94 protein-coding genes, 1 tRNA gene and 1 pseudogene are annotated in these 115,343 nt (G+C 72.6%); 33 read left to right on the top strand and 63 right to left on the bottom strand.

The features are described from left to right. Positions 1-22: 22 nt before the first annotated feature. Positions 23-1,384 (bottom strand): hypothetical protein, encoded by a 1,362-nt coding sequence (locus tag ACFY12_RS30815; RefSeq protein WP_390719221.1) that lies wholly within the window; start codon positions 1,382-1,384, stop codon positions 23-25. A 202-nt stretch (positions 1,385-1,586) separates the two neighbouring features. Between ACFY12_RS30815 and ACFY12_RS30810 the strand changes: the two genes are divergently transcribed. Beyond that, a complete protein-coding gene (locus ACFY12_RS30810) occupies positions 1,587-2,135 on the top strand; it encodes a hypothetical protein (protein ID WP_390719220.1) in 549 nt (182 codons plus the stop codon). 73 nt (positions 2,136-2,208) lie between these two features. Here ACFY12_RS30810 and ACFY12_RS30805 read toward each other — a convergent pair whose 3' ends face one another. The 4 genes from ACFY12_RS30805 to ACFY12_RS30790 all read right to left on the bottom strand — a co-directional run bounded on the left by ACFY12_RS30805 (position 2,209) and on the right by ACFY12_RS30790 (position 6,397). Next, on the bottom strand, positions 2,209-3,369 hold the full coding sequence (locus tag ACFY12_RS30805; RefSeq protein WP_390719219.1) for an acyl-CoA dehydrogenase family protein: 1,161 nt from the start codon (positions 3,367-3,369) through the stop codon (positions 2,209-2,211). After that, complete coding sequence (locus ACFY12_RS30800; protein WP_390719218.1) at positions 3,366-4,553, bottom strand: acyl-CoA dehydrogenase family protein; 1,188 nt, start codon at positions 4,551-4,553, stop codon at positions 3,366-3,368. Before ACFY12_RS30800 ends, ACFY12_RS30805 begins: the two co-directional genes overlap by 4 nt. Then, positions 4,550-5,548, bottom strand: coding sequence for an NADPH:quinone oxidoreductase family protein (locus ACFY12_RS30795; protein ID WP_390719217.1), 999 nt, complete (start codon positions 5,546-5,548; stop codon positions 4,550-4,552). Before ACFY12_RS30795 ends, ACFY12_RS30800 begins: the two co-directional genes overlap by 4 nt. Positions 5,549-5,683: 135 nt before the next feature. Then, complete coding sequence (locus ACFY12_RS30790; RefSeq protein ID WP_390719216.1) at positions 5,684-6,397, bottom strand: winged helix-turn-helix transcriptional regulator; 714 nt, start codon at positions 6,395-6,397, stop codon at positions 5,684-5,686. Positions 6,398-6,513: 116 nt separating this feature from the next. Here ACFY12_RS30790 and ACFY12_RS30785 point away from each other — a divergent pair, with 116 nt between their 5' ends. The 6 genes from ACFY12_RS30785 (at position 6,514) to ACFY12_RS30760 (ending at position 13,581) form a co-directional block, all read left to right on the top strand. Continuing rightward, entirely contained in the window at positions 6,514-7,725 is a 1,212-nt protein-coding gene (locus tag ACFY12_RS30785) for a pyridoxal phosphate-dependent aminotransferase (RefSeq protein ID WP_390719215.1), read from the top strand. Positions 7,726-7,874: 149 nt separating this feature from the next. Further along, the gene (gene egtA, locus ACFY12_RS30780; protein ID WP_390719214.1) at positions 7,875-9,164 is read left to right on the top strand and encodes an ergothioneine biosynthesis glutamate--cysteine ligase EgtA; all 1,290 of its coding nucleotides are present in this window, start codon (positions 7,875-7,877) and stop codon (positions 9,162-9,164) included. Continuing rightward, complete coding sequence (gene egtB, locus ACFY12_RS30775) at positions 9,161-10,480, top strand: ergothioneine biosynthesis protein EgtB (protein WP_390719213.1); 1,320 nt, start codon at positions 9,161-9,163, stop codon at positions 10,478-10,480. The genes egtA and egtB overlap by 4 nt, the downstream gene beginning before the upstream one ends. 28 nt (positions 10,481-10,508) lie before the next feature. Beyond that, entirely contained in the window at positions 10,509-11,264 is a 756-nt protein-coding gene (gene egtC / locus ACFY12_RS30770; protein WP_390719212.1) for an ergothioneine biosynthesis protein EgtC, read from the top strand. Next, positions 11,261-12,226: an L-histidine N(alpha)-methyltransferase gene (gene egtD / locus ACFY12_RS30765; protein ID WP_390719211.1), complete on the top strand. Its 966-nt coding sequence runs from the start codon at positions 11,261-11,263 to the stop codon at positions 12,224-12,226. The genes egtC and egtD overlap by 4 nt, the downstream gene beginning before the upstream one ends. Positions 12,227-12,522: 296 nt before the next feature. Beyond that, positions 12,523-13,581, top strand: coding sequence for a trypsin-like serine peptidase (locus tag ACFY12_RS30760; RefSeq protein WP_390719210.1), 1,059 nt, complete (start codon positions 12,523-12,525; stop codon positions 13,579-13,581). Here ACFY12_RS30760 and ACFY12_RS30755 read toward each other — a convergent pair. After that, positions 13,553-14,599 (bottom strand): phosphatidylinositol-specific phospholipase C domain-containing protein, encoded by a 1,047-nt coding sequence (locus tag ACFY12_RS30755; protein WP_390719209.1) that lies wholly within the window; start codon positions 14,597-14,599, stop codon positions 13,553-13,555. The two genes, ACFY12_RS30760 and ACFY12_RS30755, sit on opposite strands and share 29 nt — an antisense overlap. A 186-nt stretch (positions 14,600-14,785) precedes the next feature. On the opposite strand from ACFY12_RS30755, the gene ACFY12_RS30750 reads away from it, so the two are divergent. After that, complete coding sequence (locus ACFY12_RS30750; protein ID WP_390719208.1) at positions 14,786-15,403, top strand: DUF2165 domain-containing protein; 618 nt, start codon at positions 14,786-14,788, stop codon at positions 15,401-15,403. Positions 15,404-15,448: 45 nt separating this feature from the next. Here ACFY12_RS30750 and ACFY12_RS30745 read toward each other — a convergent pair whose 3' ends face one another. Together ACFY12_RS30745 and ACFY12_RS30740 are read right to left on the bottom strand one after the other, a co-directional pair. Then, complete coding sequence (locus tag ACFY12_RS30745) at positions 15,449-16,630, bottom strand: FAD-dependent monooxygenase (protein ID WP_390719207.1); 1,182 nt, start codon at positions 16,628-16,630, stop codon at positions 15,449-15,451. Between the two features lie 173 nt (positions 16,631-16,803). After that, on the bottom strand, positions 16,804-19,992 hold the full coding sequence (locus tag ACFY12_RS30740; RefSeq protein ID WP_390719206.1) for a bifunctional cytochrome P450/NADPH--P450 reductase: 3,189 nt from the start codon (positions 19,990-19,992) through the stop codon (positions 16,804-16,806). 116 nt (positions 19,993-20,108) lie between these two features. Between ACFY12_RS30740 and ACFY12_RS30735 the strand changes: the two genes are divergently transcribed. From ACFY12_RS30735 to ACFY12_RS30720, 4 genes are all read left to right on the top strand, one after another. Next, complete coding sequence (locus ACFY12_RS30735; RefSeq protein WP_390719205.1) at positions 20,109-20,873, top strand: PAS domain-containing protein; 765 nt, start codon at positions 20,109-20,111, stop codon at positions 20,871-20,873. Between the two features lie 84 nt (positions 20,874-20,957). Continuing rightward, on the top strand, positions 20,958-21,419 hold the full coding sequence (locus ACFY12_RS30730; RefSeq protein ID WP_390719204.1) for a universal stress protein: 462 nt from the start codon (positions 20,958-20,960) through the stop codon (positions 21,417-21,419). Between the two features lie 124 nt (positions 21,420-21,543). Then, on the top strand, positions 21,544-21,759 hold the full coding sequence (locus ACFY12_RS30725) for a dodecin (RefSeq protein ID WP_390719203.1): 216 nt from the start codon (positions 21,544-21,546) through the stop codon (positions 21,757-21,759). Positions 21,760-22,034: 275 nt separating this feature from the next. Beyond that, positions 22,035-23,468 carry an amino acid permease gene (locus ACFY12_RS30720; RefSeq protein WP_390719202.1) on the top strand — a complete coding sequence of 478 codons (1,434 nt, stop codon included), beginning with the start codon at positions 22,035-22,037 and terminating at the stop codon, positions 23,466-23,468. A gap of 166 nt (positions 23,469-23,634) precedes the next feature. Here ACFY12_RS30720 and ACFY12_RS30715 read toward each other — a convergent pair whose 3' ends face one another. Beyond that, positions 23,635-24,108 carry a hypothetical protein gene (locus ACFY12_RS30715; protein WP_390719201.1) on the bottom strand — a complete coding sequence of 158 codons (474 nt, stop codon included), beginning with the start codon at positions 24,106-24,108 and terminating at the stop codon, positions 23,635-23,637. A 355-nt stretch (positions 24,109-24,463) separates the two neighbouring features. On the opposite strand from ACFY12_RS30715, the gene ACFY12_RS30710 reads away from it, so the two are divergent. Beyond that, complete coding sequence (locus tag ACFY12_RS30710; protein ID WP_390719200.1) at positions 24,464-26,869, top strand: GH92 family glycosyl hydrolase; 2,406 nt, start codon at positions 24,464-24,466, stop codon at positions 26,867-26,869. Between the two features lie 150 nt (positions 26,870-27,019). On the opposite strand, the gene ACFY12_RS30705 is transcribed toward ACFY12_RS30710, so the two are convergent. The 5 genes from ACFY12_RS30705 to ACFY12_RS30685 form a co-directional block, all read right to left on the bottom strand. Continuing rightward, entirely contained in the window at positions 27,020-27,232 is a 213-nt protein-coding gene (locus ACFY12_RS30705) for an EF-hand domain-containing protein (protein WP_390719199.1), read from the bottom strand. A gap of 118 nt (positions 27,233-27,350) precedes the next feature. After that, a complete protein-coding gene (locus ACFY12_RS30700; protein ID WP_390719198.1) occupies positions 27,351-28,739 on the bottom strand; it encodes an NAD(P)/FAD-dependent oxidoreductase in 1,389 nt (462 codons plus the stop codon). Beyond that, positions 28,736-28,930: a ferredoxin gene (locus ACFY12_RS30695; RefSeq protein WP_128511603.1), complete on the bottom strand. Its 195-nt coding sequence runs from the start codon at positions 28,928-28,930 to the stop codon at positions 28,736-28,738. Before ACFY12_RS30695 ends, ACFY12_RS30700 begins: the two co-directional genes overlap by 4 nt. A 110-nt stretch (positions 28,931-29,040) precedes the next feature. Continuing rightward, the gene (locus ACFY12_RS30690) at positions 29,041-30,261 is read right to left on the bottom strand and encodes a cytochrome P450 (protein WP_390719197.1); all 1,221 of its coding nucleotides are present in this window, start codon (positions 30,259-30,261) and stop codon (positions 29,041-29,043) included. Positions 30,262-30,514: 253 nt separating this feature from the next. Continuing rightward, positions 30,515-31,135, bottom strand: a complete 621-nt coding sequence (locus tag ACFY12_RS30685; protein ID WP_390719196.1) for a TetR/AcrR family transcriptional regulator — start codon at positions 31,133-31,135, stop codon at positions 30,515-30,517. Between the two features lie 162 nt (positions 31,136-31,297). Between ACFY12_RS30685 and ACFY12_RS30680 the strand changes: the two genes are divergently transcribed. Then, positions 31,298-32,377: an aminoglycoside phosphotransferase family protein gene (locus ACFY12_RS30680; RefSeq protein WP_390719195.1), complete on the top strand. Its 1,080-nt coding sequence runs from the start codon at positions 31,298-31,300 to the stop codon at positions 32,375-32,377. A gap of 197 nt (positions 32,378-32,574) precedes the next feature. Beyond that, positions 32,575-33,369 carry an alpha/beta fold hydrolase gene (locus ACFY12_RS30675; protein WP_390719194.1) on the top strand — a complete coding sequence of 265 codons (795 nt, stop codon included), beginning with the start codon at positions 32,575-32,577 and terminating at the stop codon, positions 33,367-33,369. 51 nt (positions 33,370-33,420) lie between these two features. On the opposite strand, the gene ACFY12_RS30670 is transcribed toward ACFY12_RS30675, so the two are convergent. After that, complete coding sequence (locus tag ACFY12_RS30670; RefSeq protein WP_390719193.1) at positions 33,421-35,490, bottom strand: restriction endonuclease; 2,070 nt, start codon at positions 35,488-35,490, stop codon at positions 33,421-33,423. 235 nt (positions 35,491-35,725) lie between these two features. Continuing rightward, positions 35,726-37,288, bottom strand: a complete 1,563-nt coding sequence (locus ACFY12_RS30665) for an AMP-binding protein (RefSeq protein WP_390719192.1) — start codon at positions 37,286-37,288, stop codon at positions 35,726-35,728. Positions 37,289-37,442: 154 nt separating this feature from the next. On the opposite strand from ACFY12_RS30665, the gene ACFY12_RS30660 reads away from it, so the two are divergent. Next, the gene (locus tag ACFY12_RS30660; RefSeq protein WP_390719191.1) at positions 37,443-38,018 is read left to right on the top strand and encodes a TIGR03086 family metal-binding protein; all 576 of its coding nucleotides are present in this window, start codon (positions 37,443-37,445) and stop codon (positions 38,016-38,018) included. Between the two features lie 74 nt (positions 38,019-38,092). Here the strand turns inward: ACFY12_RS30660 and ACFY12_RS30655 are convergent, their stop codons facing one another. Continuing rightward, positions 38,093-38,263: a hypothetical protein gene (locus tag ACFY12_RS30655; protein WP_181690413.1), complete on the bottom strand. Its 171-nt coding sequence runs from the start codon at positions 38,261-38,263 to the stop codon at positions 38,093-38,095. Between the two features lie 372 nt (positions 38,264-38,635). Between ACFY12_RS30655 and ACFY12_RS30650 the strand changes: the two genes are divergently transcribed. Next, positions 38,636-40,060: a lipase maturation factor family protein gene (locus tag ACFY12_RS30650; protein ID WP_390719190.1), complete on the top strand. Its 1,425-nt coding sequence runs from the start codon at positions 38,636-38,638 to the stop codon at positions 40,058-40,060. Here the strand turns inward: ACFY12_RS30650 and ACFY12_RS30645 are convergent. Next, positions 39,954-41,042: a tetratricopeptide repeat protein gene (locus ACFY12_RS30645; protein WP_390719189.1), complete on the bottom strand. Its 1,089-nt coding sequence runs from the start codon at positions 41,040-41,042 to the stop codon at positions 39,954-39,956. The two genes, ACFY12_RS30650 and ACFY12_RS30645, sit on opposite strands and share 107 nt — an antisense overlap. Positions 41,043-41,305: 263 nt before the next feature. Here ACFY12_RS30645 and ACFY12_RS30640 point away from each other — a divergent pair, with 263 nt between their 5' ends. After that, the gene (locus tag ACFY12_RS30640; RefSeq protein WP_390719188.1) at positions 41,306-42,511 is read left to right on the top strand and encodes a lactonase family protein; all 1,206 of its coding nucleotides are present in this window, start codon (positions 41,306-41,308) and stop codon (positions 42,509-42,511) included. A gap of 66 nt (positions 42,512-42,577) precedes the next feature. On the opposite strand, the gene ACFY12_RS30635 is transcribed toward ACFY12_RS30640, so the two are convergent. Beyond that, positions 42,578-43,360 carry a PaaX family transcriptional regulator C-terminal domain-containing protein gene (locus tag ACFY12_RS30635; protein WP_390719187.1) on the bottom strand — a complete coding sequence of 261 codons (783 nt, stop codon included), beginning with the start codon at positions 43,358-43,360 and terminating at the stop codon, positions 42,578-42,580. An 83-nt stretch (positions 43,361-43,443) separates the two neighbouring features. Between ACFY12_RS30635 and ACFY12_RS30630 the strand changes: the two genes are divergently transcribed. From ACFY12_RS30630 to ACFY12_RS30615, 4 genes are all read left to right on the top strand, one after another. Beyond that, the gene (locus tag ACFY12_RS30630) at positions 43,444-45,111 is read left to right on the top strand and encodes an acyl-CoA dehydrogenase family protein (protein WP_390719186.1); all 1,668 of its coding nucleotides are present in this window, start codon (positions 43,444-43,446) and stop codon (positions 45,109-45,111) included. Further along, positions 45,111-45,884 (top strand): crotonase/enoyl-CoA hydratase family protein, encoded by a 774-nt coding sequence (locus ACFY12_RS30625; RefSeq protein WP_390719185.1) that lies wholly within the window; start codon positions 45,111-45,113, stop codon positions 45,882-45,884. The genes ACFY12_RS30630 and ACFY12_RS30625 overlap by 1 nt, the downstream gene beginning before the upstream one ends. 165 nt (positions 45,885-46,049) lie before the next feature. Further along, positions 46,050-47,315, top strand: coding sequence for a metallophosphoesterase (locus tag ACFY12_RS30620; RefSeq protein WP_390719184.1), 1,266 nt, complete (start codon positions 46,050-46,052; stop codon positions 47,313-47,315). A gap of 100 nt (positions 47,316-47,415) precedes the next feature. After that, complete coding sequence (locus ACFY12_RS30615) at positions 47,416-49,539, top strand: SpoIIE family protein phosphatase (RefSeq protein WP_390719183.1); 2,124 nt, start codon at positions 47,416-47,418, stop codon at positions 49,537-49,539. 71 nt (positions 49,540-49,610) lie between these two features. On the opposite strand, the gene ACFY12_RS30610 is transcribed toward ACFY12_RS30615, so the two are convergent. The 5 genes from ACFY12_RS30610 to ACFY12_RS30590 form a co-directional block, all read right to left on the bottom strand. After that, complete coding sequence (locus ACFY12_RS30610; protein ID WP_390719182.1) at positions 49,611-51,008, bottom strand: NADP-dependent succinic semialdehyde dehydrogenase; 1,398 nt, start codon at positions 51,006-51,008, stop codon at positions 49,611-49,613. Positions 51,009-51,804: 796 nt separating this feature from the next. Further along, complete coding sequence (locus ACFY12_RS30605; protein ID WP_390719181.1) at positions 51,805-53,127, bottom strand: MFS transporter; 1,323 nt, start codon at positions 53,125-53,127, stop codon at positions 51,805-51,807. Between the two features lie 18 nt (positions 53,128-53,145). Further along, positions 53,146-54,282: an amidohydrolase family protein gene (locus ACFY12_RS30600; RefSeq protein ID WP_390719180.1), complete on the bottom strand. Its 1,137-nt coding sequence runs from the start codon at positions 54,280-54,282 to the stop codon at positions 53,146-53,148. Then, positions 54,282-55,682 carry a glutamine synthetase gene (locus ACFY12_RS30595; protein ID WP_390719179.1) on the bottom strand — a complete coding sequence of 467 codons (1,401 nt, stop codon included), beginning with the start codon at positions 55,680-55,682 and terminating at the stop codon, positions 54,282-54,284. Before ACFY12_RS30595 ends, ACFY12_RS30600 begins: the two co-directional genes overlap by 1 nt. Before the next feature lie 108 nt (positions 55,683-55,790). Then, the gene (locus ACFY12_RS30590; protein ID WP_390719178.1) at positions 55,791-57,857 is read right to left on the bottom strand and encodes a SpoIIE family protein phosphatase; all 2,067 of its coding nucleotides are present in this window, start codon (positions 57,855-57,857) and stop codon (positions 55,791-55,793) included. A gap of 169 nt (positions 57,858-58,026) precedes the next feature. Here ACFY12_RS30590 and ACFY12_RS30585 point away from each other — a divergent pair, with 169 nt between their 5' ends. From ACFY12_RS30585 to ACFY12_RS30570, 4 genes are read left to right on the top strand one after another with little or no spacing between them, the layout of a single operon-like run. Continuing rightward, positions 58,027-58,986: a metallophosphoesterase family protein gene (locus ACFY12_RS30585; RefSeq protein WP_390719177.1), complete on the top strand. Its 960-nt coding sequence runs from the start codon at positions 58,027-58,029 to the stop codon at positions 58,984-58,986. 55 nt (positions 58,987-59,041) lie between these two features. Next, positions 59,042-60,505: an MFS transporter gene (locus tag ACFY12_RS30580; RefSeq protein ID WP_390719176.1), complete on the top strand. Its 1,464-nt coding sequence runs from the start codon at positions 59,042-59,044 to the stop codon at positions 60,503-60,505. Positions 60,506-60,561: 56 nt separating this feature from the next. Next, on the top strand, positions 60,562-61,620 hold the full coding sequence (locus ACFY12_RS30575) for a hypothetical protein (protein ID WP_390719175.1): 1,059 nt from the start codon (positions 60,562-60,564) through the stop codon (positions 61,618-61,620). A gap of 23 nt (positions 61,621-61,643) precedes the next feature. Beyond that, complete coding sequence (locus ACFY12_RS30570) at positions 61,644-62,288, top strand: DUF309 domain-containing protein (RefSeq protein ID WP_390719174.1); 645 nt, start codon at positions 61,644-61,646, stop codon at positions 62,286-62,288. A gap of 73 nt (positions 62,289-62,361) precedes the next feature. Here ACFY12_RS30570 and ACFY12_RS30565 read toward each other — a convergent pair whose 3' ends face one another. From ACFY12_RS30565 to ACFY12_RS30490, 16 genes are all read right to left on the bottom strand, one after another. Continuing rightward, positions 62,362-63,510: a D-alanyl-D-alanine carboxypeptidase family protein gene (locus tag ACFY12_RS30565; protein WP_390719173.1), complete on the bottom strand. Its 1,149-nt coding sequence runs from the start codon at positions 63,508-63,510 to the stop codon at positions 62,362-62,364. Between the two features lie 235 nt (positions 63,511-63,745). Next, positions 63,746-64,978: a cytochrome P450 gene (locus tag ACFY12_RS30560; RefSeq protein ID WP_390719172.1), complete on the bottom strand. Its 1,233-nt coding sequence runs from the start codon at positions 64,976-64,978 to the stop codon at positions 63,746-63,748. A 226-nt stretch (positions 64,979-65,204) separates the two neighbouring features. Continuing rightward, positions 65,205-66,425, bottom strand: coding sequence for an MAB_1171c family putative transporter (locus ACFY12_RS30555; protein ID WP_390719171.1), 1,221 nt, complete (start codon positions 66,423-66,425; stop codon positions 65,205-65,207). After that, entirely contained in the window at positions 66,418-67,029 is a 612-nt protein-coding gene (locus ACFY12_RS30550) for a hypothetical protein (RefSeq protein ID WP_390719285.1), read from the bottom strand. Before ACFY12_RS30550 ends, ACFY12_RS30555 begins: the two co-directional genes overlap by 8 nt. A gap of 83 nt (positions 67,030-67,112) precedes the next feature. After that, positions 67,113-67,595: a helix-turn-helix domain-containing protein gene (locus tag ACFY12_RS30545; protein ID WP_390719170.1), complete on the bottom strand. Its 483-nt coding sequence runs from the start codon at positions 67,593-67,595 to the stop codon at positions 67,113-67,115. A 202-nt stretch (positions 67,596-67,797) separates the two neighbouring features. Beyond that, complete coding sequence (locus tag ACFY12_RS30540; protein WP_390719169.1) at positions 67,798-68,550, bottom strand: HpcH/HpaI aldolase/citrate lyase family protein; 753 nt, start codon at positions 68,548-68,550, stop codon at positions 67,798-67,800. A 1-nt stretch (position 68,551) separates the two neighbouring features. Next, on the bottom strand, positions 68,552-69,793 hold the full coding sequence (locus tag ACFY12_RS30535) for a type III PLP-dependent enzyme (RefSeq protein WP_390719168.1): 1,242 nt from the start codon (positions 69,791-69,793) through the stop codon (positions 68,552-68,554). Beyond that, positions 69,790-71,580, bottom strand: coding sequence for an IucA/IucC family protein (locus ACFY12_RS30530; protein ID WP_390719167.1), 1,791 nt, complete (start codon positions 71,578-71,580; stop codon positions 69,790-69,792). Before ACFY12_RS30530 ends, ACFY12_RS30535 begins: the two co-directional genes overlap by 4 nt. After that, on the bottom strand, positions 71,580-72,869 hold the full coding sequence (locus ACFY12_RS30525; RefSeq protein ID WP_390719166.1) for an MFS transporter: 1,290 nt from the start codon (positions 72,867-72,869) through the stop codon (positions 71,580-71,582). The genes ACFY12_RS30530 and ACFY12_RS30525 overlap by 1 nt, the downstream gene beginning before the upstream one ends. Beyond that, entirely contained in the window at positions 72,866-74,677 is a 1,812-nt protein-coding gene (locus ACFY12_RS30520; RefSeq protein WP_390719165.1) for an IucA/IucC family protein, read from the bottom strand. Before ACFY12_RS30520 ends, ACFY12_RS30525 begins: the two co-directional genes overlap by 4 nt. Beyond that, positions 74,674-75,864, bottom strand: a complete 1,191-nt coding sequence (locus tag ACFY12_RS30515) for an acetyl-CoA carboxylase biotin carboxylase subunit family protein (RefSeq protein WP_390719164.1) — start codon at positions 75,862-75,864, stop codon at positions 74,674-74,676. The genes ACFY12_RS30520 and ACFY12_RS30515 overlap by 4 nt, the downstream gene beginning before the upstream one ends. Before the next feature lie 171 nt (positions 75,865-76,035). Beyond that, positions 76,036-77,049, bottom strand: a complete 1,014-nt coding sequence (locus tag ACFY12_RS30510) for an ABC transporter substrate-binding protein (protein ID WP_390719163.1) — start codon at positions 77,047-77,049, stop codon at positions 76,036-76,038. Between the two features lie 60 nt (positions 77,050-77,109). Beyond that, the gene (locus tag ACFY12_RS30505) at positions 77,110-78,018 is read right to left on the bottom strand and encodes an ABC transporter ATP-binding protein (protein ID WP_390719162.1); all 909 of its coding nucleotides are present in this window, start codon (positions 78,016-78,018) and stop codon (positions 77,110-77,112) included. Next, positions 78,015-79,073, bottom strand: a complete 1,059-nt coding sequence (locus ACFY12_RS30500) for a FecCD family ABC transporter permease (RefSeq protein ID WP_390719161.1) — start codon at positions 79,071-79,073, stop codon at positions 78,015-78,017. The genes ACFY12_RS30505 and ACFY12_RS30500 overlap by 4 nt, the downstream gene beginning before the upstream one ends. Further along, complete coding sequence (locus tag ACFY12_RS30495) at positions 79,070-80,038, bottom strand: FecCD family ABC transporter permease (protein WP_390719284.1); 969 nt, start codon at positions 80,036-80,038, stop codon at positions 79,070-79,072. Before ACFY12_RS30495 ends, ACFY12_RS30500 begins: the two co-directional genes overlap by 4 nt. A 251-nt stretch (positions 80,039-80,289) precedes the next feature. Beyond that, positions 80,290-80,586, bottom strand: a complete 297-nt coding sequence (locus tag ACFY12_RS30490) for an antibiotic biosynthesis monooxygenase (protein WP_390719160.1) — start codon at positions 80,584-80,586, stop codon at positions 80,290-80,292. A gap of 212 nt (positions 80,587-80,798) precedes the next feature. On the opposite strand from ACFY12_RS30490, the gene ACFY12_RS30485 reads away from it, so the two are divergent. Further along, positions 80,799-81,152: a hypothetical protein gene (locus tag ACFY12_RS30485; protein WP_390719159.1), complete on the top strand. Its 354-nt coding sequence runs from the start codon at positions 80,799-80,801 to the stop codon at positions 81,150-81,152. A 43-nt stretch (positions 81,153-81,195) separates the two neighbouring features. Next, the gene (locus tag ACFY12_RS30480) at positions 81,196-83,340 is read left to right on the top strand and encodes an acetate--CoA ligase (RefSeq protein WP_390719158.1); all 2,145 of its coding nucleotides are present in this window, start codon (positions 81,196-81,198) and stop codon (positions 83,338-83,340) included. A gap of 116 nt (positions 83,341-83,456) precedes the next feature. On the opposite strand, the gene ACFY12_RS30475 is transcribed toward ACFY12_RS30480, so the two are convergent. Together ACFY12_RS30475 and ACFY12_RS30470 are read right to left on the bottom strand one after the other, a co-directional pair. Then, positions 83,457-83,530, bottom strand: a tRNA-Pro gene (locus ACFY12_RS30475). A 149-nt stretch (positions 83,531-83,679) separates the two neighbouring features. Then, the gene (locus ACFY12_RS30470; RefSeq protein ID WP_390719283.1) at positions 83,680-84,603 is read right to left on the bottom strand and encodes an alpha/beta fold hydrolase; all 924 of its coding nucleotides are present in this window, start codon (positions 84,601-84,603) and stop codon (positions 83,680-83,682) included. 199 nt (positions 84,604-84,802) lie between these two features. On the opposite strand from ACFY12_RS30470, the gene ACFY12_RS30465 reads away from it, so the two are divergent. Continuing rightward, positions 84,803-88,066: an amidohydrolase family protein gene (locus ACFY12_RS30465; protein ID WP_390719157.1), complete on the top strand. Its 3,264-nt coding sequence runs from the start codon at positions 84,803-84,805 to the stop codon at positions 88,064-88,066. Between the two features lie 262 nt (positions 88,067-88,328). After that, positions 88,329-89,657, top strand: coding sequence for an acyl-CoA dehydrogenase family protein (locus ACFY12_RS30460; protein WP_390719156.1), 1,329 nt, complete (start codon positions 88,329-88,331; stop codon positions 89,655-89,657). Between the two features lie 99 nt (positions 89,658-89,756). Here the strand turns inward: ACFY12_RS30460 and ACFY12_RS30455 are convergent, their stop codons facing one another. The 7 genes from ACFY12_RS30455 to ACFY12_RS30425 all read right to left on the bottom strand — a co-directional run bounded on the left by ACFY12_RS30455 (position 89,757) and on the right by ACFY12_RS30425 (position 97,001). Then, complete coding sequence (locus ACFY12_RS30455) at positions 89,757-90,362, bottom strand: GAF domain-containing protein (protein ID WP_390719155.1); 606 nt, start codon at positions 90,360-90,362, stop codon at positions 89,757-89,759. Next, a complete protein-coding gene (locus ACFY12_RS30450; protein WP_390719154.1) occupies positions 90,359-90,976 on the bottom strand; it encodes an ATP/GTP-binding protein in 618 nt (205 codons plus the stop codon). The genes ACFY12_RS30455 and ACFY12_RS30450 overlap by 4 nt, the downstream gene beginning before the upstream one ends. Then, on the bottom strand, positions 90,954-91,352 hold the full coding sequence (locus ACFY12_RS30445; RefSeq protein WP_390719153.1) for a DUF742 domain-containing protein: 399 nt from the start codon (positions 91,350-91,352) through the stop codon (positions 90,954-90,956). The genes ACFY12_RS30450 and ACFY12_RS30445 overlap by 23 nt, the downstream gene beginning before the upstream one ends. A gap of 2 nt (positions 91,353-91,354) precedes the next feature. After that, a complete protein-coding gene (locus ACFY12_RS30440) occupies positions 91,355-91,804 on the bottom strand; it encodes a roadblock/LC7 domain-containing protein (protein ID WP_390719152.1) in 450 nt (149 codons plus the stop codon). Then, the gene (locus ACFY12_RS30435) at positions 91,794-93,650 is read right to left on the bottom strand and encodes an ATP-binding protein (protein WP_390719151.1); all 1,857 of its coding nucleotides are present in this window, start codon (positions 93,648-93,650) and stop codon (positions 91,794-91,796) included. The genes ACFY12_RS30440 and ACFY12_RS30435 overlap by 11 nt, the downstream gene beginning before the upstream one ends. Positions 93,651-94,130: 480 nt before the next feature. Further along, positions 94,131-95,306, bottom strand: coding sequence for an MBL fold metallo-hydrolase (locus tag ACFY12_RS30430; protein ID WP_390719150.1), 1,176 nt, complete (start codon positions 95,304-95,306; stop codon positions 94,131-94,133). Positions 95,307-95,594: 288 nt separating this feature from the next. Further along, positions 95,595-97,001: an NAD(P)/FAD-dependent oxidoreductase gene (locus ACFY12_RS30425; protein ID WP_390719149.1), complete on the bottom strand. Its 1,407-nt coding sequence runs from the start codon at positions 96,999-97,001 to the stop codon at positions 95,595-95,597. A 389-nt stretch (positions 97,002-97,390) separates the two neighbouring features. On the opposite strand from ACFY12_RS30425, the gene ACFY12_RS30420 reads away from it, so the two are divergent. Continuing rightward, a complete protein-coding gene (locus tag ACFY12_RS30420) occupies positions 97,391-98,410 on the top strand; it encodes a carbohydrate kinase family protein (protein WP_390719282.1) in 1,020 nt (339 codons plus the stop codon). On the opposite strand, the gene ACFY12_RS30415 is transcribed toward ACFY12_RS30420, so the two are convergent. The 3 genes from ACFY12_RS30415 to ACFY12_RS30405 are packed head-to-tail and all read right to left on the bottom strand — an operon-like array spanning position 98,383 to position 100,395. After that, positions 98,383-99,288, bottom strand: coding sequence for an SAM-dependent methyltransferase (locus ACFY12_RS30415; RefSeq protein ID WP_390719148.1), 906 nt, complete (start codon positions 99,286-99,288; stop codon positions 98,383-98,385). The two genes, ACFY12_RS30420 and ACFY12_RS30415, sit on opposite strands and share 28 nt — an antisense overlap. Then, complete coding sequence (locus tag ACFY12_RS30410; RefSeq protein ID WP_390719147.1) at positions 99,285-99,563, bottom strand: DUF397 domain-containing protein; 279 nt, start codon at positions 99,561-99,563, stop codon at positions 99,285-99,287. The genes ACFY12_RS30415 and ACFY12_RS30410 overlap by 4 nt, the downstream gene beginning before the upstream one ends. 7 nt (positions 99,564-99,570) lie before the next feature. After that, positions 99,571-100,395: a helix-turn-helix domain-containing protein gene (locus ACFY12_RS30405; RefSeq protein ID WP_390719146.1), complete on the bottom strand. Its 825-nt coding sequence runs from the start codon at positions 100,393-100,395 to the stop codon at positions 99,571-99,573. Between the two features lie 179 nt (positions 100,396-100,574). Here ACFY12_RS30405 and ACFY12_RS30400 point away from each other — a divergent pair, with 179 nt between their 5' ends. Beyond that, positions 100,575-101,039: an ATP-binding protein gene (locus ACFY12_RS30400; RefSeq protein ID WP_390719145.1), complete on the top strand. Its 465-nt coding sequence runs from the start codon at positions 100,575-100,577 to the stop codon at positions 101,037-101,039. Between the two features lie 99 nt (positions 101,040-101,138). Here the strand turns inward: ACFY12_RS30400 and ACFY12_RS30395 are convergent, their stop codons facing one another. Further along, positions 101,139-101,951: an SGNH/GDSL hydrolase family protein gene (locus tag ACFY12_RS30395; RefSeq protein ID WP_390719144.1), complete on the bottom strand. Its 813-nt coding sequence runs from the start codon at positions 101,949-101,951 to the stop codon at positions 101,139-101,141. Between the two features lie 266 nt (positions 101,952-102,217). Here ACFY12_RS30395 and ACFY12_RS30390 point away from each other — a divergent pair, with 266 nt between their 5' ends. Then, a complete protein-coding gene (locus ACFY12_RS30390; protein ID WP_390719143.1) occupies positions 102,218-103,021 on the top strand; it encodes a tyrosine-protein phosphatase in 804 nt (267 codons plus the stop codon). Positions 103,022-103,068: 47 nt separating this feature from the next. Here ACFY12_RS30390 and ACFY12_RS30385 read toward each other — a convergent pair whose 3' ends face one another. The 10 genes and pseudogenes from ACFY12_RS30385 to ACFY12_RS30340 all read right to left on the bottom strand — a co-directional run. Further along, on the bottom strand, positions 103,069-104,451 hold the full coding sequence (locus ACFY12_RS30385) for an aspartate aminotransferase family protein (protein ID WP_390719142.1): 1,383 nt from the start codon (positions 104,449-104,451) through the stop codon (positions 103,069-103,071). Continuing rightward, entirely contained in the window at positions 104,448-106,355 is a 1,908-nt protein-coding gene (dxs, locus tag ACFY12_RS30380) for a 1-deoxy-D-xylulose-5-phosphate synthase (protein ID WP_390719141.1), read from the bottom strand. The genes ACFY12_RS30385 and dxs overlap by 4 nt, the downstream gene beginning before the upstream one ends. 4 nt (positions 106,356-106,359) lie before the next feature. Next, positions 106,360-107,385 (bottom strand): adenosyl-hopene transferase HpnH, encoded by a 1,026-nt coding sequence (gene hpnH, locus ACFY12_RS30375; protein WP_390719140.1) that lies wholly within the window; start codon positions 107,383-107,385, stop codon positions 106,360-106,362. Positions 107,386-107,390: 5 nt separating this feature from the next. Further along, on the bottom strand, positions 107,391-108,059 hold the full coding sequence (locus ACFY12_RS30370; RefSeq protein ID WP_390719139.1) for a 1-hydroxy-2-methyl-2-butenyl 4-diphosphate reductase: 669 nt from the start codon (positions 108,057-108,059) through the stop codon (positions 107,391-107,393). After that, entirely contained in the window at positions 108,059-110,074 is a 2,016-nt protein-coding gene (shc, locus tag ACFY12_RS30365) for a squalene--hopene cyclase (RefSeq protein WP_390719138.1), read from the bottom strand. Before shc ends, ACFY12_RS30370 begins: the two co-directional genes overlap by 1 nt. A gap of 146 nt (positions 110,075-110,220) precedes the next feature. Beyond that, entirely contained in the window at positions 110,221-111,342 is a 1,122-nt protein-coding gene (locus ACFY12_RS30360) for a polyprenyl synthetase family protein (RefSeq protein ID WP_390719137.1), read from the bottom strand. Continuing rightward, a complete protein-coding gene (gene hpnE / locus ACFY12_RS30355; protein WP_390719136.1) occupies positions 111,339-112,799 on the bottom strand; it encodes a hydroxysqualene dehydroxylase HpnE in 1,461 nt (486 codons plus the stop codon). Before hpnE ends, ACFY12_RS30360 begins: the two co-directional genes overlap by 4 nt. 100 nt (positions 112,800-112,899) lie before the next feature. Next, on the bottom strand, positions 112,900-113,853 hold the full coding sequence (gene hpnD / locus ACFY12_RS30350; RefSeq protein ID WP_390719135.1) for a presqualene diphosphate synthase HpnD: 954 nt from the start codon (positions 113,851-113,853) through the stop codon (positions 112,900-112,902). Then, a complete protein-coding gene (gene hpnC / locus ACFY12_RS30345) occupies positions 113,850-114,737 on the bottom strand; it encodes a squalene synthase HpnC (protein WP_390719281.1) in 888 nt (295 codons plus the stop codon). Before hpnC ends, hpnD begins: the two co-directional genes overlap by 4 nt. 470 nt (positions 114,738-115,207) lie before the next feature. Then, positions 115,208-115,343: pseudogene (locus ACFY12_RS30340) on the bottom strand (ABC transporter ATP-binding protein); the annotation flags it as partial.

Genomic DNA, 115,343 nt, shown 5'->3' with positions numbered 1-115,343 from the left:
CGCCTCAGAAGCGCCGGTCGGCTCAGAAACCCCCGTCGCCGCCGAAGCCACCGCCGTCGAAGCCACCGCCGCCGCCATCGCCGAAGCCACCGAAGCCGCCGCCGAAGTCATCGGGGTTGAAGTCGGCCCCGGAGACGTCACCGCCGTCGGCGCCGGCCGGGCCGCCGACGTCCGCACCGTAGGCGTGCGGCGCCATCATCATGTTGCCGAGCATCGTGCCCACCAGGAGACCGGGCAGCAGACCGCCGCCGAAGTAGCCGCCGGCCCAGGGGGCATAGGCCGGGCCCGCGTCCCAGTAGGGGCGGTCGCCGCTCTCGGTGCGGACGGTGCGGGCCAGCGGTTCCCGGCCGTCGTCCAGCCGGCTCTTGTCCGCGGCGCAGACCGGTACGGTGCGCTCCGCGCCGCCCGGCGGGGCCCAGGTGGCGTCGACGACGGACGGGCCGTGCCGCGGGTCGAAGAAGCAGGGCAGCCGGCGCTCGGGCAGCGGGCGTCCCTCGCGCCGCGCGGCGAGCGTGGCCAGGGCGAACCGGCCCTCCTCCAAGGCTTGGGTCACCGCCTGCACATCGCCGGGGTGCTGAGCCGCCGCCATCGCCGTCTTGGCATTCTCGTACGCGTCCAGCGCATGGCTGTAGTCCGCGCGCATCGCGTCGTCGGCACCGGGCTCGCCGGGGCTGAAGTCCAGCCGGTCCAGCTCCTCGCCGAAGGCGGTGATGTCCTCGTCGACGACGACCCGCAGGTCCTCCAGCGCGGCCCGCTCCTCCTCGGCCCGCCGCCGGCGGTTGCGGCGGGCGATCGCGTACGCGCCACCGCCGCCCACGGCCACCAGGACGCCCAGGCCGATCGCCGTACCGGTGTCGAAGCCGCTGTCGCCGCTGCCGCCCCAGGAGTCGGGGGCGTGGCCGCGCGCCGACTGGTCCGCACTGTCGACGAAGCTGTTGAGCCGCTCGGCCACGGTCGGGTACTGGGAGTGCTTGACCGCACTGACCAGGTTCTGCACCGAGTTGCGCGACATCACCCGCGGGTCGGCGCCGGCGTTGAAGCCGTCGCCGAGCTCGACGGCGTAGAGACCGCTGATGCCGACCTTGGTCCGCAGGTCCTTCAGCAGGGAGCTGGGCCGGTACTCGGCGGCCTTCGGCAGTACGGCGACGAAGACCGGCTTGTTCGCGTCCTTGATCTTCTTGGCCAGCGCGTCCGCCTCGGAGGCGGAGAGCATCCCCGCGGCGCGCGGATCGACGTAGACGGGGCCCTTCTTCAGGGCGGCCGCGGCCTCGTCGAGCCCGCCCGCGGCACGGGCTCCGGGCGCCATGGCCATGGCCACCGCCAGCAGGGCGGCCACCACGAGCAGAACCGGTCCGATCAGGGCACGACGGGTTGCGGAGTTCATGGGTTCGACGCTACCCGAACGGAACTTTTCCGACATAGCCCGGTCGTTGATCGACATGGTCCGGCTCCGGGATTCTCCCTCGTCCCGGAGGTCCTGTCGCGCCGGAAATGACCATCCAGGTGGTCGCTCAGCGCGTCGTTTTCGCCGGTCGACGGGCCGGGGATGCTCCGGCTCGTCCCTCCCCCGAGGAAACGAGGAGACGATGTCCAGGGCAGCCTCGGTGGCCACGAATCTGGCCGTCACCGCCACCATCACCACCATCGGCTGCATGGCGGTGATCACTCTGACCCCCGACCGCACCGAGGCCGGGAACGGGCCGCCGGCGGGCGGCGCGGACAGCAGCCGCACCGTCACGGCCGGGCACCCGGGCTCGGCCGCCCGCGCCGCCACCTCCGCCCTCGGCGCGACCGCCGCGCCCTCCGACGCCGTCCCGTTCACCCCGCCCGTGACCGGCCGGATCGAGGTGACCGCGCCCCGCGCCGGGATCGGCCTCCGGTCGAACAGCAGCTTCGCCGTGGCGTGGAAGAACAGCACCGGCGAGGAGGTGAACGTCTGGCTGCGCGCGGACCTGGGGCAGGGCTTCTCTCAGCGGATGGGGCTGGCCGCGACCCGGGCCGGCGCCGGAGCGACCGGCGAGGCGATCGCGACCCTGCCCCCGGTGCCGCCCGGCCGGCACTACTTCCTCGAGGTGGCGACCACCGGCAACGCCGCCGTCCGCGGCTTCAGCAGGCCCTTCACGGTCACCGGCTGATCGCCCCGGACCGGTTCCGGGCCGAAGGCTCCCGTACGACGAGGGCGCCGCCACGGACACGACGAGGATGCCGCTACGGAGCGGCGAGATCCACCAGCCCCGCCAGTGCCTCCCGGTGCCGCCCCGGCGACCCCAGCGCGAGCTCGTCGCTCTTGGCCCGCTTGAGGAACAGATGCGCCGGGTGCTCCCAGGTCATCCCGATCCCGCCGTGCAGCTGGACGCACTCCTCGGCGGCACGCACCGCCACCGGCGCGCAGTACGCCTGGGCGACCGCCACCGCCACCGGGGCGTCCCTGCCGGTGGCCAGGGCGTCCGCGGCGTTGCGGGCGGCGGCCCGGGCCGAGGAGACCTCCAGCCACAGCCGGGCCATCCGGTGCTTGAGCGCCTGGAAGGAGCCCACGGGACGGCCGAACTGGGTGCGCTGGGCGGTGTACCGCACGGCTTCGGCCAGGCACCACTCGGCGACGCCGAGCTGTTCCGAGGCGAGCAGCCCCGCCCCGGTGAGCAGCGCCCGCTCCACGGCCGTACGGGCACGGTCGCCGGAGGCCAGCAGCCGCCCGCGGGCGCCGTCGAAGGTGAGGTGGCTCAGGGGGCGGGTGAGGTCGAGCGGGGTGACGGACTCGGCCCGCACCCCGGCCGCCCGGGCCTCGACCGCGTAGAGCGCCGGGCCGTCGGGCCCCTGGGCGGGCACGAGCAGCAGCCCGGCGGCCGCGGCGTCGGCGACCGAGGTCACCCGGCCGGTCAGCGTGCCGCCCGGTTCGGCTCGTACGGCCGGGTCCGGCAGCCGGCCCGGCGCGGTGGTGAACGGGACCGCGAGCACACCGACGGTGCCGCCTGCGGCGAGCGCGGCGAGCGGTGCGGCGACCTCCTCCCGTCCGTGGTCGCAGCCGAGCAGTGCGGTCACCGCGATGACCGCACTGGTCAGATAGGGGACGGGCGTCACCGAGCGGCCCAGTTCCTCCAGCACGACGGCGGCCTCGCGAGCGCCCGCGCCGGCTCCGCCGAACTTCTCGGGGACCAGCAGCCCCGCGGTGCCGATCCCGGTGGCGAGCGCCTGCCACAGCCCGGTGTCGTAGGGCGGGTCCGCCTCCAGTCCGGCGAGCACGGTGGCCGGATCGCCGCGGTCGGCGAGCAGCGACCGTACGGCGGCGCGCAGCGCGTCCTCGTCCTGCGAGTAGAGGAGATCGGGGCCGGGGTCGAGGCCCTGGCGCGCGGCAGTCCGCGGGTCGGTCATCGGGGGAGGTCCTTCCACGCGACGTCCTTGTCGGTGCGCGGCTCGGGCGGCAGCCCCAGCACCCGCTCGGCGACGATGTTCAGCAGCACTTCCGAGGTGCCTCCTTCGATGGAGTTCCCCTTGGCCCGCAGGTAGCGGTAGCCGGCCTCGCGTCCGGTGAAGTCCACGCCTTCGGGGCGGCGCATCGTCCAGTCGTCGTAGGCCAGTCCGTCCTCGGCGAGGAACTCCACCTCCCAGCCGCTGATCTCCTGGGCGAGCCGCGCGAAGGCCAGTTTGAGCCCGCTGCCTTCCGGGCCGGGCCGGCCCTGGGAGAGCTGCTGGCGCAGCCGTTCGCCGGTCAGCCGGGCGGCCTCGGCCTCCACCCACAGCGTCAGCAGCCGCTGGTGCAGGTCGTGGGTGCGCAGTGCGGGGCGGGCGCGCCAGTCGGCGGCGGCCACGCCGATCATCCCGCCTTCGCGGGGTGTGCGGGCGCCGCCGCCGATGGCGACCCGCTCGTTCATCAGGGTCGCCTGTGCCACCTTCCAGCCCTCGCCGACCGCGCCGAGGCGGTGGGCGTCGGGAATCCGGACGCCGGTGAGGAAGACCTCGTTGAACTCGGCCTCACCGGTGATCTGCCGCAGTGGCCGCACCTCGACGCCGGGGTCGGTCATATCGCAGAGGAAGTACGTGATTCCGCGGTGCTTGGGCACGTCGGGGTCGGTGCGGGCGATCAGGATCGCCCAGCGGGCCAGGTGCGCGCTCGATGTCCAGACCTTCTGTCCGTCGACGATCCAGTCCCCTCCCTCGCCGCGTACGGCACGGGTGGCCAGCCCCGCCAGGTCGGAGCCGGCGCCGGGCTCGCTGAACAGCTGGCACCACACCTCCTCGCCGGTCCACAGCGGGCGCAGGAAGCGCCGGCGCTGCTCGTCGGTGCCGAAGCGCAGGATGGTGGGTGCGGCCATGCCCAGGCCGATGCCGATCCGTTCCGGGGCGTTGTCGGGGGCATCGGCCGCCGCCAACTCCGCGTCCACCACCGGCTGCAGAGCCCGTGGCGCGTCCAGTCCGCCGAGGCCCTCGGGGAAGTGCACCCAGGCGAGCCCGGCATCGAAGCGGGCGCGCAGGAACTCCAGCCGGTCGGTGGTGACGGGAGGGTGGGCGGCGAGCAGCTCGGCGGTGCGGCGGCGCAGGTCGTGGGCGTCGGTCATCGGGCTCCCTCCGTTCCGGGAACCACCACGAGGCGGCCGACGGAGGCCCCGTCGGCGACCCGCTGCACGGCGTCGGCGGCGCCGTCCAGCGGCACCCGCCCGCCGATGAGCGGCTTGATCACGCCCTGTGCGGCGAGCTTGCCGAGCTCTTCGTGGCAGGCGTCGACCGAGGCCGGGTCCTTGGCGTTGTAGAGGCCCCAATGCAAGCCCAGGACCGCGTAGTTCTTCACCAGAGCGTGGTTGAGGGCGGGGGTGGGAACGGTGCCGCCGGCGAAGCCGACGACGATGATCCGGCCCTCGAAGGCGATGCACTTGGTGGACTTGGTGTACGCGTCGCCGCCCACGGGGTCGTAGACCACATCCGCTCCCCGCCCGCCGGTGGCCTCCTTCACGCCCGCGACGATGTCGTCGGTGCGCCGGTCGAGGACCACATCACAGCCCAGTTCAGCGGCGATCCGGACCTTGTCCGCGCCGCCGGCCACCCCGATGACCCGCGCTCCGGCGGCCTTGCCGAGCTGTACGGCGGCGCTGCCGACGCCGCCCGCCGCGGCGTGCACCAGCAGCGTCTCACCGGCCTGGAGGCGGGCCCGGCGGTGCAGTCCGAACCACCCGGTCTGGTAGCCGATGTGCAGCGCGGCGGCCTCGGCGTCGTCCAGGGCCTCGGGCGCCGGGCGTACCGTCGCCGCGTCGACGACCACACGTTCGGCGAAGCCTCCGTGGGGCAGCGGCGGCTGGGCCAGTACCCGCGCGCCGACCGCACCGGCCGCCCCCTCCCCCGCCGAGAGCACCTCACCACAGATCTCCACGCCCGGGGTGAACGGCAGCGGTGGCCGCACCTGGTAGTGGCCCCGGCACAGCAGCGCGTCCGGGAAGTTGACGTTGGCGGCCCGCACCCGCAGCAGCAGTTGCCCCGGCCCCGGCTGTGGGTCCGGCACCTCCTCCAGGCGCATCACCTCGCGCGGCTCGCCGTTCGTATGTACGCGCCATGCCTTCACCTGGTGCCTCCGCAGCCTTGGGTACACGGGGTGGCGCGAAGGGCACACGGCTCCCTCGCCAGCGGCATACTAAGCGGTCGGTATCCCCGACGGAACAGCCTCCGGCGAGTCCCGGTCATCTCACCCCGGGAGCGCTCACCGACGCGCCGTCACCCGTCCCCGCCCCTCCCCGCCTCGCTCCGCCTCTCCCGGCCCCTCTCCGGACCGGCCGGGCGCGCCGACCGCGATCCGGCCGGATGCGATCCCCTGGGCGACAGAGAGGCGGTCATACGCGAGGTCGGCGCAGGTCGCGGTGTCCATCCGCAGACGGACGTCCGGATGCTCGGCGGGACCGTCCGCGTAGCCGAGGCCATCCGCGCGGCCGGAGCCGTCCGCGTAACCGGAGCCGTCACCGCCGAGAACGACATGGAACTCCCCCTCGTCCAGGGCGATATCGACCACTTCGACACCGTCGTCCGCGAAGTGCCGGGCGAGCCGGGTGAGGAGCGGGACCGCGAACCAGTGGGCCCGCACCGCGTCCGTCGGACGTTTCTCGTCGAGGGCGGACGCGCCCCAGTCGGCGAGGGCGGTGAGCGCGGGCAGCAAGGCGCGGCCGCGGTCGGTGAGTTCGTAGACGGAGGCGGCTCCGGGCGGGGCGAGCCGGCGGCGGGTCACCAGGCCGTCCCGCTCCATGTCCTTGAGCCGGGAGGCGAGCATGTCCGTGCTGACGCCCGGCAGATCGGCGTGGAGGTCGGTGTATCGCCGGGAGCCGCCGAGCAGTTCCCGGACGATGAGCAGCGTCCAGCGGTCTCCGATGGCGTCCAGAGCCCGTGCGACGGCGCAGTACTGGTCATAGCTTCGGCGCGGCATGACACCAGCATAGCCAGAAGTTGGACTTTCCAAGTCCACGCTTGGTAAAACCAAGTACGGTGTTTGCGAGTGCTTGCCGCGCCGAGCGGTGAGCGAGGGGACCGGGAGGCCGCCGCATGCAGTTCAAGCAGTCCAGCAAACTGTCCGACGTCTGCTACGAGATCCGCGGACCGGTGATCGAGCACGCCGACGCGCTGGAGGAGGCCGGGCACAGTGTGCTGCGGCTGAACACCGGCAATCCGGCGCTGTTCGGCTTCGAGTGTCCCGAGGAGATCCTCCAGGACATGATGCGCAACCTCTCCCGCGCACACGGCTATACGGAGTCCCGCGGCATCCTCTCGGCCCGCCGCGCGGTGGCCCAGCACTACCAGCAGGTGGGGCTGCCGGACGTCGGTGTCGACGACGTGTACCTGGGCAACGGTGTCTCCGAACTCGTCTCGATGGCGCTCCAGGCGCTGCTGGACGACGGCGACGAGGTCCTCATCCCGGCCCCCGACTTCCCCCTCTGGACAGCCGTCACCACCCTCGCCGGCGGCAAGGCCGTGCACTACCTGTGCGACGAGTCCGCCGACTGGCTGCCGGACCTCGACGACCTCGCCTCGAAGATCACCGACCGGACCAGGGCGCTGGTCATCATCAACCCCAACAACCCCACCGGCGCGGTCTATCCGCGCGAGCTGCTGGAGGGCATGCTCGATCTGGCCCGGCGCCACCAGCTGATGGTCTTCGCCGACGAGGTCTACGACCGGATCCTCTACGACGACGCCGTCCACCACCACGCCGCGGTGCTCGCCCCCGACCTGGTGTGCCTGACCTTCAGCGGACTGTCCAAGGCCTACCGGGTCGCCGGATTCCGCTCCGGCTGGCTGGTGGTGTCCGGCCCCAAGCAGCACGCCGCCGACTACCTGGAGGGCCTGGGCACCCTCGCCTCGATGCGGCTGTGCCCCAACGCACCCGCCCAGTACGCCATCCAGGCGGCGCTCGGCGGCCGGCAGTCCATCCAGGAACTGGTGCTGCCCGGCGGCCGCCTGCGCGAGCAGCGCGACCGGGCCTGGGAGCGGCTCAACGAGATCCCCGGCGTCTCCTGCGTCAAGCCCAAGGGCGCGCTGTACGCCTTCCCCCGCCTGGACCCGGCCGTACACAAGATCCACGACGACGAGAAGTTCGTACTGGACCTCCTCCTGCGGGAAAAGATTCAGGTCGTCCAGGGCACCGGTTTCCACTGGCCCCGCCCGGACCACTTCCGCATCCTCACCCTGCCGTACGCCGACGATCTCGACGCCGCGATCAGCCGGATCGGCCGTTTCCTGGCGGGCTACCGGCAGTGACGCCGGCCGCTCGCGGGGCCCGCCGCGGCGGGGCGCGTTCCCGTCACCCGACCGGCCGTACTGCGACGTCCTCTTGAGCGCGGCGCCCCGCACCCTATTAGGTGGAGGGCGGCAATCCTGCCGCCGTCCCCACCAGGGAGAGGGGTTCCATGCCCGTACGGCCCGCGGTATCGGAAGCGGAACTCGAAGCGCATCTGCACGGAATATGCTTCAAGACGGGTCCGCCACGCCTCATCGGCGTCGAGCTCGAATGGCTCGTCCACGACACCCGGCACCCCCGATGTCCGGTGGAACCGGACCGGCTGCACGAGGCAGCCACCGCACTGCGCGCCCTCCCTCTCAGCTCCCCTCTCACCTTCGAACCCGGCGGCCAGCTGGAGCTCAGCTCGCTGCCCGCCACCTCCCTCACCGAGTGCGTCGAGGCCATGTCGGCCGATCTGGCGCTGGTCCGCCCCGCCCTGCGGACCAGGGGGCTGGGACTGGCCGGCCACGGCCACAACCCGTGGCACCCCCCGCGACGGGTACTCCATGACCCGCGTTACAACGCCATGGAGGCGTACTTCGACCGCTGGGGCCCGGCCGGCCGCCACATGATGTGCGGCACGGCGTCCGTGCAGGTCTGCGTGGACGCCGGGTACGAGGAACCGGGGCCGCTCGGGCTGGGCAGGCGCTGGCTGCTGGCGCATCTGCTCGGCGCGGTGCTGACCGCGGCGTTCGCCAATTCGCCCACCAGCGAGGGCTGTCCCACGGGCTACCGCAGCACCCGGCAGGCCGTCTGGTCCCAGATGGACCCGGACCGTACGCTCGCGCCGCCGCAAGGGCCCGATCCGCGCGGCGCATGGGCCCGCTACGCCCTGGACGCTCCCGTGATGTGTCTCCGTACCGAGAACGGAAGCTGGGACGCGCCGGAGGGGCTCACCTTCCGCGAATGGATCCGTACCGGCGCGCCACGGCCGCCCACCGAGGAGGACCTCGACTACCACGTCACCACGCTCTTCCCGCCGGTCCGGCCCCGCGGCCACCTGGAACTGCGCATGATCGACGCGCAGCCGGGCGACACGGGGTGGGTCGTACCGCTCGCCGTCACGGCCGCCCTGTTCGACGACCCGGAGGCCACCGAGCGCGCCTACCGCCTCGTCAAGCCCCTGGCCGAAACGGCGGGTCCGCGGCCGGCGCCGCGCAACCCGCTGTGGCGGCGGGCGGCCCGCCGGGCGCTGACCGATCCGGAGCTGCACACCGCGGCGGTCGGCTGCTTCGCCGCCGCACAGGAGGCCCTGCCCCGGCTCGGCGCCTCCCCCGGAGTACGCGCGGCGGTCGCGGAGTTCACCGAGCGCTATGTGGCGCGCGGCCGCTGCCCGGCGGACGACTACCTCGACGCCCCGCGCACCGCGGAGGACGCACTCGTTCTGGAGAACGTTCTGGAGAAGGAGAGCCCGTGACCACCGATCCCGAACTCCTCCGGGAGCGGGCGGCCTCGGCGCTGCTCGCCGCCCGTGCCCGCACCCACCTGCTGACCCACTGCGTCGATCACCCCGATCTCGTCGCCCAGCATTCCCCGTTGATGTCCCCCCTGGTGTGGGACCTGGCGCACATCGGCAACCAGGAGGAGCAGTGGCTGCTGCGCACCGTCGGCGGCCGTGACCCGCTGCGGCCGGACATCGACTCCGTCTACGACGCCTTCGAGCATCCGCGTGCCGAGCGCCCCGCGCTGCCGCTGCTGAAGCCCGACGAGGCGCACGCCTACCTCACCGAGGTCCGCGGCCGGGTACTGGACGTCCTGGAGCACACCCCGCTCCATGGCGGCCCGCTGCTGGACGCCGGCTTCGCCTTCGGCATGATCGCCCAGCATGAGCAGCAGCACGACGAGACCATGCTGATCACGCACCAGCTCCGTCGCGGGTCTCCCGTGCTCGGCGAGGCGGAGCCGTTGCCGGCCGACGCGGACGCCCTGCCCGCCGAAGTCCTGGTCCCCGGCGGCCCGTTCACCATGGGGACGTCCACCGAGCCCTGGGCGCTGGACAACGAGCGGCCCGCACACCGCCGGCCGGTGCCCTCGTTCCTGATCGACACCACACCGGTCAGCAACGGCGCCTACCTGCGGTTCATCGAGGCCGGCGGCTACCGGGACCCGCGCTGGTGGGCCCCGCAGGGCTGGGCGCAGGTCCAGGAGCACACCCTGAGCGCCCCGCTGTTCTGGAAGCGGGACGGCGGCCAGTGGCTGCGCCGCAGATTCGGGGTGACCGAACCGGTCCCGCCGGACGAGCCGGTGCTGCACGTCAGCTGGTACGAGGCGGACGCCTATGCCCGCTGGGCCGGGCGACGGCTGCCGACCGAGGCCGAGTGGGAGAAGGCCGCCCGGTACGACCCGTCGACCGGCCGGTCGATGCGCTACCCCTGGGGCGACCAGGACCCCGCACCCGAGCACGCCAACCTCGGCCAGCGGCATCTGCGGCCCGCCCCGGTCGGCAGCTACCGCGCCGGCGCGTCCCCGCTCGGCGTACGGCAGTTGATCGGCGACGTGTGGGAGTGGACGGCGAGCGACTTCCTGCCGTACCCGGGCTTCGCCGCCTTCCCCTACCGCGAGTACTCGGAGGTGTTCTTCGGCGACGGGTACAAGGTGCTGCGCGGCGGGTCGTTCGCCGTCGACCCGGTCGCCTGCCGGGGCACCTTCCGCAACTGGGACCTGCCGGTCCGGCGGCAGATCTTCGCCGGATTCCGGACCGCCCGCGACGCCGGTCCGGAGGTGGACGGATGAACCCCGCCACCCGGGAGGTCATGGCCTGATGTGCCGCCACCTCGCCTACACAGGACCGGAGATCCCCTTCGGCCGGATCGTGCTCACCCCGCCGCACAGCCTGTACCGGCAGTCCTGGGCGCCGCGCCGCCAGCGGCACGGAACGGTCAACGCGGACGGATTCGGTATCGGCTGGTACGCGCCCGGCGACCCGGTTCCCGCCCGGTACCGGCGCGCCGGGCCGATCTGGGCCGATGAACAACTGCCCGACCTGGGACGGGTGGTACGCACCGGTGCGCTGCTGGCCGCCGTACGCGACGCCACCATGACCGGCCCGGACGCCGAGGCAGCCGCCGCCCCGTTCACCACCGGCCGCTACCTCTTCAGCCACAACGGCGCGGTGACCGGCTGGCCCGGCTCCCTCGCGCCACTGGCCGCCGAACTGCCGCCGGAAGAGCTGCTGAGCCTCCAGGCCCGCTGCGACGCCGCATTCCTGTGGGCCCTGGTCCACCACCGGCTCGCGCGCGGCGACGAGCCCGGGGAGGCGCTGGCCGACACCGTACGGGCCGTCGCCGCGGCCGCGCCCGGCTCCCGGCTCAATCTGCTGCTCACCGACGGCACCACCATCGCCGCCACCAACTGGGGCGACACGCTGTTCCACCTGGCCGTTCCCGGCGGCGGCCGGGTGGTGGCCGCCGAACCCTACGACGATTCGCCCCACTGGACCGAGGTCCCGGACCGCACCCTGCTGCGCGCCACCCGTACCGAGGTCCACCTCACCCCGCTCAAGGAGCCCGCTACGTGACCCCCCTCAGCATCACCCGCACCCTCCCCGCCGACGCCACCGCGGCCGCGCTGCGTGCCGATGTCGTCCAGGGGCTGTCCCGCACGCCCAAACAGCTGCCGCCCAAGTGGTTCTACGACGCCCGCGGCAGCGAGCTGTTCGACGAGATCACCCGGCTTCCCGGCTACTACCCGACCCGCGCCGAGCGGGAGATCCTGGTCGCCCACGCCGGTCATATCGCCGCGGCCACCGGCGCCCGCACCCTGATCGAGCTGGGCTCCGGATCGTCCGACAAAACCCGCCACCTCATCGGCGCGCTCACCGGACTGCACAGCTATGTCCCCATAGATGTCAGCGAATCCGCACTGGCCGCGGCCGGCGAGGCGCTGCTCGCCGAGCACCCCGGGCTGACCGTGCACGCACTGGTCGCCGACTTCGAGCAGGGCATCGAGCTCCCCGGCACGCCCGCCCCACGCCTCCTGGCGTTCCTCGGCGGCACCATCGGCAATCTCCTCCCCACCGAGCGCGCCGCCTTCCTCCACTCCGTCCACGCCCTGCTGTCCCCGGGCGACGCCCTGCTCCTCGGCACCGACCTGGTCAAGGACGAGGCCACTCTGGTCGCCGCGTACGACGATCCACGGGGTGTGACGGCCGCGTTCAACAAGAACGTACTGGAGGTCATCAACCGCGAACTGGACGGCGATTTCGACCCCGCGGACTTCGACCATGTCGCCCTGTGGAACGCCGAACACGAGTGGATCGAGATGCGGCTACGGGCCCGCCGGGACCTGACCGTGAAGATCCCGGGCGCGGACCTGGCCGTGACCTTCGAGGCCGGCGAGGAGCTGCGCACCGAGATCTCGGCCAAGTTCCGCAAGGACCGCGTCAGCGCGGAACTCGCCCACGCCGGCCTGGAGTTGACCAACTGGTGGACGGACAGCGGGGGCCGCTACGCCCTGTCGCTGTCCACCGCCCGCGCCTGATCCCTCACGTCCGCCCCTCCGGACCCCTTCCACCCCTCCACGGGAGGGGGCGCACCGCAGGACGGAGTCCGGAGGGGCGCACCCGTGACGTAAAGCCCCGCGCAGCGGCAACAGCCCGCCGCAGGCGCCACGGCGAGAAACGCCAAGAACAAACGGGGCGCCACAACGGGCGCAACGACGAAACGGAGGTACGACGCCGCAGCCAACAACGTGGGAAGCCGGCCAAGCGCAGCGAAACGCACCGCACCGCGGACGACAACATGCGCGGCACCGCAAGGTCGGGCAAGATCAGATCCGTGGAGACGGGCGAACGCGAAACCGCGACGGCGCACCCCCGCCGCGGCCGGGCCGGCATCCCGCTGCGGGTGACCGTCGCGCTCGGGGCACTGACCGCCGTCCTCGGCAGCACCGCGCTCGCGCTGAGCCTGCCGTTCCGCGATCCGTACCTGGCCACCGGGGACCGCGCCACCGGCTCGTACCGCGCGACCCGGGCCGACGGCGACCAGGCGGCCGCTGCGGTGCTCGCGGGCCCGTACGAGGAGCGGCCCGGGCCGCCCGTGGCAGCCCGGCGCGACGGCGGAGGGGCGGTCCCGACGCCGACAGTCCGGCCGGCGGTCCCGCCGGTCGTCCCGCCGCCGGTGTCCCGGCCACTGGCGGCGGCCCCGGCCGCCCCCGCGCCGGCCATCGGCCCGCTCTTCGCCCCCGACGGCGACGGCGATCCGGTACACCACTGCACCGCGAGCGTGGTGCACTCCCCCGCCGGAGACCTCGTCGTCACCGCCGCGCACTGCGTCCATGACGGCGGCTTCCGCACCCGGCTCGTCTTCGCTCCCGGCCTGCACGACGGGATCGCACCGTACGGCCTGTGGGTGCCCACCCGGGTCCATGTCGACCCCCGCTGGATCAGCGACCGGGACCCGGACCGCGATGTGGCGTTCCTGCGCGTCCGCAGGTACGGGCGGGCCGGCGGCCGGATCGAGGACCTCACCGGCGCCGAACGGATCCGGTTCGACGCCCCGGCCGGGCGCCCGGCGCTGCTGACCGGCTACCCCGCCGACCGGGACACACCGGTCAGCTGCCGGCACACGGCGGACGCCGAGAGCTCGACCCAGCTGCGCTTCCCCTGCCCGGGGTTCCCCAACGGCACCAGCGGCGGGCCGTGGCTCACCGACCTCGATCCGGCCACCGGAACCGGAACGCTGATCGGGGTGATCGGCGGTCTCGACGAGGGCGGTGACGACCTCACCTCGTACAGCAGCCGGTTCGGCCGGGCCGTGGCCGCGCTCTACCGGCGCGCGGCCACGGGATCCATCCCCACGCAGGGCATCAGGCCCCGCGCGGCACCACGGTCCTGAGGACGGACGGCAGCGGATACCAGTCGGCGGTGGCGAAACTGGCGTGTGCGGAGGCGAGTTTGCCGACCCTGGCCAGCGCCTCGGCCTCGGTGGGCCGGGTGCCGTCGATCACCGGGGGAACCTTGTGCGCGTCGGTCATGACGAGGAGGTAGTGCCGGGCGTCGTACCAGGCGGTGTCGATGGATCCGTTCAGGTAGGTCGCGGCGTCACCGTCGAACACCACGAACCACGGGCGCAGCGCCGGATCCGCATAGCGGTTCCGCGGGTCGCCGGGCGCCGCGCCGTGCACCGCGGGGAAGGCCGTCGACCGGTCCAGCCGCCCCTGCCCCGCGAGATCCTTCAGATACGTCGCATACTCGACATCCGTCCACAGCTTGTCGAGCGGATTGCTCTCCTCCACCGTGCCGGGTATCAGCTCGAAGAGGAACTTCCCGGCCAGGTCGGCGCGAGAGGGCCAGCCCCCGGACCGCACCGCCTCGTCAGGCGTGGTGTGCCCCGCGGTGAGATCGCCCGGCCCGTACACCGCGTCGCCCAGTTTCTGCCGCACCAGAGCGTCGAACTCGGCCGGGCCACGCCCGCCCTTGGCGTTGAATCCGTCCTTCAGCTCGACCTTGACCAGGATGGGGCGGTGGCCGGGGTGCGCGTCGTGCCAGGCCTTCATATCGGCGAGGCAGCCGCCGAAGTCCTGGTCGCGGCCCTTGGTGCGCAGCTCCGAAGCGTTCGCGGCACCCTCGCAGTTGTTCTTGTTCCCCAGCGGGTTGCCGTGCGAGACCCGCCAGGACCTGCCCAGCCCGTTTGTCCAGAGGTCGAGTTCGAGCAGCGCGGCGCCGGAGTCCAGCGCATCCGCGAAGTACGGGTACTTCTCCTTGTCGTAGGCGTTGTGGACGCCCACGGATGTGCTGGTTCCATAGGTCAGGGCGGCCGGTTCGGCGCTCGCCGGCCCGCTCATCGCCATCATCGCCGCCGCCGCGGCGGCGACCGTCCCCACGCACCGCTTACCGTTCGTGTTCCCCGTCATGTTCCCCGCTTTCCCGTGGTCCTCGGTTTTCGGCTGTCCGGTCATGCGAACCGCACATTCACTCGACTGGTCGGTCGTGCAGTCGAATGGGGAGTAGCGTACGGAAGTTGACCACGTTCAGGACCACGGGGTCGGTGGAAGCTGGACACCCACCGCAGGACACCACCGACCAGGGAAAGGCGCGATATGGCCGGTACCGACAACAACGCCAACGCCAACGGCGGCAGCACGACCGACGCCGGGAAGGGAGCCGGCCCCGGAGGTGACACTCACGGCCGTACCGGACTGCCGCTCGCGGCAACCCTGCTCACCGGGACGGTGGCGCTCTATATCGCCCTCGTCGCCTTCGGCAATATCACCGACTTCGACACCAATCAGCAGTTCGTCCGGCATGTCCTTGCCATGGACACCACGTTCCGGGACCCGGACCTGATGTGGCGGGCCATCACCTCACGGCCGCTGCAGGATGCCGTGTACGTGGCGATCATCGCCTGGGAGACCGCCGCCGCGCTGGTGCTGATCCTCGCCACCGTGCTCTGGGCCCTCGGACTGCGGCGCGGCGGCCTCGCCCGCGCCCGCCGGGTCAGCACCCTCGGCCTGCTGATGATCCTGGTGCTGTTCGGCGCGGGTTTCCTCGCCATCGGGGGTGAGTGGTTCTCGATGTGGCAGTCCAAGAACTGGAACGGGGTGGAAGCGGCGGCCCGCAACATCATGGTTGCCGGGATCGCCCTGCTCGTCGTCCACCTCCCGGGCCGGGGCGGGCGGACCGGGGAGAACGGGCGGAGCGCGCCGGGCGGAGAGTAGGACAGGGCGGCCGTTCCGCACCCCGGCCCGGCCGCGCGCCTCCCCTCACCACTCGATCCGGTACCCCGTCAGCCAGTTGTTGTCGGCCTCCGGGCCGCCGCGCCCGGCGCCGTCCGGGCGGGCGGGGCGGCCGTCGGCCGTACCCGAGGCGATGCGCCGCGCCAGGCCGGCGCTGGCCGCGACGACCTTCTCCACCCGCTCCCGGCGCAGCTGCTCGTACGCGACGAAGGCGCGCCGCGGCTCCGGATGGTCGCGCAGGCACTTGGCGAGGACGATGCCGTCCTCGATGGCCATGGAGGCGCCCTGGGCGGCGTTGGGCGCGGCGGCGTGTGCGGCGTCGCCGAGGACGACCATGGTGTCGGTGTGCCAGGTCGGAGTGGAGGCGAGGTCGTAGGCGTTGGAGGCGACGATGCGGTGGTCGTCGGTGGCGCGGACGATGGCGGCGGCCGGGGTGCCGTCGTCCGCGAGGAGTCCGGCGAGCCGTTCGCGCCAGACCCGGGGTGCCGCGGCGGACGGGTGGGCGCGGTCCAGTTCCGTACCGGGGATGTTGGCGAACCACCAGATCTCGCCGTCGGGGGCACGGGTGCAGCCGACGAAGGCCCGCTTGCCGTGGATCATGGTGTACGTATCCGATGGCAGCGCGACATCGGCGTCACGGGTGTAGCCGCAGACGGTGTTCTGGCCGGTGTAGCGCGGCTTCGGCGCGGCCGGGTCGATGAGGGTGCGGGTGACGGAGTGCAGGCCGTCCGCGCCGATGAGGAGGTCGCCCTCGGCGCGGCTGCCGTCGGCGAAGGTGGCGACCACCCGCTCGCCGTCGGCCGTGCGCACGGTCTCGGCACCGGTCAGCCGCTTCCCGTGCCGTACGGCGATCCCGCGGCGCGCGGCCTCGGTGTGCAGTACCTGGTAGAGCGTGGCCCGGCGCAGGGTGCGCGGGCCGAGGCCGGTGCCCTGTTCCGTGCCCGCGATGGGCCGCTCCCCCAGGCGCGCGCCGTCGCTGCCGATGAGCGCCACCCGCTGTGCCGGGAAGGAGTGCTCGACGACCGGTGCCTGCGCGTCGATCACCCGGAGCGCTTCGAGTCCGTTGGCGAAGACGACGAGGAAGGCGCCGACGTCGTCCGCGCCGGTCGGGTAGGCCTCGAATATCTCGGATGCGATACCGGCCTTCCGCAGCGCCATCGCGGTCACCGCGCCCGCGATACCGCCGCTGATGATCAGTGCCTTGGTCATGCCGCTGTTCCCCCCCTGGTCGGGCCGCCGGCCGGACGCGGCCGGTGAGCGGTGCGGCCCGGTTGACCGCACCACCCCACCTTGACCCGGCCGGGCCGGAAGATCCAGTCGGCCACCGGACGGAGCCATACCCCGCCCGGTGGCCGACGGCAGCAGGCCCCGGGAACTGTGTCCTAGCCCGCCGCGTACACATCCTCGACATAGCGGCCGGAGGCGGTCAGTTCGCGCAGCCAGGCCTCGGACTCCTGGGGGGAGGCGCCGGTGTGCGCGGCGTGCACTTCGCGGAAGGCGGCCCGTACGCCGGGTGCCATCCGGCTGCCGTCACCGCAGACGTACACCCGCGCCCCGGCCTGGAGCAGCGCCCACACCTCGGCGGCCTCGGCGGCGATGCGGTGCTGGACGAAACGGTGGCCGTGCTGCGGGCGCGCGCTGAAGACGGGGCGTACGGAGACCGCGCCGGCGGCTTCGGCGGCGGCGAGCTCCGCGGCGTGCAGGAAGTCCGCGGCCGGGTCGTCGCAGCCGAAGTACAGCAGGGCGGGTGTGGTCCGGCCCGCGGCGACGCGGTCGGCGACGGCGCCGCGGAAGGGCGCGAGGCCGGTGCCGGCGGCGACCAGGATGACGGGGGTGTCCTCGTCCGGGTCGAGCCGGAAGGCCTCCCGGCAGGGCTGGACGCGGGCCAGGACCGTGTCGCCGGGCCGCAGGGTGTGCAGATAGGGCGAACCGGTGCCACCGGGCAGCAGCGAGACCATCAGATCGGCGTGCCGGCCGTCGGCGGCGGGTGAGGACGACACGGAGTACGGCCGGGTGCGCAGCGGCGGCAGCAGCTCCAGTACCACGGACCAGGGCAGTGCCCCGCGCAGTGCCGGATGGTCCTCGATCAGCTCGATCAGGGTGCGCGGGTCGTCCTCGTCCAGGTTCTCCAGGGCGTGGCGCTCGGGCGGACAGGGGTTGTGCGGAGCGAGCAGGGCGGCGGCCTGGCCGGGCGCGGGACGGGCGCCCAACTCCAGGTGGTGGGTGAGGAGTTGGCGCACGGTCAGTGGCCGGTCGACGGGGAGGGTGTCGCGGCCGGGGCGGCGGCCGGGGTGGAGAGCGAGGACCGTGTCGAGGTCGGCGCCCAGCGCGCGGGCCGCCCGCTCCACGGTGGCCTGGGCGTTGACCGGGAGGACGGCGAGGTGGTCGGCGGTGCGGTAGGAGACACCGTCCGGCAGCGCGAGCCGCAGGAAGCGCTTGGGCCGCGGCCAGTCCGGGGCCGTCAGGTCGTAGGCCTCGGTGACGGTCATCGGGGTGAGGCCGTGCCGGGCGGCGAGCGCGTCCAGCGGGCCGCCGGTGACCTCGGTGACGGTGTAGCCGGTGTCCTCGGCGGCGGGTGTGCCGGCGCCGGCGCTGGCCGGATCGCCGTACCGGCTGAGCAGCTGGGTGCGGAGCGCTGCGGTGAACTCCTTGACGGTGCCGTTCAGATCGCCCGAGGCGTCGGCCTCGGCGCGGGGCAGCAGCCGGTGGCCGCCGAGCGCGCCGAGCCGGTCGTCGATGAGGGCCGGTATGTGCTGGTAGGTGGCGGCCCAGTTGCGGTCGCCGACGCCGAGCACCGCGAAGGGGAGGTCCGCGGCGGCGCCGTCCGGTGCGGTCGTCAGCCAGCGGACGAATGCGGCCGCGTCGTCGGTGGGCTGCCCGTTGTAGGAGGCGGCGACGATGACGACGGGCCGGTCGGCGGGGAGCTGTCCGGCGCAGGCGTCCAGGGGCGCCACGTCGGTGGCGAAGCCCAGGCCGGCGGCGTCGTCGGCGAGCCGCTCGGCGAACTCGCGGCAGGTGCCGTAGTTGCTGCCGTGCAGAAGCAGCAGGCCCGTGCCCTGGGGGACCCGGGTGGGAAGTCCGGCATCGGCGGCGGTGTCGTCCGCGGAGCCCTCGGCGCCGCCGGGCAGGACGCCGAGCGCGGCGCGCACCGCGGCCCGGTCGGCGGGGGTCCGGGGGGCCAGGGTGAGCGTGAACCCCTCGGGCTTGAGGGTCAGGGTCTCCTTGATGCGCAGCCGGTAGTCGCGGTGGTCGATCAGGCGGTAGCGGTGGGCGAGCAGGGCGAGCAGCATGGTCGCCTCGTGCAGCGCGAACTGCCGCCCGATGCAGGCGCGTTCACCGGTGCCGAACGGCTTGTAGGCATGCGGTGAGCGGGCCGCCTCGGCCTCCGGGCCGAAGCGGGACGGGTCGAAGAGTTCGGGGTTGTCGCCCCAGGCGGGATCGCGGTGCAACATCGGGGTGAGCACGGTGACCAGCTCACCGGCCTTGACCGGGTAGCGGCCGCCGATCACGGTGTCCTCGCGGGCCTGGCGGCTGAAGGCGGCGGCGGTGGGCCACAGCCGCAGCGCCTCGTTGAGGACCTGCCGGGTGAACGGCAGCCGGCCGATGTCCTCGAAGGCCGGGTCGGGGTCGTCCTGGTCCCCCCACAGCTCATCGGCCTCGCGCTGGACCATACGCAGCGCGAGCGGGTCCTTGACCAGGTGGTGGAGGGCGAAGGAGAGCGCGCCTGACGTCGTCTCGTGACCGGCGATGAGGAAGGTGATGACCTGGTTGCGGATGTTGGCGAGGTCCAGGGAGGGTCCGCCCGGCCCGCCGCCGTTCCCCTGCTCACCGGCGGCGAGCATCAGGCCCAGCAGATCGTCGTCCCGGGTCTCACCACTCGCCGTTCGGGCGGCGATGACCTCGTCGACGACGGAGGCGAGGTAGTCCGCGTCGGCGCGGAACGCCGCGTCCGCCGCCGAGTGGTCGGCGTCCGGGTCGCGGGCGAACTTCTTCATGCTCCACTCCAGGCAGCGCACCATGGCCTCGACGAACGGGTGCGCGTCATCGCCCCGGGAGAACGACCCGAAGTCGAAGCCGAAGCCGGCGAGCCCGATGGTGTCGAGCGTCATACGGGTCATGTCCTCGGCGACCTGGACCGGTGTGCCGTCGGCCGCCTTCCGGTCCCATGCGGCCATGACCCGGCGGGCCACCTGGAGCATCGGGGGGTGGTACGTACGCATCGAGCCGAGCGCGAAGGCGGGCATCAGGACCTCGTGCGCCCTGGCCCAGTTCGGCTCGTCGTTGTACGCGGTGAACAGACCGTCGCCGGCGAACTCCCGGACGTTCTCCAGTACGGCCGAGACGCCCTTGGTGAAGCGGGTCTCGTCGGCGACCTCGGTCACCAGGTCGAGCGAGGTCAGGAAGAGCGTCTCGCGGTCGCCGAGCTTGCGCTTGAAGACCGGGCCGTGGATCCGGGCGAGGTCCATGGCCTGCTGGACGGGTGTGTCGGTGAGTCCGGCCGTGAGGTCGGCGACCGGGATGCTGTCGTCGGCGGCGCGTACGCCGCTGTGGAGCGCGAGAGTGTCGGTCATGTCTCCAGCGTGCGGGGCCCGGCGAACGGCTCACGTCCGGGCAACTGCATGATTGTGCAGTGTTTTTTCGCTGCGTGCTCTTGCGCGCGGACCGGAGGAAGGGCAGGGGAAGAGCAATGGACGACTGCACCGCCGACGGCACATCAGGGACGGACACCCCTCACACCCCCCACATCCCTCACACCCCGGACACACCCCACACCCCCAACCCGCCGGGCACGACGGGACATTCCGCCCCGGTCGGACATACCGACCTGACCCCGTCGCACACCGGTGACCAGTGGCACAACTACTTCCTGATCCTTCTGGACCGCATCCCCACCCCGATCGCGGTGTGCCGGAGCGACGGTGAGGTGCTGATCGCCAATCCGGCGATGGCCGCGCAGTGGGGTGCGGCTCCCGGGCAGCTGCGCGGCCGCAACCTGCTGGACCTGTTCAAGCCCAGGGCGAAGGAACAGCTGCTGCGGATCGAGGAGGCACTGCGGCTGGGCCGCCGGTCCCGCTACCCGGTCGAGGTGCACTGGCGAGCCGGGTCCGACGGGGCCGTGCGGGAGGGAGAACTGACGGTGGACCCGGTCGGCGATCCCTCCGAACAGCCGCCCTTGCTGCTGGCGGTGCTGCGGGTGCGCGAGACCGCACCTTCCCCGGCGCCGCCGCCCGGCACGGCGAGCCCGGTGGAGGCCCGGATCCTGGCGCTCGCCGCCGGGGGCGCCACCACGGCGGCGATCGGTACGGCGCTGGGCCTGACGGTCGACGGGGTGAACTACCACCTCACCCGGCTGGCTCGCCGCTGGCGTGTCCAGGGCCGTACCTCGCTGGTCGCCAAGGCGTATGTGCTGGGTGTGCTGTCGCCGGAGAGCTGGCCGCCGGCCCCCGCCTGATCCCCGGCCGGGTGTACACGCGCCGTGGCGCGGCGGAGCGACCCGGGAGCCCCGTCAGCACGCGTGTACGGATAGCCTTCCGGTGTGGAGGAGAACGCAGCCGCGCGGTTCGAGCGCGGAACGGACGGTCCGAAGGTCATCGTCGTCGGCGTCGACGGCTCCGACTCGTCGTGGCGCGCCGCGGCGTACGCGTCCGGACTGGCCCGGCGCCAGGGGTCGAAGCTGGTGCTGGTCTACGTCCAGCCGGTGCTGCCGGCCGGGGCCGCGATGGGTGCCCCGGTGCTGGATACGACGAACGAGGTCGCCGAGGAGCTGATGGCCGGGATCCGCGAGGCGACCGAGCGCGTGCGGGGGACGTACGACGTGCGCTGGGAGTTCCACACCCTGCGCGGCGACCCGTACAACGGCATGGTGCAGATGGCCGACGACCTCAAGGCCGACGCGGTGGTGGTGGGCGCTTCGGAGTCGGCCGGGCACCGCATCATGGGCTCGGTCGCGGTCCGCCTGGTCAAGGCCGGCCGCTGGCCGGTGACCGTCGTCCCGTAGGCAGGGCGCGGGACCCGGGGAGAACGCGGGGCCGTTGGGGGGTGCTCCGCTGGTGAGGCGCGTAGGTCTGAGGCATGGTCGGAGGTGGACGGGCGGAGAGCCGCCCCGGCCGAGGGAGAGCACCGTGACCGACCACACGTACCGCGTGACCGAGATCGTCGGTACGTCCCGGCAGAGCGTGGAAGCCGCGATCAGCAATGGCGTCCGGCGTGCCTCGCAAACGCTGCGCAACCTGGATTGGGTCGAGGTGACCGAGGTGCGCGGAAATCTCGTCAACGGCGAAATCGACCACTACCAGGTCGGACTGAAGGTCGGCTTCCGCCTGGAGGACGCCGACTGACGGATCGGGAGTCCTCGGGTGACGCATCGGGAACCCGCGGGGAGTTCCGTTCGCCCCCCCCGGATGCCCGCCCGCCGGTGCAAGTCGACGGAGTATTCCCGTGCAGGCCCATGGAGTATTTCCGTACGGGTCCATGGAGTATTTCCGTGCATGTCGGTGTGTGTCTCCCGGCGAGTCCGGCCCCGCTTAGGGAGTCGCCTTCCTCCAGCGCCCGCGAGGGGCCATGATGATCCGCCGTTGGACCACGACGGAGTGAGCCTACGGAGGGCTGACACATGGGGTTGCGCGCGGGACAGGGCGCATTGCGCCGTAAACCGATCGAACACATCGAGGAGGCGGAGGGCTCCGCGAGCCAGCAGCTCACCCGGGCACTCGGCCTGTGGCAGCTGACCGCCATCGGTGTCGGCGGCATCATCGGCGCCGGAATCTTCACACTCGCCGGCACCGTCGCCAATGGCAAGGCCGGGCCCGCGGTCCTGGTCTCCTTTCTCATCGCGGGTGTCGCCAGCGCCGCGGCGGCATTTTCGTACGCGGAATTCGCCGGGCTGATCCCGAAGGCCGGCTCGGCGTACACCTATGGCTATGCGGTGCTCGGTGAGCTGGCCGGCTGGTTCATCGGCTGGGATCTACTGCTCGAATACACCGCGATCGTCGCGGTGGTCGCCATCGGCATCTCCGGCTATTTCGGTTTCCTGCTGGGTGAGGTGGGGCTCGATCTTCCTGCCTGGATGCTGGGCGCGCCCGGAACCGGCCCGGGACACCGTGTGGACCTGTTCGCGGCGCTCCTCTGCCTGCTGATCGCCTATCTGCTGACCCTCGGCATCAAGAATGCCGCGCGCTTCGAAACCGTTGTGGTCATCCTGAAGGTCCTGGTGGTCGCGGTGGTCATCGCCGTCGGCTTCTTCCAGATCAAGTCCGAGAACTACCAGCCCTTCTTCCCCTTCGGGGTGAGCGGGGCGTTCACCGGCGCGGCCACCGTGTTCTTCGCCGTCTTCGGCTATGACGCGATGAGTACCGCGGCCGAGGAATCCAAGGACGCCCAGCGCCATATGCCGAAAGCGATCATCTACTCCCTGGTGATCTCGATGGTGCTGTACGTACTGGCCTGCCTGGTGCTGACGGGTATGCAGAACTACAAGTCCATCGACCCGGAGAGCGGTTTCTCGTCGGCGTTCAAAGCGGCGGGTATGACCGGGCTCGCGGACGTCATCGCGGTCGGCGCGATCATCGGCATCCTCACGGTCATGTTCACCTTTATGCTCGGAGTGACCCGGGTCTGGTTCTCGATGAGCCGCGACGGTCTGCTGCCGAAGTGGTTCGCCAAGACCAGCCCCACCCGCCATGTGCCGGTCCGGGTGACCTGGATCGTCGGTTTCGCCTCCGCGGCCATCGCGGGTTTTCTGCCGATCGGTGAGGCGGCCGAGCTGACGAACATCGGCATTCTGCTGGCGTTCGTGGTGGTCTGTATCGCGGTGATCGTCCTCCGCTACAAGCGCCCCGACCTGCCGCGCACCTTCCGCACACCGGGAATGCCGGTGGTGCCCGCGCTCGGCGTGTGCTTCTCCGTATGGCTGATCACCTTCCTGGAGTGGCAGACCTGGTTGCGTTTCGCGGTCTGGTTCGTGGTCGGCCTGGTCGTCTACTTCGCGTACTCCTACCGGCACTCGAACCTGGCGCGGGAGGAGAGCGAGAGCGAGCGATCCGAGTGAGCGGAGCCCGGCGATGAGGCGGATGCCGGGGTGAGCAGGACCGGGACCGGCGGGCAGATGCCCCGCCGGTCCCTTTCCGTCCTGGCCGGACGAACGACCCCGGACCGGCCGGAAGCCGACCGGTCAGAAGCAGGCCGGTCGAAGCGGACCGGTCGAAGCGGACCGGTCAGAACTCGAACGGCCCGGGTTTCTGCGCCGACGTGGCTTCGCAGGTGGCCGTGGTCCCCAGCGCCTTGACCGTCAGGGACGTGGCCTCCAGGCGGTCGCCCGCGGCGACCGTGCCCTTGAGCGGCCCGGTGGAGACCGCGCTCCCGGCCGGGATCTCCGGGTTGGCCTTGCCGGTGAACTCCGTGGTACCCGAGCCGTTCTTGAGCTTCAGCGTCGACTCGACCGAGTTCGCGCCGATCTTTATCGGCGAGGTGATCGCCGACGTGGACACCTCGATCGTGGCGGCCGTGCCGTCCTGGGTCGCGGTGAGCGTCGCCTCGCCCGATCCGTACGAACCGCAGTCGAACGAGAGGGTGGCGGTGCCGGGCGTCACCGCGGCCGCGGCCGGTGCCATCGCCAGTGTGCCCGCGACGGCGACCGCGACGCCGAGCGCCGTACCGATGCCACGCTTGCCCGGTCTGATGTGCCTCATGGGGGATACCGCCTTCGTGTGGGGGTGGCAGGTCCGTGACACCGGCCGTCGAGGGGTGCATGAGGGAACGACAGGCAGCCACGCGGGGCCCGCGGTCGGACCCCGTACCGACTGCGCCTGGACCACGAGGATCTGACGCCTGGTCAGCAACCTGAATCGCGCATCCATTGAGGCACGCACCCCGGAAGAGGGCAAGGCGGATCCCCATGATTTTTGACGTGGCCACGCCATGGCGCATCGAACCCGGGGCATCACCCCGCCCTCGCGCGCGCCCCCTTGACGTGCACCTGTCCACCCTCAAGAATGGGCGCGCTTCGACAACGTTGTCGACTCCCCTCTCCGGAGGTCCGGATCCATGCCGAATCCTCGTCGCATCCGGCTGCGCAGCGTGGGCGTGGTGCTGGCGGCCGCGCTCACCGGGAGCGCACTCGCGGTCCCCGCCGCGCAGGCCGAGTCGTCCGGCTCCCCGTCCGGCGGCCCGCCTGGCGGCCCCCTCACTGGCCTGGTCAACCCGTTCATCGGCAGCCGCAACGACGGCAACACCTACCCGGGTGCCGCCGTACCGTTCGGCATGGTGCAGCTCTCCCCCGACACCGGGCACAACACCGGCTACGACTACGACGACGACCACATCCGGGGCTTCAGCTCGGTGCACCTCTCCGGCGTCGGCTGCGAGCTCGGCGGCGATCTGCCGGTGCTGCCGACCACGGGCGGCATCACCGAGACCGACTACGCGAAGTACGCGGCCGCCTTCCGTCATGACGACGAGTCGGCCCGGCCCGGCTACTACCGCGTCCGGCTGGCGTCCTACGGAGGCATCACCGCCGAGCTGACCGCCACCGCCCGCACCGGCCGGCAGCGCTACACCTTCCCGGCCACCGACCAGGCCAATGTGCTGCTCAACACGGGCCAGTCGCTGCACAAGACGGTCTCCACCCGGGTGGAGGTGCTGGACTCACGCACCATCCGCACCTCCCTCACCGGCCGCGGTTTCTGCAAGGACACCCGGCCGTACACGGTCCACACCCTCACCCGCTTCAACCGGCCGTTCACGTCCTACGGGACCTGGGACGGGGACGAGGTGACGCCCGGTTCGAAGGAGTCGACGGCACGCGGACGGCACGGCGCCTACGCCCGCTTCGACACCCGCAAGGACCGTACGGTCGAGGCGACCACCGCCCTCAGCTACGTCGACGCGGCGGGCGCCGCCCGCAACCTGCGCGCCGAGGGCGGCGGCTCCTTCGACCGCGTACGGGCGGCCGCGGACGCCGCCTGGGAGCGGCGGCTGGCTCAGGTAAAGGTCCACGGTGGCGCCCCGGCTCTGCGCCGCACCTTCTACTCCTCCCTCTACCGGTCGTTCCTCGCCCCGAACATCGGCAGCGATGCCGACGGGCGCTACACCGGATGGGACCGGAAGATCCACCGCACCGCGGATTCCGGGGGATCCGCGTATTACCAGAACTGGTCCCTGTGGGACACCTATCGCACCCAGGCTCAGCTGCTCGCCCTGCTGGCGCCCCGGGAGTCGCGCGATATGGCGCTGTCGGTGCTGCGGATCGGCAAGGAGGGCGGCTGGCTGCCCAAGTGGGGCTACGGCACGGTCGAGACGAACGTGATGACCGGCGATCCGGTGACCCCGTTCCTCACCAACGCCTACCAGCAGGGGCTGCTGGCCGGACACGAGGAGGAGGCGTACGCGGCGCTGAAGAAGAACGCCGACGGGGTGCCGCCGGCGGATTCACCGGCCGTCGGGCGGGATGCCAACACCCGTTATCTGAAGGACGGTTTCGTCCCGTACCTCAAGGGCCGTCCGCACCACAAGCCCGGCGACTCGGACTTCGACTACGGTGCCTCGGCGACCCTGGAGTACGCCCTGTCGGATGCGATGCTGGCGCAGATGGCCCGCGATCTGGGGCACCGGGCGGACGCCGACCGGTACGCGGCCCGCGCGCGTAACTACCGCAACATCTTTGACGGTTCGACCAGCTTCTTCCGGGCCCGGGACGAGCACGGCGCGTTCACCGGACCGGCCGACCCGGCCAAGAGCGAGGGCTTCCATGAGGGCACGTCCTGGCAGTACCAGTGGCTGGTGCCGCAGGACCTGCCGGGGATGCTGAAGCTGATCGGCGGCCGGGACCGGGCCGATGAGCGGCTCGACGCGTTCTTCGCCTACCGGGAACTGCTGCGGGATCCGGAGAAGACCGCCCGCGAGGTGTGGGTCAACGGCCCGTACGACTACTACAACTCCGACAAGTACAACCCGCAGAACGAGCCGGACCTGATCGCGCCGTACACCTACCTCTCCACCGGCCGCCCCTGGAAGACGACGGACGTGGTGCACGCGGCGCTGACGCTGTTCACCGACACACCGGCGGGTATGACCGGGAACGACGACCTGGGGACGATGTCGGCGTGGATGGTGCTGTCGTCCATCGGGGTGTTCCCGGTGCAGCCGGGCACCGACACCTGGGGGCTGAGCACGCCGGTCTTCGACCGGGTGGAGCTGACGCTGGACCGGCGCTTCTACCCGGCCGGGCGGTTCACCCTCACCGCGCCCGGCACGTCGTCCGCGAACCGCTATGTGCGGTCGGTGCGGCTGGACGGTACCGAGCGGGACCGGACGTACCTCACCACCGACGAGCTGCGCTCCGGGCACGAACTCGCGTTCACACTGGGCACCGAGCCGTCGGACTGGGGCACCGGGGAAGGCACCGCGCCGCCGCCGGTGGGCACGGCGTCCGGGGCCGGTAGGCGGTGGTAGCGGGCTCGGTAGCGGTAGTAGCGGGCTCGGCAGTGGTGTACGTGGCGGCTCCGCGTCCGCCCGTGGGCCGACGACGCTGGTGGGGCGGCCGTCCCACGGGCGGGCGGTGGACGGAGGGGGCGCGGAAGGAACGGTCCTGCGGGCGCCCGTTCAGCGCTGCAGCGCCTGCCAGAACTCGTCGAAGGACATCTTGCCGTCGCTGTCGGCGTCCTTGGCGTTGATGACCGCCTCGGCGACCGGGCCGGTGACGTACGGGTCGCCCATCTCGGCCATCGCCCGCTTGAACTCGTCCGGCGTGACCTGGCCGTCGCCGTCCGCGTCGAACCGGCCGAACGCCGCCCTGGCCTTCTCGATGTCTGCCATGCGAGGTGCCCCCTCTGTGGTGCCGCGCAGTACGCGCGGTGTGTTGCCTGGTGATCTGCCCCGCGTACATTAGCGGACCGTCAAGGAAGGGGCGGTGGCACCCTCCTCACGAGCCCGGTCAGTCTGCGGCCATCGCGGTGGCCACCCGGGCGCGCGCCTCCTCCCAGGGCAGCGGGTCGGCGATGACGCCTCGCAGCGCCCGGAGCAGGCGGGGCGGGAGACCGGTCGCCAGTACGCCGACGGCGCGCCCGTCGCGGCCGTAGAGGGCGACGGCGCGGCGTGCCTCCCGGTCCAGCACGGTGGTCTCGACCCGGTCGGCGCCGGCGGTCGGACCGTACGCCTGGATCTTGATGCCGTACTGGTCGGACCAGAAGTACGGCACGGGCGCGAAGGGGCGGCGGGCCGACGGCTCGCCGGCCTCGAAGACGCCGTCCGCGGCCAGTTCGCCGAGCAGGTTGCGGGCGGCGGCCATGCCCTGCTCGGTGGCGTTCATCCGGTGTTCGAAGCGCAGCGGCCGGCCGTGGACCGGATGGTCCCAGCGGGCCACATCGCCCGCGGCGTAGATGCCGGGGGCGGCGGCGCAGTACGCGTCGCAGCGCAGCCCGTCCGTGGTGTCCAGCGCGGGCTCGCCGGCCAGCCAGCCGACGGCGGGCGTGGAGCCGATGGCGAGCAGCACCGTGTCGGCGGGCAGCACGGTGCCTCCCCCTCCCCCGGCGGCTGCTCCCCCGGTAACTGCTCCCCCGCCGGCTATGCCCTTATCGGCGGGGGCACCCCCACTCCCATGGGCCAGTCGTACGCCGGTGACGGCCGACCCGTCGGTCTCGAAGCCGTCCACCGTTCCCCTGCGCAGGGTGACACCTCGCGCCCGGTGCTCCTCGGCCAGCAGTTCACCGATCTCGGTACCGACGACGGCGGCCATCGGTTCCGGACCGCTGCCGACGAGGGTCACGTCATGTCCCAACTCCCGTGCCACCGCGGCCGCCTCGCAGCCCAGGACACCACTGCCGACGATCACCAGCCGGCGGCCGCCGTCGCCCAGCCGGCCGCGCAGCGCGAGCGCGTCGTCGAGGGTGCGCAGGGTGTGCACACCGGCGACGCCGTCGGCGCCGGGCAGCGTGCGGGCCGTGACACCGGTCGCGATGATCACCCCGGCGCAGTCGAGCTTCTCCACGGCCGTGGACCGCTCCCGGCCTTGCTCGTCCGGGGAGGTCCCCATGTCACCGTCGAGGGTGAGCGTGCGGGTGGCCGCGTCGAGGCCGGTGGCGCGGGTGCCGAGCCGCAGATCGAGGTCGAGCGCGGCGAGTTGCTCCTGGGTACGCAGCCGCAGCCGTTCCGGCTCCCAGGTGCCGTGCAGCAGCTGCTTGGACAGCGGCGGCCGGTCGTACGGCGGATGGGGCTCGTCACCGATGAGGGTGAGCGGGCCGGTCCAGCCGAAGCGGCGCAGCGCCTCGGCCGCGGCGAGGCCGGCCGCCGAGGCGCCGACGACGGCGATCGGCCGGGGCGTCATGCGTGCACCTCGATCACGGCGGCCGGGCAGATGGCGGCGGCCTCGCGCACCGCGTCGTGCTGCTCCGCGGGCGGTTCGGCGTCGAGGAGGACGACGACGCCGTCCTCGTCGCGCTGGTCGAAGACCTCGGGGGCGATCAGCACGCACTGGCCCGCGGCGCAGCACTTGTCGGCGTCAAGGGTGATCTTCATAGCGGAACTCCGTGGGGGTCGGGGTGAGAGGTGGACGGTGCGGCCGGCCGGGCCCGTACGGCCCGTACGGCCCATATGGCTGGTACGGCGGGGGTGGACGGTGCGGCCGGTCACCAGGTGACGGGCAGGGCGTGACAGCCGTAGATCGCCATATCGCTACGGAACGGGATCTCCTCGATCGGCACCGCGGGCCGAAGCGTCGGGAAGCGGCGCAGCAGCGTCCCGATGACGACCTGGAGTTCGACGCGGGCCAGCGCCTGCCCGAGGCACTGGTGGATGCCGTAGCCGAAAGCGAGGTGGTGCTGGGCGTTGGGCCGGCGGACGTCGAGCCGGTCGGCGTCGGCGAAGACGCTCTCGTCACGGTTCCCGGACGCCACGGCCACCACGACGCCCTCCCCGGCGCGGATGAGGTGCCCGCCGATCTCGATGTCGGCGGTGGCGACCCGGCGCGGCCCGTTGCGGATGATGCTGTGGAAGCGGAGCAACTCCTCGACGGCGCCGCGGATCAGGCCGGGATCCTGGCGCAGCCGTTCGGCGGCCGCGGTGTCGCGCATCAGGGTCAGGGCGCTCAGGCCGATCATGTTGGCGGTGGTCTCGTGCCCGGCGACCAGCAACAGGGAGGCGAAGGCGGCCACCTGGTCGTGGGTGATCTCACCGGTCCGCTGCTGTTCGACGATCAGCCGGCCGAGGATGTCGTCGCCCGGATCGGCCTCCTTGGCGGTGACCAGCCGGTCGAGGTAGTCGCGCAGTTCGATCCGGGCCGCCTCGCGCTCGTCGTCGGCGATGGTACGGGAGAGCAGCTTGCCCGTGAGCCGCTGGAAAATCTCGTGGTCGTCGTACGGAACACCCAGCAGCACGCTGATGACCAGCGAAGGAACGGGCAGCGCCAGCGCCTCGACGAGGTCCACCCCACCCTGCTCGCGCCCCTCGGTGCGCTCCATCGCGTCGCAGAGTTCGTCGGTGATGCGCTGGATCTCCGGGCGCAGCGCCTCGACCCGCTTGACCATGAACTCCCGGGTGACCATCCGGCGCAGTCGGGTGTGCTCGGGCGGGTCCCTGCGGATGAAGCCACGGTTCTGGGTGCTGGGGCCGCCGGTCATGCCGCTGAGCGGGTAGCCGTGGACGGTGGTGTCGGAGCTGAAGCGGGTGTCGCCGAGGACCGCCCGGATGTCGGCGTAGCGGGTGATCAGCCAGGCCCAACTGCCGTTCGGCAGCGCGACCTTGGAGATCGGACGCTCGGCGCGCAGGACGCCGAACTCGGCGGGAGGGTCGAAGGGGCAGCCGCTCGGCGGGTCTACGGGAAGCGGCACGGGGGCGGTGGAAAGTGTCATCTCGCTCATCTCATTCGACGGGCGGCATGCGCATGCCGACAACACTGCACGCGCAGGTCGGCAACGGCGCGCGCCCTGAGTCGGACGTTCACCTAACACCCGTAAACTTACATGCGTAATACACGGGTAAACGCGCCGGGGGGTGGCGACGTGGAGCCGGGGGGGCGACGTGGAAAAGGCCAGTGACCCGAGACCGGAAATCCGGATCCGGCAAGAGGAGGGAGCGACCGGCCGCGCCCGGCGCGTAGGCGGCTCAGCGCTCCAGAAGCAACTGCAGGATCTCGTCGACGAACCGGTCGAGCCGCCGCGCATCCTTACGGCTCGGCATGACCTGCCAGAGCATGACCCGGCCGTGCACCGACGACCAGAGCACATACGGCGCCTCGGACCGGGAACCACGTACCCGCCAGCCGGCGCCCTCGCACGCCGTCAGCGCCCGCTGCCAGCTGCGCACCAGCAGCCCGGCCGGATGCCCGGCGAGCCGCTCGGGACCGACCGGCGTCTGCCGGGTCTCGTAGAGGAGGCGGTAGGTGGCGGGGTGGGCGACGGCGTAGCGGCAGTACGCGCGCAGCTGGGCACGCAGCTGCGCAACCGGGTCGTCGGGGTCCGCCGTGGCGGACGCCTCGGTCATCGCCGCCGCCAGCCGCTCGTAGCTGACTTCCAGGGTCGCCCAGACCAGCTCGGTCTTGTCCGAGAAGTGGCGGTAGATGCTCGGTGCGGCGACGCCGGCCGCCCGGGCCACCGCCCGCAGCGACAGCGCGTCCTCGCTGCCGACCTCCTCCAAGAGCCGCTCGGTGGCCCGCAACAGCTCCTCCCGCAGACGCTCGCCCTGTCCGCGCGGATTCCGGGCCCGGACGGCCGCACTCTCGCTCACTGCCTCCGGATCCTTCCCTGGGACTGGCCATACCTGGTCGTGCCGTACCGCTCCAGGGTTTCACACCAGCTGGGCACGGCGGCCGCCGGAACCCCGGCCGACCCCGACCGGTCACCCCGAAACCCGGTGGGATACCGGAGAGACCGGCCCTAAGCTGCCCGGATGGCGCACCCGACATACCCGATGTACCGCGACGACCGCTTCCCCATCCGTTTCCCTGCCCTTCTTCCCGTCGTCGAGCAGATGGGACGTACCGCCTCCGGGCGGTCCTGGCTGGCACGGCTGCCGGGAATGGTGCGGGAGATCGAGGAGCGCTGGCAGCTGCGGCTCGGTGCCCCGTTCCACGGGGGCAGTTGCTCGTGGGTGGCCCCGGCCGAGCTGCCCGACGGCACAGCGGCCGTCCTCAAGGTGACCTGGCCGCACCGCGAGGCCGAGGGTGAGGGGCCGGCGCTGCGCGCATGGGACGGCAACGGGGCCGTTCGGCTGCTGCGCCAGGACCGCGATCTGGGCGCGCTGCTGATCGAACGGTGCCGGCCGGGCACCCAGCTCGGGGACGCCCCGCTGCCGCCCACCGAGCGGCTCACCCTCGCCGCGCACCTGCTGCGGGAGCTGTGGACGGCCGCGCCGACCCTGCCGGACGGACCGGATGGACCGAACGGACCGGACGGACCGGACGGACCGAACGGACCGGACGGACCGGACGGACCGGACGGACTGAACGGACCGGATGAACAGCCCGTACCGAACAGGGAGCTGGAGCGGGTCGACGCGGTGTGCGCCGAATGGGCGGACCTCGTGGCCGAGCGCATGCGGCGGCTACGGCCCGGCTACGACCCGGGGCTGGTGGCGCTCGGCGCCGACCTGCTGCGCACGCTGCCGGCGACGGCCACCCGAGAGGTCGTGGTGCACGGCGACTTCAACCCGGGCAACGTCCTCGCGGCCGAGCGCCGTCCGTGGCTGGCCATCGACCCCAAGCCGATGGCCGGCGACCCGGCGTACGACCCCTGGCCGCTGCTGATGCAGATCGACGACCCGTTCACGCACCCGGATCCCCGGCGGGTGCTTCAGGAGCGGTACGCACTGGTCGCCGAGATCCTCGACGAGGACCCGGCCCGCCTGTTCGCCTGGTCGGTGGCACGCGGCGTGGAGAGCGCCCTGTGGAGCGCCGATCACGACGATGTGGCCGGCGGCGCAGAAGAGTTGACGGAGATCCAGCTACTCGCCCAGCTGGCCGGCCTCTGAGCCCGAGGCCGGCCCTGTCCAGGCACCCCAGCCTCCCGGTCCCGGCACGGGAATATCCTCCGCTCCCGGCCCGTTGTGGCCCCGCAGGGGGCCCTTGCAACCCCTAGGGGATCTGTTCCCCTCACCCTTACGGGACCTGTTCGAATTCCCCTAGGGTCGGGCATATGGACGGAGATCACCGCACGGACCGTGCACCGATGCGCCCGTTGCACATAACGGTATGGGACGAGGCGGAGCCCGGCGCACAGCGGGCGTTGCTGGTGCACGGCACGATGAGCTGGGGCACCAAGTGCTACGCGGGGCAGCGGCCGCTGGCCGAGCGGTTCCGGCTCGAACTCGTCGACCGGCGGGGCTTCGGCGACAGCCCCGGCGTCGAGCGCAGCGATTACGAGACCGACGCCGAGGATGTCGTCCAACTCCTCGGCCACGGGGCGCACCTGGTCGGCCATTCCTATGGTGCGGCCGCCGTGATGCTGGCGGCGTCGGCCCGCCCGGAAGCGGTGCGGTCGCTCACCCTGATCGAGCCGGCGCCGCTGCGCACCGCGGCCGCTCATCCGGCCGTAGCGGCGGCGCTGGAGCGGATCCGGGCGGCGTTCGCGACGTTCGAGTCGGTGAGCCAGGAGGAGATGAGCCCGGAGGAGTACCTGCGGCAGTCCACCGAGCCGTACGGAATGCCGATGCCGGAGCCGACCCCTCGGATGCTGCGGGCGGTACGCTCGTCCATGCGCGAACGTGCGGTATGGGACGCGGAGTTGCCCCTCGGGCCGCTTGCCGCCGCCACCATGCCCAAGGTGGTCGTCAACGGTACCTGGGAGGAGGCGCACCCCGCCTACCGGGAGTTCACCGGCCTGGCACTGGCGGCCTGCGGCGCGTACGTGGCCGAGGCGATCGGCGCCCGTCACGTCCGCGTGCACGGCACCGACCACAACCCGCATCAGGACCGACCGGCGGAGGTGAACGCCGTCCTCGACCGGCTGTGGCAGAGCTGCTGAGACGGACGGACGCGACAAGGCAGCAGGTCCCAGGATCGCTCCGGCCGCCGCTCAGGCGACCTCGATGCCGTACTCCTGTACCAGCGCTTCCAGGCCGCCGGGGTAGCCCTTGCCGCCGATGACGAAGTCCCAGTCACCGCCGGGCCGTTGACGGAACGAGCCGAGTACCAGGGCGGTCTCGCCGCGTCGGCCGTCCGAGACCTCCAGGTGTCCCTGCTCGGTCCCGGTGGCGTCCAGTAGCCGGATGCGGGCGTCGGTGAAGTCGGAGAGGTCGGCGTCGGGGTTGGCCTGGGGGTCGACGGCGGCGACCAGGACCAGCCGGTCGGCGTCTGGTGGCAGCCCCTCGAACCGTACCTGGACCGCGGCCCGGTCAGGGGCGAAGCCGGGCAGCATCCGTACCGATCCGTCCGGGGTGTGCGGGTTGTTGTAGAAGACGAAATGGTCGTCGCTGAGCACGGTGGTGCCCTTGCACACCAGGGCGCAGACGTCGAGGGCGACGTCGCCGGACCAGTTCATGCCGAGGACGTTGTGGTCCGGCGTCTCGTCGGCGGTCCGGGAGGAGCCGGACCGGCTGCCGTCGCCGCCCAGGCGGCCGCGCAGTCCGTACCGGCCGAGCAGGTCGACGAGTTCGGGGCCGGCGATCAGGCTGAGTGGTTTGCCGTTGGCGAAGGTGTGTGAGCCGGGGCCGAAGCGGGAGGTGGTCACCAGCACGCCCTTGTTGGCGCCTTCGGCCTGGACGGTGCCGTAGAGGTCGCGGACAGCGGTGGGCGGGACGGTGTCGCGGTAGCGCTTGACCTGCACGACGATCTTGCCGCCACGGATCGGGTCGGGGTCGAGGGCATCCACGTCGACACCGCCGTCACCGGACCGCTGGGTGGTCACGGCCTGCATGCCCATGGCTCGGAACAGCTCGGCGACCAGGTTCTCGAAGGCGAGGGGGTCCATCTCGTACAGGTCCGGTTCGCCGTCGGTGCCGTGGGTGACGACCGCGGTGCCGCCGCCGACATCGCCGGGGAGCCGTCCGGGGCGCACCGCGGTCCGCTGGTCGGGGCGCGCGGCGAGCCGGCCGCGCAGGGCGTCGGTGAGGCACTCCACCGCGCTGACCTGTTCGAGGTGGAGGGCGTCGAAGGCGCTGCGGGGGGCCATGACGGTGGCGAGGCAGATCTGGGCGGGCCGCCCGGTGGCCGGGTCGACATCGGCCACGAAACCGTTGAGCGCCACCGAGTCCAGGGTGCCGTGGCCGTCGGCGGCGAAGAGGTCGCGCAGCACCAGCAGCATGCTCTGGGCCAGTACGTCGCGGTAGAGGGCGCGGCGCTGGGCATCCGGCCGGGCGGTCTCCTTCTCCTGGTCGGCGGTGGGCATGTACCGGACGGACCTGGTCTCGGGAACGATGTCGTAGCCGGGCAGCTCCCAGCCCAGGACGAGCTGACGGGCCATCGGGTCGTAGGCGGCGGCGACCTGGCGGGGGAAGCCCTCCGGCCAGGCGGTGGAGGAGTACAGCGCGGCGGAGAAGTACTCGACGGCCGCTTCCGCGTCGCCGCCGCGCAGCGCGGAGAGCAACTCCTGGATGCCGGCGTTGTGCCGCCGGATCTCGGCCAGTGCGCCCGCGGCCCACTGGTCGTACTGCTGCCGGTACGCCGCCAGTTGGGCCTGCCGCCGGCTCTCGGCGGCCTGGGCGGCGTACCAGTCCTGCTCATAGCGGGCGCGGGCCTCCTCCTGGGCACGGTCGCGCCGCGCGGCCCCGACATGCCAGCCACCGGTCGGCACCTGGTAGCGGGCCGGGTCGGGCATCGGTACGGGGGTGGCCAGGGCTCCGGGGGCGAACTCCTCGACGCGCTCGGGGCGCAGCAGCGCGGCGGCGGTGAAGGCGGGGGCGCGGCACCCGTCGACGAGCAGACCCGTCAAGGCGGCGACGCGGGCGTCGAGTTCCTCGGTACGGCGGCGGGCGTCGGCCTCGCGCTGCCGCCGGTAGGCTGCCTGCCGTTCGCGGTGCATCCGCGCCATGGCGCGCTCGGCGTCCCGTGCCTGCCGTTCCTGGTCGCGCTGGTGCTGGAGCTGCGCGCGGCGCTGGGCTTCCTGCCGGCGCTGCTGCTGGCGCTGCGCCTCGGCCCAGACGGCCATTAATCCATGGGAACGGCGGCTCATGTCGGTCTGTTTCCTCCCCCCGGGGCGACCGCCCCGGCACCCTGTGGAAGCGGTTTCACCTGCGCTGTTCACCAGACTTTAGCGGGGGTGGCGGACCGGGCCGGAGGGGGACGGGGAGTTTCGGCCCTGTACGGCGGCCGTCCTCCCGGCGGGGGGCCAGGGTTCCGGACGCAAACCGGTGGAGACCACCGGTGGATTCCATCAGTGGAGCTCAGATCATGCTGTCGCGCCCCGCCCAGTACGGGTCCCGCAGGATCCGTTTGAAGAGCTTGCCCGACTCGTCGCGCGGCAGCCGCTCCTCGAAGACCACGGCCCGTGGCACCTTGTACCGGGCGAGCCGCTCGGCGACATGGGCGCGTACCGCCGCGGCGCCGAGCCGCACCCCGGGCTCGGTCTCCAGGTGCGCGGCGAGGACCTCACCGAACTCCTCGTCGGGGATGCCGAACACCGCCGCATCCCGCACCCCTTCGAGGGTGAGCAGGCAGCCCTCGATCTCCGCGGGGTAGATGTTGACACCGCCGGAGATGACCATGTCGTTGCGGCGGGCGCTGAGGTAGAGGTAGCCGTCCGCGTCGATATGGCCGACGTCGCCGATGGTGACGTATCCGGGCAGGCCCGGCGCCTCCATGGCGGCGCGCTTGTCCGGGTCACCGAGGTAGCTGAACCGCGGCCAGCCGTCGGCGGGTCTGACGTAGATGTCGCCGGTGGCGCCGGCCGGCAGCCGCTGTCCGTCGGGGCCGAGGACAGCGACCCCGGCGGTGGCCGCGGCCCGTCCGACGGTGCCCGGGCGGTCCCGCCACTCCGCGCTGTCGCACCAGGTCACGGCGCCGGTCTCGGTGCTGCCGTAGTACTCCCGCAGCACCGGTCCCAGCCAGTCGATCATGGCGTGTTTGATGTGCTGCGGACAGGGCGCCGCGGCGTGCACGACGGAGGTGAGCGACGAGAGGTCGTAGCGCTCCCGTACGTCCTTGGGCAGCCGCAGCAGCCGTACGAACATGGTGGGCACCACCTGCACCTGCTCGATGCGGTGCCGTTCGACCAGCCGCAGGAGCTCCTCGGCGTCGAAGCGCGGCATCAGGGTGATGTCGAGGCCGGCCGCGAGGGCGAGGGCGGCGTGCCGGCTGGGAGCCGAGTGGTAGAGCGGCGCCGGGATGAGCGTCCGGCCGCCGGGCTCGACGGCGAAGTACTCCAGGAATGTCCGCACCGCCTCTGCCAGGTCCTGCGCGGGGACCGGCTCACGCAGGACTCCCTTGGGGCGGCCGGTGGTTCCGGAGCTGTAGATGACCATGGGCGGGCGTTCCTCGACGGGGCGGTCCAGTGGTGCGTGGCCCGCCAGCCAGTCGTCGAGCAGGGGGTACGCGCCGGTGGGCGGCGGCGCCGGGAAGCCGCACGCGGCCGCGACGCCCGCGGGCACCGCGGCCTCGACGATCCGCGCCCCCTCGGGGAGTGCGGCGCTGACCCGGTCGAGCATGTCGGTGTGGGCGAAGACCACCTTGCTGCCGCTGTCGGTGAGCACATGGCGGAGCTCGTCGTGCTGGAAGTGCCAGTTGACGGGGACGGCGGAGGCACCGAGCAGGGCGGCGCCGGTGGTGATCTCGAGATGGGCCGGTTCGTTGCGCAGCACGACGGCGATCCGGTCACCGGGGTCGACGCCCGCCGCGCGCAGTGCGCCGGCTATGCGTGCGGCGCGTTCGAGGAAGGCCGGATACCCGCGTTCCCGGCCCGCGCAGCGGATGGCCGGAGCGTCGGCGGCGGGTGGGACGACGGCTGCCATGATGCCTCCAGGGGTGCGGCCGGGCCGCTCAATTGAACCGGCAACCCAGGGTCGTTTTCCAGGGTGCGTCGGAGCGCGGGGCGCGGTGCCGGCGCTACGCCGGCCGACCGGTCGCGGGGGCGGTTGCCGGTGCCCGCTCCTATGCTCGGAGGCCATGAGGGAGAACGAGATCCTGCGGACCCATGGCGAGGCGCTCGCGCTCTTCGGCGGCCGGGTGCATGCGGTCCGGGACGACCAGTGGGGCGGCCCGACACCGTGCTCGGAGTGGTCGGTGCGCGATCTGGTCAACCATCTCACCGCCGAGCAGCTGTGGGTGCCGCGCCTGGTGCGGGACGGCGCGAGCCTCGCGGACGTGGGTGCGGTCTACGACGGTGATGTGCTCGGGGACGACCCAGTCGCGGCCTGGGACCGGGCGGCGGTGGCCGCCGTGGCGGCGTTCTCGGAGCGCGGCGCGCTCGGCCGTACGGTCCAGCTGTCGTACGGCCCCGCTCCGGCCGACGCGTACTGCACCCAGATGATGGCCGACGCCGTGGTGCACTCCTGGGATCTGTCCCGGGCGATCGGTGCCGAGGAGCGGGTGCCCGGGCATCTGGCGACGGCGGCGCTGCGCGAGGTGGAGCCGTACGCTCCGGTGCTCGGCGCTTCCGGGCTGTTCGCTCCGGCGGTGGAGCCGCCGCCGGATGCCGACGATCTCACCCGGCTGCTGTGCCTGCTCGGGCGCCGGCCCTGACCCCGGGTCATCCCCTGGGCCCGGGGCAGCGCCCGAGCGGCCGGCCGATCGGTCTCAGTCGATCTCAGCCGATCTCAGTCGATGCCGCGGATGATGTACGGCTCGGCGGGATCGTCATCGCACCCGGCGAGGCGCACGGGCGCGCAGCGGTCCCAGACGTCGAGGTTGCGGACTTCCTTGATGCGACCTGGTCGCTCGCCCTGCTTCAGGCGGGGCTGCTTGTGTTGAGCCTTGTGCAAAGCCACCACGCACTCCTTCATCGAGGTATTGGTCCGACGCGGTGGCGCCTTTTTCACGAACCGGGAGGTCGGCCAAGGTTTGCGGCGTTCCCGCGACGGGCCAATGGTGTTGGCGTCTCCCAGAAAGGTCGTCCGTCGTTCCTCAGAGTAACGACGGCGCACGCACGGCGCTCGACGTTTTCCGGTGAGATCGGCGGTTCACCGGAAGGCGGGAATTCCACCCCCCGTAAGTGACGGGAAAACGCGGGGGATTTGTGACGCACATCACTCACCCGAATGGCCCTGTGGTTGCTGCAATTGCCCCGATACGTACGCTGGAGAGTGACCCCGCGGAGGGAGTGTGCCCGCCCGCGCGGCCGCAGTGCTACCCATGGGTGAGTGGCATGGTTCTCGGATTCCGGTTACTGGCTCGGGCGGCTGGTCTTCCAGCGGATGCTGGCCGTTCTCTACCTGGTCGCGTTCCTGACGGCGGTGCGGCAGTTCCGGGCACTCATCGGCGCGCGCGGCATGCTGCCGGTGCCCGCCTTCGTGGCGCTGGCGCCCTTCCGCGCGTCACCGTCGGTCTTCCACTGGCACTACTCGGACCGCTTCTTCGCACTCTGGTCGTGGTCCGGGGCGGTACTGGCGGCGGCCCTGGTGGCGGGGGCCGCGGACGCGGTGCCGCTGTGGGCGTCGATGCTGCTCTGGGCGGTCCTGTGGGCACAGTATCTGTCCATCGTGAACGTGGGACAGACCTGGTACAGCTTCGGCTGGGAATCGCTGCTGCTGGAGGCCGGTTCGCTCGCGGTGTTCCTCGGCAACGCCGATACCGCTCCCCCGGTGACGGTCATGTGGCTGCTGCGCTGGCTGCTGTTCCGGGTGGAGTTCGGGGCCGGACTGATCAAGATGCGCGGTGACCGCTGCTGGCGCAATCTGACCTGCCTCCACTACCACCACGAGACGCAGCCGATGCCGGGCCCGCTGAGCTGGTTCTTCCACCATCTGCCCAAGCCGCTGCACAAGGTCGAGGTGGCCGCCAACCACGTGGCCCAACTCGGCCTTCCCGTCCTGCTGTTCACCCCCCAGCCGATCGCCGGGTGGGCCGCGGCCGGCATGGTCGTCACCCAGCTGTGGCTGGTGCTGTCCGGCAACTTCGCCTGGCTGAACTGGCTGACCATCGCCCTCGCCATGGCGACGGCCGCACCGCTGTGGGGCCGGCTCTCCGGTGAACTGCCCGCGCCGCCGCTGTGGTTCGAGGCCCTGGTGCTGGCGGCCACCGCGGGCGTCGCCCTGCTCAGCTACCGCCCGGCGCGCAATCTGCTGAGCCGGCAGCAGATGATGAACACGTCCTACGAGTCGCTGCATCTGGTCAATTCGTACGGCGCCTTCGGCACGATCACCCGGGTGCGCCGGGAGATCGTGGTGGAGGGCACCGCGGACGCGGTCACCGGGCCCGACACGACCTGGATCGCCTACGAGTTCCACGGCAAGCCCGGCGAGGTGCGGCGGCTGCCCCGGCAGTTCGCGCCATGGCACCTGCGGCTCGACTGGCTGATGTGGTTCGCGGCGCTGTCGCCGGCCTACGCGCGGTCGTGGTTCGTACCGTTCGTGGCGCGCCTGCTGGAGAACGACCGGGACACCCTCCGGCTACTGCGCACCAATCCGTTCCCCGATCTGCCACCGGCCCGGATCAGGGCCCGGGTCTTCCGCTACCGCTTCACGACCTGGCGGGAACTGCGGGAGACCGGAGCGTGGTGGCACCGTACCGAGGAGCGGGAGTTCCTGCCGCCGGTCGGGCGGTCAGCTCTGCACGGAATGCGATGACGCTCTCGCGCGCATGGCGCAGCCCTATGCGCGCGAATTCCCTTTCCAGCTCGGCGAGTTCGGCGAGCGTCACGCTCCGGTCGCAGCCGAGGCGGGAGAGCGACTTGGCCAGCCCCAGCCGGGAGAGCGCCGCCCCGCGGGCCTCTTCCATCTCGCGGAACTCCCCCAGCGAGAGGGTGTAGGTGTCGCGCGCCTCCGCATAGCGTCCGGCGCGGTAGAGGACGTTGGCGCGCATCTTGTGGTTGTAGGCGAGCGCGGAGGCCAGGTCCATGGCGCGGCAGACGGTCTCCGCCTCGGACAGCAGAGCCAGCGCCCGCTCCGTCTCGCCCCGCATGGAGAGGACGTCCGCCACCCCGCGCAGGGACCAGGCGCGCCCGCGGGCGTCCTCGCCCCGCTCGGCGATCCGGGCGGACTCCTCGAACAGCTCCAGGGCCTTGTCGAAGTCACCGGTATTGCGGTGTATCTGGGCGATACCAGACATCGCCCAGACCGTGTGCCGGGTCTCACCGTGCGCCCGGGCCTGGGCGAGCAACTGCTCGTGGAGGTCGGCGACCGCCGCATAGTCGCCCTGTATGCGGCCGGTCTCGGCGAGTCCGGCGAGGGAGTAGCCATGGGCGAGGCGGTCGCCGCTCTCGGTGGCCAGGCCTACGGCGTGGGTGAGCAGCCGGCGGGCCAGTGGCAGGCTGCCGCACTGCCGGGCCAGGGTGCCCCCACTCCACAGCGCCCAGGCCATCGCGCCCCGGTCACCGGCGGTACGGGCGCTGCGGTAGGCGGCCCGCCAGGCGGCGCCCGCTTCTGCGACCCGGCCGAGCCGCCGGTGGGCCTCGGCGACCGCGAGCCCGGCCCGGGCCCGGTCCAGTGCCGTGTCCGCCTCTGCGTACGCGCGGTTCGCCGTGGCCAGCACCTCCTCGTAAGAGGAGTTCACGTCCAGTGCCGCACCCAGCTCGCCCTGGTACTCCGGGGCGAATGCTTTGCCGTACATAAATCTGTGGCCTCTCGGTCATCTCCACGCCTTGGCCACGAAACTACGGGGGGTGACGGGGGTGGCGAATCAGTCCGTGTATGTGTTGTCGCGTACGACTGGAGTGCTACGGACGAGGCCATGGTCATCTTGAGGTTGTACGGGTTCGTCAGGGTCATCCGGGGGTCCGGACCGGCGCCGGCCGACCCCGCCGACCGGCACTGCTCGGTACGCGATCCGTACCGTGCCTTGCCGGGCCGAGCGGGGCGGGCCACGCTGCTGGCATGACAGCTGGACGCACGGGACCGCCGTCCGGGCCGGGGCCCGGCCGCCGACGTGTCCTGCGGGCCGTCGCCGCCGGGCTCGCCGGTACGGCCGGGATGGGGCTGTCGGCCGCCGCGGACACCGCGCCCGCACGGGCCGGTCACACCGCCTTCCCGCGCCCGCACCGCAACCGGCCGCTCTTCCTGGGCACGTACACCTCGAAGGAGGGCGGCGGGACCGGTATCGGACTCGGTACGTACGACACCGGGACCGGGCGGATCACCGCCAGGGGGGTCGTGCCCGGGGTGGCCGACCCCTCCTACCTCGCCCTCGCGCCCTCCGGACGCACCCTGTACACCGTCGACGAGCAGGCGCCCGGAGCGGTGACCGCCCTCGCGCTGCTGCCAGGTGCGCCGCCCGTGGTGCTGAACTCCCGCTCCACCGGCGGGGCCGGGCCCTGCCATCTGTCCGTGCACCCTGGCGGGCGCTGGCTGCTCAGCGCCAACTACCTCTCCGGCAGCGTGGCCGTGCACCCCGTCGACCGGACGACCGGCGCCCTGGGCGAACGCACCGACCTGGTCACCCACAGCAGCCCGCCGCCCGGCCCCGGCCAGGACGGGCCGCACGCCCACCAGATCCTCACCGGACCGGACGGCCGCCATGTACTGGCCGTCGACCTCGGCAACGACACGGTCTACACCTACCGGCTGGACACCTCCGCCGGGCGGCTCACCCAGGTGTCGTATGCGACGCTACGGTCCGGCGCCGGCCCCCGGCAGCTGACCTTCCATCCCTCGGGCCGCTTCGCGTACCTGGCCAACGAGGTCGACAACACCGTCGTGGTCTGCGGCTACGACCCGGCGAGCGGACGGCTGACGCCGGGCCGACCGCAGTCCACCGGGACCGGCCCGGGGACCAGCCATCCGGCGCAGCTCCTGGTCACCCGTAACGGCCGCTTCGCGTTCCTGGCCAACCGCGGCCACAACAGCCTCACCCGCTACGCCGCGGAGGCGGGCGGGGCGCGGCTCCGGCTGCTGGACACCGTGCCGGTGGGCGGGGACTTCCCCCGGCAGATCGCCTTCTCGCCCGATGAGCGCTGGCTGTTCGCGGCGAACCAGAAGTCCGGGTCGGTGACGGTGTTCTCGGTGGACGGCCGGACCGGGACGCTCCGGAGCGCGGGTGATCCCTTCCCGGCGCCGATGCCGGTATGTGCACTGCCGCTCTGACCGGCGCGGCCGCCGAAGTACCGCCCCGCCTCGGCCGCCGGAACACCGCCCCGGCCGTGAGGGAAGTCAGCCTGCGACGTACTGCCGCAGCAGGCCGCTCAGCTCCTTTTCGAACTCGGCGTATCGGGACCGGAGTTGAGCGCCCGGCCAGTCCTGAGGCAGCAGGGCGTCCGGCAGCAACGGGTCGGAGAGGAGGTGGCGCAGGGCGGCGGCCGCGATCGTGAAGCGGTCGGCGAGGGCGTCGGCGCCGGCCAGCGCGGACGTCAGGGCGCGGGCCCGTGCCGCCCAGCCGTCCAGGTCCCAGAGCCGGGCGGCGAGTCCGGCCGGGTCACCGTCCGGGTTACCGGTGAGCCAGGTGCACTGGTCGGTGGCGACGGGCGGGCGCGGCCGGTCGAGGTTGGCCGGCCGCAGCCAGCTGCCCTCGCGGAGTTCGGCCAGCCGCAGTGCCGCCATGGCCTGGCGCAGGGCGGTGCGTTCGGCGGCCGGCCGGCCTTCCGGGGTGGTGACGAGGGCGATCTCCCAGTCCCCGTGCCAGCGCCGGGTCCGGGGTGAGCGGCTGTCGTCCTGGCGGGACTGACGGGCCAGCAGGCGGGCGGTGAGCTCGTAGGAGCCGTCGGCCTGCCGCAGGTCGCCCGCGGCCACCATGCGGGAGAGCGCGACGCGGACGGTTCCTTCGGCGATGCCGAAGAGTTCACCGACCCGTACCAGGGCGCGGGCGGGCAGCCGGGGCGGGTGGTGGCCGAGGAGGGTGCTCAGCACGATGGAGCGCGCGGTGAGCGGCCGCAGCGCGAGGGTCGCGGTGGCGCTGGAGTCGCCGCGCGGGGCGGTGGCGTTCGTCTGTACCGGCATCTGTAGCGGAAATTCTAGCGGCGTCGACGCGCTGTCGGCATTACGTTCTTTCCACGGCTGTGGGGATTCTGTAACGTCGGGGTATGACCGTCACTCATGAAGTCGTGAATCAGGCACCGCCGTTGACCGGTTTCAGTACGGCGGACGAGCCGGCCCTGCTGGAGGCGCTGCGCCGGGACGGCGCCGGGTGGGGTGTCCGCGAGGTGACCGAGCTGGGCGCGCTGGCCGGTTCGGCGGCGGTGCAGGAGCAGGCGCGCCGGGCGGAGGAGCGGCCGCCGCGGCTGCACACCCACGACCGGTTCGGGCACCGCGTCGACGAGGTGGAGTTCGACCCGGCCTGGCACGAGCTGATGACCGTCGCGGTGGCGCACGGTCTGCACGCCGCACCATGGACGGACGACCGGCCCGGGGCGCATCTGGTGCGCGCCGCCAAGTTCTACGTCTGGTCGCAGGCCGAGCCGGGGCACGGCTGCCCGGTCTCGATGACGTACGCCGCCGTTCCGGCGCTGCGTGCCGCACCGGACCTGGCCGCGCGGTACGAGCCGCTGCTGGCGTCCCGTACCTACGACTTCGGGCTGCGGGCGCCGCTGACCAAGGCGGGCCTGATCGCGGGCATGTCGATGACGGAGAAGCAGGGCGGAAGCGACGTACGGGCCAATACCACCCGCGCGGTGCCGACCGGGGACGGTACGTACCGGCTCACCGGCCACAAGTGGTTCACCTCGGCGCCGATGAGCGATCTGTTCCTGGCGCTGGCGCAGACCGCGGAGGGGCTGAGCTGCTTCCTGCTGCCGCGCGTGCTGCCGGACGGCACGCGCAACGGGATGCGGCTGATGCGGCTCAAGGACAAGCTGGGCAACCGCTCCAACGCGTCCTCCGAGATCGAGTACGACGAGGCGGTGGCCTGGCCGGTCGGCGAACCCGGCCGCGGGGTGCGGACCATCGTCGAGATGGTGAACATGACCCGGCTGGACTGTGTGCTGGGGTCGGCGGCCGGGATGCGGGCCGGGCTGCGGCAGGCGCTGCACCACACCGCGCACCGCCGGGCGTTCGGGCGCGAACTGGACCGGCAGCCGCTGATGCGGTCGGTGCTCGCGGACCTGGCGATCGAGTCGGAGGCGGCCACGCTGCTGGGGATGCGGCTGGCCGCGGCGGTGGACCGGTCGCAGGGCGGGGACGCCCAGGAGGCGGCGCTGCGCCGGCTGGCGCTGGCGGCCGGCAAGTACTGGGTGTGCAAACGGGGCAGCGGCCATGCGGCGGAGGCGCTGGAGTGCCTGGGCGGCAACGGCTACGTCGAGGATTCGGGCATGCCGCGGCTCTACCGGGAGGCGCCGTTGCTGTCCATCTGGGAGGGTTCGGGCAATGTCGCGGCCCTCGATGTGCTGCGGGCGCTGGGCAGGGAACCGGCCGTACTGGACGCGTTCTTCGCCGAGGTGGAGTCCGCGGCGGGCGCCGACCGGCGGCTGGACGCGGCGGTGGCCGGGGTCCGCAAGACGCTCGGCGCACTGGGCGGTCCGGAGCGGGCGCAGCTGATGGCGCGGTCGCTGGCGGAACGGATGGCGCTGGTGCTCCAGGGATCACTGCTGGTGCGGCACAGCCATCCGGCGCTCGCCGACGCGTTCTGCGCCTCGCGGCTCGACGGGGAGTGGGGTCAGGCGTACGGGACCCTGCCGGCCGGCGCCGGTCTCACGGCGATCCTGGAGCACGTCCGGCCCTGCCCGGACGGCGCGGCGGCCGGGCAGGCGGGCTGATGTCCGTACGGTCCGTGCGGATCGAACGTGCCGGTCCGGTGACGACGGTGGTGCTGTCCCGGCCCGCCGCCCGCAATGCCGTGGACGGCGCCACCGCACGCCAACTCGCCGATGCCTTCCGGGATTTCGACGCCGACGACGAGGCGCGGGTGGCGGTGCTGTGGGGCGAGGGCGGGACGTTCTGCTCCGGCGCCGACCTCAAGGCGGTGGGCACCGCACGCGGCAACCGCGTGGCCCCGGACGGCGACGGGCCGATGGGCCCGACCCGGATGCGGCTGGGCAAGCCGGTGATCGCGGCGGTCGCCGGCCATGCGGTGGCCGGCGGGCTGGAGCTGGCGCTGTGGTGCGACCTCCGGGTGGCCGAGGAGGACGCCGTCTTCGGGGTCTTCTGCCGCCGCTGGGGCGTACCGCTGATCGACGGCGGAACGGTGCGGCTGCCGCGGCTGATCGGCGCGAGCCGGGCGATGGACCTGGTGCTGACCGGCCGCCCGGTCCCGGCGACGGAGGCCCTGCACATCGGGCTGGCCAACCGGGTGGTCCCCACGGGCACGGCCCGCACGGAGGCGGAGCTGCTGGCCGCGGAGCTCGCCCGCCTCCCGCAGGCGTGCCTGCGCAGCGACCGGGCCTCCCTGCTGGACCAGGAAGGCAGGGACGAGGAGACCGCGATGGGCGTCGAACTCCGCCACGGGCAGGGTGTACTGGCCGAGGCGCCGGCGGGTGCGGCGCGGTTCGCCGCCGGGGCGGGGCGGCACGGGGAGCCGGAGCGGACATAGGGACGGTGCCGGACATCCCGTCGTTCGCCCGAAGGGCGGGAGTTTGACGGCAGAACCCAGGGACTGGGCCGGAAATCCCGCCCGCCGCCTCTGCTTGCCGGACGTCCACTCCCGCTTCATTTCCTCGTCATCATCGCCCCCGACGGCCGTGAGAGAAAGCCAGACATGTGCGATGACGAACTGATCCCGCCGCAGGCGGACATGACCGAGGGACAGTGGCTCCATTGGCGCACGGACTCCTCGCCGACCGACGACGCCGCGCACCGGGCCGGCTCGGAGGCCACGGCCGGGGCGCCGGGGCGCACCACGGGACGCGTGCCGCGGTGGGTGAACCGGCGGACGCTGCTGGGCGGCGCGATGGCCGGGGCGGCGCTGGCCGTGCTGCCGGCCCAGCGGGAGTCGTCCGCGCAGGCCGCCCCTCGCGCCGGTGGCCCGGGTGCCTTCCCCTTCCCCGAACACCCCAACAGCAGGGGTGAGTTCGCCGTCCTGGTCACCGGTGACGCGGGGACGGGGGACGAGGCGCAGTACGCGGTGGCGGCCGCGGCGCACGATGTCTGCCGGGCCGAACAGGTGGGGCTCGCGGTGGGCCTCGGGGACAACATCTACGAGAACGGGCCGGAGTCCGACCACGACTCGGAGTTCCAGGACAAGTTCGAGAAGCCCAACAGCGGCATCGACGTACCGTGGCTGATGGTGCTGGGCAACCACGACTGCTCGGGGCTGATACCCGGCAGCGGCGGCGACCCGTCGCGCGGGGACCGCGAGGTCGCCTATGCCAGGACCTCCAAGCGCTGGTACATGCCGAGCCGTTACTACAGCGTGCCGCTGCCGGCCGCCGATCCGCTGGTGGAGTTCTTCGCGGTCGACACCATCCCGTGGTCGTCGTACGTCGCCCAGCTCGACCCGTACTACCGATGGGACGGCCCGTACATGCGCGAGCAGCGGAGCTGGCTGGACGGCGCGCTGCGCGCCTCGCGGGCCCGCTGGAAGGTGGTGCTGAGCCACCACCCGTACCTGAACAACGGCAAGCACGGCAGCGCCGGTGCGTACGACGGGTTCGAGATCGGGCACTACACCAGCGGTGTCCATCTCCGGGAGATGTACGAGCAGGTGGTGTGCGGCCGGGCCGATCTGATCCTCTCCGGTCATGACCACACCCTGCAGATCCTGGAGCCGACGGCTCGTACCGGCGGAACCCGGCAGGTGGTGTGCGGGGCGTCCGCCAAGACGGAGGACGGGAAGGCGCACTTCCAGCACCCGGCGGCGTGGCAGAACTTCGCCGACCACGGCTTCATGGTGCTGAAGGTGTCCGCCGCGCGGCTGACCCTCGACGCGTACACCGTGGAGGTGGCGACGCGGCGGGCCACCCTGGCGCACCGGACGCGGCACGCCCTCCCGGTGGCAGCGCCCGCCGTCACCCACATGCCGTAACCCGAAGCATCGGACATGCGGGGTACGCAGCCCCCGCCTAGGGTGTTCGCATGGTGGGCGCATCTGTCGCGCGCTCCCGGGACACGAGGTGGGACCGCTCATGACCGCCCCGCCGGCCGGACCTCCCGACGAAGGGTACGACCCCCGAGCCGACCGGAACTGGCGCCGGGTCGAGGAGGACGCGCCCGGGGTGTCCCGGCACGAACCCGTCGGGCTGCGCCGGCGGCTCGCGCTCAACCGGATGGGCACCTTCGACTGGGATCTGGACCAGGGGTGCATGGATCTGGACCCCGGCGCGATGGACGTCTTCGATCTGCTCCCGGGGGAATTCGACGGCGCGCCGATGTCCCTGATCGTGCGGGTTCCGCCGGAGGAGGGACTGCGGCTGGACGAGGCGCTCTCCCAGGCCCTGCAGGACGGCCACGCGTCGTACGGCGCGTACTTCCGGATCCGCTGCCGCGACGGATCCCGGCGCTGGACGCACTGCCAGGGGCGGATCCTGCACGACCCGGACGGGGTGCCGTACCGGGTCATCGGCATCGTCCGGGAGGCGACCGGCGAGCTGGCGGACTCCGCGCTGCTGCGTTCGCTCCAACAGGAGAGCCAGCGGCAGACGGTGATGGTCCAGCAGACCACGGCCGCGCTGGCGCGGGCGCTGTCGATGGCGGATGTCACGCGGGTGCTGACCGGCGCCCGCAGCACCCGGCGGTTCGGCGCGGAAGGGCTGATCCTCGGCCTGGTGGAGAACGACAGGTTCCGGATCATCGCCGCCACCGGCCTGAGGGGCGGGCCTCCCCCGGAGCTGAACACGGCGCGGCTGGACGACACCCTTCCGCTGTCCGACGCGGCCCGCTCACAGCAGCCCGTCTTCCTCAGTACCCGCGGCGAACTGATCGCCCGCTACCCCCGGCTGCGCCCGTACACCGACGCCATTCCTCCGGGCAGTTCGGCCTTCCTGCCGCTGATCGCCCAGGACACCGTGATCGGGGGCCTGGGGCTGTTCAACGCCGAGCCGGCGGTGCAGTCGTCGGAGGCCAGGAACCTGGCGCTGGCGCTGGCCGGTGTGGTGGCCCAGTCGGTGCAGCGGGCCACCCTCTTCGACCAGGAGCGGGAGTTCGCGACTGGGCTTCAGGCGACGATGCTGCCGCGCCGGCTGCCGCCCCTCGCGGGCGGTGCGGTCACCGTCCGCTACCACCCGGCGAGCGTCGGGCGGGACATCGGCGGCGACTGGTACGACGTCATCGCGCTGCCCCGGGGACTGACCGGACTGGTGGTCGGCGACGTGCAGGGCCACGACACCCACGCCGCGGCGGTGATGGGCCAGCTGCGGATCGCGCTGCGGGCGTACGCCAGTGAAGGGCACACACCGGAGACCGTGCTGGTACGGGCCTCCCGCTTCCTGGCCGAACTCGACACCGAACGGTTCGCGACCTGCACCTATGTCCAGGCCGACCTGGAGTCCGGGGCGCTGCATGTGGCACGGGCCGGTCACCTGGGGCCGCTGATCAGCACCGCCGCCCGGCATATCGACTGGCCCGAGGTCCGCGGCGGGCTGCCACTCGGCCTGGCCACCGCCTTCGGGCACGACCATTTCCCGGAGACCCAGCTGTTCCTGGAGCCGGGGTCGACGCTGCTGCTGTGCACCGACGGCCTGGTCGAACAGCCCGGCGAGGACATCTCCGCGGGCATCGACGCGCTGTCCGCGGCGGTCCGCACCGGCCCCTCGGACCTGGAGGCGCTCGCCGACCGGCTCTCCGACCACCTGTGGGCCGAGCCCGGCTCCGAGGACGACATGGCCCTCCTGCTGCTGCACCGGCTGCCCGCTCCCGGCGCCGCCGCCACGCCACGGCTGCGGCTGCACGTCCATCAGGCCGACCCCTCGGGTGCCTCGGAGGTCCGCTCGGCCGTGCGCCGCACGCTGGACCAGTGGCGGGCGGGCGGCATCATGCACGACGTCGAGGTCGTCGCGTCCGAGCTGATCGCCAACGCGCTGACGCACACCGAGAGCGGCGCCCTGGTCTCCGTGGAGCTGCTGCCCGGCGCCCCGCGCCGGATCCGGCTGGAGGTCGAGGACCGCTCCAGCCAGTGGCCGCGACGGCGCAGCCCCGGGGAGACCGCGACCTCCGGCCGGGGCCTGATGCTGGTCGAGGCCCTCGCGGACCGGTGGGGTGCGGAGCCGCGCGGGGCGGGCAAGGCGCTGTGGTGCGAGTTCGTGGTGCCGTAGTGCCCCGGCAGCCCGGTCCGCGGCTGACTCGCCGACCGGACCGGCCCAGGGCGCTTCCGACGCCCGCGGTGTCAGTCCTCCGGGCCGTACCACACCGTCGTCATATTGCAGAATTCCCGGATGCCGTGCCCGGAGAGCTCCCGTCCGTAGCCGGAGCGCTTGGCGCCGCCGAAGGGGAGGCCCGGGTGGGAGGCGGTCATGCCGTTGAAGAAGACCCCGCCGGCCTGCAGGTCCCGCGCCAGCAGCTCCTGTTCGGCCGGGTCGCGGGTCCAGGCGTTGGAACTGAGGCCGAACGGGGTGTCGTTGGCGAGCCGTACCGCCTCCTCCAGGCCGGCGGCGCGGTAGAGGGTGGCGACCGGGCCGAAGGCCTCCTCGTGGTGGATGCGCATACCGGGCGTGATACCGGAGAGGACCGTCGGCTCGTAGAACCAGCCGGCGCGGTGGTCCGGCGGGCGCCGGGCACCGCACAGTGCGGCCGCGCCCTGATGGACCGCGTCGTCGACGAGCTCCTCCAGGTCCCAGCGGCCCTGCTCGGTGGAGAGCGGACCGACCTCGGTGCGCTCATCCATCGGGTCGCCGACCGTCAGCGCGGCCATGCGCGCGGTGAACCGCTCGGCGAAGGCGTCATAGACGTCGTCGTGCACGATGAACCGCTTGGCGGCGATGCAGGACTGGCCGTTGTTCTGGACGCGCGCGGTGACGCCGACCCGGGCCGCCTTGTCCAGGTCGGCGGAGGGCAGCACCAGGAACGGATCGCTGCCGCCGAGCTCCAGGACGGTCTTCTTCACCTCGTCACCGGCGATGGACGCCACCGAGCGTCCGGCCGGCTCACTGCCGGTCAGCGTCGCCGCGGCGACCCGCGGATCGCGCAGGATCTCCTCGACGGCGCCCGAGCCGATCAGCAGGGTCTCGAAGCAGCCGTCGGGGTACCCCGCGCGGCGGAACAGTTCCTCCAGGTACAGCGCGGTCTGCGGCACGTTCGAGGCGTGCTTGAGGAGCCCGGTGTTGCCCGCCATCAGGGCCGGCGCGGCGAACCGTACGACCTGCCAGAGCGGGAAGTTCCACGGCATCACCGCCAGCACGGTGCCGAGCGGACGGTAGCGGACCACGGCACGCATCGCACCGGAGTCCTGCACGTCGGCCGGGTCGGGGAGCTCATCGGCGAGCAGCTCCTCCGCATGATGCGCGTACCAGCGCATGGTCTTGGCGCACTTCGCGGCCTCCGCGCGGGCCTGGACCAGCGGTTTTCCCATCTCGGTGGTCATCGTGCGGGCGACGCCGTCCTGGTCCTCGTCGAGCAGCTCGGCGGCCCTGAGCAGCAGCTCCGCGCGGCGTGCGAACGAGGTGGTGCGGTGCTCCTGGAACGCCTCCTCCGCCCTGACCAGGCGGTCCTCGATCTCGCCGGCGTTGAGCGGCTCGAAGGTCTTCAGGGTCTCGCCGGTGGCCGGGTTGACCGTGGCGATGGCCATGATCAGCACCTCCTACGTGAGCGGTGAGGGCGGCGGTGACGGGTCCGGGACCGGGTCCGGCCCGGGCGGACGGGGGATCGGCTCCGGCTCCGGCGGTATCGGCTCCGGCTCCGGAGGCGGCACCGGCGGCCCGGGAAGCGGCTCCGGAACGGGGCTCGGGGCCGGCTGCGGCTCAGGTTCTCGCGCGTGCACGGGGGCCTCCTCGGGGGTGGGTGGCATGTCCAGTTTGCCTCTCCGCTGCGCTTGGCCGCCTTCCCACGTTGTCGTCTGCGGCGCCGTACCTCCGCTTCGCCGTTGCGCCCGTCGCGGCGCCCCGCTCGTTTTTGGCTGTCCCGCCGTGTCGCCTGGCGGCGGGCCGTTACCGCTGCGCGGGGCTGTACGTCACGGGTGCGAATAGCTGCGCTTGGCTGGCTTCCCACGTTTTTGCCTTTCCCGCCGTTTCGCCTGCGGCGGGCCGTTACCGCTGCGCGGGGCTGTACGTCACGGGTGCGCCCCTCCGGACTGGCGTCCTGCGGTGCGCCCCCTCCCGTGGGTGGGGGGAGTTTCCCGGTGGGGGTGACCGTAACCCCGTACGCGCGCGCAGTGGACCACTCGGGTGCACCCCCACCGGCCTGTTTTCCTCCCACCCGCGGGAGGGGCCGCTCCGCAGGACGGCAGTCCGGAGGAGCGGACCCGCACCCGAACAACCCACGCCCGCCGCAGGCGCAACGGCGAAACGGAAGGCACGGCGGGAAAGCCGAACACGTGGGAAGCCGGCCAAGCGCAGCGGAACGTGGGAAGCAAGCCCAGCGCAGCGTCACGGCTCGGGGTGGCGCGCGTCGTAGCGGGCGAAGGCGCGGCGGCCGAGGCCGAGTGCGGCGACCACGAGGACGCAGGCGAGGCCGCCGCCGATGATGGCGGTGGCCGGGGAGGTCAGATCGGCCGCCGAGCCGGCGAGGAAGTCGCCCAGGCGCGGGCCGCCCGCCACCACGACGATGAAGACGCCCTGGAGGCGGCCGCGCATCGCGTCCGGCGTCGCGGCCTGCAGGATGGTGCTGCGGAACACCATCGAGACGGTGTCCGCGCAGCCGGCCACCGCCAGGAAGAACAGTCCGAACCACAGATGCCGGGAGAGCCCGAAGCAGGCGACGGCCGCGCCCCAGGAGGCCACCGCGAGCAGAATCGCCAGGCCGTGCCGGCGGATCCCGCCGAGCCAGCCGGAGAACAGTCCGCCGAGGACGGCGCCGACGGCGGGCGCGGCGGCCAGCAGGCCGACCGTCTTGGCGTCCCCGGCGAACCAGAGCACCGCGACCGCGGGGAAGAGTGCACGCGGCTGGGCGAGCACCATCGCCGCCAGGTCGGTGAAGAACGTCATCCGCACATTGGGGCGCGTGGCGAGGAAGCGCAGGCCGTCGAGGACGGAGGCCCGGCGTTGCGGCCCCTCGCCCTGGTCGGGGCGCATCGCCGGGAGCCGCCACATCGCGTACAGCGATCCGCCGAAGGCCACCACGTCGATGAGGTAGGCCGCCTGATAGCCCCACAGGCCGACGATGACACCGCCCAGCATCGGACCGCCCATCAGACCGAGGTTGGTGGTCAGGGAGTTGAGGGCGTTGGCGGCCGGGAGCTGCTCGGTGGGCAGCAGCCGGGGGATCATCGACGAGCGGGCCGGGGAGTTCATCGCGAAGCAGACGGCCTGCAGGGCGACGACGGTGTAGAGCAGCCAGACCCGGTGGTATCCGGCGAGCGCCGCGCCGGCCAGCACGAGGGACATCGCGGTCGCGCCCGCGGCGCTGTACAGACCCAGTCTGCGGCGGTCGACGGTGTCGGCGATCGCGCCGCCGTAGAGCCCGAAGACGACCAGGGGGACGAGGGAGCACAGGCCGACCAGTCCGACGGCGAAGGTGGACCGGGTGAGGGCGTAGACCTGGAGGGAGACAGCGAGCGCTGTCATCTGCTGGCCCATCCAGGAGACGGTGTTGCCGCACCACAGGCGGCGGTAGTCCGGGGAGGTGCGCAGCGGGGTCAGATCGGCGAATATCCGGGAGCGCGTGGGTATTTCGCGCTTTTCCGGGTGCGCCGGGGAGGGTTCGCCGGAGGAGTTGCCGGAGGACGCGTCAGAGGTCGTTGTACGGGGCACGCGTCGCAGTAAAACATGTTACGGAAGCCCGTACACCCGCCGTGCGTTCTCCGCGGCGATCATCACCCCGACCCGCCGGGCGTCCTCCTCCGACCACGCCCCGGCCGCCGTCCACTCGCCGAGGACGCCCGCCAGCGCGGTCCGGAAGAGCGCACTGCCGACGACGTACAGCTCGGGGAGGCCGTAGGCGTCGGTGGAGAAGAGCAGTTTGCCGAAGGGGGCGAGCTCCAGGAATTCGGCGAGGACGGCGGTGGCGCGCGGGCCGGTGTGAGTGAGCGTCAGCCCGATGTCGGCGTACACGTGCGGGAAGACGGCCGCCAGGTAGGCGGCCTGGCGGTGGTACGGGTAGCAGTGCAGCAGCACCAGGTCGGTACCGGTGCCGGCGAGGGCCCGGATCAGGTCGGTGAGCAGCGCCGGGTCGGCGTGGTCGAGCCGGAGGTCGGGGTCTCCGAAGCCGGTGTGGAACTGAAGGGGGCGGCCGGTGGCGACGGCCAGCCCGATCAGGTGGCGCAGCAGGACCGGGTCGGTGAGGCGGGGCGCGCCGGCCGCCGACCAGGCGCGGGCGGCGGCGTGTACCGCGTCGGTGCCCGGGGGTTCGGGGGTCAGCGCGAGGCCATGGCGGTAGGCGACGACGGTCTTGAAGGCCACGGCGGTGCGCGCGGCGTCGTGGACGGCGTGGGCGAGCGCGCCGGGGAGGTCGTCCGGGTTCCGTACCGTGGCCGCGGTGTGTTCGGCGAGGGTTTCCAGGCGGACGATCTCGTGGCCGGTGCCGCCGCCCGCGGCGGCCGTCTCCGCCGGCCCGGTCAGCTCGCCGGGCAGTCCGGTGTCCAGGAGGTAGGTGCCGATGCCGGTGGCGCGCAGCAGGCGGCGCCGGGTCTCGTCGGGGCCCAGCTCGTGCCGGCGGGCCAGGTAGCGGTCGGGCGGGCAGTGCGCGGGCAGGCCGAGCAGCGGCGGACACCAGCGGCGCACGGCGAAGCCGGTCTGGGTGTCGAAGAAGGTGGTGCCGGCCGCGGGCGGCCGGTCCGATTCGGTGAGGTACCGGGCGAACGTCCCGGGGCCGGGGTCGCGCCGGAGCACGCCGTGGCAATGGTGGTCCACCAGCGGCGGCAGTCCGTCGGTCAGGCCGGGGCCGCTCCCCGGGAGGGCCGTGGGCATCACCAGCGCCAGCGGGTGGCGGCGGCGATCTCCTCGGGCCCGCGGTCCGCGAAGTGCGCCTCCTCGGCGCGCCGGACCGCGAGCACCGCGCCGTGCAGCACCTCGCCCATCGCCTCGCGCAGCGGCGCCGACTTCTCCAGCCGGTCGGCGGCCTCGGTGAGGGTCGCGGGCAGCCGTACGATGCCGCGCCGGGCGCGTTCGCGGACGCCGAGGTGGGCCGGGTCGCCGCTCTGCGGCGCCGGCAGTTGAGCGGCGGTCTCGATACCGCGCAGTCCGGCGGCGAGCACCGCGCCGACGGCGAGGTAGGGGTTGGCGGCGGCGTCGAAGGGCTTGATCTCGGCGTGGCCGCCGTCCGGGTCGTCGGGAGCGCCGGTGATCAGCCGGAGCGCCGCCTCACGGTTCTCCACGCCCCAGCACTGGTAGACGCCGGCCCACTGGGAGGGCTGGAGCCGCAGATAACTGGCGGGTGACGGGCAGCCGACGGCGAGCAGGGCGGGGAGGGTGTTCAGGACGCCGCCGAGGAAGGCCGCCGCGTCCGGCGCCAGGCCCCATGCGGCGTCGGGTGCGCGGTGCAGACTGCGGCCGTCGCGGTACAGGCCGAGGTGGAGGTGGCAGCCGGTGCCGACCTGTCCGGCGACGAAGGACGGGGCGAAGGAGGCGCGCAGCCCGTGCCGGGCGGAGACCGCGCGGACGGTCTCGCGGACCAGGACGACGTCGTCGGCGGCGCGTACCGGGTCGCCCGGCGCGGTGCTGACCTCGAACTGGCCCGGTGTGTACTCGGGGTGGAGCTGGAGGACGTCGATGTCCTGGAGGGCCAGTGCCTCGGTGACATCGCGGAGGTAGTCGGAGAGTTCCACGATCCGGGTCATGCCGTACGCGGGGCCGGCGCAGGGGTGGTCGAGCTCCTCGTCCGCCTCGGGGGCGGCCGGGCGGCGTCCCTCGGGGACGCGGGTGACCACCCACTCGGTTTCGAAGCCCATCCGCACCTCCAGACCGGCCGCGGTGGCCCGCTCGGCCATCCGCCGGGCGAACAGCCGCTGGCAGGCGGGGTGCGGCGCGCCGAGCTGGTCGTAACGGTCGGCCGGCGCCCAGGCCCAGCCGGGCTGGCCGGCGAGGGTGGTGAGGCGGCCGAGGTCGGGGAAGAGCCGCAGGTCCCCGTCGGGCCCGCCGAGGTGGTCGGATGCGGTGATGGTGTCGTCGGAGGTGAAGACGTCGAAGACCGGCGACATTCCGACGCCGCGCGTCACGGCGTCCGCCAGCCGCTCGGCCGGGATGGCCTTGGCGCGGGTGATGCCCGCGTTGTCCACCCAGGTCAACGCCACGTTCCGGACGCCTTCCGCCGCCAGTCGCGCCGCCGTCCGGCGGGCCTCCTCGACCTGTTCCGCAGCCCGCGTCGCCATGGAGCCGTCCTCACCCTCACCCGTGCCGATCCCTCGGCGCCCGTTCCCCCGCTGGTGACCGGGTGGCTCCATGATCCCCAGCTCACGCCGGGACGTACCGCCACCCGGTCAGGGGCAGTTGAACTCGCACCATACGCACTTTCCGCCGCCGCGCGGCTCCACACCCCAGACGTCCGTCAGCCGGTCGACGAGGAGCAGGCCCCGGCCGGAGACGCCGGACTCGCCCGGTTCACGGCGCCGGGGCAGGCTGCTGGAGCGGTCCTCGACCTCCAGCCGCAGCCGCCGCTCGACGCTGTGCGGCATCCGGAGGTGGACCACGGCCCCGCCGTCGGTGTGCACCAGCGCGTTGGTGATCAGCTCGTCGGCGACCAGCTCGATCTCCTCGGCTCGCTCGGGCGCGCCCCAGGCGCGTACCGCGTCCCGGATCATATGCCGGGCGGCGGAGAGGCCTTCCGGATCGGCCGGTGCGACGTGCCGGCGGAACCGTCCCACGGTGTCGTGCTCCGGGGCGCCCAGCCGCCGCAACAGCAGCAGCGCCATATCGTCCTCGCCGGTGCGGTCGCCCGCGGACTCGCAGAGCCGCTCGGCGAGTTGCTGGACGTCCTGCGGTCCGTCGCGGACCTCGCGGGCCAGGTGCCGCATCCCCTCGTCGAGGTCGGTCCCGGGCCGTTCGACGAGCCCGTCGGTGCACAGCAGCAAGGTGTCTCCGGGGGCGAGCTGGACGGTGGTGACGGGGTAGTCGAGCCGTCGGAACGCGGAGGAGATGCCCAGCGGCAGCCCGCCGGCCACCGGCAGCCGGCGGCAGATGCCCTCGGCGTGCCGCAGCAGCGGGTCGAGATGGCCGGCCCGGACGATACGGGCCGCGCCGGTGCTCAGATCGGCGTCGACGTAGATGCAGGTGGCGAAGCGGTCGGTCTCCAGCTCGTTGAGGAAGGCGGAGGCCCGGCCCATGACCGTGGCGGGGGCGTGCCCTTCGGCGGCGTAGGCGCGCAGCACGATCCGCAGCTGGCCCATCAGCGCCGCGGCCTGGGTGTCATGACCCTGGACGTCGCCGACGACGGCGGCGACGCGGCCGTCGGGCAGCGGGATCACGTCGTACCAGTCACCGCCGATGTCCCGGCCCCTCCGGGCGGAGCGGTAGCGGACCGCGATCTGCGCGCCGGGAACGCCGGGGATCCGGCGCGGCAGCATCGCCTGCTGGAGGCCGGCGGCGATCTCGTGCTCCTGGTCGTAGAGCATGGCGCGGGCCAGGCTCTGCGCGATACTGCTGCCGAGCGCCACCAGGACGCTGCGCTCCTGGTCACGGAAGTCGTTCTCCCGCTCGAAGAACAGGCCGATCACACCGAGCAGGTGTCCCTGGGCGATCAGCGGCAGATAGGCGGCGGAGTGGACGTTCAGCGGCTCGATGGCGTGCCACAGCCGGGGGTAGCCGTACCGGAACTCCGCGCGGTTGCGGACGTAACGCGGGGTGTGGCTCCGTGCCACCTCGCTCATCGGGAACGCGTCATCGACCCGGGTGTAGGCGAGATCGGGGACGAAACTGCCCGCCCGGCCCTCGGAGACCAGCCGGATCCGCCCCGCCTCGACCAGCCCGAGGATGACGTTCTCCGCGCCCAGCCGGCTCAGCCCCTGCTCGTCGGCGAGCACCGCGATCACCTCGCCGACCGTTCTGGCGTGCGCCAGGGCGGCGGTGGTCCGCTCGACGACGCTGGTGTGCCGGCGCCGCTCCTCATCGACCGCGAGCCGCTCCGCGGCGTGGAGGTATTCGTGGGTGGCGTCGCGGACCACACCGATGACACGGCGGGGCCGTCCGGTGCCGTCGCGGCGGATGCTGCCCTGGGCGTGGGTCCAGCGCAGCTCTCCGTCCCTCAGCCGTACGCGGAAGTAGGCGCCGTACGAGTCGCTGCCGTCCTTGAGCGCCCGGGCCACCAGGGCGTCCAGCCGGGCCGCCTCATGGGCCGGGACGCGCCGGTTCAGGGTCGCCGGACGGTCGTCGTACTCCGACCGGCGCAGATCGAAGACCGCCAGGGCGGGCGGGTCCAGGTGCATCAGCCCGCTGTCGAGGTCCCAGTCGAAGCCGCCCATGTTGTTGAGGGCAAGCGTCAGATCCGGGTGGGCGGGCCAGTCGTCCGGCACCGACACGGTGGGCTGGGTCGCGCGGGGGCGGTCAGCCATGTGGTCACTCTACGCGTTGCGGGCGGCGAGCACTCAGCCCTGCCTCACCAGGCTGTTTCCCTTCTCTTAAGGCGGGGGTCGTGCCGAAGGACACCGGACTTATTGACGAGGACATGTCGTGTCGCCACAGTCTTCTCCCGACGGCTCCCCCACGCCACAGGAGACGCATATGCAGCCTCTGGTCAGGAACCCCCGCTTGGCGCTGCCCGTCGCCGCGGGCGCGGCCCTCGCGCTCATCGGGGGCGTCGCGCTGTGGTCGACCGCGAACCGCGCGGACGCCACACCCGGCCACGCGGACGCCGCACCCGGCCGCGCGGCGGGCGCACCCGCCGCCGGGTTCACGGTCGCCGCCGCCGGCGACATCGCCGAGAAGTGCACGGCGAGCGACAGCGGCTGCGAACACCCCAGGACCGCCGCGCTGGTGCGGCAGATCAACCCCGCGTTCGTGATCACTATGGGGGACAACCAGTACGACAAGGCCCGGCTCAAGGACTTCCAGCGCTACTACGACAAGTCCTGGGGCGCCTTCAAGGACAGGACACATCCGAGCGCCGGCAACCACGAGACCTACGACCCGGACGGCGAACTCGCCGGATACAAGGCCTATTTCGGGTCCCTCGCCTATCCGGAGGGCAAGAGCTACTACAGCTACGACCAGGGCAACTGGCACTTCATCGCACTGGACTCCAACAGCCTGAACTCCGCCCAGCTCGACTGGCTCAAGACCGACCTCGCCGACAACTCCAAGAAGTGCGTGGCCGCTTACTGGCACCACCCGCTCTTCTCCTCCGGCGAGCACGGCAACGACCCGGTCAGCCGCCCGGCCTGGAAGCTGCTTCACGACGCCGGAGCAGAGCTGGTCCTCAACGGCCACGACCACCACTACGAACGGTTCGCGCCCCAGGACCCGGACGGCAAAGCGGAGAAGAACGGGATCGTCGAGCTCCTCGGCGGAATGGGCGGGGCCAACCCGTACAAGATCGAAGAGGTCCAGCCGAACAGTGAGAAGCGGATCACCGACACCTTCGGGGTGGTGAAGCTGAACTTCACCGACACCGGCTTCTCCTGGGAGCTGATGGGCACGGACGGGAAGACGAAGGACCGCAGCCCGGACTACCCGTGCCACTGACAGCTGTCGTGCCACTGACACCTGCCGGCACCGAGGCGCGCGGGCGGTACGGCTGATGTATCTCGCGACCACGGACGCGGCCACGACGGCGAGGAAGGCGACGAAGAGGAAGGAGGGGAAGAGGAAGGCGGGGAAGGCGGCGCGTGGCCGCGTCGGCGGGCCGGTCCTGGCCCTCGGCGCGGTCAGCCTGGTCACCGATGTCTCCTCGGAGATGGTCACCGCCGTGCTGCCGCTCTACTTCGTCCTCCAACTGGGGCTGTCCCCCCTTCAGTTCGGGTTTCTCGACGGGCTCTACAACGGCGTGACCGCCCTGGTGCGGCTGGTGGGCGGGCAGGCGGCCGACCGCGGCGGGCGGCACAAGCTCGTGGCCGGGGCCGGCTACACGCTCTCCGCGCTGTCCCGCCTCGGGCTGCTGTTCGCGGGCGGCGGCACCCTCGGTATCGGCGCCTCGCTCGCCGCCGACCGGATCGGCAAGGGCGTACGCACCGCCCCTCGCGATGCGCTGATCTCGCTCAGCGCTCCACCGGACGCACTCGGCCGGGCTTTCGGCGTCCACCGCGCCATGGACACCACCGGCGCCCTGCTGGGGCCGCTCGCCGCGTTCGCTCTGCTGTGGGCCACCGCCGACGCCTATGACGCGGTGTTCGTGGTGAGCTTCTGTGTGGGGGTGGCGGGGGTGTTGTTGCTGGTCGCCTTCGTACCGGGGGCGGCCGGGCTGCCCGCGCCGTCGCGGGCGGGACGTGGCGGACCCGGTACGGGATATGGCGGACCTGAGAGACCGGGTGGGGAGACCAGGGAGACCACCCCGCGGTCCCGCGCGCGGCTCCTCACCCCGCTCCGCGACCCCGCCTTCCGGCGGATCTTCGTGGCCGCGGCGCTGCTCGGTGCGGCGACCATCGGCGACTCGTTCCTCTACCTGCTGGTGCAGCGCCGGCTGGACTTCGCGGTCAGCTGGTTCCCGCTGCTGCCACTGGGCGCGGCCGCGGTGTACCTGCTGCTCGCGGTGCCGGCCGGGCGGCTCGGTGACCGTATCGGCCGCCGGGTGCCGTTCCTGTGCGGACATGCGGCACTGCTCGGCGGCTATCTCCTGCTGCTGGCGACCAGCGCCGGACCGGTGTTACTGGTGGGTGTACTGGTGTTGCTGGGGGTGTTCTACGCGGCCACGGACGGGGTGTTGATGGCCCTCGCCGGTCCGGTGCTCCCGGCCGCGCGGCGGGCGAGCGGGATGGCGCTGCTACAGACCGGGCAGGCGGTGTGCCGGCTGCTGGCGGCCGCCGGATTCGGTGCCGCCTGGACGCTGTGGGGTGCCCGCCCCGCGCTGCTCCTCGCCGCCCTCGCCCTGGCCGCGGCGCTGACGGCGGCCGCCGTCCTGCTCCCCGGACCGGAGCGTGCGTCCCGATCGGCCGACCCGGCCTGCCCGCCCAAGCCGGCCTGCCCGCCCAAGCCGGACGGGTCGGACGGGTCGGATGGGCCGGACGCGCCGAGCCTGCCGTCGAACGGCCCGCGTCCCCCGGAGTGACCAACTCCAGGCCCCCCCTGACCCCGCCAGCCCCCGGAAAGGCAACCGCCCCGCCCATGACCATGCCCCCGTCCCCCTCCCGCCGGTTCGTCCCGCGCTCCCTCCGCGCCCGGATCCTCGCCGTGGCGGCCGCGGTCGCGCTGCTGGCCGCCATCGCCGTCGTCTACACGGTCGGCGCCGCCCGGCGCGCCGAACCCACCGACGCGGCCTCGGTCTTCGGCCTCGACCACGGCCTGCTGTACTTCCGCAGCTCCGGCGCGGGAGCCGGCCGGGTAGCCCGGCTCCCCGCACCGGCCGCGCGGGCGGTCGCCGCCGGTCCGGCCCCGGTCCGTCAGCCCGACCGCCGCACCACCGGTGGCCCGGCCTGCGAGCGTTTCCACGCGGCGGCCGGTACGGGGCTGTGCCTCCAGCGCCGGCCAGGCATCCCGCCCAGGTCGTACGCCGTGGTCCTGGACCGGCGGCTGCGCGAGAAGCAGCGGATCGCGCTCACCGGCATCCCCAACCGCGCCCGGGTGTCGGCAACCGGCCGCATGCTGTCCTGGACGATGTTCGCCACCGGCGATTCCTACGCCGGCACCGCCTTCTCGACCCGCACCTCGATCCTGGACACCCGTACCGGCTACCTCGTCAAGAACATGGAGGAGATCCCGCTCACCCTCGACGGCCGCCGCTACCACTCCCCCGATGTCAACTACTGGGGCGTCTCCTTCGCGCGCGACGACAACCGCTTCTACGCCACCGTGTCGACCAAGGGGAAGACCTACCTCGTCGAGGGCGATATGCGCAGGTGGGCGGCGCGGGCGAGCCGCGAGAACGTGGAGTGCCCCTCGCTCTCGCCGGACAACACCCGCCTCGCCTTCAAGAAACGGGTCCGCCCGGGCGCCACCGACCCCTGGCGGCTGTACGTCCTGGATCTGCGCACGCGCCACGCACACCCGCTCGCCGAGACCCGCAGTGTCGACGACCAGGCCGCCTGGCTGGACGACCACACCCTCGCCTACGCGCTGCCGGGCCGCGACGGCCGGGCCTCCGACATCTGGACCGTCCCGGCGGACGGTTCGGGCACACCGGCCCTCCGCGTGCCGGACGCGTCCTCACCCGTGCGCGTCCCTTAGGGCCCTAGGCGCACAATCGAAGGGTGAATGATGCGGTGAACGATGCGCGGCACGCCCAGGAACAGCACGCCCAGGAGGGGTCCGGCGGCGGGGTACCTGCTTCCAGCGCCGGCCGTGACGTCCGGCGGCGGGACCGTGATGAGCAGGGGCGGGCACGGAATGCCCGTCCGCGGGACGGGCTCGGCCGACCGCTGCCGTATGGTGCGCCCGGCGTGGAGCGGCAGCCCGAGGGGGTGCCCCGTGCGCCGGCGGCGGCGCTGGCCGAGGCGCAGCGGCTGCTCGACGCGGGGATGCCGTTCCATGCGCATGAGGTGCTGGAGGACGCCTGGAAGGCGGCGCCGGAGGCGGAGCGCGAACTGTGGCGGGGACTCGCACAGCTCGCGGTGGGGCTCACCCATGCGGCCCGGGGCAACCCGGCAGGCGGTGCGGCGCTGCTGGACCGCGGTGCGGCGGCCATCGCCCCGTACGGGGACACCGCCCCCTACGGCGTCGACATCCCGGGCCTCCTGGGCTGGGCCAGGGAACTGACCTGCCGTCTGACCGGTCCGGGGAAGGGGCCGGAAACGGGACAGGAAACGGGGCCGGTGGCCGTATCGGCGGCGGAGAGCGCGCCCCGCCTGCGCCGAGCCGACGAGGCGGCCGGAGGACGCCCCGCCGACGGCGTGTGACAGCCGGTGGGCGGCCGGTGCCGTGCGTGCCGCGCGGCATGCCCGGCCGCCCGGCCGGTCCCCCGGCTGCGCCTCACTCGCCGCGCCCGCGAACCCGTCGGCCCATGGCGAGCAGGCCGGTCAGGCCGACGGCCGCGGCCCCGGCGAGGCCCGCGCCGAGGACGAGGGCAGGGCGCCACCGGGATCCGGGGTGGACGCCGACGGCATTGGCCTGGGCGGCCGCCGGGAGGAGGGGGCGGCCGTCGGAGGTGCCCTGCACGGCGTGCAGGGTGCCCACCGGTTCGGCGGTGCCGGCCGAGCGGAAGCCCCAGTCCAGCAGTGAACCAGCCTCCTTGTAGACGCCGTTGGCCACCTTCGACTGCGGGTTCAGCACGGTGACCAGGAGCGTACGGCCGTTCCGGCGGGCGGCGGCGATAAGGGTGTTGCCGGCTTTGCTGGTGTATCCGTTCTTCACACCGATGATGCCCGGGTAGCGGGACACTCCGTGCGAGCCCGCCAGCATGCGGTTGGAGTTCTCGATCGGGGTGCCGCCAACGCTGGGGAACCGGGCGCGAGGGGTGCCGCAGTAGCGGGCGAAGTCGTCGTTGGCGAGCCCGGCGCGGGCGAAGAGGGTCAGGTCGTACGCGGAGGACACCTGGCCGGGCACGTCATAGCCGTCGGGGGACTTCACGGTGGTGTCGTGCGCGCCGAGTCTGCGGGCGTTCTGCTCCATCTCCTGGGCGGTCTTCCGCCAGCCGCCGTTCATGGCGGCGAGGACGTGCACCGCGTCGTTGCCGGAGCGCAGGAAGACCCCGCGCCACAGGTCGTCAACGGTGTAGCGGCGGCCCGCCTTGACGCCGACGACGCTGCTGCCGGACCCGAGGCCGGCCAGGTCCGCGGTGCTGACCCGGCGCACCGTGCCGGAGGTGAACTTGGGCAGGACGGTGACCGCGAACAGTGTCTTGATCGTGCTGGCGGGGGCGAGTTTGCGGTGCGGGGCCTTGGCGGCCAGCACGTTGCCGGTGTCCGCGTCGGCGACCAGCCAGGACAGGGCGGACAGACCGGTGGGCGGTTTCGGTATGCCGGGGACGGAGGCGGCCTGCGCCCCGGGAGCGGTCTCGACGGGCTGACGGGCCGTCGGGCGGACGGCAGCGGCGGCCGGTATGGACGTCAACGACATTCCCGCGACGGCGGCCAGGGCCATCGCGGCTGCCTTCTTGGACACTCGTGCGTCACTTGCCATGCCGTCACGCTACGTAGGGAAGGGGTCGCGCGCAGCGTTTCTGGGCCGGATGGAGCACAGCGGTTTCGCCCGCTCGGGCTGCCGCGGCCGGTGGATCGCATCCGCAACAGGTGCAAACGGCGGGCACGCAGAAGGACCCGCCCGGTGCGACGGGGGATGCACACCGGGCGGGTCACAGGAACCTTTCTACCGCATCGGGGAACGGTCACGCTCCAAAAACTTGTGCGTGTGCGGATTACCAGGCGACGGGGAGCGAAATCAGGCCACGTGAGCGGAGCGTCCGGCGGTACCGCAGCGCGTCTCGCGGCACGTCCAGCCGGAGGTCCGGGAAGCGGTCGAGGAGCGCCTCGAGCGCGGTGACGGTCTCCATGCGAGCGAGTGCGGCACCGAGGCAGTAGTGGATGCCGTGGCCCAGCGCGAGGTGCCCGGAGAGGTCCCGGCCAGGGGCCGGCGTGTCGGGGTCGGGGAATCGGGCGGGGTCACGGTTCGCGGACGCGATCGACAGGAGCACGTTGTCCCCCGCCGGGATGCGTACGCCGCCGATCTCGATGTCCTCGGTGGGGAAGCGCCGGATTGCCAGGGGAGCCGGTCCGTCGTAGCGGAGAAACTCCTCGACGGCGGTCGGCAGTTCGGCCGGATTCCGTCGCAACTGGTCGAGCAGTTCCGGGTGGTCGAGCAGAGCGTGTACGGCGTTACCGATGAGGTGGGTGGTGTTCTCGTAGCCGGCGAGGAGGATGAGGAAGGCGAGGGAGGTCAGTTCGTCCTCGGAGAGCCGGTCGCCGTGCCCGTCTCCCTTGCCGTCGGTGTCGTCGCGCACCGCGATCAGGTCGGACAGGAGGTCGTCGCCCGGTTCGGCCCGCTTGGCGGCGATCAGGCCCGTGTAGAACTCCAGCATCGCCCCGACCGCCCGCTTCGCCAGTTCCGGACGGGCCGGATCCGGGGTGATCAGGGCGTTGGACCAGGCCAGGAAGTCGGGGCGGTCGTGCTGCGGGATGCCGAGCAGATCGCAGATCACGGTGATCGGCAACGGTCCCGCATAGTCCGCGATCAGGTCGGCGGGGGCGCCGCGCCGCTCCATGGCGTCCAGCAGGCCGTCGGCCACCCGCCGTACGGGCGTGCGCAGGGCCTCGACCCGGCCGGGGGTGAAGGCCTTGACGACCAGTCGGCGGATCCGGGTGTGGTCGGGCGGGTCCATGTTGAGGAGGTTGGCGTCGAGCGCGGGTGGCAGTGCGAGGCCGCGGTAGCCGCCGGGGGTCGCGTGGCGTTTGTCCAGGGAGAGCCGGGGGTCGGCGAGGGCGCGTCGGACGTCGTCGTAGCGGGTGACCAGCCATGCGGGGTTCCCGTCGGTACCGGTGATCCGGTGGACCGGGCCTGCTTCGCGCAGCGCGGCATAGGCGGCGTACGGGTCGTCGAGGAGGGGCGTCGTGTCGATGGGGGTGGCGGGGCCGGTCCCGGCGGTGTTCTGCATGATCTCGACTGTAGGGCGCTGGTGAACACGTCGTGTCCGCCGTACGTCGTCCCGCACATGTGCGGTGGTCGGCGTTCCGCACATGTGCGGTGGCCGGCGTCGTACGGCGGCACAAGTCGTACGGCGGCACAAGCGGAGGTGGCACCGGTCCCTGCGGACCGGTGCCACCTCTGTGGTGCCGGGCGGCCCGGACCCCCGTGCCGGGCCACCCCGTCTCTGGTGTTCCTCAGTTGCGTGCCATCGCGCTCCGCTGGCGCAGTTCGGTGAGGACGGTCTCGATCAGCGGCGAACGGTAAACGTCCGCGACGAGCGCCAAGTGCTCGTACTCGGCGGTGAGTTCCGCCTGATCCGAGCCATCGGCCACCACCACGCTGTCGGCGCCGTGGGCCGGGACATGGCCGACCGCGCGGTTCTCCAGCCCCCGGCGGAGCGCGGCGGCCTCGGCGACGGCTGCCAGCTGCCGGTCGTCGAGGGCAACCGCGCGGGCCCGCTCCCGGGCGATGTCGACGGCGTCCGACTCGACATGGCGGCGGATGCCGCGCTGTACGTCCCGTATCTCGGCCATCTGCCGGTTGGCCCGCCACTCCAGGTCGGCGAACGGCCAGCGCAGCGGCCACGCCGAGCGCTCCATGGTGATCTCCGGGGTCTGTGCGGTGACGGTCCGCCAGAGCGGGGAGAGCCGTCGCAGTCGGCGCCAGGCGGCGACCCGGGGGCCGGCGGCCGGCAACGCGAAGCCGGCGAGGACCAGGATCGCGGCGACCGAGGCGCTCAGCGGCGCCACTCCGTTGGAGAGCCAGGGCGCGGGGTGGCCCGTCCAGGAGAGGACGAAGCCGATGACCTTGCAGGCGCAGTAGAGCAGGCCGAGCCAGCAGCCCGCGGCCAGTACCCGTAGGCCGCGGGCCAGATGGGTGCCGCCGAGCCGAGCCGCGTAGCGGGGGCAGAGCGTGCCCAGGGCCGCGAGGCTCGATCCGAAGATGGCCAGATACAGCACCAGGAAGAGCATCACTCCGGGCGAGTCGGTATAGGCGGTGCTGAAGTCCCTGGGGTGCTCGACGGCGTCGGGGCGGCCGACCGCGAAGCCGGTGATGGCCACCGCCCACAGCACGGCCACCGTGCCGACGGCGGCGCGGGCCCGCTTCCGGGCGCGGGCCCGGCCGGCGCTGCCCTCGCCGGCCGTCCAGCGCAGCAGCAGGACGAGCGCGCCGGCGGCGAACACCACGACGGAGGAGTAGAGGAAGACCATGGCGAGGTTGGCCACGCCCACCAGCCGGTCGAAGGCCCGGTAGAGGCTGGGCGCGGAGAAGAGGAAGACCGTCGCGACCCCGCCGGTCATCACACAGGCGAGCCCCAGGTCCGTATTGCCGCGGTCGCGGAACCAGGCGAGGGACTTGTACCCGACGATGCCCCAGGCGGCGACTCCGAAGGAGAGGTAGACGAGGTCAAACACGCGGCCTCCCGTAGCCCGCCGCGCCCGCGCCGACGTCCTCGGCGCCCGCACCGCCGGCCGGGGCGTCCTGCACCCGCCGGATGTGCTGGAGCGCGGGTCCGAGGGCCGCCGCCAGCTCCGCGGCCTGGCCCTCCAGGGGGAGTTCACGCTCGGCCGCCGTGGGCACCACGCGTGCCATCAGCAGCGTGCCGAGCACCTCGGTCTCCCGTTCGGCGAGGCTGTCGTAGCCGTGGTGCCGGGCGAACTCCATGGTCAGGCCCATCCGTCGGAGCGCGGTGGCGGCGTCGACCGAGGGTGTCCACCTCTTCAGGACGTCCTCGGTGACGGCCGGGTCCTGCCCGTGGCCCAGCAGCAGATGGCTCAGCTCGTGCAGCACGATGTGCGCCTGGTGCCAGGGGGAGGTCCTGAGCTCGTAGAAGATCCAGTAGCCGTCGTCCGTGACGGCCGTCATGCCCGAGACGACCCCGCCCAGGCTCATCGGCACCAGACGCACGGGCCGGCCGACACGGGTGGCGACGATGTCACACAGCCCGCGCAGATCGGTCGTGGCGGGCAGCGCCAGTTCCTTGATGAGCCGCTTGCACCGTCTGCGTATCCGCCCCACTCGCATGCTCGTCCCGTCCTCGTCTCCGGCCGGCCGCCAGGTGGCGAAGGGCCGGCCCCGCTCAAGGGTCCCGACCGGCGCGCTCACCTCGTCTCACCTCCCCGTTCCGGCGGGTCGGCCGGCAGGTTCATCTGCTGCCGGAACTGGGAGATGATCGTCGTCAGGCTGTCCTGCACCTCCGGGGGCAGACCGACGGAGCGCAGTGCGATCGCCCGCACCCGCTGGTCCCGCATCGCGGCGAGGAAGCGGACCTCCTCCTCCACCCGTGCGGCCTGCGGCTGGGAGAGGTCCCCCAGCAGATAGCCGACCGGCACGGCGAAGAACTTGGCCAGCGCGCGCAGCAGTTCCGGACCCGGGTTCGCCCGCTTGCCGTTGCGCAGCATCGACAGGTACTGCTCGGTGACCTTGACCCCGCCGTACTCCTCGGCCCCGCCACTGATCTCCTCCGCCACGAAGGCGTTGGTGTACGGCGCACCGGGCGGGTGCATGTTCGCGAAGAGGTGGTTGAGCCGCTCCGCGAGCACGCTGCCCTCGGCCCTGGCCCGGTCGTCGCCTCCCACGCCCATCCCCGTCCCCCGTTCCTCGAACCGACGATCTCCGGAATCCCACGGCATCCGCCGACGAACCCGACCAACCCAACGAACAGTTAAGGCCGCTCTCGCCGCGTCCCCCATACTTGCACGCAACGAACGGGACGCACCAGTCCACTTACGGACAGTGAACTCCGGCGGCCTTAACCACCAGTTGAGTAACGGTCAGGCCCTGGGCCTATCCGCGGTGGTCGCGCAGGGCGGTGGCGGCGACGTCGCTCGCTTCGCCGAGGACGAAGGCGGTGACGCCGTCGGACCGCCACTGGGCCCGGCGTTCGGGGGCCCGGGCCATCGCGCAGAACGGCACGCCGTGGCCGGCGCAGGCGGTGTGCACACGGTGCACGGCGTCCCGCACCCGGGGGTGGCGCAGCTCCCAGGGCACGCCGTAGGACTGCGACAGGTCCCCGGGGCCGGGGAGGACGAGGTCGATACCGCCGCCCGACAGGATGTCGTCGATGGCGTCCACGCCCTCGGCGTCCTCGATGAGCGGGATGAGCATGACCTCGGCGTTGGCCCGGGCCACGTACTCCGGCATATCGATCAGTCCGAAGCCGGGGACCCGCCCGCCGTTGAGGGAGCGCATGCCCTTGGGGGCGTAGTAGGCGGCCCGGACCGCCCGGTCCACGTCGGCCCGGGTCCGTACGTGCGGGACGACGATGCCCATGGCCCCGGCGTCCAGCGCGCGCAGGATCGCGCCGGGGTCGTCCTCGGGCACCCGCACGAACGGGGTGAGGCCGGTGGCCTCGGCCGCGCGGATCAGGTTCTCCAGCTGCTGCGGATCGACGAGGGTGTGCTCGGTGTCGAGGACGACGAAGTCGTACCCGGCGCAGCCGACCATCTCGACCAGGGCGGGGGCGGGGACGGAACAGTAGAGGCCGTGGACCTCCTCGCCCGCGGCGAGTTTCCGCTTGACCGCGTTGGGGCGCAGCATGTCAGCTCGCCTCCGTCCGTGCGGCGGAGCCGGTGTCGCCGTCGAGGAAGTGGAACGTCGGACGCGGGTGCATGAGGAAGTCGTGGTGGGAGATGTTCCAGGCGTAGGCGCCGGCCACGCCGAACGCCACCCGGTCGCCCGCCCGCAGGCCCGGTGCGAGGACGCCGCGGGACAGCAGGTCCTTCGGCGTGCAGAGCTGGCCGGTGAAGGTGACCCGCTCCTGGCGCGCGGCCGAGCGCGGCCAGGGGTGGGGCCAGGGCTCGGCCACCGGCAGAACCGTGCAGGGCTGGTCATGGCCCTTGGTGGCGGGGGTGCGCAGGTGGTGGGTGCCGCCGCGGACGACCGCGAACTCCTCGCCGTGGCTCTGCTTCACGTCCAGTACCTCGGTGGCGTACCAGCCGCAGTACGCGGTCAGGGCACGGCCGGGTTCGATACGGAGCAGCAGGCCGGGGTGGGCGTCGGTGAGGCGGGCCAGGCCCGCGCCGTACGCCGCCCAGTCGAAGCGGGTGTCCGGACCGGCGTAGTCGACGGCCATGCCGCCGCCGACGTTGACCTCGGCGAGGGGGTGGCCGTGGCGGTCGGCCAGGGCGAGCGACCAGGTCACGATCGACGCGGCGGCGTCGAGGAGCTGGGGCGCGTCGAGGCCGGAGGCCAGGTGGGCGTGGACACCGCGCCACTCCAGCTGCGGACAGGAGCCGTCGGTGAGGAGGCGGACGGCCTCGTCGGCCTCGGCGGGGTCGAGGCCGAAGGGGCTCGGGCGGCCGCCCATGGCCAGGGAGCTGCCTTCGAGGGAGTCGGCGGCCAGGGGGAGGTTGAAGCGGAGCAGGACCGGAATGCGGGTGTCCGGGGCGGTGCGGGCGGCGAGGTCCGCCAGCATGCGGAGTTCGTACACGCTCTCCACGTGGAAGCGTTCCGTGCCCGCTTCCAGGGCCGCCGTGATCTCCGCGGGGGTCTTGCCCGGGCCGCCGAAGGCCAGCGGGCGGCCGGGCACGGTCTCGCGGACGTGGGCGAGTTCGCCGCCCGAGGAGACCTCGTAGCCGTCCACGTAGGGGCTGAGCGCGGCCAGGATCTCCGGTTCCGGGTTGGCCTTGGCGGCGTAGTACAGCTCGACGCGCTCGGGCAGCGCCGCCCGTACCCGGGCCGCGTGGTCGCGCAGGGCCGCCAGGTCGTAGAGGTAGGCGGGCAGTTGGCCGCCGGGCAGGGCGAGGGCACGCTCGCGGACGGCGGCGGTGGGGGCGGTCATCGGGCGGTGCTCCAGGGGTCGTCGGTGCGGGCGGCGCCGGTCAGTACGTGCTCGGCGAGCGGAAACGGGGAGGCGAGGCGGACATAACCGGCGTCCCGGTCGGCCTTGCGCTGCCAGCGGGTGAGCAGGTTGGCCTTGGCGGGCAGCGGTACGCCCGCCAGCAGGGCGCTGAGCAGGGGCGGGCAGCCGTGGGCGTCGGCGTAGGCCTGGATGGTGGCGCGGACCCGCGCCCAGAGCGCGGCCTCGGTGTGCGGGTGCAGGTCGGCGAGCGCGGCGAGCAGTTCGGCGACGTGGTTGACCAGCAGGCAGTAGACGACCCGGTCCCAGCCACGCTGCGCGTCGTACGTCATCGGGCCGGCGACCTCGGGCGGCAGGGCGGCGAGGGTGTCGGCGTGGTGGTCGGGGACGAGCTTGGTGCCCTCCAGGTCGCGGAAGAGGACCTGGGCGGGCATCCCGTCGCCGTCGACACACACCAGGACGTTCTGCAGGTGCGGTTCGAGGACCATGCCGTGCTCGAAGTACGCGGCCAGGACCGGCGGGATCAGCAGGTCGAGGTAGGCGGCCCACCAGTCCAGGGCGGTCTGCGGACCGGCCCCGTCCAGGAGGCGGGAGATGTGGGCGGGGCTGGTCGGGTACTCGTCGGCGACCGCGGCTGCGAGCAGCGGGGTCGTACCGGGCAGCAGGCGCCGGCTCAGGCCCTCGCGGACGATCATGCCGAAGCCTTCGAGCAGGGTGCGGTCCGGGCTGCCGTCGGGTCCGGGCAGAGCGAGGCTGCGGTAGGCGGGTTCGCGGAGCATGGCGCTGCCGGGATAGCGGGTCTCCAGGTCGGCGAGGACCGGCTCCAGCAGCCGGGTCAGCGCGACCGCGCCGGACAGCTCGTAACTGGCGTTCTTGCGCAGGCAGTTGGTGATCCGGACGTTCAGGCTGAACTTCAGGAAGGTGTCGCCGTCGTACAGGGTGCGGACGGAGGCGGTGGCCGCGAAGGGCCGTTCGCTCACGCCCAGATCGACGAGGTCGCCGCGGTCGAACGCCGCCCGCAACGCGGGGTTGTCGTGGAGCAGTTCGTACTGCCAGGGGTGGGCGGGCAGCAGCCGGTAGCCGTCGGGCACAGCGGGGTGCAGGGCGTCCACCGGGGCGGTCGCGTCGGCCGCCGCGGACTCCTCGGCGATCAGGTGCTCGCGTACGGCGAACAGGCGCAGCGGGAAGGACGCCGCCGTCTCGGGTGCGTACGCCGCCCAGGACGCCAGGTCGCCGGTGCGGGCCTTGGGGGTGGGGTGGAACCGGTGGCCGAGGAGCAGGGACTGTTCGGAGGTGAGGTAGGCGGCGAGGGGGTCTTCTGGGCCGTCGCCGGTACGGGCCGGGGTGTGTGCGGCGAGGGTGGCCGTCAGGGCCTGGTGGCTGGAGCGGATCTGGTCCCGGAACTCCTCGTTGTCCACGCCGGTGCGCAGGGACAGCTCGGACTCCGCGTATTCGGCGAGGCGGCGCCAGTCGGTCTCGGCCCAGCCGCCGTCCGCATGCTGCTCGGTGACCGGTCCGGTGAACCGGTGGGCGCCGAGCAGCGAGGTGCGGCGCAGGGCGACCCGGAGGAGCACGCCGCGGCGCGGCAGCCGCAGGAGCAGGTGGCCGTCGGCGACGGCTGTCTGGTGCTCGGGGCCGGACAGTTCGCGCAGCAGGCAGTTGAGGAGGGTGTGCGCCACGGCCTCGTCGGCGGTGGGCAGGCCGTCCGGGGTGGTGGTGGCGGTGGGCGAGGGCGTCTGGAGGGGGGCGGTGCCGGCGGGCAGCGACATCAACGGCTCCAAAGGGGCTGGGAAGTGCGACGGATCAGGGTGGGGAGGACGGCCGCGAGCATCGTGGCGAGGGCGACGGCGGTGCCGGTGAACAGGGGCGCGGCGGGCCCGAAGAGGCTGTTGCCGGCCGCGGCGGCCAGGCCCGCGGCGACCGCGCCGGCCTTGGAGACGAACTCCAGCGAGCCGAACATCCCGCCGGGCGGGCGCCCCTTGGCGCAGTCGGCGGCGAGCACGGAGCGGCAGACCAGGCCGAGGGTGAGGCCGGCGCCGAGCAGCAGGCGTACGGCGACGAAGGCGGCGAGCGAGTCGGCCAGGACGTGTGCGGCCAGCCCGAGTGCGATACAGCCGAAGCCGAGGGTGATGCCGAGCCGGGGGCGGCGGTGGAACGAGGCGTGCACGGCCATGGCGAACAGCAGATAGCACAGGTGCGGGAGGGCGAAGAGCACTCCGGAGAGGAGCGGTGAGATGCCCGGTATGCGCTCCTCGGTCAGGGAGATCAGATACGGGAAGGAGATGACGGTCGAGAAGACGAAGGCAAACTCGAAGGCGTAGAGGGCGCGCAGGGGCCCGGGCGCGGGTCCGGTCCCGTTCGGCCGGCCCTCGGCGGTCCCGGCCTTCCCCTCTGTGGGGCGCTTCTCCTGCCGGCGCGGTTCCGGGATCGCGGCCAGCATCAGGGCCGCGGCGAGCGGCAGCACGGCGAGCAGGGCGTACTGGCGGTGCGGCGACAGCCAGGGCGAGAGCGCGCCGACGACGACCGGTGCGACGACGAGGGCGGCGCGGGCGCTGCCCTGCATCAGGGTGAGCGCCTTGGACAGCGCGGGGCCCTCCAGCGCGGCGCCGAGGTAGCCGTTGGACGCGGCGAACGTGCCGCCGAGCACACCCTGGAGGACCAGCGCCGCGGTGAAGACGGCCAGGGAGTCGGCCCATCCCGCGAGCAGGAACGAGAGAGCCAGGCCCAGCTGGGCGCGGAGCAGCAGCCGTTTGCGGCCGTACCGGTCGGCGAGGCGGCCCCACAGCGGGGCGCCGAGCCCGCCGAAGACGGTGGGGACGACATAGAGCAGGCCCGCCCAGTGCGCGGTGTCGTCACCGAGCTCCGGCAGGATCGCGGAGAGGTAGGGCGGCAGGCCGAGGGCGGCGAAGGACGCCACGAAGTAGCAGCCGGCGACGGCGTGGACGTGCCGGCGGCCGAGGGGGGCGCTGGCGGCCGGGGCCGGGGCGGCCGCCACGACGGAATCCGTGGCGGAATCCGTGGCAGCCTGGGCGCGGTCCCGTGACGCGGTGACGGTCATCGTGAACCACCCGCCCACAGCAGGTAGTTGGGGCCGTGTGTGTAGTGCTTGTTGATGTCGGCGGCGCCGGAGCGTTCCTTGCTGAGCAGGGAGCCGGCGGTGACCATCGCCTTGACCGGCAGGCGGGGCGCGTCCAGGACCCGCGCGCGCAGCGTGGCCCCGGGGCCGCCGGGCGCGCCGCCGAGCCGCTCGACGGCCTCGGCGAGGCGGTCGCGGACCAGCCCGAGGAGCCGCTCCAGCGGGGCACGGCCGTGGCGGGCGAGCCCGAAGGCGTACGCGCCCGCGCACAGGTGCACGGTGATGGTGGTGAACAGGTCGGCCACCGGCTCGTCGCCGTCGACGAGGATCCGGGGGTCGGCGAAGGCGCCGGGGTCGAACGCGTCGGTGCCGAGGGTGTCGCGCAGCCGGGCGGCGTTGATCCGTGGCCCGTCGTTGTCCTTGAACAGCAGCCGCAGCCGGGTGGCGCCGCGGTCCTGGTCGAGGACGAGGGAGATGTTCTGCTGGTGGGACTCCAGGCCGATGCCGTAGCCGAAAAGGGTGGTCTGCCAGTCGAACAGGAGGGTGAGGCAGGCGTCCAGCAGGGTGAGCGGGTCGCCGCCGTAGAACCGGTCGGCGAGGTGGTCGACGACCAGGCGGCCGCCGGGTGCCTCGCTCAGCAGCGCGGCCAGGGGAATGACGACGGCGTCGTCGAGTCCGGCCGGGTAGCGGCGGCACAGGGTGGCGAGGAGTTCGTGGCTGGCGTGGGCGTAGGTGGACTCGTCGGCGTGCAGGATCCTGCCCTGGAAGCGCGGTTCGCGGGCGGTCACGGCCTCCAGCAGCCGCTGTCCGAGGGCGCCGTTGACGAGGGTGTGGGGCTTGATGGTGCGCCGGTTGCGCAGCCCCAGGGTGGCGGTGGCCAGCGGCAGTTTGAGGTGGAGGGCGGGGTCGGCGGTGAGGGCGACCGTGCGCATCGACAGGGTCGGTATCGCCTCCAGGTACGGCTGCTCGGCGAGGTGCGCCCCGTCCTCCAGGCCGGCCTCGCGCAGGGCCTCGCGCAGCGGGGCGCCGACGGTGAGGGGGTGGACGGGGAGGGTGAGGTGGGTCCGATCCAGCGCCGGCAGGCCGAGGTCCGCCGGGGTGGGCCAGTGGCCGGGCAGACCGGTGGCGCCCTCGGCGAGGGTGAGGGCGTGCCGTGGCAGGGCGAGCCAGCGCAGCGCGAAGCGCGGGTGGAACTCCGGTGCCCAGGCGCGCAGTTGGTCCTCGCCGAGGCCGGAGCGGCCGCGTGCCGTGGGGTAGACGGGGTGGTCGTGGTGGGCGGCGAGGGTGTCGTGGGCGAGGCCGCCGGCCAGGCCGGTCCAGTGGGCGGGGTCGGCGCCGTACCGGGCGGTGAGCCGGGCCATGACCTCGTCGCGTACCTCGGTGTGCAGCCGCATCGTGGCGAGCGTCTGGCGGCACTCCTCGGCGAAGGCGTCGAAGCCGTCGCGGTCGACGGGGTCGGCGAGCGCGCGCAGCGCGGCCAGGATCTCGTCGACGGTGGCCAGTTCGGCGCCGTCGGACTCGCGGAGCAGCAGCGGCCGGCGGGCGGCCGTCTCGCACTGGAAGCCGTCCTCGGCGACCGGCAGCAGCAGCGCGTCGTCGCTGCCGGCCGCCAGCCGCAGCCATCGGCCGTCCGGTCGCTCGACGGGCGTGCTGCGGCTGCGCAGGCCGACGACGTCCTCCCGCAGCAGCGCGCTCAGCACGCGCAGCAGCAGGTCCGCCTCGTCGGTGTCGGTGAGCGGGGTGTCAGTGGGAGTGGTTGTGGTGGGAGTGGTGGTGGTGCCGGTGGTCACGGAGTGATCTCCCAACGCTGCGCGGCGAGCAGCTGATCCGCGGCCCGGTCCACCGCCTGCTGGTCGGTGCCGGTGGCCCGGAGCACGCCGACGTAGTCGCGGTTGGTGTGGTACAGCTCGTGCCGCTCCCCCAGCGCGCGCAGCGGGCGGTAGGTGAGCCGGACGCCGTCGACGGTCCGTTCGGTGGCTTCGGGGGCCGCGGTGAGCGTGCCGGCGGCGGGGGCGCAGAGGTGGTCGATGCGGGCCGCGCCGTCGGTACGGGCGCCCAGGTCGGCGGGGAGCGGCTCGCCGAGGTGGGTGCGGAGGATGTGCTCGAAGAGCGGGATGCCGAGCAGCTGGGCGAGCATCAGGTCGCACTGGTCGCCGATGACGCGGTAGTTGACCTCGATGATCCGGGCGCGGCCCTGGTGCACCACGAACTCGGTGTGGCAGGCGCCGAATCCGACGCCGAGCGCGTCGAGCTGGGCGAGGACCTGGGCGACGACCGGCTCGGGGTGCGCGGGGACGAAGGTGTGCCGCTGCTCGATGAAGTGCGGGGGCGCGGAGAGCGTGGTGTGGAAGCCGCCGAGGACGTGGCGTATTCGGCCGTCGCCGAGGGTCTCCAGGGTGTACAGCTCACCGGCGAGGTACTCCTCGACGACCAGGGCCGCGCCCGGCCGCCGGGACTGGATCTCCTTGGCGTGCCGTACCAGTTCGTCCGGCCCGTCGGCGAGGACCACGTCCTCGCTGGCGACGCCCTCGCGCGGCTTGACCACGCACGGGTACGGCACGTCGAGGCCGGTCAGCACCGTCGGGTCCTGGTCCGCGGGGAGCTCCGCCGACCAGACGGTGTCGGCGCCGGCGGCGGCGAGGTGGCGGCGCAGCTGCGCCTTGTCCTTGGCGCGCAGCGTGGCGCGCCAGTCCTTGGCGGGGAGCCCGAAGTAGTCGGCGGCCAGGGCGGCCTGGGTCTGCAGGTGGTCGCTGTTGGTGAAGACCGCGGCGGCCGGGTGGTGGGTGGCGATCCGGGTGATGACGGCGCGGAAGTCGCGGACGTCGCACGGGAGGATCTCGAGGTGCGGGTGGCGGCGCCGGTGGGGTTCGGGCTGGTCGGTCAGGACGGTGACATCGAGGCCGAGCCGGGCGGCGGCGGGCAGGAAGCCTTCGGAGACGGAGTCGGTGGGGTTGAGGGCAAGCAGGTAGAGCCGCATCAGCGGCGCCCCTTCCGGAACGTGCGGGGCCGGCGGCGGACCGGCGGTGAGCGGTGGCGCGGGCGCGGGGAACGGGCGGGCGGTGGCGGGACGGTGGCCCGCCCGTTCCCGGCGGGAGTTACTCGGGAGCTACTTCCCGGGAGCTACTTCCCGGGAGTTGCTTGTCGGGAGTTACTTCTTGGGCAGTTCGACGCCGGCGGCCTTGGCCACGTCGGCGAGCATCTTCTCGGCGGCCTGGACGCCGATGCCGGACATCCAGGTCTCGTCCGGGACCTCGAAGACCTTGTTGTCCTTGACCGCCTTGAGGTCCTTCCAGACCGGGTTGGAGGTCACGGTCTTCTGCTGGGTCTTCTGCGGGTCGTCGGCGAGCGTGACGAAGACCAGGTCGGCGTCGGCCCGGTCGATCTGCTCCGCGCTGACGTCCTTCATCGTCACCTTGGGGTCGGTGGAGGACTGGGACTCCGGGCGCTTGAGGCCGATGTCGTCCAGGACGACGCCGCTGTAGGAGGAGCGCTGGTACAGGCGGGTCGGTCCGGCGACGAAGCGGACGACCGACGCGGTGGGCATCTTGCCGTACTTCTTCTCGATCGCCTGGCCGAGGGCCTTGGCCCGGCCCTCGTAGCTCTTGAGGGCCGCGTCGGCCTCCTTCTCCATGCCGAGCGCCTTGGCGTGGACCTTGAGGTTGTCCTTCCAGGGACCGCCGGTGGTCTCGGTGAAGACGGTCGGGACGCCCAGGCCCTTGAGCTTGTCGTAGATCTTCTCGTGCCGGACCTTGGAGGAGAGGATCAGGTCGGGCTTGAGGGAGGCGATCTTCTCGAGGCTGGGCTCCAGCAACGGGCCGACGTCCTTGACGCCCTCGACCTTGTTCTGGAGGTAGTTGGGGAAACCGCCGGCGGTCTTCATGTGCGGGGAGACGGCACCGACCGGCTTGATGCCGAGCATGGTGACGTCGTCCAGCTCTCCGGTGTCGAGGACGACGACGCGCTTCGGCTTCGCGGGGATCTTGACGTCGCCCATCGCGGTCTTGACGGTGCGCGGGAAGCCGGCGGCGGAGGCCCCGGCCTGGTCGCCACCATCGGCCTTGTCGTCGTTGCCGCAGGCGGACAGAGCGCCGACGCCGAGGACCACGGTCAGCAGCGCGCCGCCGACCCGGCGGGATCCGCGCAGGGGAGATCTGGTGGACATGAGGTTTCCTTGCTGTGAGCGGGGAGGGAGGGGGTGACGGCTTGTGGGGGTTCGGGGGGGTCAGCGGGCCGCGGTGGCGGTGGCGGTGTGTCTGGCGGCTCTGCCTTTGGGGACGACCAGTGGTGTGCCGGTCTCCGGGTCGGGGATGACCCGGCAGTCCACGTCGAACACGGACTTGACCAGGTCCGCGTCGAGCACCTCGGCCGGGGCGCCGGCCGCGGCCAGCCGCCCCGCTTTGAGGACCACCAGGTGGTCGGCGTAGCGGGCGGCCTGTCCGAGGTCGTGCAGCACCATCACCACGGTGCGGCCCGCTTCGGCGTGCAGGTCGGCGACCAGGTCGAGCACATCGAGCTGATGCCGCAGGTCCAGGAAGGTGGTGGGCTCGTCGAGCAGCAGCAGGTCGGTGTCCTGGGCGAGGGCCAGGGCGATCCAGGCGCGCTGGCGCTGGCCGCCGGAGAGCTGGTCGACGGGCTGGTCGCGCAGTCCGGTGGTGCCGGTGCGCTCCAGCGCCGCGTCCACGGCGGCCTGGTCTGCGGCGGACCAGGGGCTGAGCAGCCGCTGGTGCGGGTAGCGGCCGAGCCGTACGAGTGCCTCGACGGTGATGGCCTCGGGGGTGACCGGCTGTTGCGGCAGCAGGCCCATCCGGCGCGCGAGGGAGCGTGCGGACATGCGGTGGATGTCCGAGCCGTCCAGGGTGACGGTGCCGCCCGCCGGGGTGAGCAGCCGGGTCAGCCCGCGCAGCAGCGTGGACTTGCCGCAGGCGTTGGGGCCGACGATGGCGGTGACGGCGCCGCCGGGGAGAACCAGGTCGAGCCCGCCGACCACGGTCCGGTCGCCGTAGCGCAGGTCGAGGCCGTGCGCGGCCAGTTGGTCGGGCCGCGGCGTGGCGTCCGGCCGGTGGGCGTTCCGCTCCTCGGCGGTCGGCACCTGGGCGTTCGGCTCCTGGGGTGCCGACTGCTGGACGGTCATACGGAACTCCTCTTCACGGGCGTGCTCTGACGGAACATCAGCACCAGCAGCCAGGGCGCACCGAGGGTGGCGGTGACCACACCGACCGGCAGCCCCTCGACGGGCAGCAGATGCTGGACCACGAGGTCGGACGCGAGCAGCAGCACGGCGCCCGTGAGGCCGGTGAGCGCCAGCGTTCCGGCGGTCGGCGGGCCGGCCAGGAAGCGCACCACGTGCGGCACGGCGAGGGCGATGAAGGAGACCGGGCCGGTGAGCGCCGCGGCCAGCGAGGCCAGCGCCACGGCGGCGACGAGGAGTTGCAGGCGTGCGGCGGAGACGCCCAGTCCGAGCGCGCCGGCCGAGTCGTCGCCCAGGTCCAGGACGGCCAGCCGGCGGTTCAGGAGGAACACGGCGGCCAGCGCCACGGCGAGTGCGGCGGCCGCGCCCCACACCTCGGTCCAGGTGCGGCCGTAGAGCGAGCCGGTCGTCCACTGCCGCGCCGAGCCCGCGAGTTCGGCGGGGAAGCGGACGACCATGAGGTTCACCGCGGCGGCCAGGCCCGCCTGGACGGCGAGGCCCACCAGGACCAGTCGCGTGACGGCGAGCCCGGAGCGCCAGGCGAACGCGCCCAGCAGCACCGCGGCCACCAGACCGCCGCCCAGCGCGCCCACCGGGATCAGCGACTGCGAGGCGCCGGTGGCGAGGAGCACCACCGAGCCGAACGAGGCGCCCCCGGTGATGCCCATGACGTCCGGGGAGGCCATCGGGTTGCGGAACAGCCGCTGGAGCACCGCGCCGGCCGCGGCCAGTCCGGCCCCGGCGAGCAGCGCCGCCACCAGCCGCGGCGCCCGGAACTCCTGGACGATGTACACATCGCCGGTGTCCCCGAGGCCGATCAGGCCACGCAGCGCGACGGACGGCGACAGCGCCATCTCACCCGTCGTCAGGAAGACGGTGGCGAGGACACCGAGGACGAGGACGGCGCCGCAGCTGAGCAGCGCGGTACGCCGGCGCTGCCGGGCCCGTACGTCACGGGGCTCGGGGGAAGCGGTCAGCAGGGGGGCGGTGGTGGTCATCGGGCCGCCTTCCGGGCGAGCAGCGCCAGCAGCGGCGCGCCGAGGAGGCCGGTGACGATGCCGACCTCCAGCTCGGACGGCCGGATCACCATCCGCCCCAGTACGTCGGCGGCGAGCAGCAGCAGCGGGCCCGCGATCAGGCAGCCGGGCACCAGCAGCCGGTGGTCGCCGCCCAGCAGCGGGCGGACCAGGTGCGGCGCGGCGAGCCCGATGAACGCGATGGGTCCGGCCACGGCGACCGCGGATCCGGCGAGCAGCACCATCGCGAGGGTGCCGGTCAGCCGGATCCGCGTCACCGGGACGCCGAGGGCCTGGGCCGTCTCGTCGCCGAGTGCCAGGGCGTTGAGCGCGGGGGCGAGGGCCAGGGCGAGTACCGCGCCGATCACGAGGGTCGGCAGCATCGGGTACAGCGTCTCCAGCTGGCGCTCGGCGAGCGAGCCCGCCAGCCAGAAGCGGGCCTCGTCCAGCGTGCGCTGACTGGTCAGCATCACGGCCGACGTCCAGGACAGCAGGACGAGCTGGAGGACGAAGCCGCCGAGGGCGAGCCGTACCGGGTCGAGGTCGCCGGCCCGCCGGCCCAGGGCCTGCGCGAGCAGGGCGGCCCCCGCGGCTCCGGCGAAGGCGAACCACACGTACTCGACGGGCCGGGTGAGGTGGAGCGCGTAGATGGCGGTGACCACGGCGAAGCCGGCGCCCGCGTTGAGGCCGAGCGTGCTCGGTGAGGCGAGCGGGTTGCGGGTGATGCCCTGGGCGACCGCACCGGCGAGGCCGAGCGCGGCGCCCACGACCAGCCCGATGACGGTACGCGGCAGGCGCAGCCCGGTGACCACGAGGGCGTCGCGTCCGTGGGCGCCGCCGAACAGGGCGTCGGTCACGGTGGACAGCGGTACCGAGCGCGCACCCAGGGCGAGGCTCAGTACGGCGCACACCGCGAGCGCGGCAACTCCCAGGAGGAGCACCGGTATGCGGCGGGCTGACAAGGGGGGCACACCGGGTGGTGCGGCCTGATCACTCGTGGACACGATGCGTGAGTTTAGGTTAGGCATACCTAAACTTGTCAACTGCTGGTGCGCCTGTGGCGACGTGCGCGTCCGCTGATCACCCTACGTGGACGGGCACCGCTCCCCCACACCGGTCCGGCCGCGGCCGGACCTGCCGCAGCCGGCCGGGCGGCGAGGCGCCGACGGCACCCCGGCCGTCGCGGCACCGCCCGCCATCAGTGCGTGGGAACTCTGAGCTCACCGCCCCGGTAGAACCCTTCCCGCTCCTCGACGACGTACGGTGCCATCGCCGTGCGCCGCCGCTGCTCCTCGCCGGAGGCCCGCCAGGCGTCGCATGCCGCCCTGGAGTCCCAGACCGAGACGCCGGTGATCTCATGCCCGTCCTCGGACCAGTACGCGAAGGCGCGGAGCAGACCGCGCGGATACGGGTGCGGGCGCCAGGCCCGCTCGAACTCCGCCAGCGTGCCCGGCTTGATACGGCGCGTCGTGACCCAGACGAAGTGCTCCTCCATCGCAGCCTCCTTCGGAACACCGCTTCCGTCCCGCGGCGGATCCGGAGGTGCTCCGGAGGTGCTCTCCCGACACCACCGCGCGGACCACCGCTCGAACCACCGTAGGTCCGCCGCCCGGCTTCCGCCTTCCCAGCGGACCCGGCCCGGCCTCCCGGCGTCCCGGCCGCCCGCACGCCCGGGACGCGGCCCCCGCCCGGATCTACACTGGGGATGTGCCGCCGAGCCGGGACGGGCGGATCCGGACGGCCGGACGGCGTGACGGTGGGACGGCGATGCGGATGACGCGGCAGTACCTCGTCGGAGAGTTGTCCCGGCTCCTCGCCGAGTTGCGGATCGCGGCCGAGGACGACCCGCCCTCGGCCCGTGCCATGGCCGCCCTGCGCCGGACGGCGGAGTTGCTGCCGCCCGCGGCCCTCGGCCCCGTGGTGAGACGCGCGGTGGCCGTCGGCGACGAGGTGTGCCGGCGCTCGCTGGAGCGCGGGGACGCGGCGACGTTCCGCAGCCAGGCGGCGGCCCTTCACCACGTGCACGAGTTCGGCGTCTGCTCCGGGCTGATCGAGGACTGACGACCGGGGCGTCGCCGGCCATCAGGCCGGGAGGCTCAAGCGTATGCGTACCGCAGGACCACGCCCCGAAGGCTCAGGCGCCCCCGAACGCTCCGACGTCCCCGAAGAGCAGATCGCCGTTCACTGGCGGGAGGAGGAGTACTACCGGCCGCCCCCCGCCTTCATCGGCCAGGCGAACGCCCCCGACCCGGACATCCTGCGCCGGTTCACCGAGGAGCACTTCCCCCACTGCTTCCGCGCGTACGCGGACCTGCTGGACTGGGACACCTACTGGCACACCACCCTGGACACCGGCGACCCCCCGTTCTGGAAGTGGTTCGTCGGCGGCCGTCTCAACGCCTGCCACAACTGCGTCGACCGGCACCTGGCGACCAGCCGGAACAAGGCCGCGTTCCTCTGGGTGCCCGAGCCGGAGGACGAACCGACCCGCGCGATCACGTACCAGGAGCTGGCCGTACAGGTCAATGAATTCGCCGCACTGCTCAGGGACTTCTGCGGTCTCAAGGCCGGTGACCGGGTCACCTTCCACCTGCCGATGGTGCCCGAGCTGCCGGTGTGCATGCTCGCCTGCGCCCGGCTCGGCGTCGTCCACTCCGAGGTCTTCGGCGGCTTCAGCGGCGCGGCGTGCGGCGACCGGCTGGCGGACTCCGGCAGCCGGGTGCTGATCACCATGGACGGATACCACCGCGCCGGGAAGCTGGCCGACCACAAGGCGAAGGCCGACGACGCCCTCCGTACGGCGGAGCAGCTCGGCCGGCGGGTGGACAAGGTCCTGGTGTGGCGCCGCTACCCGGACCGCTACCTGTCGGACTCGCCGATGGCCCAGGGCCGGGACTTCTTCGTCGACGAACTGCTGCCCGGCTACCGCGGCCGACGGGTCGAGCCGGTGCCGATGCCCGCCGAGGCACCGCTGTTCCTGATGTACAGCAGCGGCACCACCGGCCGCCCCAAGGGCGCGCAGCACGGTACCGGCGGCTACCTCGCCTATGTGGCCGGGACCGCGAAGTACTACCTGGACATCCACCCCGAGGACACCTACTGGTGCGCCGCCGACATCGGCTGGATCACCGGCCACTCCTACATCGTCTACGGGCCCCTGGCCCTCGGCACCACCAGCGTGCTGTACGAAGGCGCGCCGACGCACCCGGACGCCGGCCGCCCCTGGCGGATCGCCGAGCGCCTCGGCGTGAACATCTTCCACACCGCCCCCACCACCATCCGCCTGCTGCGCAAACTCGGCCCGGACGAACCGGCACGGTACGACTACCACTTCAAGCACCTGACCACGGTGGGCGAGCCGATCGAGCCCGAGGTGTGGCGCTGGTACCACGACGTGGTCGGCAAGGGCGAGGCGGTCGTCGACGACACCTGGTGGATGACGGAGACCGGCGGCTTCCTCGGCGCCACCCTCCCCGCGCTCCAGCCGATGAAGCCGGGCAGCTGCGGCCCCGGCGTGCTGGGCGTCTACCCGGTCATCTACGACGACGCGGGGAACACCGTCGAACCGGGCAGTGGACGCGCCGGCAATGTCTGTATCCGCAACCCGTGGCCCGGCATCATGCAGACCATCTGGGGGCAGCCGGAACGCTATGTCGACCTGTACTACGGCCGGTACTGCCGCGACCCGCGGTCCACGGACTGGCGGGACTGGCCGTTCCTGTGCGGCGACGGGGCGGTGCAGGCGGCCGACGGCTACCTCCGCATCCTCGGCCGTATCGACGACGTGATCAACGTGGCCGGCCACCGCCTGGGCACCAAGGAGCTGGAGTCGGCGTGTCTGACGGTGGAGGAGGTGGCCGAGGCCGCGGCGGTACCGGTCGTCGACGAACTGCGCGGCCGGGTGGTGGAGATGTATGTCGCGCTCAATCCGGGCCTGGACCCCGGCTGGGAGCTGGAGGACAAGGTGACCCGGGCCGTCGAGGAGCGGATCGGCCCGATCGCCCGCCCGAAGAAGGTCTGGATCGTCCCCGATATGCCCAAGACCCGCTCCGGCAAGATCATGCGCCGGGTGATCGCGGGCATCTCGAACTTCACCGACGTCGGCGACATCAGCACCCTGGCCAACCCCGAAGTCGTCGACCGCATCCGGCACCAGGTCCAGGCCGCGAAGCTGGAGCGCGGCGAGGTCCCGCGCGAACTGACCGAGCAGGAGCGGGAAGAGCTCACGTCCTTCGGTCAGGCCGAATGAGGTGTCCTGCGCCGCCACGCCACGCAGGACAGGTCGCGCGTCGCCACGCATGCCGAGGGCCCTGTTCCATCTCCGTGGAACAGGGCCCTCACCTGGGCCGAAGCCCTACTGCACCGTCGGGACGACAGGATTTGAACCTGCGACCCCTTGACCCCCAGTCAAGTGCGCTACCAAGCTGCGCCACGTCCCGGTGCCCGTTGCCGCCGGGGTTCCCCGGCTGACCGCGCACAAGAACAATACCGCATGTCAGAGGGTGGGTGCCGCCATCTCCACGGCGCTGTGACGCGCGGGGCCGTGCGGGGCCGCGCGGGGCGGGCACAGCGCCGCGCGGGGGTCCGTTCAGATGTGTGCGTCGAGCCAGGCCAGCAGATCGCCGTGGACCTCGTCGCGGTGGGACTCGTTGAGGATTTCGTGGCGGGCGCCGGGGTACGCCTTCCAGGTCAGGTCACGGGTGCCCAGGTAGCGGAAGTCCTCGAGGAGTTCATGGACCAGGGTCATCCGCTGGTTGCAGGGATCCAGGTCGCCGACGGCGATGTGGACAGGCAGTCCGCGCGGGATGCGGACCAGGTTGGCCGGGTCGTTGATCTTGCGGACGGCACGCACCCAGTCGAGCGACAGGCCGGCGCAGAACGGGAAGCCGCAGTCCTCGTCGGCGACGTAGGCGTCCACCTCGGCCGTGTCACGGGAGAGCCATTCATAGCCGGTGCGGTGGGGAAAGGCGTCGTTGAAGGAGGCGAAGAGGCGCGGGACGAAGGAGGAGAGCGCGGTGCGGCCGTGTGCGGCGATCTCGTCCTCCAGTTCCGTGACGGCCCCGTCGATGTCCAGGCCGGGCACGGTGCGCCCGGCGCCGGTGAGGATCAGTCCGGCGAGGTCGGCGCCGTACTCCTGGGCGTAGTCGCGGGCCAGCATCGAGCCCATGCTATGGCCGAGCAGGATCAGCGGGGTGCCGGGGTGGGCGGCGGCCGCGTGATCGCCGATGCCCTTGAGGTCGCTGACGATCGCCCGCCAGGCGTCCGGACCGGCCACGCCACGGCCACCGGTGGAGGCCGCGGTGGCGCCATGGCCCCGGTGGTCGGAGGCGAGGACGCCATAGCCATGGCCCGCCAGAAAGCGGGCGAAGCGGTCGTAGCGTCGGCCGTGTTCCGCGGCGCCGTGCGCGATCTGGACGAGGGCGCGCGGATGCCCGCCCTCCGGGAGCCAGGTATACGTGGCGATCCGGGCGCCGTCCGCTGCCTGATGGAACTCCTGCCGCATGGCCTGCATCGCGTCGTCTCCTGACTGCCGGGCGGTGGCTGACGAGTCGTCGGCGCCCACTCTTCCGCTCCGGGCGGCAGTGCGCCACGGGACGCGCGTGGCCGCTGTCGACTGTTGACCCGCGGGCCGGGCGGCGTGACACGATCAAGCGGTCCGTTGCCGTCGCTTCCTGTCGCCCGCGCGGCAACACCGCTACAGAGGAGGATCGTTGGACGCCACCGACCACCACTCCGAGCACCCCGCCGGGCCCCTCGAAGCCCCCGAGCCCGCCGGCCGCACCTTACGTTCCGCACGCTCCGCACCGCTCTCCCGCCGTAGATTCCTGCAGGGCACCGCGTCGGCGGCCGCCACGGCGGGGCTCGCCGGTGTCGTGTCCGGGGCCGGCGCGCCCGAGGCGCTGGCGCGGGGCGGCCGGGCCCCCGGTGCCACGGTGACCCTCACCGCCGCCACCGATGGCGCGGCCTCCCTGGCTCCCGCCGGCGACCGGCTGGTCGCGGAGGTCCAGAACGTCCTGTGGTCGCTGCCACGGTCCGGCGGCGAGGCGGTGGCCCTGACCCCGCCCGACCTGGAGCCCACCCGGCCGGTCCACTCCCCCGACGGCCGCCGGATCGCGCTCTGCGCCTACCGGGGCGGAAACTTCCACCTGTGGACGGTCGCCACCGACGGCTCCGGCCTGACGCAGCTGACCGACGGCCCGTGGGACGACCGCGGTCCCGCCTGGTCCCCCGACGGGACCCGGATCGCCTTCTCCTCCGAGCGCGGCGGCGACGCGGCGGCCGGCCGCAGCCCGTACCGGCTCTGGGTACTGGAGGTGGGGAGCCGGCGGCTGACCCGGGTGACCGGGGTGCCCGGCCAGGACGGCCCCCATCAGGACGGCGCCTGGGAGGACTTCGACCCGTGCTGGTCGCCGGACGGGTCCCGGATCGTGTTCGTCCGCGGCCGGGTGTCGGGCACGGACCTGGTCTCCCGTACGGTCGCATCGGTGCCGGCCGACGGAAGCGGCGCGGTGCGCACCGAGCACACCGAGACCGAGGCCGCCGAGGTGATGACGCCGGTGTTGTCCCCCGCCGGACGGCTGGCCTACCTGCGGACCACGGACAAGCCGGGACCGACCTGCACGCTGGTGGTGGACGGTGCGCCGGCCGGGGTGGACGGCGATGTGGCGCCGGTGCCGCCGCGCTGGGTCTCGCGGGACGAGCTGCTGCTGACGGTCGACGGCCAGTTCCGGATCGTCCGGGCGGACACCCCGCGGCACACCGAGACGATTCCGTTCCGCGCGCGGCTGCCGCTGGACCGCCCCGAATACCGCGTCAAGGACTACGGCTTCGAGGAGGCCGGGGTCCGGCCCGTACGCGGAGTGCATCTGCCCGCGCTCTCCCCCGACGGCCGCCGGATCGTCTTCGCGGCCCTCAACTCCCTGTGGGTGGCGCCCACATCGGGCGGCGGCGGCGCGTGCAGCATCGTCCGGGCCGACGCCACCCGCTATGTCCTGGCGCCCAGCTGGTCCCGGGACGGCCGGGCGCTGCTCTACGCCGACGACCGGGACGGGCTGTTCGCGGTGCGCCGCCGGGAGCTCGCCACCGGCGAGGAGACCGTGCTGGCCACCGGGGGCCGGGTGCAGCCGGCGCTGTCGCCCGACGGCGGACAGCTGGCCGCACTCGATATGTCAGGAAATCTCGTGGTACGGACGCTGTCCGACGGCACGGAGCGGGTGCTGGCCGCACCGATGGGCGCCGGCGGCCTCCCCGGCCGCCCCAGCTGGTCGCCGGACGGCCGCTATCTGGCGTACTGCGACCGCAACCGCCTCAACCGCCGCTTCCGCGAGGGCTACAACGTCATCCGGGTCGTGGACACCGGGACCGGCGAGAGCCGGCTGTTCACGGTCGCCGAGCATGTCTCGATCGCCGACCGCTATGACTCGGGGCCGGTGTGGTCGCCCGACGGGCGCTGGATGGCACTGATCGCCGAGTCCGCGCTGTGGGTGCTGCCGGTGCGGCCCGACGGCACGCCGGACGGTGCGCCGCGGCAGCTCACCGACGAGGCCGCCGACCATCCGTCGTGGTCCGGCGACTCCGGCACGCTCCTCTACCTCTCCGCGGGCCGGCTGCGGCTGGTCGGGGTGTCCGGCGGCCCGGCCCGGACCGTTCCGCTGTCCCTCACCCACCGGCCGCCGCGCGCCCGGGACACCGTCGTGCACGCCGGCCGGTTCTGGGACGGCACCGGCGACGAGGTGCGGGAGGACGTCGATGTGGTGGTACGGGACGGGCGGATCACCGCCGTGGAACCGCACCGCCGGAGCCGGTCCGGCACGGCCCGCCGGGTGGACGCCTCCGCCCGGACCGTGCTGCCCGGCCTGTGGGACGCGCACACCCATCCGTGGCAGACGACGTACGGTGGCCGGCAGACCGCCTTGCAACTGGCGTACGGGATCACCACGGCGGTGTCCTGCGGCGGCTTCTCCTACGAACAGGCCCGCATCCGGGAGGCCGTGACCGCCGGCCTGCTCACCGGGCCACGGCTGCTGACGTGCGGGGAACTCCTGGACGGCGGGCGGGTGGCGTACAGCATGGGGCGGGCCCACCGCACCCGCGCGGGGCTGCGCCGTTCGCTGGCCCGTGGCGAGGCGCTGGACTGGGACTTCGTGAAGACGTACGTGCGGGCACCGGGCTGGGTGATGGCGGAGGCCGCACGCTTCGCACATGACCGGCTCGGGGCGCGGGCCGGAAGCCATCTGCTCACCCCGGGCGTCCAGCTGGGCCAGGACCTGACGACGCATCTGCAGGCGACCCAGCGACTGGAGTTCGGGCACGCGGTGTCCAGGACGGGCCATTCCTACCAGGACGTCGAGGAGATCTACACCGGCACCGGCTTCCACCTGATCGCGACCCCGTTCTCGTCGGCGCCGCTGATCGGTGACGATCCGGCGCTGGCCGACGACGTACGGGTGACCCGGCTGATGCCTCCCTGGGACACCTCGGTCGTACGGGAGGGAGCCCGGCACCGGCCCACACCGGCCCAGCTCTCCGACCTCGCCATCGAAGTCGGCCTCTACCGGCGGGTGCTGGCCGGCGGCGGGCTGGTCGCGCTGGGGACCGACCAGCCGTTGCAGCCGGTGGGGCTGAGCCTGCACCTGTGCCTGCGGGCGCTGCACCAGGGCGGTCTGAGCGTGAGCCAGACGCTGCGTACCGCGACCGCGCTGCCCGCCCGGGTGTTCGGCGCGGAGCGGGATCTGGGGACGCTGGAGGTCGGCAAGATCGGCGATATGACGCTGGTGGACGGCGATCCGTTCAGCGACTTCAATGCGCTGGTGCGGACCTCCGCGGTGCTGCGTGGCGGCCGGCTCGTCGAGCAGCGGGAACTGGTCGACTCCTTCCCGGCGCCGGCCGGCCACGCACTGCGGGCGGCCGGGACCGACTGGCTGGAGGTGGGCCGGCAGCTGCGCCGCGACTCCTGCTGCGACACCGCGCACTGACCGTGGTGGCGCGGTTCCGCGGCCCGGGAACCGCGCCATCGCATGCACCGGACGAGGGTGGTGCGGCGCCGTTCCGCACCTCAACCCCTCGCATGAATCGCGCAGTTGATGTTTCACCTGTTCCGCAGTAGGTATGCCAACGGGTATTGCACGCGGTAAGCGACAGATCACGTTCGGGTACGGCCGCTGCCGACGGCACCACCAGTGCCGTCCCGAGGCGGGGTGCGACCAGCGCGGAGAAGATCGCGGAGGAGGGCTCGTCTTGTATCGCCATGTCACCGACCAGCGGCATGAAGCACTCCGATCGCGGGTGCGGGACTTTGCCGAAAGGGAGGTCCGTCCCCGGATCGCGGAGATGGAGGCGAGCCGTACCGTCTGCCATGACCTTTCGCGCCGGATCGCCCACCAGGGGTGGATCGGCGCGACGATCCACCGGGCGTACGGCGGGATGGGCGCCGGGCATCTCGCCAAGACCCTCGTCATCGAGGAGCTCTCGCGGGTGTCCGGCGCCATGGGCGCCATGGTGCAGGCGTCCCAGCTGGGCGTCGCGAAGATCGTCCACTTCGGCGACGAGGAGCAGAAGAAGACCTGGCTGCCGGCGATCGCCTCCGGAGACTGCCTGCCGACCATCGCGGTCACCGAACCGGGATCCGGCGGCCATGTGCTGGGCATGGAATCCACCGCGGTGCGCGACGGCGACGACTACGTCCTCAACGGCCGCAAGATCTACGTCGGCAACAGCCACGTCGGGGATCTGCACGGCGTGATCGTCCGCACCGGCGAGGGCTCCCACGGGCTGTCCGCGTTCCTCGTGGAGTCCGGCACGCCCGGTCTCCAGGTCGGCCCGCAGCAGCCGGCGATGGGGCTCCACGGCTTCAGCTTCGGCGAGCTGGTCTTCGACAACTGCCGGGTTCCGGCGGCGAATCTGCTGGGCCGGGAGGGCGACGGGCTGTCGGTCGCGTACTCCTCCAGCGTGCTGTACGGGCGGCCGAACCTGGCCGCCGTGTCGCTGGGCATCCATCAGGCGGTGCTGGACGAGACCACACGGTTCTGCGCCGAACGGCAGCGCTACGACAAGCCGCTGGCCGACCTCGGCAACATCAAGCTCAAACTGGGCCGCATCCAGTCGCGGCTGATGCTCGCCCGGCTGTCCGCCTACCACGCGGTGCACCTGCTGGACCAGGGGCTGCCCTGCGATGCGGAGCTGATGAACGCCAAATTGGTGAACGTGGAGTCGGCGCTGGAGTCGGCGCGCGACGCGATGGACATCCATGCCGCGTGCGGGCTGTTCACCGACAGACCGATCGAGCGCTTCCTCCGGGACGCGCACCATATCTTCGCACCGGCCGGCACCTCGGACATCCAGCTGCTGCGGCTGGGCGAAGTGGCCTTGGGCCAGGGGAAGGGCGAGTGGTCCAGCGAACTCGCCGAGCAGCTGCGGCTGGAGCCGTCGGAGTGGCCGGACAGCCCGGAGAGCCCGGACAGTTCAGACAGCCCGGACAGTTCGGAGTGTCCGGAGAGCCGGGCGACGGTGCCGAGCCAGCGCACTGCCCCGCCCCGCCAGCGCTCCTGGTTCGCCCGCCTGAAGTGAGCGGTGGGGCCCGGGGTCCCGGGCCCGCGTCGTACCGGCAGAGCCGTGGCCCCGGGCCGACCGCCCGGGGCCACCAGCTGGGCGGGGCCGACCCGCCGGTCAGGACGACTCGCGCTGCTCATCCTCCATGCGGTGGATCTGCTCGACGAGTTCGGCGGCCAGCGACTTGATGGTCGCCAGCCCCTTCCGTCCCCAGGGCCGTGGTTCGAGGTCCACGACACAGACGGTGCCCAGCGCCATGCCCGTACGGTCGATCAGCGGCGCGCCGAGGTAGGAGCGGATGCCGATCTCATCCACGACGGGGTTGCCCGCGAACCGCGGATAGTCGCAGACGTCCTCCAGGACCAGCGCCTTGCGGCGGACGATGACATGCGGGCAGTAGCCGTGGTCGCGGGCCATCACCCGGCCGGGCCGGGCGCTGGCGGGCGCCGGCCCCAGCTCGACGGCCTGGTTCTGACCCGGTGTGTAGAGCCCGGCGAAGTACTGCCGGTGCTCGTCGATGAAGTTGACCATCGCGTACGGCGCCTCGGTGGTCCGGGCCAGCTTGCGGGCGAACTCGTCGAAGGCGGGCAGCGGGGAGTCGCCGATGCCCAGCGCACGCAGCCGGGCCACGCGCGCCGGGGCCTCGTCGTCCTGCGGAGTGAGCAGCAGATGGCGCGTCGGGTCGTAGGGGACGTACGGGACGCGGGAAGCGGGGTAGTTCATGGCAGCTCCGGGGACGTGGCGAGGACGGGGGTGAGCAGGTGCTGGACGAGTGACACCAGGACGTGGGTGGCCGAGCTGCACTGGCGGGCGTCGCAGAGCACGACGGGTGTGTCCGGTGAGAGGTCTATCGCGGAGCGGACCTCGTCCGGTTCGTAGTGGTAGGAGCCGTCGAACTCATTGACCGCGACGATGAACTGGATACCACGCCGCTCGAAGAAGTCGACCGCGGCGAAACACTGGTCCAGTCGCCGGGTGTCGGCGAGGATCACCGCGCCCAGCGCGCCGTGCGACAGCTCGTCCCACATGAACCAGAAGCGGTGCTGCCCCGGCGTCCCGAAGAGATAGAGGATATGGGCGGGGCCGAGCGTGATCCGGCCGAAATCCATGGCAACGGTCGTGGTGTCCTTGTTCTCGACGCCCGCCAGATCGTCGGTACCGACGCTGACCTGGGTCAGCAGCTCTTCCGTGCTGAGCGGTTCGATCTCGCTCACCGCCCCGACGAAGGTCGTCTTGCCGACCCCGAAGCCACCCGCTACGAGGATCTTCAGCGCGGTCGGGAAGAGGTCGGCCGCGGAGTCCCCCCGGCGGGGGTCACAGTCGTTTGCGAAGTCCATTCAGCACCGCCTCCAGCAGGGCTCGGTCGGTACGGGACGCGGGCCCTGCCGAAACGGCCTCGGGGGCCCGCGCGGTGAGCGCCCCGCAGTCGACGAGGTCGGCGAGGAGCACCTTCGTGACCACGGCGGGCAGGCGTATGTGGGCGGCGATCTCGGCGACCGAGACCGGCCCGCCGCACAGTCCGAGCACCTGGGCGTAGTCGGGTCCCTGGCAGGCGGCGGGGCGGCGGCCGGTGGCCATCACCATGGTCAGCAGGTCGAAGTGCGCCGTCGGACGGGTCCGGCCGTTGCTGACGGTGTAGGGGCGGACCAGTCGGCCCGCCTCGTCGTCGTACCACGGATCACCACCCCGCCGCCGTCCGCGACGCACGGTCATGGTCAACGCCCGCCCGCGGACGACTGCTGGCGCGCGGGCGTGGAGAGATACGGCCGGACGCTCTTGACCAGCATGGACATCTCGTAGCCCAGCACCGCCACATCGGCTTCGCGCCCGGCGAGCACGGCCAGGCAGGCGCCGGATCCGGCGGCGGAGACGAACAGGAAGGTGGACTCCAGCTCGACGACGACCTGGAGGACGTCGGCGCCCTCGCCGAAGCGCACTCCGGCGCTGCGGGCGAGGGAGTAGAGACCGGAGGACAGGGCCGCCATGTGGTCGGCGCTGTCCGGGTCGAAGCCGTGGGCGGCCTTGACCAGGCCGTCCGAGGACAGCAGCAGCGCGCTGCGGGCGTGCGGGACACGCTGGACGAGTCCGGTCAGCAGCCAGGACAGGTCGCTGTGCTGACTGCTCTGCAGCTGCGGGTGTGCCTGCGCGCGCACATCACTCACCATGATTGCGGTCGTCTCCTCGGGGGCGGCCCATCGGGGCGTCGTGGTCACGGTCGTATGACAGGTCGTCACCGGCCGGGCAGCGGTCGCCGCCGCCCTGGGCCGGGAGGGTGCCGGTGTCGTCGGTCCGTCCGGCGTAGGTGTCGTCGGCAAGGCTGAAACCGCGCCGGAAGGCGGCCATCAGGCCGGGGTCGTGCTCGGGTTCGGGGCCCGTACGGCGGGCGGCGGACGGCAGGATCGGGTCGCCGCGCAGCTCGGGGGCGAGGTGGGTCTGCTTGCGGCGCCTGGGCAGCCGTGGGCGGGCGCCGTGGTCCGCGGAGGCGGGCGGCGCGGGCGGCAGGAGGAGCGTGCCGGGGTCGGCGGGGAGGCCGTCCGCGGTGCCGTCGTCGGAGGCCGAGGACTCACTCGCGTGTGCGTCGGCGCGGGTGGCGTCGGGAGTGCGGCCGCCCGGTGCGTGCGCCGGCCGACGGTGGGAGACGTCGTGGGCCGGGGCACTGTCAGGGGCCGGGCCGGGGGCGGGGACGGCCGCGCTCAGGGGGGACGGGTCGCCGAGGTCACGGCGGTCGCGGTCGTGGGTGGTGTACCGGTCGATCGCGCGGGGCGCGTCGGGTTCCTGGCCGTCGTCGTACCCGCGGTCGTACCTTCCCTCCTCCCCGTCGTACCTCCCGTGCTCGCGCGCCGGGTCGGTGTCCGGGAATCCGGTGCCCGGTGCGTCCGCCCGGTCCGTCTCACCGGCCTCCGCGCCGTCGGCCGGCTCCGCGCCGAGCAGCACCTTCGGGATGATCAGTACGGCCTGCACCCCGCCGTAGATATTGCTCTGCAGCCGGACGACGATGCCGTGCCGCCGGGCGAGCGAGGAGACCACGAAGAGTCCGATCCGGCCGTCGCTCAGCAGCTCGGCGACGTCGATGTGGTCCGGGTCGGCCAGCAACTCGTTCATCCGGGTCTGCTCGTCCGTGGACATGCCGAGGCCGCGGTCCTCGACCTCGACGGCGAGGCCGGCGGTGACGAGTTGGGTGCGCAGCATGACCGGGGTCTGCGGGGCGCTGTAGATCGTGGCGTTCTCGACGAGTTCGGCGAGCAGGTGGATGACGTCGGCGACGGCGTGCCCGCCCAGGGTGCCCTCGATCGGGGGCACCAGCTTGATCCGCGGGTACTGCTCGACCTCGGCGATGGAGGAGCGCAGCACTTCGGTCATGGAGACCGGGCGGCTCCACTGCCGGCGCGAGACCGCGCCGCCGAGAACGGCGAGGTTCTCGGCGTGCCGGCGGATGCGAGTGGCCAGGTGGTCGACGTGGAACAGACCCTTGAGCAGGTCCGGGTCCTCCACCTGGTTCTCCATCTCGTCGAGGAGTTCGATCTCACGGTGCACCAGGGACTGCAGCCGGCGGGCGAGGTTCACGAACACCTCGACCTTCTGCTCGTTCCCGCTGGCGTCACTGCGGGCGATGGCGACCGCTTCGGCGACGGCGGACTCGGCGGCCCGTCCGGCCGCGGCGACTTCGTGGGCGAGCAGTTCGAGGGTGTCGCCGGTGGGCGGCGGGCCGGGTTCGGGATCACGGCGCTGGAGCCATTCGCCCTGGCGTACCCGGTCGACCAGATCGGACAGGTCGGACCGGCTGCGGGCGCAGACCTGGCGCAGCCGGGCGTAGCGGGTGACCATGGCGCGGGCCTCGGCGTTGGCGGCGGCGCTCGCGGTGAGCACGATGACGCAGACCACGGCGAGTCCGCCGGAGAGCACCGCCCACTCACGGCCGGTGATCCGGGCGCCGCCGGCCTGGACGACGAATGCGGCGACGGCTGTGCAGACGACCGCGGTCAGCAGACAGGGGATCGCGGTGAGCCGCACCAGCCTGCCGCGTATCGCCGAGTCGGCTGCCGATTCGGGGAAGGAGGCCCGGCCGTGCCGTCCGCCCTCCCGTTCCCGTCGCCGGACGGGGGCGGGGACGAGGGCGGCTACGGGGACGGATACAGGCGCCGCCTCCGGGGAACCCTGTGTCTCTGGGGACCTTTGAGCCTCCTGGGATGTCGGGGTCCCCTGGGGGAATGCGGTCGGCATCTGCGCCCTCCGGATCGGCCGTTGGCAGTTCACGGAGCACGCACGCTAGTTGTTGCGGGGGTGTGGTTCGGACCTACTTCGAGGTTTCGCTACCCTTCGCCACCTCCCTGCGTGTGCGCACCACGCACACCAGTACGACAAAATCCGAACTCTCGTTCACGAAAAGCGATATGGCGCCCCCTCACGGACTTCGGGCACCTCACAGGGGCGCTCGCGAACCAGTGCGCACAGCCGGCCACCGAAGTGCGACTACTCTTCGTACACATCCTATCAACCGTGAGTAACGGTAGCCACCCTTTCAGCCCCTTGCAAGACCGGCCAGGCCGGCCAGCCCTGGACCGGCGGTACCGCGATCTCCCGCCACCACGGGTGGACGGCCGGCGGATCGGCAGGCTCGAAGGGCTCACCGGGCCGGGGGTGGACGGAGGCCACACCGGCCTTCAGGGAGGCGGACGCGGTCCAGTCCGCGGGCTCGGCCCACGGGTGCGGGGCGAGGTTGAAGGTGCCCCAATGGATGGGCAGCAGCACGCCGCCGGGTGCTCCCCGCTGGAGGTCGAGGTGGGACTGGACCCCCTGGGCCGGGGTCATGTGCACATCCGGCCAGAAGTCCGAGTACGCACCGATCTGGATCATCGTCGCGTCGAACGGGCCGTGCGCCGCGCCGATCTCGGCGAATCCGGGGAAGTAGCCGGTGTCACCGCTGTGGTAGAGGCGGTGGTCGGGTCCGGCGACCACCCAGGAGGCCCACAGGGTGTGCTGCGGACCGCGCAGTCCCCTGCCGCAGAAGTGCTGCGCAGGGGTGGCGGTGAGGGTCAGCCCGCCGAGCCGGGTGGACTCGTGCCAGTCGAGTTCGGTGATCTGCTCCGCGGGTACGCCCCAGAACTCCAGGTCGGCGCCGATCCCCAGCGGGACGACGAAGGCCGCACCGGTGCGGATCAGGCCCTGGACCGTCGGCATGTCGAGATGGTCGTAGTGGTCGTGCGAGATCACCACCGCGTCGACCCGGCCGAGCTCGTCCAGCCCGACGGGCACCGGGTGCATCCGCTTGGGTCCGGCCCAGGTGAACGGCGAACAGCGCTCACCCCAGACGGGGTCGAAGAGCACCCGCCGCCCGTCGATCTCGGCCAGCACGCTCGCATGGCCCATCCAGGTGAGCCGCAGCCCGGAGGCGGGCGGGCGGCCCCAGTCCTCCGCGGTCGGACGGTGCACCGGAATCCGGCCGACCGGCGCCCGGCGCAACCGTCCCTCGCGGCTGAGCTGGGTACGGGCCATCGGCAGCGCGGAGCCGCGCAGCAGCTGCCGCGTCGGCACCGGATTGCGGAACTGCCCGTCCACGAACTGCGGCGATCGGCGCATCCTGGCCAGTCGTTCCCCCGTGGGCTCGGCGCCGAAGCTCGCGGGGCGCAGCGCGGACAGGCCGGTACGGCGGGATGGGGAAGCGGTCACAGCACCTCCATGGTCGGGGCGGTCGCACAGTGAACGGGCCGCGGGAGCGGTGGGTTCCGGCGCGCCGGCCGGGCGGCGCCGTGCGGTCTCTCCGCACCACAACACCCGGACGTCACCACCATCACCCGCGGACGACAACCACGCGACCGGCCGGAGCATTCCGGGCTGACGGTGCGCCATGCCGGAGGGGTGCCCTGCCGGACCGGCACGGCGAACGCCACCGCACCGCACCGCGAACGCCACCGCACCGCACCACGAGCGCCACCGCCCCCGGCTGCGAGTACCCCCTTACACCGTCTCGACGGTCAGCGGCGGAGTGGGATGGGCGGGGCGGCGGGGCAGGAAGAGCGTGCGCAGCAGGATGCGTGGGGCGAGGAGCCGAGCGGACGGGGCGGTGAGGCAGAAGACGTCGCGGAAGGCCGCGCCGACGACCGGGTCGATGGCGGCGCGGACGAGGAACCGTTCGAGGTAGCGCGTGCTGAGCCGCTCGCCGAGGCTCGCCCTGCCGTCCTCGGGGCGGACGTACGGCCGGTCCGCGCCGACCGCGGTGACCCAGGCGGGCTTCGCGGCACGGGCCACCGCACGCTGCGCCTCGGCGGCGATCCCGGGACGCAGTCCGCCTCCGGCCGCGAGCGTCCGGCGTACCGCCAGCGCGCTGATCGCGGCGACCGACATCCCCTGGCCGTACACGGGGTTGAAGGTGCAGGCGGCGTCCCCCAGGACGAGGAACCCCTCGGGCAGGGCACCGGGGCGCTCGTAGTGCCGGCGGCGGTTGCAGGTGTCACGGAAGCCGTGCACCGGTGAGAGCGGCTCGGCCTGCGCCAGCAGCTCATGGATGTACGGGTCGCCGACAGTGGCGCTGAAGGCGGTGAACCCCGCCTCGTCCGTGGGCGGATGGTCTCCGCGCACCCCGGACATGGTCAGCAGCCAGTTGCCGTCCTCGACCGGTACGTAGACCGCGCCGCGCGGGCTGTCCGCCCAGCCCGGGATGTTGATGCCGACGTCGGGGGCGGTGGCCGGGTCCTTGGGGCGGTACATCCGGGTGGCGTAGGCGAGCCCCGCGTCCACGGTCTCCTCCCCTGGTGCGCTGCGGCCCAGTTCGGCGTACCACTGGGGAGCGCGGGAGCCACGGCCCGAGGCGTCCACCACCAGGTCCGCCGACAGCTCCTGTACGGCCCGCCCACCCGGGGCGCCGCCCCGCGACCGGACCCGTACCCCGGTCACCCGGTCGGCGTCTCCGGTCAGGCCGATGGCCTCGGTGGCCTCCAGGACGTCGACCCGGGTGGGCGAGCCCGCGGCCGCTGCCAGCGCGCGCTCGCGTACCACCGCGTCCAGGACCGGGCGGGTGATGCTGAGGGTGGTGTGGCGCGGCTCGTGGAAGCGGCGCTGCCATCCGGTGGCCATACGGGTGAGCAGATCGCGCGGCAGGCACAGGCTGCGCGCGCCCGCGTCGGTGAGCGCGGTGAGCGTGCCGGGCAGCAGTTCGTCCAGCGCGCGCTGGCCTCCGGTGAGGAGGACATGCAGATGGCGGGCCTGCGGGACGCCCTTGCGGAAGGCCCGGCCCTGCGGATACCGGTCGCGCTCGACGACCGTGATCGCGTCGACGTGGCCCACCAGGGCGGTGACGGCCAGCATCCCGGCGAGTCCGCCGCCGAGCACTATCGCGGTGCGCCCGCCATTGGAGTGCTCTGCCATCCCTACCTCGCTTCCCCCGTGGGGCCCCTCCGGCCACCGGACGGACCGCTCACGTGCTCCGTGACCGCTTCCGGAGCTCACCCTCCAGCGCCGCCGATACCGTGTCAACGGCCCCTTCCGCCAAGGGAGTCGGTGCGCGCGGCGCGTTCCGCGCGGTCGGCAGGCCCGCCGGCCCGTGCCCGCTCGGCCGGGCGCTGCCACCCCGGTCCCTGACATCCCGGTGTGATGCGCACCTGGGTCTAGACTCCCGGCAGCGGACGTCCGTCGTCCGCCCACGCTCTCACCAGCAGGGGACTCTTCTCACCAGCCAGGATTCAAGGACGCTTGTGACATTCCAGCAGGTTTCCGAGCCGTATGCCGCACCGGGCGCGCAGGCCGCTTATGACGTACTGGTCGTCGGCGGGACGGGTGTGGACATCACCGTGCCGGTCGGCGCGCTGCCCGTACCGCTCGCCGATTCCCTCCCGGTCCAGCCCATCCGCGAAGGCGCCGGGCACACCGGAACCGGTGTCGCCCTGGGCTGCGCCGCACTCGGGCTGGCCACCGGCCTCGTGGACTTTATCGGCGACGACCACCCAGGCAGCCTGGTCCGCGAGCGACTGGCCGGCACCGGCGTCGACTTCCGCCCGCTGACCTCACCGCACGGCACCCGACGGGCGGTCAATCTCGTCGCGGCCGACGGCCGGCGGATGTCCTTCCACGACGCCCGCGACCCGCACGACCTACGGATGCCGCCCGAGCACTACCTCCCTCTCCTCGGCCGGGCCCGGCACGTACACCTGTCGATCACGCACTTCGCCCGCTTCCTCTACGACGACATCGAAGCGCTCGGTATTCCCGTCTCCACCGACCTGCACGACTGGGACGGCCTGACGGAGCATCACCGCGACTTCGCGCTCCGCTCGCATCTGGTGTTCCTGAGCACCGCCGGGGCGGGCGAACGGATCGGCTCGGTCATGCGGGACATCCTCCGCAACGGCCGTGCGGAGGCGGTGGTGGCCACCGCCGGTGCGGGCGGCGCCTACCTCCTCACTCCCGACGACCGCACCCCGCGGCTGGTACCCGCCGCGGCGCCGCCCGGCCCCGTCGTGGACACCAACGGCGCGGGCGACGCCTTCACCAGCGGCTTCCTCTACGGCCGGCTGGCCGGCCGGCCCTTCGAGGACTGCGCGCGCCTGGCCGCGGTCGCGGGGGCGCACGCCTGCACCGCTGCGGGCACCCACACCTCCCTCGTCGGGCCGGACGACCTCCGGGGGGTACTCACCGATCCCCCGGCCGCTCCCCCGGCTGCCGATCCGTCCGCCGATCACCCGGCCGGTGCCCCCGCCGACCCGCCGGCGGAGGATGCCGCGCCGGATGCGGATGCCGCTCCGGACCAGGATCAGCCCTTGCGGCCCACTCCGGCGTAGAAAATGGTGTGGTTGAGCTCCTGAGGGCCGGGCACCGGGCCGTCCGGGCGCCACAGCGGTACGCGGACGACGCCCGGGTCCAGCAGGGTGAACGGGCCGAAGAGCGGCTCGATGCCGGCCTTGGTACGAAGGTTGAGGGGCGCGGTGGCGCTCTTGTAGACGTCCACCACGCCGGCCCGCGCCGTCTGGTCGACGCGGCCGCCCTCGTATGCCTCGTACGGCTCGTCGGTCGCATGGGACAGGACGAGATGGCTGCCCGCGGGGAGTGCGTCGGCGAGGGTGGCGACGAGGGCGGCCGGGTCCTCGTCGTCGCTGATGAAGTGGAGTACGGCGACCAGCAGCAGCGCCACCGGCTGCGAGAAGTCGATCAGGTCGCGGACGGTGGGGTGATCCAGGATCGCCCCGGGGTCGCGAAGATCCGCGAGCGCGAACCCGGTGCGGTCGGTGTCGAGGAGGCGGGCGCCGGCGTGGGTGGCGACGATCGGGTCGTTGTCGACGTAGACCACGCGGGTGTCGGGGGCGGTCTCGCGCGCCACCTCATGGGTGTTGGGGGAGGTCGGGATGCCGGTGCCGACGTCGAGGATCTGGCGGATGCCGCCGGCGGTCAGTTCCCGCACCGCCCGCCGCAGGAAGGCCCGGTTGGCGCGGGCGCTGAGCCGTACCTGGGGGTGGACCTCGATCACCCGCTCCGCGGCCGCCCGGTCGACCTCGTAGTTGTCCCGGCCGCCGAGGTAGTAGTCGTACATCCGGGCCGGATGCGGCCGGCTGGTGTCGATCTGCTCGGCGGAGAAGCCGGAGTGCTCGGGGCCCGGGGCGTAGGGACCGAACCCGGGGGCCGGCCGGTCCGGTGCTGGTGCGGAGAAGTCCTGGCCGGTCATGCCGTGCTCCGCTCGGCGCACCGGCCGGGGACCGCGGCGAGCAGGAAGTCGGCGTGGCCGGCCTTCGCGCCCTCGATGAAGCTCGCCATTTCGCGATGGGTGTAGATCAGCGCCGGGCCGTCGGGGTCGGTCGACTGGCGGAGCGCGATCCGGCCGTCCCGCAGCCGCATGGCCTCGACGCACTCACCACCGTTTCCGCCGCTCCACGGTTTGTGCCAGCCCTCACTTCCCAGCTCCTTGGCGGGCATGCCGTTGTAGATGCGTATGCGATCCATGGGGGGTTCAGATCTCCTTGCGAAAGCCACCCAGAACGGCCTCGGTGGCGTGTGCCGGCGCGGCCTGCGCACACATCCGGTCCAGGGCCTCCAGGTACTGCGAGACGTCGTTGCGCTGGTCGAAGTACACGGCTCCGACGAGGCTCTCCGCGTAGGCGATGTCGGGGAGTTCCGGCATCGGAAAGCGGAAGATGTGGAAAGGTCCGTACATGGCGGGGTGCGGACCCGCGGCGAAGGGCATGATCTGCAGCCGGACGTTCGGCAGCGCGGTGGCCTCCATGAGCCGGGTGATCTGGTCGCGCATCACCTTGGGCCCGCCGATCGGGCGCCGTAGGACGGTCTCGTCCATGACCACCCACAGCATCGGCGGGTCGTCTCGGGTCAGCAGGGACTGCCGCTCCATGCGCAGCGCGACGATCCGGTCGATGTCGGCCGCCGAGGCGTGCGGCATACCGGCCCGGAGCACGGCGGTGGCGTAGTCCTCGGTCTGCAGCAGCCCCGGGACGTAGTGCGGCTGATAGGCCCGGATGAGGGCGGCCTCGCCCTCCAGGCTGACGAAGGCGCTGAACCACTCGGGGAGGACGTCCCGGAAGCGGTGCCACCATCCCGGCTTGTTGGCCTCACGGGCGAGGGAGAGGAAGCCCTCGACCTCCTCCTCGTCCGTGACCCCGTAGGTGGCCAGCAGCTTCTCGACATAGGGGAGTTTGAGGCCGACCTCGGCCTTCTCCATCCGCCGTATCGTGGCATGGGTCACATCGAGTGCCGCCGCGGCCTGCTCGAAGGAGAGCCCCGCCCTCGCGCGCAGCTCCAGCAGCCGCTTGCCGAGCACCATCCTCAGGACGGTCGGTGCTCCCGCCGACCGTGGATCCGCCACGTCCGATCGCCTCCAACTGACTTCAGTGATCAGCAGTGTGTCATGCCGTCACCAAAAACGAACAGACTGCTCTTACGATTCTGCAAATTACAGAGTGATCCTTGCCATCGGTGACCAACATCGCACATAGTTGCGCCGTGGCTTCCTCCAACAACGCTTCTTCGTTAAAGCGCTGTGGCGGCATCGTCGCCCAGTACTCACAGGACGCGTTCCACTTGCCGGCGCGGCGCACGTCCGTCTCCGAGGCGCGCAGACGCGTCAGCGCGCTGCTGTCCGAGTGGGGCGCGGATCAACAGGTCCGCGACGATGTGGAGTTGGTGGTCTCCGAGCTCTTCACCAATGCGGTACGGCACACCGACAGCGACAAGGTCAGCTGTGAACTCACCCTCGCCGGAGCACATATCCGCATAGAGGTCATGGATCAGGGCGGGCCGGGCGTCGCCACCCTCCATGTCCAGCCCAGCAGTCCGGACACGGAGTGCGGACGGGGACTGTTCCTCGTCGGCGCGCTGTCCGCCGGCTGGGGTTCGCGGCCCGCCGACGGCGGTCAGGGCCGGGTCGTCTGGGCGGATCTGCCGTACACCGGTGGCGCGGCGCACTGAGGCCCCGGTTCCGCCGTCGACGGAACCGGGGCCTCAGTCATGCCGGGTGCCCGCTTCGCCCCGTGGGCCGCGGCAGGGCCCGTGGGCGGTGCTGCGATGTTACAGCGGCAGCAGATCGGGCCGCTTGGGCTCGACGTGGTCACCGGAGGACTCGCCGCGCAACCGACGCCCGATCCACGGTACGAGGTGCTCCCGGGCCCAGTGGATGTGGTCCCGCCGCGTCTCGGCGGCCGACCGCTCCGCCTCCGGGGGCCACGGCTGGTCCGGATCGGCCGGTACCCGCAGCCCGAGCACCTGAGCCGCGCGCAGCGCCACCCGGGTGTGCCCGTCGGCCGACAGATGCAGCCGGTCCTCGCTCCAGGCCCGCCGGTCCTGCACCGACTTCAGCGACCACAGGTCCAGGACCGGGCAGTCGTGCCGGTCCGCGATGGCCCGGACATGGGCCGTGTACGTCGCGATCTTGCCGCGCAGGTGCTTGAGCACGGGGATGTCGCGGGTGTCGAATCCCGTGCAGAGCAGCACCGTGCCGACCGTCCGGCGGAGATCGGCCACCGCGGCCTCGTAGCGCTCGGCGACCGCGTCCGGGTCGGAGCCCGGCCGCAGGATGTCATTGCCGCCGGCGCAGAACGTCACCAGCTCAGGTGCGAGCTCCTTGGCCCGCGGCACCTGTTCCTCGACGATCTGGTCCAGAAGCCGTCCCCTGACGGCGAGGTTGGCGTAGCGGAACTCGCCCTCCGACCGCTGGTCCGAGAGCAGGACCGCGAGCCGGTCCGCCCAACCGATGTACACCCCGTCAGGGCCGGGATCCCCGACCCCCTCCGTAAAGCTGTCCCCGACGGCTGCGTACGACCCGATGGCCCCCGGAGCGCCACTCCAGGTGCCGTTGCTGATGTTCTTCGAATCGTCTGCCACGTCAGGACATACTTCCCCTTGAGAAGTGACCTACGCCACCGTAACCAGGGGTTGACGGGGGGTGATTAATGCCACCAGGTCAAATTCTTCCCAAGCCGGAATAAAGCCCGATCGCGGCATCGCCCCCCCCGGGCGCCGCGCCACGCTTCCACGCGCCTCCGCCACGACCCGAATGTCCCTTGCAGCCATGTCGTATCGTCGGAACGTGCCCCGCCCCGCCGACGAGCAGCGTCGGCGGCCGACCTCGCCGATATCAAGGAGCGCCCGTGACGCAGACGCCGCAGGTCCCGCAGGACCATCCCGAACTCGCGGAGGTCCGCAACTTCCGCGATGTGGGCGGACTGCCGACCGTGGACGGGCGTCGTGTACGGGACGGTCTGCTGTTCCGCAGCGGGCACCTCGCCCATGCCACGGAGGAGGACGCGGCGTTCCTGGCCGGCCTGGGGCTGCACACCATCTTCGACTTCCGTAACGACGCGGACATCAGGCTGGAAGGCCCCGACATCACGCTCCCCGGTGTGCGCCATGTGAACATTCCGCTCACCGACCCGGCCGACGGCGCGGAGTTCTGGGCGATGGTGCGCGACGGCGAACTGGACGAGCTGCGCCTCGCGCTCGGCGACGGCAAGGCCGCGGGCCGGATGACCGACACCTACCGCCACATCATCACCACCCGCACCGAGGACCACAGCCGGGTGCTCCATGAACTCGCCGAGGACAGCGTCCCGGCACTGATGCACTGCGCGGCCGGCAAGGACCGGGCGGGCCTCTCCGTCGCCGTGACCCTCCTGGCACTCGGCGTGGAACGGGACGCCATCGAGGTGGACTACCTCAAGTCCAACGACCCGCACCACCGCTACAAGCTCCGCCGCTCCGACAGCTCCGCGGTCGGGATGTCGCCGGAGGTCATGGAGCTGCTGGCTCCCCTGTTCGGGGCGCATGCCGACTACCTCGCGGCGGCCTACGACGCCATCGAGCGGACCTGGGGCTCGACGGAGAGCTACCTCGCCGACGGGCTGAAGCTGGCCCCCGCCACCCGCGAGCGCCTCCGCGACCGCTTCCTGGTCTGACCTCTCCGGCTCCTGGGCCTGTGCCGGAGCCATGCCCGGCACAGGCCCTAACGCACGCTCAGCGCTTGCTTGGCCAGGGTCCGCCCGAAGTGCCACATCAGGCCACCGCCGTTGTGGGCGTCGTCCATGACGGCCGTGAACGCCGTCATGAAACGGTCCACTTCCCGCTCGCCGATGATCAGCGGCGGGATCAGCTTGATGACCTCCAGGTGATCTCCGGAGACCTGGGTGAGGATGCGGTGCCGCTGGAGCAGCGGGACCACGACCATCTGGGCGAAGAGTCCCTTACGGGCCGCCTGGAGCATCGTCCAGCGGCCGCGCAGGCGCAGGGACGCGGGGCGGCCGAATTCGATGCCGATCATCAGGCCGCGGCCCCGGACGTCGTGCAGCAGCTCGTACCGGTCGACCAGCCCGGCGAGCCGGGAGCGCAGCAGCTCGCCGGTGTGCCGGGCGTTGGCGACGATCTCCTCGTCCGCCATCACCGCAAGCACGGCGAGGCCGGCCGCCATCGCCTGGGCGTTGGCGCCGAAACTGGCGGAGTGGACCAGGACCCGGTCCATCGACGAGTAGACCTTCTTGAAGATCCAGTCCTTGCCGAGGGTGGCGCCGACCGGGACGTAGCCGCCGGAGAGCGCCTTGGCGACACAGACCAGGTCCGGTTCGACGCCGTCCTCGTGCTGGTAGGCGAAGAAGTCTCCGGTGCGGCCGAGGCCGGTCTGCACCTCGTCGGCGATCAGCAGCGCCTTGTGCCGGTGCAGTACCTCCTGTGCGGCGCGCAGGAATCCGGGCGGGGTGGGGTGGACGCCCTTCCCCTGGATGGGCTCGACGACGAACGCCGCGACGTCGCCGCGCCGCACTTCGCGTTCCAGTGCCTCGAGGTCGCCCATCTCGACCGCGGTGTCGGGCAGCAGCGGGGCGAAGCCGTCCCGGAAGCCGTCCTCGCCGTTGACGGAGAGCGAGCCGGTGGTCAGACCGTGGAAGGCGTGGGTGCAGTAGAGGACGCGCGGCCGGCCGGTGGCGTAGCGGGCGAACTTCAGGGCGGTCTCGACGGCTTCGGTGCCGCTGTTGCCGAAGAAGACCCGGTCGAGATGGGGGGCGTGGCCCAGCAGCCGCTCGGCGAGCAGTCCGGGCAGTGGCGGGCAGTCGAAGCGGGTGAGGTCGGGCAGCTGGGCGTCCAGGACGTCGTGCAGCGCCTGCCGGACGACGGGATGGTGCCGGCCGAGGCCCATCACCCCGAACCCGGCGAGCATGTCCAGGTAGTCGTGGCCCTCACGGTCCCAGAAGTAGGCGCCCTCGGCCCGCTCGTAGACCTTGTCGAAGCCGATGGTGTGCAGCATCCGCGGGAGCTGGTGGTTGAGGTACCGGCTGTGCAGGTCGTACCGCTCGGCGCCGCGTTCGGCAAGCAGCTCGGTCAGATCGAATCCGCTCATGGGGCGCTCCCCTCGCCGGTCGGCGCGGCCTCCTTGCGGGCCAGTGCGGCGCTGATCCGGCCGGCGATCCCGTCGGGGGTGAGGCCGAGGTCGGCCAGCAGCTCACCGCGCCTGGCGTGCGGCAGAAACCGCTCGGGGATCCCGAAGGTGCGCAGCGGAACGTCCACTTCCGCGTCCCGCAGCGCCTGTCCGACCGCCCAGCCGACGCCTCCGGTACGGCTGTTGTCCTCGACCACGGCCACCATGACGTGCTGTGCGGCGAGCCGGGTGATGGCCTCGTCGACGGGTTTGACCCAGCGCGGATCGATGACGGTGGCGTCGACGCCGCGCGCGGCGAGCAGTTCGGCGGCCCGCAGACAGACCGGGGCCATCACGCCGACCGCGATCAGCAGGACGTCCGGGTGCGTCGCCTGGTACAGGACATCGACGCCGCCGATCCGGTCCAGGGCCGGGATCGGATCGTCCACCGGCTCCTTGGGGAAGCGGAGCACGGTCGGGGCGTCGGCCACGTCGGCGGCTTCCCGCAGCTGGGCGCGGAGCTGGTCGGCGTCGCGCGGGGCGGCGATCCGCAGGCCGGGGACGATCTGGAGCAGCGACAGGTCCCACACGCCGTTGTGCGAGGCGCCGTCGGTGCCGGTGACACCGGCCCGGTCCAGGACGAAGGTGACACCGCACCGGTGCAGCGCCACGTCCATCAGGACCTGGTCGAAGGCGCGGTTGAGGAAGGTGGCGTAGACGGCGACGACCGGGTGCAGGCCACCGGTGGCCAGGCCCGCCGCCGAGACGGCCGCGTGCTGCTCGGCGATGCCGACGTCGTACACCCGGTCCGGGAAGGCCTGGGCGAACCTCTCCAGGCCGACCGGCCGCAGCATCGCGCCAGTGATCGCCACGATGTCGTCGCGTTCCCGGCCCAGCTTGACGAGCTCGTCGCCGAAGACGGAGGTCCACGACGGCGCACCGGGCGGGGCGACGGGTGCGCAGGTCAGCGGGTCCATCACGCCGACGCTGTGGAAGTGGTCCGCCTCGTCCTCCAGAGCGGGCGGACAGCCGCGGCCCTTCTCGGTGAGGCAGTGCACCAGCACCGGTCCGTGGAAGCCCGCCGCGCGGCGCAGCGCCGATTCGACCGCCGCGACGTCATGGCCGTCGATCGGCCCGAGGTACTTCAGACCCAGGTCCTCGAACATGCCCTGGGGTGCGATGACATCCTTGAAGCCCTTCTTGGCGCCGTGCAGCGAGTCGTAGAGCGGCTGACCGACGACCGGGGTGCGCTGGAGCACGTCCCTTCCCCAGGCGAGGAACTTCTCGTAGCCGTCGGTGACGCGGAGAGCGGTGAGGTGGTGGGCCAGGCCGCCGATGGTCGGCGCGTACGAGCGCGCGTTGTCGTTGACGACGATGATCAGCGGGCGGTCCTTGGCGGCGGCGATGTTGTTGAGGGCCTCCCAGGCCATCCCGCCGGTCAGCGCACCGTCGCCGATGACGGCGACCACCCGGTCGTCCCTGCCGAGCAGCTGATGGGCCTTGGCGAGGCCGTCGGCCCAGCCCAGCACGGTCGAGGCATGGCTGTTCTCGATGACGTCGTGCGCGGACTCGGCCCGTGCGGGGTAGCCGGACAGTCCGCCCTTGGCCCGCAGCTTCGAGAAGTCCTGCCGCCCGGTCAGGAGTTTGTGGACGTAGGACTGGTGGCCGGTGTCCCACAGGATCCGGTCGGCGGGCGAGTCGAAGACCCGGTGCAGGGCGAGGGTCAGCTCGACCACGCCGAGGTTGGGGCCCAGGTGACCGCCGGTGCGGGCGACGGCCCGGATGAGGAAGTCCCGGATCTCCTCGGCGAGTTCGGGCAGGCGGGCCGAGGGGAGCGCCTTGAGGTCGCGCGGTTCCCGGATGTGTGCCAGCAGCGTCGTGTTCATCGGGTCAACCGCGGTTCGCCGCGATGGTCTCCTTGGCCGCCCGGAGGGATTCCTTGAGGGAACCCATGGTGGCGAGGACGGCGGTGGGCTCGTAGCCGCAGTGCGCCATGCAGTTGGCGCAGCGCGGGTCCTTGCCGCGGCCGTACTTGTCCCAGTCGGTCTCCTCGATGAGCTCGCGGTACGTCGGCACATAGCCGTCGCTCATCAGGTAGCAGGGGCGTTGCCAGCCGAACAGCGAGTAGTTGGGGATCGCCCAGGCCGTGCAGGGGAAGTCCGCCTTGCCTTCGAGGAAGTCCAGGAAGAGCGGGCTGTGGTTGAGCCGCCAGCGGCGCCGGTTGCCGCCGGCGAAGGCCTTCCTGAACAGCTCCCGGGTCTGCTCGACGCCCAGGAAGTGCTCCTGGTCGGGGGCCTTCTCGTAGGCGTAGGCGGGCGACAGCATCATTTCGTCGACCTTCAGGTCGTCGTTGAGGAAATTGAGCACCTCGATGACGGTCTGCGGAGTGTCGGTGTTGAAGAAGGTGGAGTTGGTGGTGACCCGGAAGCCGCGCCGCTGGGCTTCTTTGATGGCCGCCACCGCCTCGTCGAATACGCCTTCCTTCGCAACGGATTCATCGTGCCGCTCCCGCATCCCGTCGATGTGCACCGCGAACGCGAAATACGGCGAGGGTCTGAATTCGTCCATCTTCTTGCGCAGCAACATGGCGTTGGTGCACAGGAACACATATTTCCGCCGGGCCACCAGCTGCCGTACGATCTCGTCGACCTGCGGGTGCATCAGCGGCTCACCGCCGGCGATGGACACCATCGGCGCGCCGGACTCCAGCACCGCCCCGACCGCCTGCGCCACCGGCATCCGCTGTTTCAGCACACCCGCGGGGTGCTGGATCTTCCCGCAGCCCTCGCACTTCAGATTGCAGGCGAAGAGCGGTTCCAGCTCGACGATGAGCGGGAATTTCTCGCGTCTGCGGATCATCTTCTGTTCAAAGAGATAGGTACCGACCCGGATGGACTGACGGAGCGGCATGGCCATCTGGCTCACCTCCTGGGGAGCAGCAAAGAACGGTGCCATTCATAGAAAACGGGGAGCATGGAGCGCAGCACTGTGAAGGCTGATATTCCACCGCGTACGGTGCCGATGCGTACCAGCTCATGTTCTGGAGCGTCCACGACCACCCGGACGGCCGCAACCGGACGGCCGCCGGTGCGCCGGGCCGCCCCCAGCGTGGCCGCGGACTCCATGTCCGCCGCGATCGCGCCGGAGGCATGCAGCCGCTCCCGCTCGGCGCCGCGTACGACGTGGTCGGCGCCGCGCAGCAGACCGCTGTGCACGGTCCGGCCGCGCCGCCGGAGAGCCTCGAACAGCGGCGCGTTGTCGCGGCAGGGCACGTCCGGTACGCCCGGCCGGTGATCGCGGGTGGCCTCGGCGACGACCACGTCCCCCGGGCGCATGCCGGGGGCCAGGCCGGCGCAGAAGCCGCTGGCGATGACGGGGGACCATTCGGTGGCCGAGCCCCGGCTCAGCGCCGCGGTGAGGGCGCGTTCGGCCGCCTGCGGGCCCATGCCCGTACGGAGCACCACCAGCTCCGGACAGCCGGCCTCCGCCGCTCCCCCGTGGTCACCGCCGCGCAGTGCGAACCGTTCGATGCCGAGCGCACAGGCGACCAGCAGCGGCGGGGCCGCGTCCGGCGGGGGCCGTCTCGGCATCAGGCCCCCACCGGCGCACCGGCCGGTCCCCCATGGAGGTAGCGGCCCAGGGCCGTCAGGGGGAAGACCTGGCGGTAGAGGTGGTAGTTGATACAGAAGTCCCAGGGGAAGCCGGTGCCGGTGAACTGAGGCTCGTCCCAGGAGCCGTCCTCGCGCTGGGTGCCGGTCAGCCAGCGCACCCCGCGCCGTACCGCCTCGCTCTCCCGCTCACCGGCCGCGAGCAGCGCCATCAGCGCCCAGGCGGTCTGCGAAGCGGTGGACGTGCCGCGTCCGGCCCACCGCTCCTTGTCCTGGTACGAGCGCTGGTCCTCGCCCCATCCGCCGTCGTCGTTCTGCACCCGCTCCAGCCAGCACACGGCCCGGCGGACAGCCGGGTGCGAGCCGGGGACACCGGCCGCGGCGAGTGCGGGGAGCACCGAGCCGGTGCCGTAGACGTAGTTGGTTCCCCAGCGGCCGAACCAGGAACCGTCGGACTCCTGTTCGGCCAGCAGCCAGGCGATGCCCCGGCGGGTCCGGGGATCGTGGGTACGGCCGACATCGGCGAGCATCTCCACGACATGCGCGGTGACATCCGCCGAGGGCGGGTCGATGACCTCGCCGAAGTCGCAGAACGGCAGCCGGTCGGGCAGCGGGCTGGTGTTGTCGACGTCGAAGGCGCCCCAGGCACCGTTCCGGGACTGCATCCCGGCGGTCCAGCGCGCCGCGCGGTCCACCGCGGCCTGGACCCGCCGCGGGTCGGGGTGGGCGACCCGGCGCAGCGCGAGCACCACCTCGGCGGTGTCGTCGATGTCCGGGTAGTTGTCGTTGTGGAACTCGAACGCCCAGCCGCCGGAGGGGAGTCGGGGGCGCCGTACGCTCCAGTCGCCGGGCCGGTCGATCTGCTCGGCGAGCATCCAGTCGGCGGCCTTCACCAGCTGCGGGTGGTCCGCGGGCAGTCCGGCGTCGGCGAGCGCGATGGTGGCCAGGCAGGTGTCCCAGACCGGGGACTGGCAGGCCTCGATCATCCTGGCACCGTCCTCACGCCATACCGCGAACCGGTCCAGCGATTCCAGGCCGGTCCGCAGCACGGGGTGGTCGAGGTCGTAACCGAGGAGGTGCAGGGCGATCACGGAGTACACGGCGGGGGGCTGGATGCCGCCCCAGCAGCCGTCGTTCTCCTGCCGTTCGATGATCCAGCGGGCGGCGGAGCGCATCGCGGCGCCGCGCAGCCTGCGCGGGGCGACCTTGCGGTAGAGGTGCAGCGCCTGGTCGAGGCGCTGGAAGACGCCGTCCCAGGTGGTGACGGGGGCGAGTGGGCGCGACGGGTTCGGGTGCCGGGGGTCGGTGTGCAGCTCGTCGAGGGCGAACGGCGCCGGGCGGACGGGGCGTTGGGCCGAGACGACGGTCAACGGCACGATGGTCTGCCGGGCCCAGCACCCGAAGTCGTAGATGTTGAGCGGGAACCACTTGGGGAAGTAGAGGAGTTCCGGCGGCAGTTCGGGCAGGTCCTCCCATTTCCACCAGCCGAAGAGGGCCAGCCAGATGCGGGTGAACACCCGGGAGGCGGCGATGCCGCCCTGTTCGCGGATCCAGGCCGAGGACTTGGCCATATGCGGGGCGTCGGGTCCGTCCCCGGCGAGACGGAGGGCGACATAGCCCTCGACGGTGGTGGAGAGTTCGCCGGGCCCGTCGTGGAAGGTGGCCCAGGTGCCGTCCGTACGCTGCCGGCTCCGGATGTAGCGGGCGGCGGCCTCGGTGAGCTCGGGGTCCTGGATTCCCAGGAACTGGCGGAGCATCAGGTCTTCGGCGTCCATCGTGACGTTGGTCTCGAGGTCGCCCTTCCACCATCCGGCCGGGTCCTGCACGGAGAGCAGATATTCGGTGGCGCGTGCGGCCGCGCGGCGGGCGGCGTCCGCCGTGTCGCGCGGTGCGGCGGTCCGCGTGGGTGCGGAGGATTCAGCTGTCTCGGTGGCATCGCTGGCCGAGGGTTCCCGGGGCGGCAGCTTCCCGGTGCTTCCGTCGGTCGTCGCTGTCATGGCTTCCCCTTCTGCGGTGAACGGATCAGTGCTCAGCTCAGGGATTCCGTCGGCCGGTGCCCTCCCCCACTGCCCTCAAGGCGTGGGTGGTACCCCCGGGCACCGACCGGCGACTGCGATCTCTTCTTATGCGGTGTCGATGGTGATCATCTCTCTCGTACGACGACGAAGTCCGCGAGGGCGACGAGCTGTGCGCGGACCTGCTCCGGCATCTCGATCTCGTCCAGCGCGGCGATGGCGGTGGCGTGCTGCCGGCGGGCCTCCTGGGAGGTCCACTCCCGGCCGCCGGCCTCTTCGATCAACGCCGCGCGGGAGGCGAATTCCTCCTCCGTGAAGTCGGCGATCTCGGTCTCGCTCTTCTTGGCGTCGGCGGCCAGGATTCCGGCCAGCCGCTCGGAGGCGGGGCCCCCGGCGGCCAGCGCGGCGACGACCGGCAGCGACTTCTTGCGCTGGCGCAGATCGCTCCAGGTCTGCTTGCCGGTGGCCTCCGGGTCGCCCCAGATGCCGAGCAGGTCGTCGACCGCCTGGAAGGCGAGGCCGAGGTGGTAGCCGTACTTCTCGAGGGTGTCGGCGGTACGGTCGTCGGCGCCGCCGAGCACCGCGCCGATGGAGACCGCGCAGGCCAGCAGCGCGCCGGTCTTGTTGCCCTCCATCTCCAGGCACTCCTCGACGGTGACCCGCTCGCGGTGCTCGTAGGAGATGTCCTGCGCCTGGCCGTCGATCAGCTTGCGGGTGGCCAGGGTGAGCCGGCGGGTGGCGCGGCCGGCGTCGACGGTGCCGAGCTCCAGCAGTATCTCGTTGGCGAGGGCGAACAGCGCATCGCCGACGAGGATGGCCTGGGCGGGGCCGTGCACCTTCCACACCGTGTCGCGGTGCCGGCGCTGCTCGTCTCCGTCCATCAGGTCGTCATGCAGCAGCGAGAAGTTGTGCACCAGCTCGACGGCGACCGCGCCGGGGATGCCCGCCTCGGGGGCCGCGCCGGCGACCTCGGCCGACAGCAGGGCGAGAGCGGGCCGGACCGCCTTGCCGCCGTCGCCCGCGGTGGGATTGCCGTCGGCGTCGATCCAGCCGAAGTGGTAGGCGGCGACGGTGTCCATCGGAGCGGCGAGCCGGTCGACGGCGGCACGCAGCACGGGCGTGGCGAGTGTCCGCCCACGCTCCAGCAGCGCGGTGACGCTCGTGGTGTCGATAGCTGGGGAAGCCGGATTCACGGTTTCTCCTCTGTTTCCGGTGCTCGTGCTCGTGGGTGCGCTGGTACGCGTCGTCATGCCGCCTCCTGAGGCAACCGGCCTGGGGGAAAGCCGAGTTGGGTGAGTGCCTCGCGAGCGGCGGCGGTGCCGCTGCGGACAGCGCTTTCCATCGTCGCGGGCCACCCGGTGGCGGTCCACGCGCCGGCCAGGAAGAGGCCGGGGGCTCGGGTGCGGGCGGCGGGGCGGAGCCTGCCGACGCCCGGGGCGGGCGCGAAAGTGGCGGTGCGCTCGCGGGTGACGAAGAAGTCGAGGATCCTGGCGCCCCGGGCGGCGGGCAGCAGCCGCTCCAGCTCGGGCAGGTAGCGGGCCCGGAGCTTGGCGACCGGCTCGTCGATCTCTTCCTGCGCGGCGGACTGCGAGACCGCCAGGTACTGGCAGCCGCTCCCGCCGGGCGGCCCGAACTCCTTGGCAAGGCCGGGCAGTCCGGAGGCATGCGTGCGGTCGAAGACCCACTGCACCGGGGAGCCGACCGCGGCGAAGAAGGGGCGGCGCAGCACCGTGCGGTCGTAGAGAACATGGAGGTTGAGGATCGGCGCGGTGCCGATGTCCAGCAGCCGGTCCTTCGCGGGCAGCGCCCCGTCGGGCAGCAGGCCGTGCGTCTCGCGCTGCGGTACGGCGAGGACGACGGTGTCCGCGGTGAGCCGCTCACCGCCGTGCGGGCCGTTCGCCACCGACACCTGCCAGCCGTCGCCGGTACGGTCGACGGCGGTGGCGCGGGTGCGCAGGGCGATCCGCACTCCGGCCTTCTCCAGCGCCGTCCGGGCGAGGGTGTCGTGGACGTCGCCGAGCGGGACCCGGGACCAGCCGATGTCGGCCGCGCCCGGGGCCGACAGCAGCCCGGTCTTGAAGACCTTGGCGGCCAGGCCCAGCGAGGCGTCGGCGGCCCGGGCGTTGAGGGTGGCGACACCGACCAGGTCCCACAGCGCCTCGACGGCGCGGGCCGACTGTCCGTGGCGGCGCAGCCAGCTGCCGAAGTCGATGCCGTCCAGCTCCGGGTCGGCCGGGTCGAGGCCCTTGAGCGCGAGCGTGGCGCGCACCACGCCGGCCCGCTCGGCCGGTGACAGGTGCGGGTAGCGGGCGAGGCCGGCGGCGAGGTGCAGCGGGACGGGCAGTGCGGTGCGGCGCAGCCGTCCGAGCCGCATCCGCCCCGCGGAGCCCGTCCGGGACCGGGAACCGTCCCCCGGGTCCAGGACCGGTACGTCCATCCGGTCCTGCAACGGCACCAGGTGGGCGCCGCCGATCCGCTCCAGCAGCGCCTGGTAGGCGGTGCAGCAGCGCAGGTAGACGTGCTGGCCGTTGTCGACGCTCAGCTCGCCGCCGGCGAAGTCGCGACGGAAGGAGAAGACCAGTCCGCCGAGGCGGGGCCGGCCCTCGAGAAGGGTGACCCGCAGCCCGGCGTCGGCCAGCGCGAGCGCCGCGGTCGTGCCCGCCAGGCCGCCGCCCACGACCACCGCCGTGGTGGCATCCGATGTCATGTGATCTCCCCCTGTACCGCCTTCATGGACGCAGCCGTCCAGGGGAGGGTTGCCCGCCGCGCCGACGTGGGGTCACCGCTGCCGTGGGTGGCCCGGCGCATCATCCGCGCCTCCTGACGGCCTGCCGGCGGCCGATCGCCCGGGCGTCGAGGCCGGACAGCCCGCGCACCGCCACGAAGGCCTTCTCCCGGCCGGGCAGCGAGACCCGGCCGCGCAGTACCGCCTCGGGGTCGGCGGCGATCCGGCTGAGCAGGCGGTGGTAGATGCCGGCCATCGCGGCAACGCAGGCACCGCTGCGCCGGTCGAGCATCGGCAGCAGCTGGAAGCCCTCGGCGAAGAGCGCGCGGGCACGTTTCACCTCGTGGTGCACCAGACCGGCGAAGTCCGCGCCGGGCGGCGGGACGCGCCGGTCGAAGCCTGCCGAGCAGCCGAACTTGGCGAGGTCCTCGGCGGGGAGGTAGGTGCGGCCGTTGCGGGCGTCCTCGCGAACGTCCCTGAGGATATTGGTGAGTTGGAGGGCGAGGCCGAGGGTGTCGGCGTACTCGGGGGCGCGGTCGGCGTCCGGTGCGCCCGGGACGGTGCCGAACACCCCCAGCGAGAGCCGGCCGATGGCTCCGGCGACACAGCGGCAGTAGACCTTGAGGTCGTCCCAGGTCTCATAGGTCTCGCCGCGTACGTCCGCGAGGACGCCGTCGATGAGCTCGTCCAGCGCGTCCAGCGGGATGGGGAAGCGTCCGGCCGCGTCGGTGAGTGCGACGGCCACCGGGTCGGTGTCGTCCTCGTCGATCCGGCCGTCCTTGATACGGGTCAGCAGCGTCCGCGTGTCCTCCAGGCGCTGTTGTTTGGCGGCGGGGTCCAGAGTGCCGTCGCCGATGTCGTCGACCCGGCGGGAGAAGGCGTAGAGCGCCGACATGGCCTGTCGCTTGTCGGTCGGCAGCAGCCGGATGCCGTAGGCGAAGTTCCGTGCCTGCTGCCCGGTGACGGCCTCGCAGTAGCGGTACGCAGCGAGCACCGGCGCGGACGCGTGTGCGGTGGCCTCCACGGTCCGGCTCACCCCTCTCTTCGCAGTGTCGCCGCCACCTCGCGCAGCAGGCTGATCTTGGTCGGCTTGGGCGGTCCAGGGAGGACGTCGTATCCGGCGGCCGTGACCGCCTGGAGTGCGGCGCGTCCACCGGCCACGAAGCCGGCCAGCAGCAGCTTGAGTCTGCCGTGGACGCTACCCACCAGCGGAGTGCCTTCATTCAGCAGCTCACGGGCGCGTTCCGCCTCGTACGCGATCAACGCACGCACCGATGCGCCCCCGCTCGGCGCGGCCAGATCGGCTTCGCTGACACCGAAGCGCTTCATGTCCTCGGCGGGGAGGTAGATGCGGTCGCGCGCGAGGTCCTCGGCCACGTCCTGGAGGTGTTCGATGATCTGCAGGGCGGTGCAGACGGCGTCGGAGCGGCGGATCCGCTCGGGGCTCGACGCACCGGTGATGCCGAGGACGAGCCGGCCGACGGGGTTGGCGGACAGCTCGCAGTACGCGAGCAGGTCGTCGTAGGTGCCGTAGCGGCTCACCCGCTGGTCCTGGCGGTTGGCCTCGATCAGGCCGAGGAAGGGCTCGGGGGTCAGCCCGCGGCGGCGGACGGTCGGGCCGAGCCGCCGCAGCAGCGGATGCCGGGGCCCGGGGGCGCGGTCGCTGAAGACGCGCGCCAGGTCCGCCTCCAGGGCGTCCAGCAGGGCGAGCCGGGCCGCCCCGCTCTCGGCTTCTTCTCCGGCCTGTGCGCGGTCGAGCCCCAGGAGGACGGCATCGGCGCCACCGGGCGCGAGGTCGCCGTCACCGATGTCGTCGACCAGCCGGGCGAAGCCGTAGACGGCCATCAGGTCTGCCCGCCAGGCGCGGGGCAGGAAGAACGGCGCGACCGGGAAGTTCTCGTGTGCGGCCTGATCGAGCACGGTGCGCGTCTGGTCCCGTCCGTCGCCTGCCGCCGCCCTGCGGAGGAAGGCGCCCCGCGCCCGTTCGTTCTCTCGGCTCACCGGGGACTGCCCGGCGCATTTCGGTGCCGGAGCGAACCAGTAGCCATTGCCGTCACGTCTCCCGTTCTACACCGCCAAGCTAAAAGATCCTATTTCGGACACGCCGCAGCCGACGACGCACCCTGATCGAGCCCTCGCCACCCCTTTGGGGGAGAGTGCCCGCCTTGTACCACTTGTACTGTTCGGCACCCGTACAGCTTACGCCGTACAGCTCACCGGCGTCCGCCGGGATACCGAAGCCCAGGGCAACGATCCGGTCATCATCCGCTCCGGCCGAACTGCTCCCGGACCCGCCGGAGTTGACCGTCCCGCCACCATGGAGGGCCGGTCCCCGCACCGGCGAGGGCCCCCGCGAGCCGCACCCGCGGAGGCCCTCCCGACGGGCGGGACTACTTGCCCGTGAACTTCTCGTACTCCTTGATGACCTCATCGGTCGGGCCGTCCATCCGCAGCTCGCCGCGCTCCAGCCACAGGACGCGGTCGCAGGTGTCGCGGATGGAGTTGTTGTTGTGGCTGACCAGGAAG

This window comes from Streptomyces sp. NPDC001339 (assembly GCF_042895955.1).
In the GTDB taxonomy this organism is placed as follows: domain Bacteria; phylum Actinomycetota; class Actinomycetes; order Streptomycetales; family Streptomycetaceae; genus Streptomyces.
The sequence above is the reverse complement of the archived record's forward strand: the minus strand, read 5'-3'. Positions and strand labels throughout refer to the sequence as shown.

Coding starts and splice junctions, on each gene's coding strand:
- ACFY12_RS30815 (WP_390719221.1), bottom strand. CDS start 1,384: ATGAACTCCGCAACCCGTCGTGCCCTGATCGGACCGGTTCTGCTCGTG.
- ACFY12_RS30810 (WP_390719220.1), top strand. CDS start 1,587: ATGTCCAGGGCAGCCTCGGTGGCCACGAATCTGGCCGTCACCGCCACC.
- ACFY12_RS30805 (WP_390719219.1), bottom strand. CDS start 3,369: ATGACCGACCCGCGGACTGCCGCGCGCCAGGGCCTCGACCCCGGCCCC.
- ACFY12_RS30800 (WP_390719218.1), bottom strand. CDS start 4,553: ATGACCGACGCCCACGACCTGCGCCGCCGCACCGCCGAGCTGCTCGCC.
- ACFY12_RS30790 (WP_390719216.1), bottom strand. CDS start 6,397: ATGCCGCGCCGAAGCTATGACCAGTACTGCGCCGTCGCACGGGCTCTG.
- ACFY12_RS30785 (WP_390719215.1), top strand. CDS start 6,514: ATGCAGTTCAAGCAGTCCAGCAAACTGTCCGACGTCTGCTACGAGATC.
- egtA (WP_390719214.1), top strand. CDS start 7,875: ATGCCCGTACGGCCCGCGGTATCGGAAGCGGAACTCGAAGCGCATCTG.
- egtC (WP_390719212.1), top strand. CDS start 10,509: ATGTGCCGCCACCTCGCCTACACAGGACCGGAGATCCCCTTCGGCCGG.
- ACFY12_RS30755 (WP_390719209.1), bottom strand. CDS start 14,599: ATGACGGGGAACACGAACGGTAAGCGGTGCGTGGGGACGGTCGCCGCC.
- ACFY12_RS30750 (WP_390719208.1), top strand. CDS start 14,786: ATGGCCGGTACCGACAACAACGCCAACGCCAACGGCGGCAGCACGACC.
- ACFY12_RS30745 (WP_390719207.1), bottom strand. CDS start 16,630: ATGACCAAGGCACTGATCATCAGCGGCGGTATCGCGGGCGCGGTGACC.
- ACFY12_RS30740 (WP_390719206.1), bottom strand. CDS start 19,992: ATGACCGACACTCTCGCGCTCCACAGCGGCGTACGCGCCGCCGACGAC.
- ACFY12_RS30735 (WP_390719205.1), top strand. CDS start 20,109: ATGGACGACTGCACCGCCGACGGCACATCAGGGACGGACACCCCTCAC.
- ACFY12_RS30720 (WP_390719202.1), top strand. CDS start 22,035: ATGGGGTTGCGCGCGGGACAGGGCGCATTGCGCCGTAAACCGATCGAA.
- ACFY12_RS30715 (WP_390719201.1), bottom strand. CDS start 24,108: ATGAGGCACATCAGACCGGGCAAGCGTGGCATCGGTACGGCGCTCGGC.
- ACFY12_RS30710 (WP_390719200.1), top strand. CDS start 24,464: ATGCCGAATCCTCGTCGCATCCGGCTGCGCAGCGTGGGCGTGGTGCTG.
- ACFY12_RS30705 (WP_390719199.1), bottom strand. CDS start 27,232: ATGGCAGACATCGAGAAGGCCAGGGCGGCGTTCGGCCGGTTCGACGCG.
- ACFY12_RS30700 (WP_390719198.1), bottom strand. CDS start 28,739: ATGACGCCCCGGCCGATCGCCGTCGTCGGCGCCTCGGCGGCCGGCCTC.
- ACFY12_RS30695 (WP_128511603.1), bottom strand. CDS start 28,930: ATGAAGATCACCCTTGACGCCGACAAGTGCTGCGCCGCGGGCCAGTGC.
- ACFY12_RS30690 (WP_390719197.1), bottom strand. CDS start 30,261: ATGACACTTTCCACCGCCCCCGTGCCGCTTCCCGTAGACCCGCCGAGC.
- ACFY12_RS30680 (WP_390719195.1), top strand. CDS start 31,298: ATGGCGCACCCGACATACCCGATGTACCGCGACGACCGCTTCCCCATC.
- ACFY12_RS30675 (WP_390719194.1), top strand. CDS start 32,575: ATGCGCCCGTTGCACATAACGGTATGGGACGAGGCGGAGCCCGGCGCA.
- ACFY12_RS30670 (WP_390719193.1), bottom strand. CDS start 35,490: ATGGCCGTCTGGGCCGAGGCGCAGCGCCAGCAGCAGCGCCGGCAGGAA.
- ACFY12_RS30665 (WP_390719192.1), bottom strand. CDS start 37,288: ATGGCAGCCGTCGTCCCACCCGCCGCCGACGCTCCGGCCATCCGCTGC.
- ACFY12_RS30660 (WP_390719191.1), top strand. CDS start 37,443: ATGAGGGAGAACGAGATCCTGCGGACCCATGGCGAGGCGCTCGCGCTC.
- ACFY12_RS30645 (WP_390719189.1), bottom strand. CDS start 41,042: ATGTACGGCAAAGCATTCGCCCCGGAGTACCAGGGCGAGCTGGGTGCG.
- ACFY12_RS30640 (WP_390719188.1), top strand. CDS start 41,306: ATGACAGCTGGACGCACGGGACCGCCGTCCGGGCCGGGGCCCGGCCGC.
- ACFY12_RS30635 (WP_390719187.1), bottom strand. CDS start 43,360: ATGCCGGTACAGACGAACGCCACCGCCCCGCGCGGCGACTCCAGCGCC.
- ACFY12_RS30630 (WP_390719186.1), top strand. CDS start 43,444: ATGACCGTCACTCATGAAGTCGTGAATCAGGCACCGCCGTTGACCGGT.
- ACFY12_RS30625 (WP_390719185.1), top strand. CDS start 45,111: ATGTCCGTACGGTCCGTGCGGATCGAACGTGCCGGTCCGGTGACGACG.
- ACFY12_RS30620 (WP_390719184.1), top strand. CDS start 46,050: ATGTGCGATGACGAACTGATCCCGCCGCAGGCGGACATGACCGAGGGA.
- ACFY12_RS30615 (WP_390719183.1), top strand. CDS start 47,416: ATGACCGCCCCGCCGGCCGGACCTCCCGACGAAGGGTACGACCCCCGA.
- ACFY12_RS30610 (WP_390719182.1), bottom strand. CDS start 51,008: ATGGCCATCGCCACGGTCAACCCGGCCACCGGCGAGACCCTGAAGACC.
- ACFY12_RS30600 (WP_390719180.1), bottom strand. CDS start 54,282: ATGCCCACGGCCCTCCCGGGGAGCGGCCCCGGCCTGACCGACGGACTG.
- ACFY12_RS30595 (WP_390719179.1), bottom strand. CDS start 55,682: ATGGCGACGCGGGCTGCGGAACAGGTCGAGGAGGCCCGCCGGACGGCG.
- ACFY12_RS30590 (WP_390719178.1), bottom strand. CDS start 57,857: ATGGCTGACCGCCCCCGCGCGACCCAGCCCACCGTGTCGGTGCCGGAC.
- ACFY12_RS30585 (WP_390719177.1), top strand. CDS start 58,027: ATGCAGCCTCTGGTCAGGAACCCCCGCTTGGCGCTGCCCGTCGCCGCG.
- ACFY12_RS30580 (WP_390719176.1), top strand. CDS start 59,042: ATGTATCTCGCGACCACGGACGCGGCCACGACGGCGAGGAAGGCGACG.
- ACFY12_RS30575 (WP_390719175.1), top strand. CDS start 60,562: ATGACCATGCCCCCGTCCCCCTCCCGCCGGTTCGTCCCGCGCTCCCTC.
- ACFY12_RS30565 (WP_390719173.1), bottom strand. CDS start 63,510: ATGGCAAGTGACGCACGAGTGTCCAAGAAGGCAGCCGCGATGGCCCTG.
- ACFY12_RS30560 (WP_390719172.1), bottom strand. CDS start 64,978: ATGCAGAACACCGCCGGGACCGGCCCCGCCACCCCCATCGACACGACG.
- ACFY12_RS30545 (WP_390719170.1), bottom strand. CDS start 67,595: ATGGGCGTGGGAGGCGACGACCGGGCCAGGGCCGAGGGCAGCGTGCTC.
- ACFY12_RS30540 (WP_390719169.1), bottom strand. CDS start 68,550: ATGCTGCGCCCCAACGCGGTCAAGCGGAAACTCGCCGCGGGCGAGGAG.
- ACFY12_RS30535 (WP_390719168.1), bottom strand. CDS start 69,793: ATGACCGCCCCCACCGCCGCCGTCCGCGAGCGTGCCCTCGCCCTGCCC.
- ACFY12_RS30530 (WP_390719167.1), bottom strand. CDS start 71,580: ATGTCGCTGCCCGCCGGCACCGCCCCCCTCCAGACGCCCTCGCCCACC.
- ACFY12_RS30525 (WP_390719166.1), bottom strand. CDS start 72,869: ATGACCGTCACCGCGTCACGGGACCGCGCCCAGGCTGCCACGGATTCC.
- ACFY12_RS30515 (WP_390719164.1), bottom strand. CDS start 75,864: ATGCGGCTCTACCTGCTTGCCCTCAACCCCACCGACTCCGTCTCCGAA.
- ACFY12_RS30510 (WP_390719163.1), bottom strand. CDS start 77,049: ATGTCCACCAGATCTCCCCTGCGCGGATCCCGCCGGGTCGGCGGCGCG.
- ACFY12_RS30505 (WP_390719162.1), bottom strand. CDS start 78,018: ATGACCGTCCAGCAGTCGGCACCCCAGGAGCCGAACGCCCAGGTGCCG.
- ACFY12_RS30500 (WP_390719161.1), bottom strand. CDS start 79,073: ATGACCACCACCGCCCCCCTGCTGACCGCTTCCCCCGAGCCCCGTGAC.
- ACFY12_RS30490 (WP_390719160.1), bottom strand. CDS start 80,586: ATGGAGGAGCACTTCGTCTGGGTCACGACGCGCCGTATCAAGCCGGGC.
- ACFY12_RS30480 (WP_390719158.1), top strand. CDS start 81,196: ATGCGTACCGCAGGACCACGCCCCGAAGGCTCAGGCGCCCCCGAACGC.
- ACFY12_RS30470 (WP_390719283.1), bottom strand. CDS start 84,603: ATGCAGGCCATGCGGCAGGAGTTCCATCAGGCAGCGGACGGCGCCCGG.
- ACFY12_RS30455 (WP_390719155.1), bottom strand. CDS start 90,362: ATGAACTACCCCGCTTCCCGCGTCCCGTACGTCCCCTACGACCCGACG.
- ACFY12_RS30450 (WP_390719154.1), bottom strand. CDS start 90,976: ATGGACTTCGCAAACGACTGTGACCCCCGCCGGGGGGACTCCGCGGCC.
- ACFY12_RS30445 (WP_390719153.1), bottom strand. CDS start 91,352: ATGACCGTGCGTCGCGGACGGCGGCGGGGTGGTGATCCGTGGTACGAC.
- ACFY12_RS30440 (WP_390719152.1), bottom strand. CDS start 91,804: ATGGTGAGTGATGTGCGCGCGCAGGCACACCCGCAGCTGCAGAGCAGT.
- ACFY12_RS30425 (WP_390719149.1), bottom strand. CDS start 97,001: ATGGCAGAGCACTCCAATGGCGGGCGCACCGCGATAGTGCTCGGCGGC.
- ACFY12_RS30415 (WP_390719148.1), bottom strand. CDS start 99,288: ATGACCGGCCAGGACTTCTCCGCACCAGCACCGGACCGGCCGGCCCCC.
- ACFY12_RS30410 (WP_390719147.1), bottom strand. CDS start 99,563: ATGGATCGCATACGCATCTACAACGGCATGCCCGCCAAGGAGCTGGGA.
- ACFY12_RS30405 (WP_390719146.1), bottom strand. CDS start 100,395: ATGGTGCTCGGCAAGCGGCTGCTGGAGCTGCGCGCGAGGGCGGGGCTC.
- ACFY12_RS30385 (WP_390719142.1), bottom strand. CDS start 104,451: ATGAGCGGATTCGATCTGACCGAGCTGCTTGCCGAACGCGGCGCCGAG.
- dxs (WP_390719141.1), bottom strand. CDS start 106,355: ATGAACACGACGCTGCTGGCACACATCCGGGAACCGCGCGACCTCAAG.
- hpnH (WP_390719140.1), bottom strand. CDS start 107,385: ATGGCCATGCCGCTCCGTCAGTCCATCCGGGTCGGTACCTATCTCTTT.
- ACFY12_RS30370 (WP_390719139.1), bottom strand. CDS start 108,059: ATGCCGAGACGGCCCCCGCCGGACGCGGCCCCGCCGCTGCTGGTCGCC.
- shc (WP_390719138.1), bottom strand. CDS start 110,074: ATGACAGCGACGACCGACGGAAGCACCGGGAAGCTGCCGCCCCGGGAA.
- ACFY12_RS30360 (WP_390719137.1), bottom strand. CDS start 111,342: ATGACGACGCGTACCAGCGCACCCACGAGCACGAGCACCGGAAACAGA.
- hpnE (WP_390719136.1), bottom strand. CDS start 112,799: ATGACATCGGATGCCACCACGGCGGTGGTCGTGGGCGGCGGCCTGGCG.